110 protein-coding genes, 1 rRNA gene, 2 pseudogenes and 2 riboswitches (1 of these 115 running past the window's edge) are annotated in these 115343 nt (G+C 44.9%); of the genes and pseudogenes, 83 read left to right on the forward strand and 30 right to left on the reverse strand.

Going from position 1 to position 115343, the window contains the following annotated elements:
• The 4 genes from rrf to ACUYLD_RS17850 all read left to right on the forward strand — a co-directional run.
• Window positions 1–75: ribosomal RNA gene (gene rrf, locus ACUYLD_RS17835) — 5S ribosomal RNA — on the forward strand; the annotation flags it as partial.
• Between the two features lie 215 nt (window positions 76–290).
• Window positions 291–1283: a ketoacyl-ACP synthase III gene (locus ACUYLD_RS17840; RefSeq protein WP_069012421.1), complete on the forward strand. Its 993-nt coding sequence runs from the start codon at window positions 291–293 to the stop codon at window positions 1281–1283.
• Window positions 1284–1412: 129 nt separating this feature from the next.
• Complete coding sequence (locus ACUYLD_RS17845) at window positions 1413–3548, forward strand: DNA topoisomerase III (RefSeq protein WP_061832067.1); 2136 nt, start codon at window positions 1413–1415, stop codon at window positions 3546–3548.
• Between the two features lie 109 nt (window positions 3549–3657).
• Window positions 3658–3795 carry a hypothetical protein gene (locus tag ACUYLD_RS17850; protein WP_016819760.1) on the forward strand — a complete coding sequence of 46 codons (138 nt, stop codon included), beginning with the start codon at window positions 3658–3660 and terminating at the stop codon, window positions 3793–3795.
• A gap of 181 nt (window positions 3796–3976) precedes the next feature.
• Here the strand turns inward: ACUYLD_RS17850 and ACUYLD_RS17855 are convergent, their stop codons facing one another.
• Together ACUYLD_RS17855 and ACUYLD_RS17860 are read right to left on the reverse strand one after the other, a co-directional pair.
• Window positions 3977–5143 (reverse strand): type II asparaginase, encoded by a 1167-nt coding sequence (locus ACUYLD_RS17855; protein WP_061832066.1) that lies wholly within the window; start codon window positions 5141–5143, stop codon window positions 3977–3979.
• A gap of 351 nt (window positions 5144–5494) precedes the next feature.
• The gene (locus ACUYLD_RS17860) at window positions 5495–5623 is read right to left on the reverse strand and encodes a DUF4023 family protein (protein WP_081112528.1); all 129 of its coding nucleotides are present in this window, start codon (window positions 5621–5623) and stop codon (window positions 5495–5497) included.
• Window positions 5624–5817: 194 nt separating this feature from the next.
• On the opposite strand from ACUYLD_RS17860, the gene ACUYLD_RS17865 reads away from it, so the two are divergent.
• The 11 genes from ACUYLD_RS17865 to ACUYLD_RS17915 all read left to right on the forward strand — a co-directional run bounded on the left by ACUYLD_RS17865 (window position 5818) and on the right by ACUYLD_RS17915 (window position 16751).
• Window positions 5818–6081 carry a DUF1294 domain-containing protein gene (locus tag ACUYLD_RS17865; RefSeq protein WP_025719814.1) on the forward strand — a complete coding sequence of 88 codons (264 nt, stop codon included), beginning with the start codon at window positions 5818–5820 and terminating at the stop codon, window positions 6079–6081.
• 148 nt (window positions 6082–6229) lie between these two features.
• On the forward strand, window positions 6230–6664 hold the full coding sequence (locus tag ACUYLD_RS17870; protein ID WP_061832065.1) for a universal stress protein: 435 nt from the start codon (window positions 6230–6232) through the stop codon (window positions 6662–6664).
• Between the two features lie 351 nt (window positions 6665–7015).
• A riboswitch (purine riboswitch) is annotated at window positions 7016–7117 on the forward strand.
• A 148-nt stretch (window positions 7118–7265) separates the two neighbouring features.
• A complete protein-coding gene (gene purE / locus ACUYLD_RS17875; RefSeq protein WP_013308792.1) occupies window positions 7266–7751 on the forward strand; it encodes a 5-(carboxyamino)imidazole ribonucleotide mutase in 486 nt (161 codons plus the stop codon).
• Window positions 7748–8923, forward strand: coding sequence for a 5-(carboxyamino)imidazole ribonucleotide synthase (purK, locus tag ACUYLD_RS17880; protein ID WP_446675645.1), 1176 nt, complete (start codon window positions 7748–7750; stop codon window positions 8921–8923). The genes purE and purK overlap by 4 nt, the downstream gene beginning before the upstream one ends.
• A 2-nt stretch (window positions 8924–8925) precedes the next feature.
• Window positions 8926–10224 (forward strand): adenylosuccinate lyase, encoded by a 1299-nt coding sequence (gene purB, locus ACUYLD_RS17885; RefSeq protein WP_013308794.1) that lies wholly within the window; start codon window positions 8926–8928, stop codon window positions 10222–10224.
• Window positions 10225–10930: 706 nt separating this feature from the next.
• Window positions 10931–11812 (forward strand): phosphoribosylaminoimidazolesuccinocarboxamide synthase, encoded by an 882-nt coding sequence (locus ACUYLD_RS17890; RefSeq protein WP_446675646.1) that lies wholly within the window; start codon window positions 10931–10933, stop codon window positions 11810–11812.
• A 58-nt stretch (window positions 11813–11870) separates the two neighbouring features.
• Window positions 11871–12116 (forward strand): phosphoribosylformylglycinamidine synthase subunit PurS, encoded by a 246-nt coding sequence (gene purS, locus ACUYLD_RS17895; protein ID WP_013308797.1) that lies wholly within the window; start codon window positions 11871–11873, stop codon window positions 12114–12116.
• Between the two features lie 4 nt (window positions 12117–12120).
• Window positions 12121–12810: a phosphoribosylformylglycinamidine synthase subunit PurQ gene (gene purQ, locus ACUYLD_RS17900; RefSeq protein ID WP_165179506.1), complete on the forward strand. Its 690-nt coding sequence runs from the start codon at window positions 12121–12123 to the stop codon at window positions 12808–12810.
• Window positions 12788–15031, forward strand: a complete 2244-nt coding sequence (gene purL, locus ACUYLD_RS17905) for a phosphoribosylformylglycinamidine synthase subunit PurL (protein ID WP_254329572.1) — start codon at window positions 12788–12790, stop codon at window positions 15029–15031. The genes purQ and purL overlap by 23 nt, the downstream gene beginning before the upstream one ends.
• Window positions 15016–16497 carry an amidophosphoribosyltransferase gene (gene purF / locus ACUYLD_RS17910; RefSeq protein ID WP_023987052.1) on the forward strand — a complete coding sequence of 494 codons (1482 nt, stop codon included), beginning with the start codon at window positions 15016–15018 and terminating at the stop codon, window positions 16495–16497. The genes purL and purF overlap by 16 nt, the downstream gene beginning before the upstream one ends.
• A gap of 59 nt (window positions 16498–16556) precedes the next feature.
• Complete coding sequence (locus ACUYLD_RS17915) at window positions 16557–16751, forward strand: hypothetical protein (RefSeq protein ID WP_446675647.1); 195 nt, start codon at window positions 16557–16559, stop codon at window positions 16749–16751.
• 134 nt (window positions 16752–16885) lie between these two features.
• Here the strand turns inward: ACUYLD_RS17915 and ACUYLD_RS17920 are convergent, their stop codons facing one another.
• Entirely contained in the window at window positions 16886–17146 is a 261-nt protein-coding gene (locus tag ACUYLD_RS17920) for a hypothetical protein (RefSeq protein WP_446675648.1), read from the reverse strand.
• A 59-nt stretch (window positions 17147–17205) separates the two neighbouring features.
• Here ACUYLD_RS17920 and purM point away from each other — a divergent pair, with 59 nt between their 5' ends.
• The 16 genes from purM to ACUYLD_RS18000 all read left to right on the forward strand — a co-directional run bounded on the left by purM (window position 17206) and on the right by ACUYLD_RS18000 (window position 32975).
• Complete coding sequence (gene purM, locus ACUYLD_RS17925) at window positions 17206–18246, forward strand: phosphoribosylformylglycinamidine cyclo-ligase (RefSeq protein WP_068938538.1); 1041 nt, start codon at window positions 17206–17208, stop codon at window positions 18244–18246.
• On the forward strand, window positions 18246–18860 hold the full coding sequence (purN, locus tag ACUYLD_RS17930) for a phosphoribosylglycinamide formyltransferase (protein ID WP_446675649.1): 615 nt from the start codon (window positions 18246–18248) through the stop codon (window positions 18858–18860). Before purM ends, purN begins: the two co-directional genes overlap by 1 nt.
• 130 nt (window positions 18861–18990) lie before the next feature.
• A complete protein-coding gene (gene purH / locus ACUYLD_RS17935; RefSeq protein ID WP_013308804.1) occupies window positions 18991–20538 on the forward strand; it encodes a bifunctional phosphoribosylaminoimidazolecarboxamide formyltransferase/IMP cyclohydrolase in 1548 nt (515 codons plus the stop codon).
• A 71-nt stretch (window positions 20539–20609) separates the two neighbouring features.
• On the forward strand, window positions 20610–21875 hold the full coding sequence (gene purD, locus ACUYLD_RS17940) for a phosphoribosylamine--glycine ligase (RefSeq protein ID WP_061832072.1): 1266 nt from the start codon (window positions 20610–20612) through the stop codon (window positions 21873–21875).
• A 216-nt stretch (window positions 21876–22091) separates the two neighbouring features.
• The gene (locus tag ACUYLD_RS17945; RefSeq protein ID WP_061832073.1) at window positions 22092–22553 is read left to right on the forward strand and encodes a DinB family protein; all 462 of its coding nucleotides are present in this window, start codon (window positions 22092–22094) and stop codon (window positions 22551–22553) included.
• Window positions 22554–22954: 401 nt separating this feature from the next.
• The gene (locus ACUYLD_RS17950; RefSeq protein WP_061832074.1) at window positions 22955–23530 is read left to right on the forward strand and encodes a TetR/AcrR family transcriptional regulator; all 576 of its coding nucleotides are present in this window, start codon (window positions 22955–22957) and stop codon (window positions 23528–23530) included.
• 361 nt (window positions 23531–23891) lie between these two features.
• Complete coding sequence (locus tag ACUYLD_RS17955; protein ID WP_025723270.1) at window positions 23892–24593, forward strand: SDR family oxidoreductase; 702 nt, start codon at window positions 23892–23894, stop codon at window positions 24591–24593.
• Window positions 24590–25375, forward strand: coding sequence for an SDR family NAD(P)-dependent oxidoreductase (locus ACUYLD_RS17960; protein ID WP_446675650.1), 786 nt, complete (start codon window positions 24590–24592; stop codon window positions 25373–25375). Before ACUYLD_RS17955 ends, ACUYLD_RS17960 begins: the two co-directional genes overlap by 4 nt.
• Window positions 25376–25424: 49 nt before the next feature.
• Window positions 25425–26507 (forward strand): alkene reductase, encoded by a 1083-nt coding sequence (locus ACUYLD_RS17965; RefSeq protein ID WP_235307278.1) that lies wholly within the window; start codon window positions 25425–25427, stop codon window positions 26505–26507.
• Between the two features lie 87 nt (window positions 26508–26594).
• A complete protein-coding gene (locus tag ACUYLD_RS17970) occupies window positions 26595–27617 on the forward strand; it encodes an NADP-dependent oxidoreductase (protein ID WP_250259386.1) in 1023 nt (340 codons plus the stop codon).
• Window positions 27618–27942: 325 nt separating this feature from the next.
• Window positions 27943–28620 carry a TetR/AcrR family transcriptional regulator gene (locus ACUYLD_RS17975; protein WP_442436608.1) on the forward strand — a complete coding sequence of 226 codons (678 nt, stop codon included), beginning with the start codon at window positions 27943–27945 and terminating at the stop codon, window positions 28618–28620.
• Between the two features lie 98 nt (window positions 28621–28718).
• Window positions 28719–29576: a substrate-binding periplasmic protein gene (locus ACUYLD_RS17980; RefSeq protein ID WP_442436607.1), complete on the forward strand. Its 858-nt coding sequence runs from the start codon at window positions 28719–28721 to the stop codon at window positions 29574–29576.
• An 85-nt stretch (window positions 29577–29661) separates the two neighbouring features.
• Window positions 29662–30309: an amino acid ABC transporter permease gene (locus tag ACUYLD_RS17985; protein WP_039272371.1), complete on the forward strand. Its 648-nt coding sequence runs from the start codon at window positions 29662–29664 to the stop codon at window positions 30307–30309.
• Between the two features lie 14 nt (window positions 30310–30323).
• The gene (locus ACUYLD_RS17990) at window positions 30324–31073 is read left to right on the forward strand and encodes an amino acid ABC transporter ATP-binding protein (protein ID WP_013308809.1); all 750 of its coding nucleotides are present in this window, start codon (window positions 30324–30326) and stop codon (window positions 31071–31073) included.
• Window positions 31074–31127: 54 nt separating this feature from the next.
• The gene (locus ACUYLD_RS17995; protein ID WP_250259383.1) at window positions 31128–31553 is read left to right on the forward strand and encodes an OsmC family protein; all 426 of its coding nucleotides are present in this window, start codon (window positions 31128–31130) and stop codon (window positions 31551–31553) included.
• A gap of 183 nt (window positions 31554–31736) precedes the next feature.
• The gene (locus ACUYLD_RS18000; protein WP_250259382.1) at window positions 31737–32975 is read left to right on the forward strand and encodes a serine hydrolase; all 1239 of its coding nucleotides are present in this window, start codon (window positions 31737–31739) and stop codon (window positions 32973–32975) included.
• Between the two features lie 63 nt (window positions 32976–33038).
• Here the strand turns inward: ACUYLD_RS18000 and ACUYLD_RS18005 are convergent, their stop codons facing one another.
• The 5 genes from ACUYLD_RS18005 to ACUYLD_RS18025 form a co-directional block, all read right to left on the reverse strand.
• A complete protein-coding gene (locus ACUYLD_RS18005) occupies window positions 33039–34016 on the reverse strand; it encodes a FecCD family ABC transporter permease (RefSeq protein ID WP_250259381.1) in 978 nt (325 codons plus the stop codon).
• The gene (locus ACUYLD_RS18010) at window positions 34013–35017 is read right to left on the reverse strand and encodes a FecCD family ABC transporter permease (RefSeq protein WP_250267467.1); all 1005 of its coding nucleotides are present in this window, start codon (window positions 35015–35017) and stop codon (window positions 34013–34015) included. The genes ACUYLD_RS18005 and ACUYLD_RS18010 overlap by 4 nt, the downstream gene beginning before the upstream one ends.
• Window positions 35014–35994: an ABC transporter substrate-binding protein gene (locus tag ACUYLD_RS18015; RefSeq protein ID WP_446675651.1), complete on the reverse strand. Its 981-nt coding sequence runs from the start codon at window positions 35992–35994 to the stop codon at window positions 35014–35016. The genes ACUYLD_RS18010 and ACUYLD_RS18015 overlap by 4 nt, the downstream gene beginning before the upstream one ends.
• 201 nt (window positions 35995–36195) lie before the next feature.
• Entirely contained in the window at window positions 36196–36924 is a 729-nt protein-coding gene (locus tag ACUYLD_RS18020; protein WP_023987065.1) for a response regulator, read from the reverse strand.
• Entirely contained in the window at window positions 36917–38590 is a 1674-nt protein-coding gene (locus ACUYLD_RS18025) for an ATP-binding protein (RefSeq protein ID WP_446675652.1), read from the reverse strand. Before ACUYLD_RS18025 ends, ACUYLD_RS18020 begins: the two co-directional genes overlap by 8 nt.
• Window positions 38591–38751: 161 nt before the next feature.
• On the opposite strand from ACUYLD_RS18025, the gene ACUYLD_RS18030 reads away from it, so the two are divergent.
• Window positions 38752–39045: a putative quinol monooxygenase gene (locus tag ACUYLD_RS18030; RefSeq protein ID WP_250259376.1), complete on the forward strand. Its 294-nt coding sequence runs from the start codon at window positions 38752–38754 to the stop codon at window positions 39043–39045.
• Between the two features lie 44 nt (window positions 39046–39089).
• Window positions 39090–39914, forward strand: coding sequence for an aldo/keto reductase (locus ACUYLD_RS18035; protein WP_235307288.1), 825 nt, complete (start codon window positions 39090–39092; stop codon window positions 39912–39914).
• Window positions 39915–40046: 132 nt separating this feature from the next.
• Here the strand turns inward: ACUYLD_RS18035 and ACUYLD_RS18040 are convergent, their stop codons facing one another.
• Entirely contained in the window at window positions 40047–40703 is a 657-nt protein-coding gene (locus ACUYLD_RS18040) for an SdpI family protein (protein WP_254351178.1), read from the reverse strand.
• Complete coding sequence (locus tag ACUYLD_RS18045) at window positions 40700–41011, reverse strand: autorepressor SdpR family transcription factor (protein WP_061830867.1); 312 nt, start codon at window positions 41009–41011, stop codon at window positions 40700–40702. Before ACUYLD_RS18045 ends, ACUYLD_RS18040 begins: the two co-directional genes overlap by 4 nt.
• A gap of 216 nt (window positions 41012–41227) precedes the next feature.
• Here ACUYLD_RS18045 and ACUYLD_RS18050 point away from each other — a divergent pair, with 216 nt between their 5' ends.
• From ACUYLD_RS18050 to ACUYLD_RS18095, 10 genes are all read left to right on the forward strand, one after another.
• Window positions 41228–41839, forward strand: a complete 612-nt coding sequence (locus tag ACUYLD_RS18050; RefSeq protein WP_446675653.1) for an alpha/beta hydrolase — start codon at window positions 41228–41230, stop codon at window positions 41837–41839.
• Window positions 41840–41912: 73 nt separating this feature from the next.
• Entirely contained in the window at window positions 41913–42137 is a 225-nt protein-coding gene (gene tlp, locus ACUYLD_RS18055; protein WP_013308822.1) for a small acid-soluble spore protein Tlp, read from the forward strand.
• Window positions 42138–42377: 240 nt separating this feature from the next.
• Window positions 42378–43670 carry an ABC transporter substrate-binding protein gene (locus tag ACUYLD_RS18060; protein ID WP_235307292.1) on the forward strand — a complete coding sequence of 431 codons (1293 nt, stop codon included), beginning with the start codon at window positions 42378–42380 and terminating at the stop codon, window positions 43668–43670.
• Between the two features lie 27 nt (window positions 43671–43697).
• Complete coding sequence (locus ACUYLD_RS18065) at window positions 43698–44660, forward strand: carbohydrate ABC transporter permease (protein WP_023987071.1); 963 nt, start codon at window positions 43698–43700, stop codon at window positions 44658–44660.
• 3 nt (window positions 44661–44663) lie between these two features.
• Window positions 44664–45503: a carbohydrate ABC transporter permease gene (locus ACUYLD_RS18070; RefSeq protein WP_029517136.1), complete on the forward strand. Its 840-nt coding sequence runs from the start codon at window positions 44664–44666 to the stop codon at window positions 45501–45503.
• A gap of 211 nt (window positions 45504–45714) precedes the next feature.
• Window positions 45715–47001: a threonine ammonia-lyase IlvA gene (ilvA, locus tag ACUYLD_RS18075; RefSeq protein WP_061830889.1), complete on the forward strand. Its 1287-nt coding sequence runs from the start codon at window positions 45715–45717 to the stop codon at window positions 46999–47001.
• Window positions 47002–47189: 188 nt separating this feature from the next.
• Window positions 47190–48164, forward strand: a complete 975-nt coding sequence (locus tag ACUYLD_RS18080) for a glycoside hydrolase family 43 protein (protein ID WP_190298636.1) — start codon at window positions 47190–47192, stop codon at window positions 48162–48164.
• Between the two features lie 260 nt (window positions 48165–48424).
• Window positions 48425–49444 carry a FecCD family ABC transporter permease gene (locus ACUYLD_RS18085; protein WP_446675720.1) on the forward strand — a complete coding sequence of 340 codons (1020 nt, stop codon included), beginning with the start codon at window positions 48425–48427 and terminating at the stop codon, window positions 49442–49444.
• Window positions 49444–50469 carry a FecCD family ABC transporter permease gene (locus tag ACUYLD_RS18090; RefSeq protein WP_442436594.1) on the forward strand — a complete coding sequence of 342 codons (1026 nt, stop codon included), beginning with the start codon at window positions 49444–49446 and terminating at the stop codon, window positions 50467–50469. The genes ACUYLD_RS18085 and ACUYLD_RS18090 overlap by 1 nt, the downstream gene beginning before the upstream one ends.
• Before the next feature lie 129 nt (window positions 50470–50598).
• Window positions 50599–51546 (forward strand): ABC transporter substrate-binding protein, encoded by a 948-nt coding sequence (locus ACUYLD_RS18095; RefSeq protein ID WP_254351174.1) that lies wholly within the window; start codon window positions 50599–50601, stop codon window positions 51544–51546.
• Window positions 51547–51697: 151 nt separating this feature from the next.
• Here ACUYLD_RS18095 and ACUYLD_RS18100 read toward each other — a convergent pair whose 3' ends face one another.
• The gene (locus ACUYLD_RS18100) at window positions 51698–52129 is read right to left on the reverse strand and encodes a hypothetical protein (RefSeq protein ID WP_165179482.1); all 432 of its coding nucleotides are present in this window, start codon (window positions 52127–52129) and stop codon (window positions 51698–51700) included.
• Between the two features lie 197 nt (window positions 52130–52326).
• Between ACUYLD_RS18100 and ACUYLD_RS18105 the strand changes: the two genes are divergently transcribed.
• The 3 genes from ACUYLD_RS18105 (at window position 52327) to ACUYLD_RS18115 (ending at window position 54607) form a co-directional block, all read left to right on the forward strand.
• On the forward strand, window positions 52327–52626 hold the full coding sequence (locus ACUYLD_RS18105; protein WP_446675654.1) for a hypothetical protein: 300 nt from the start codon (window positions 52327–52329) through the stop codon (window positions 52624–52626).
• A gap of 272 nt (window positions 52627–52898) precedes the next feature.
• On the forward strand, window positions 52899–53723 hold the full coding sequence (locus ACUYLD_RS18110) for an alpha/beta hydrolase (protein ID WP_068938549.1): 825 nt from the start codon (window positions 52899–52901) through the stop codon (window positions 53721–53723).
• 92 nt (window positions 53724–53815) lie between these two features.
• Window positions 53816–54607, forward strand: a complete 792-nt coding sequence (locus tag ACUYLD_RS18115) for a dioxygenase family protein (RefSeq protein WP_446675655.1) — start codon at window positions 53816–53818, stop codon at window positions 54605–54607.
• 158 nt (window positions 54608–54765) lie between these two features.
• Here the strand turns inward: ACUYLD_RS18115 and ACUYLD_RS18120 are convergent, their stop codons facing one another.
• A complete protein-coding gene (locus ACUYLD_RS18120; RefSeq protein ID WP_023987083.1) occupies window positions 54766–55284 on the reverse strand; it encodes a DoxX family membrane protein in 519 nt (172 codons plus the stop codon).
• Between the two features lie 249 nt (window positions 55285–55533).
• Between ACUYLD_RS18120 and ACUYLD_RS18125 the strand changes: the two genes are divergently transcribed.
• The 3 genes from ACUYLD_RS18125 to ACUYLD_RS18135 all read left to right on the forward strand — a co-directional run bounded on the left by ACUYLD_RS18125 (window position 55534) and on the right by ACUYLD_RS18135 (window position 58435).
• Window positions 55534–56628 (forward strand): DUF3048 domain-containing protein, encoded by a 1095-nt coding sequence (locus ACUYLD_RS18125; protein ID WP_446675656.1) that lies wholly within the window; start codon window positions 55534–55536, stop codon window positions 56626–56628.
• Between the two features lie 188 nt (window positions 56629–56816).
• Complete coding sequence (locus ACUYLD_RS18130; protein ID WP_007428879.1) at window positions 56817–57431, forward strand: DUF47 domain-containing protein; 615 nt, start codon at window positions 56817–56819, stop codon at window positions 57429–57431.
• Between the two features lie 14 nt (window positions 57432–57445).
• On the forward strand, window positions 57446–58435 hold the full coding sequence (locus ACUYLD_RS18135; protein ID WP_039272398.1) for an inorganic phosphate transporter: 990 nt from the start codon (window positions 57446–57448) through the stop codon (window positions 58433–58435).
• Window positions 58436–58467: 32 nt separating this feature from the next.
• On the opposite strand, the gene ACUYLD_RS18140 is transcribed toward ACUYLD_RS18135, so the two are convergent.
• Complete coding sequence (locus ACUYLD_RS18140) at window positions 58468–58611, reverse strand: hypothetical protein (protein ID WP_322174396.1); 144 nt, start codon at window positions 58609–58611, stop codon at window positions 58468–58470.
• Window positions 58612–58674: 63 nt separating this feature from the next.
• Here ACUYLD_RS18140 and ACUYLD_RS18145 point away from each other — a divergent pair, with 63 nt between their 5' ends.
• The 4 genes from ACUYLD_RS18145 to corA all read left to right on the forward strand — a co-directional run bounded on the left by ACUYLD_RS18145 (window position 58675) and on the right by corA (window position 62800).
• Window positions 58675–60123 carry an amino acid ABC transporter substrate-binding protein/permease gene (locus ACUYLD_RS18145; RefSeq protein WP_250267478.1) on the forward strand — a complete coding sequence of 483 codons (1449 nt, stop codon included), beginning with the start codon at window positions 58675–58677 and terminating at the stop codon, window positions 60121–60123.
• Window positions 60116–60844, forward strand: a complete 729-nt coding sequence (locus ACUYLD_RS18150) for an amino acid ABC transporter ATP-binding protein (RefSeq protein WP_061830844.1) — start codon at window positions 60116–60118, stop codon at window positions 60842–60844. Before ACUYLD_RS18145 ends, ACUYLD_RS18150 begins: the two co-directional genes overlap by 8 nt.
• 396 nt (window positions 60845–61240) lie before the next feature.
• Window positions 61241–61669, forward strand: coding sequence for a GNAT family N-acetyltransferase (locus tag ACUYLD_RS18155; RefSeq protein ID WP_235307303.1), 429 nt, complete (start codon window positions 61241–61243; stop codon window positions 61667–61669).
• A 171-nt stretch (window positions 61670–61840) separates the two neighbouring features.
• Window positions 61841–62800 (forward strand): magnesium/cobalt transporter CorA, encoded by a 960-nt coding sequence (gene corA / locus ACUYLD_RS18160; protein WP_250259358.1) that lies wholly within the window; start codon window positions 61841–61843, stop codon window positions 62798–62800.
• Window positions 62801–62806: 6 nt separating this feature from the next.
• On the opposite strand, the gene ACUYLD_RS18165 is transcribed toward corA, so the two are convergent.
• The gene (locus ACUYLD_RS18165; RefSeq protein WP_061830840.1) at window positions 62807–63322 is read right to left on the reverse strand and encodes a hypothetical protein; all 516 of its coding nucleotides are present in this window, start codon (window positions 63320–63322) and stop codon (window positions 62807–62809) included.
• A gap of 228 nt (window positions 63323–63550) precedes the next feature.
• Here ACUYLD_RS18165 and ACUYLD_RS18170 point away from each other — a divergent pair, with 228 nt between their 5' ends.
• From ACUYLD_RS18170 to rlmD, 4 genes are all read left to right on the forward strand, one after another.
• Complete coding sequence (locus ACUYLD_RS18170) at window positions 63551–63841, forward strand: YerC/YecD family TrpR-related protein (RefSeq protein WP_007428885.1); 291 nt, start codon at window positions 63551–63553, stop codon at window positions 63839–63841.
• Window positions 63841–64629 carry a sirohydrochlorin chelatase gene (locus ACUYLD_RS18175; RefSeq protein WP_081112480.1) on the forward strand — a complete coding sequence of 263 codons (789 nt, stop codon included), beginning with the start codon at window positions 63841–63843 and terminating at the stop codon, window positions 64627–64629. Before ACUYLD_RS18170 ends, ACUYLD_RS18175 begins: the two co-directional genes overlap by 1 nt.
• 173 nt (window positions 64630–64802) lie before the next feature.
• Window positions 64803–65684 carry a diacylglycerol kinase gene (locus ACUYLD_RS18180; protein WP_013308843.1) on the forward strand — a complete coding sequence of 294 codons (882 nt, stop codon included), beginning with the start codon at window positions 64803–64805 and terminating at the stop codon, window positions 65682–65684.
• Between the two features lie 208 nt (window positions 65685–65892).
• Window positions 65893–67701, forward strand: a complete 1809-nt coding sequence (rlmD, locus tag ACUYLD_RS18185; RefSeq protein ID WP_446675657.1) for a 23S rRNA (uracil(1939)-C(5))-methyltransferase RlmD — start codon at window positions 65893–65895, stop codon at window positions 67699–67701.
• A gap of 990 nt (window positions 67702–68691) precedes the next feature.
• On the opposite strand, the gene ACUYLD_RS18190 is transcribed toward rlmD, so the two are convergent.
• Together ACUYLD_RS18190 and ACUYLD_RS18195 are read right to left on the reverse strand one after the other, a co-directional pair.
• Entirely contained in the window at window positions 68692–68994 is a 303-nt protein-coding gene (locus ACUYLD_RS18190; RefSeq protein WP_446675658.1) for a hypothetical protein, read from the reverse strand.
• A gap of 179 nt (window positions 68995–69173) precedes the next feature.
• Window positions 69174–69389, reverse strand: a complete 216-nt coding sequence (locus ACUYLD_RS18195; RefSeq protein WP_446675659.1) for a hypothetical protein — start codon at window positions 69387–69389, stop codon at window positions 69174–69176.
• 305 nt (window positions 69390–69694) lie between these two features.
• Between ACUYLD_RS18195 and ACUYLD_RS18200 the strand changes: the two genes are divergently transcribed.
• The 5 genes from ACUYLD_RS18200 to ACUYLD_RS18220 all read left to right on the forward strand — a co-directional run bounded on the left by ACUYLD_RS18200 (window position 69695) and on the right by ACUYLD_RS18220 (window position 78427).
• The gene (locus ACUYLD_RS18200; RefSeq protein WP_446675660.1) at window positions 69695–71671 is read left to right on the forward strand and encodes an N-6 DNA methylase; all 1977 of its coding nucleotides are present in this window, start codon (window positions 69695–69697) and stop codon (window positions 71669–71671) included.
• 106 nt (window positions 71672–71777) lie between these two features.
• Window positions 71778–73307: a type I restriction-modification system subunit M gene (locus ACUYLD_RS18205; RefSeq protein ID WP_446675661.1), complete on the forward strand. Its 1530-nt coding sequence runs from the start codon at window positions 71778–71780 to the stop codon at window positions 73305–73307.
• Window positions 73308–73315: 8 nt separating this feature from the next.
• Window positions 73316–74554, forward strand: a complete 1239-nt coding sequence (locus ACUYLD_RS18210) for a restriction endonuclease subunit S (protein ID WP_446675662.1) — start codon at window positions 73316–73318, stop codon at window positions 74552–74554.
• A gap of 42 nt (window positions 74555–74596) precedes the next feature.
• Complete coding sequence (locus ACUYLD_RS18215; protein ID WP_446675663.1) at window positions 74597–77689, forward strand: type I restriction endonuclease subunit R; 3093 nt, start codon at window positions 74597–74599, stop codon at window positions 77687–77689.
• A gap of 12 nt (window positions 77690–77701) precedes the next feature.
• Window positions 77702–78427 (forward strand): M48 family metallopeptidase, encoded by a 726-nt coding sequence (locus tag ACUYLD_RS18220; RefSeq protein WP_446675664.1) that lies wholly within the window; start codon window positions 77702–77704, stop codon window positions 78425–78427.
• A gap of 794 nt (window positions 78428–79221) precedes the next feature.
• Here ACUYLD_RS18220 and ACUYLD_RS18225 read toward each other — a convergent pair.
• Together ACUYLD_RS18225 and ACUYLD_RS18230 are read right to left on the reverse strand one after the other, a co-directional pair.
• Window positions 79222–79500 (reverse strand): hypothetical protein, encoded by a 279-nt coding sequence (locus tag ACUYLD_RS18225; RefSeq protein ID WP_446675665.1) that lies wholly within the window; start codon window positions 79498–79500, stop codon window positions 79222–79224.
• Window positions 79487–80467 (reverse strand): ParM/StbA family protein, encoded by a 981-nt coding sequence (locus ACUYLD_RS18230; RefSeq protein ID WP_446675666.1) that lies wholly within the window; start codon window positions 80465–80467, stop codon window positions 79487–79489. The genes ACUYLD_RS18225 and ACUYLD_RS18230 overlap by 14 nt, the downstream gene beginning before the upstream one ends.
• 251 nt (window positions 80468–80718) lie before the next feature.
• Here ACUYLD_RS18230 and ACUYLD_RS18235 point away from each other — a divergent pair, with 251 nt between their 5' ends.
• The 4 genes and pseudogenes from ACUYLD_RS18235 to ACUYLD_RS18250 all read left to right on the forward strand — a co-directional run bounded on the left by ACUYLD_RS18235 (window position 80719) and on the right by ACUYLD_RS18250 (window position 83858).
• A complete protein-coding gene (locus tag ACUYLD_RS18235) occupies window positions 80719–81207 on the forward strand; it encodes a hypothetical protein (RefSeq protein ID WP_446675667.1) in 489 nt (162 codons plus the stop codon).
• A 382-nt stretch (window positions 81208–81589) separates the two neighbouring features.
• Window positions 81590–81883, forward strand: a pseudogene (locus ACUYLD_RS18240) (N-6 DNA methylase); the annotation flags it as partial.
• Between the two features lie 360 nt (window positions 81884–82243).
• Window positions 82244–83233, forward strand: coding sequence for a tRNA dihydrouridine synthase (locus ACUYLD_RS18245; RefSeq protein ID WP_257126696.1), 990 nt, complete (start codon window positions 82244–82246; stop codon window positions 83231–83233).
• A 55-nt stretch (window positions 83234–83288) separates the two neighbouring features.
• The gene (locus ACUYLD_RS18250; protein WP_446675668.1) at window positions 83289–83858 is read left to right on the forward strand and encodes an SF0329 family protein; all 570 of its coding nucleotides are present in this window, start codon (window positions 83289–83291) and stop codon (window positions 83856–83858) included.
• A gap of 247 nt (window positions 83859–84105) precedes the next feature.
• On the opposite strand, the gene ACUYLD_RS18255 is transcribed toward ACUYLD_RS18250, so the two are convergent.
• Complete coding sequence (locus ACUYLD_RS18255) at window positions 84106–85533, reverse strand: pyridoxal phosphate-dependent decarboxylase family protein (protein ID WP_446675669.1); 1428 nt, start codon at window positions 85531–85533, stop codon at window positions 84106–84108.
• Between the two features lie 302 nt (window positions 85534–85835).
• Complete coding sequence (locus ACUYLD_RS18260) at window positions 85836–86777, reverse strand: AraC family transcriptional regulator (protein ID WP_446675670.1); 942 nt, start codon at window positions 86775–86777, stop codon at window positions 85836–85838.
• A 317-nt stretch (window positions 86778–87094) separates the two neighbouring features.
• Here ACUYLD_RS18260 and ACUYLD_RS18265 point away from each other — a divergent pair, with 317 nt between their 5' ends.
• The 3 genes from ACUYLD_RS18265 (at window position 87095) to ACUYLD_RS18275 (ending at window position 90832) form a co-directional block, all read left to right on the forward strand.
• Entirely contained in the window at window positions 87095–88114 is a 1020-nt protein-coding gene (locus ACUYLD_RS18265) for a glycoside hydrolase family 88/105 protein (RefSeq protein ID WP_446675671.1), read from the forward strand.
• A 12-nt stretch (window positions 88115–88126) separates the two neighbouring features.
• Window positions 88127–90301 (forward strand): 1,3-beta-galactosyl-N-acetylhexosamine phosphorylase, encoded by a 2175-nt coding sequence (gnpA, locus tag ACUYLD_RS18270; protein WP_446675672.1) that lies wholly within the window; start codon window positions 88127–88129, stop codon window positions 90299–90301.
• Between the two features lie 159 nt (window positions 90302–90460).
• The gene (locus tag ACUYLD_RS18275; protein ID WP_231109497.1) at window positions 90461–90832 is read left to right on the forward strand and encodes a hypothetical protein; all 372 of its coding nucleotides are present in this window, start codon (window positions 90461–90463) and stop codon (window positions 90830–90832) included.
• Window positions 90833–90923: 91 nt separating this feature from the next.
• Here the strand turns inward: ACUYLD_RS18275 and ACUYLD_RS18280 are convergent, their stop codons facing one another.
• On the reverse strand, window positions 90924–91862 hold the full coding sequence (locus ACUYLD_RS18280) for a helix-turn-helix transcriptional regulator (RefSeq protein WP_254351166.1): 939 nt from the start codon (window positions 91860–91862) through the stop codon (window positions 90924–90926).
• Between the two features lie 112 nt (window positions 91863–91974).
• Here ACUYLD_RS18280 and ACUYLD_RS18285 point away from each other — a divergent pair, with 112 nt between their 5' ends.
• Together ACUYLD_RS18285 and ACUYLD_RS18290 are read left to right on the forward strand one after the other, a co-directional pair.
• Window positions 91975–92421 carry a VOC family protein gene (locus ACUYLD_RS18285; protein WP_254351165.1) on the forward strand — a complete coding sequence of 149 codons (447 nt, stop codon included), beginning with the start codon at window positions 91975–91977 and terminating at the stop codon, window positions 92419–92421.
• 100 nt (window positions 92422–92521) lie between these two features.
• Complete coding sequence (locus tag ACUYLD_RS18290; RefSeq protein WP_446675673.1) at window positions 92522–94000, forward strand: protein adenylyltransferase SelO; 1479 nt, start codon at window positions 92522–92524, stop codon at window positions 93998–94000.
• Between the two features lie 104 nt (window positions 94001–94104).
• Here ACUYLD_RS18290 and ACUYLD_RS18295 read toward each other — a convergent pair whose 3' ends face one another.
• The 6 genes from ACUYLD_RS18295 to ACUYLD_RS18320 form a co-directional block, all read right to left on the reverse strand.
• A complete protein-coding gene (locus tag ACUYLD_RS18295) occupies window positions 94105–94521 on the reverse strand; it encodes a DUF4280 domain-containing protein (RefSeq protein WP_013308879.1) in 417 nt (138 codons plus the stop codon).
• 5 nt (window positions 94522–94526) lie between these two features.
• Complete coding sequence (locus ACUYLD_RS18300; protein ID WP_440723383.1) at window positions 94527–95057, reverse strand: hypothetical protein; 531 nt, start codon at window positions 95055–95057, stop codon at window positions 94527–94529.
• Window positions 95054–96316 (reverse strand): pentapeptide repeat-containing protein, encoded by a 1263-nt coding sequence (locus ACUYLD_RS18305; protein WP_446675674.1) that lies wholly within the window; start codon window positions 96314–96316, stop codon window positions 95054–95056. Before ACUYLD_RS18305 ends, ACUYLD_RS18300 begins: the two co-directional genes overlap by 4 nt.
• A gap of 12 nt (window positions 96317–96328) precedes the next feature.
• Window positions 96329–97744 (reverse strand): phage baseplate assembly protein V, encoded by a 1416-nt coding sequence (locus ACUYLD_RS18310; RefSeq protein WP_446675675.1) that lies wholly within the window; start codon window positions 97742–97744, stop codon window positions 96329–96331.
• The gene (locus ACUYLD_RS18315; protein WP_235307355.1) at window positions 97741–98421 is read right to left on the reverse strand and encodes a hypothetical protein; all 681 of its coding nucleotides are present in this window, start codon (window positions 98419–98421) and stop codon (window positions 97741–97743) included. Before ACUYLD_RS18315 ends, ACUYLD_RS18310 begins: the two co-directional genes overlap by 4 nt.
• 166 nt (window positions 98422–98587) lie before the next feature.
• Window positions 98588–99463, reverse strand: coding sequence for an SDR family NAD(P)-dependent oxidoreductase (locus ACUYLD_RS18320; RefSeq protein ID WP_446675676.1), 876 nt, complete (start codon window positions 99461–99463; stop codon window positions 98588–98590).
• A 199-nt stretch (window positions 99464–99662) separates the two neighbouring features.
• Between ACUYLD_RS18320 and ACUYLD_RS18325 the strand changes: the two genes are divergently transcribed.
• The 5 genes and pseudogenes from ACUYLD_RS18325 (at window position 99663) to ACUYLD_RS18345 (ending at window position 107067) form a co-directional block, all read left to right on the forward strand.
• Window positions 99663–100130 (forward strand): MarR family winged helix-turn-helix transcriptional regulator, encoded by a 468-nt coding sequence (locus ACUYLD_RS18325; RefSeq protein WP_250267494.1) that lies wholly within the window; start codon window positions 99663–99665, stop codon window positions 100128–100130.
• 73 nt (window positions 100131–100203) lie between these two features.
• Window positions 100204–100347 (forward strand): annotated as a pseudogene (locus tag ACUYLD_RS18330) (GNAT family N-acetyltransferase); the annotation flags it as partial.
• 465 nt (window positions 100348–100812) lie between these two features.
• Window positions 100813–102192 carry an amino acid permease gene (locus tag ACUYLD_RS18335; protein ID WP_235307357.1) on the forward strand — a complete coding sequence of 460 codons (1380 nt, stop codon included), beginning with the start codon at window positions 100813–100815 and terminating at the stop codon, window positions 102190–102192.
• An 875-nt stretch (window positions 102193–103067) separates the two neighbouring features.
• A complete protein-coding gene (locus ACUYLD_RS18340) occupies window positions 103068–103775 on the forward strand; it encodes a hypothetical protein (protein ID WP_446675721.1) in 708 nt (235 codons plus the stop codon).
• Between the two features lie 421 nt (window positions 103776–104196).
• Window positions 104197–107067: an S-layer homology domain-containing protein gene (locus tag ACUYLD_RS18345; RefSeq protein WP_446675677.1), complete on the forward strand. Its 2871-nt coding sequence runs from the start codon at window positions 104197–104199 to the stop codon at window positions 107065–107067.
• A 101-nt stretch (window positions 107068–107168) separates the two neighbouring features.
• Here the strand turns inward: ACUYLD_RS18345 and ACUYLD_RS18350 are convergent, their stop codons facing one another.
• The gene (locus ACUYLD_RS18350) at window positions 107169–107843 is read right to left on the reverse strand and encodes an NAD(P)H-dependent oxidoreductase (RefSeq protein ID WP_322162428.1); all 675 of its coding nucleotides are present in this window, start codon (window positions 107841–107843) and stop codon (window positions 107169–107171) included.
• A 143-nt stretch (window positions 107844–107986) separates the two neighbouring features.
• On the opposite strand from ACUYLD_RS18350, the gene ACUYLD_RS18355 reads away from it, so the two are divergent.
• Together ACUYLD_RS18355 and ACUYLD_RS18360 are read left to right on the forward strand one after the other, a co-directional pair.
• Window positions 107987–108379 (forward strand): winged helix-turn-helix transcriptional regulator, encoded by a 393-nt coding sequence (locus ACUYLD_RS18355; protein ID WP_165179453.1) that lies wholly within the window; start codon window positions 107987–107989, stop codon window positions 108377–108379.
• Between the two features lie 192 nt (window positions 108380–108571).
• Window positions 108572–109564 carry an ABC transporter substrate-binding protein gene (locus ACUYLD_RS18360; protein ID WP_446675678.1) on the forward strand — a complete coding sequence of 331 codons (993 nt, stop codon included), beginning with the start codon at window positions 108572–108574 and terminating at the stop codon, window positions 109562–109564.
• A gap of 219 nt (window positions 109565–109783) precedes the next feature.
• Here the strand turns inward: ACUYLD_RS18360 and ACUYLD_RS18365 are convergent, their stop codons facing one another.
• Together ACUYLD_RS18365 and ACUYLD_RS18370 are read right to left on the reverse strand one after the other, a co-directional pair.
• Complete coding sequence (locus tag ACUYLD_RS18365) at window positions 109784–110419, reverse strand: cyclodeaminase/cyclohydrolase family protein (protein ID WP_250259326.1); 636 nt, start codon at window positions 110417–110419, stop codon at window positions 109784–109786.
• Window positions 110416–111282 carry a bifunctional 5,10-methylenetetrahydrofolate dehydrogenase/5,10-methenyltetrahydrofolate cyclohydrolase gene (locus ACUYLD_RS18370; RefSeq protein ID WP_069291169.1) on the reverse strand — a complete coding sequence of 289 codons (867 nt, stop codon included), beginning with the start codon at window positions 111280–111282 and terminating at the stop codon, window positions 110416–110418. The genes ACUYLD_RS18365 and ACUYLD_RS18370 overlap by 4 nt, the downstream gene beginning before the upstream one ends.
• Before the next feature lie 112 nt (window positions 111283–111394).
• Window positions 111395–111479: riboswitch (ZMP/ZTP riboswitch) on the reverse strand.
• 213 nt (window positions 111480–111692) lie between these two features.
• Here ACUYLD_RS18370 and ACUYLD_RS18375 point away from each other — a divergent pair.
• The 5 genes from ACUYLD_RS18375 to ACUYLD_RS18395 all read left to right on the forward strand — a co-directional run.
• The gene (locus tag ACUYLD_RS18375) at window positions 111693–112754 is read left to right on the forward strand and encodes a fatty acid desaturase (protein ID WP_013308916.1); all 1062 of its coding nucleotides are present in this window, start codon (window positions 111693–111695) and stop codon (window positions 112752–112754) included.
• 67 nt (window positions 112755–112821) lie between these two features.
• Window positions 112822–113955 (forward strand): sensor histidine kinase, encoded by a 1134-nt coding sequence (locus ACUYLD_RS18380; protein WP_069291170.1) that lies wholly within the window; start codon window positions 112822–112824, stop codon window positions 113953–113955.
• Window positions 113952–114551: a response regulator transcription factor gene (locus tag ACUYLD_RS18385; protein WP_025683815.1), complete on the forward strand. Its 600-nt coding sequence runs from the start codon at window positions 113952–113954 to the stop codon at window positions 114549–114551. The genes ACUYLD_RS18380 and ACUYLD_RS18385 overlap by 4 nt, the downstream gene beginning before the upstream one ends.
• 145 nt (window positions 114552–114696) lie before the next feature.
• Window positions 114697–115317 (forward strand): deoxynucleoside kinase, encoded by a 621-nt coding sequence (locus ACUYLD_RS18390; RefSeq protein WP_254351154.1) that lies wholly within the window; start codon window positions 114697–114699, stop codon window positions 115315–115317.
• Window positions 115317–115343 carry the 5' portion of a deoxynucleoside kinase gene (locus ACUYLD_RS18395; RefSeq protein WP_013308920.1) on the forward strand. It continues 615 nt past the right edge of the window, so 27 of the gene's 642 nt are visible here — the first part of the coding sequence; its start codon is at window positions 115317–115319; its stop codon lies off the right edge, out of view. Before ACUYLD_RS18390 ends, ACUYLD_RS18395 begins: the two co-directional genes overlap by 1 nt.

Below are 115343 nucleotides of genomic sequence, written 5' to 3' on the forward strand. Positions count from 1 at the left end.
AACACGACCGTTAAGCCCTCCAGCGCCGATGGTACTTGGACCGCAGGGTCCTGGGAGAGTAGGACGTCGCCAAGCAACAAGCAAGAGAGACCATGATCTTCTGAAGATCTTGGTCTCTCTTTTTGCGTTAAAAGACAGTGGGATTTTATTTAAAGTGAGTTTGTTATAAGTTCAACTGGATAAGTGGATATTAACTAATAAATAAGAAGACGGTTTTAAAATAATTTAGTACCAGGTATTAGTATCTGGTGTTATAATGTGAATAAGGATTACAAAGGAGAGTGATCAGATTGTTGAATTCAAAAGCTAAGCTTACGGCCTTTGGCACTTATGTACCTGAACGGATTTTGACGAACGCTGACTTGGAGAAGCTTGTGGATACGAGTAACGAGTGGATTGTACAGAGAACGGGTATGCATGAAAGACGCATTGCGGCTGAAGATCAATATGTATCTGATTTATGTATACAAGCTATTACTCGTATGATTAACCTGTATGACGTAAATATAAACGATGTTGAGATGATCATTGTAGCGACGAGCACACCTGATTACTATTTTCCAAGCACGGCTTCACGTATTCAGGCTCATTTTGATATTCCAAACACAGGGTCAATAGATGTTAGTGCAGCATGTGCAGGTTTTTCCTATGGACTTCATTTGGCAAATGGCCTTATTACGAGTGGTCTGCATCGTAAGGTGCTGGTAGTGGGAGCCGAAACGTTGTCCAAAATTACAGATTATACGGATCGGACGACGTGCATACTTTTTGGAGATGGTGCAGGGGTTGCACTTGTAGAATATGACGAGGATGAAGGATCATTTTTAACTTCAGATATAGGTACCTATGGGCAAGGGGGAGCACATCTTTACCGTGTGGGATTATCTGATCATTTGGATGGAGAGAAGCTGCAAGACCATGGATTTATTGCTCAAAATGGACGAGAGGTTTATAAATGGGCTGTTCGCTCTGTTCCAACGGGAATCGAACGATTATTGGATAAGGCAAATATGAAGAAGGAGGATCTTGATTGGTTTGTACCTCATAGCGCTAATTTGAGAATGATCGAGTCCATATGTGAAAGAAGTACAGTACCTTTGGAAAAAACGCTGACAAGCGTAGAATTGTATGGTAATACATCGGCGGCATCCATCCCGTTGGCTTTGCAGTGTGGTTTGGATGATGGACGTTTACGGTATGGACAACATGTGTTGTTATATGGATTTGGGGGAGGCCTCACCTATGCGGGTCTGCTATTAAAATGGAGTGTGCCTGATTTGTAAGTTATCCTAACCCATGTAGAAGCAATAGCACTAGTATGTACGATCATGTTAATAAGAGCCGTTGGCATTAGAATTTATCGTAAGTTGGCAGGATGGTATAATTAACACTATGAGAGAAAGGAGCGTAACATGAAGGTACTGGTATTGGCAGAAAAACCGTCCGTGGCCAGAGAGATTGCACGTGTGATGGGTAGCCGCGAGAAGCATAAAAGTTATATAGAAGGACCCCAGTACGTGGTGACGTGGGCACTGGGACATTTGGTCGGCTTAGCAGAGCCAGAGGATTACGATTCTAAGTATGCGACCTGGAATTTGGAGGACCTGCCTATTCTTCCGAAGAGTTCAAAGTTAAAGGTGCTGCGCGAAAGTAATCATCAGTTCAAAGCTGTGCAGCAGCTCATGAAGCGGCAGGACATTGGAGAGCTTATCGTGGCAACCGATGCTGCCCGCGAAGGAGAATTGTTGGCACGCTGGATCATCCAAATGGCAAACTGGAAAAAGCCCTTCCGGCGCTTATGGATCTCCTCGCAGACGGACAAGGCGATTAAGGCAGGTTTCGCAAAGCTATTGCCTGGTCAGCAGTTTGATCGTTTATATGAATCGGCTCGCTGTAGAGCTGAAGCAGACTGGATGATTGGTCTCAATGTAACTCGCGCGTTGACTTGTCGTTATAACGCCCAACTTTCGGCTGGAAGAGTGCAGACACCAACGCTGGGGATGATTATGGAGCGTGAGAAGGAAATTACCGAGTTCCGTTCTCAGGAATATGATACTCTGACGGCGGATTTTGGCGATTTTCAGGCAACTTGGCGGGCAGAAAGCGGGGATTCACGCATGTTTGACCGCACTCAAGCAGAGGCTTTGCGCCGAAGACTTGAGGGGGCCAAAGGGACAGTTGCGAGTGTTAAAAAGAGCGAAAAGAACGAGCCTCACCCGCTGGCGTATGATTTAACGGAGCTACAAAGAGATGCTAACCAGCGCTATGGCTTTTCGGCTAAACAGACTTCTAATCTGCTTCAGCGTCTGTATGAGCAGCATAAGCTGGTGACGTATCCACGTACAGACAGCCGTTATTTGACATCCGATATGGTGGATACACTTAAGGAAAGGCTCAGTAGTGTAGCAGTAGGTCCGTATGCTTCCTTGGCACGTCCGCTATTGCGTAACAACTTACCAATCACAAAGCGAATTGTGGATGACAGTAAAGTCACGGATCATCATGCGATTATTCCTACTGAGCAGACATTATTGCTTAATCAGTTGAGCCCTGAGGAACGGAAGCTGTATGATCTGATTGCACGACGTTTTATCAGTCTATTCTATCCACCTGCACGTTATGATGCTGTAGCCGTATCAATAACGGTGGAGCAGGAGACGTTTCAGGTAAAAGGCACAACGGTAAAAGATAGCGGATGGCGTGCTGTATATGACGCGAACCATTATGATATGGATGATGAAGAAGCAGAGGATCGGGAAAACAATGGACGAGGCGTTATTTTACCTGAGCTGCAAAAAGGAGATTCCGTCCGGTTACAGCGTTGCCTTGTACGAGCTGGGCGAACGATGCCGCCGAAGCGGTATACAGAAGCAGCCCTGCTCGCTCAGATGGAAAAGCATGGACTGGGTACTCCTGCTACCCGTGCAGATCTGATTGAGAAGCTTGTCAGCTCGGATACGATTGAGCGTCAGGGGAACGTGATGCATCCAACCGGGAAAGGTAAGCAATTGATTGAACTGGCGGCTCCACAGCTTCGAACGCCCGAATTGACGGCACGTTGGGAAGCGGAGCTGGAACGGATTGCTCGTGGTCAAGGACAACCGGAACCGTTTTTGAATTCTATTCGTGCTATGGCGAAAGAGCTGGTTTCCACTGTGAAAAATAGCAGTGCGGAGTACAAGCCCCATAATGTGACGAATAGTCATTGCCCAGATTGTGGTACAAAGCTATTGGAGAAGAAGGGCAAGAAAGGCAAGTTCCTTGTATGTCCAAGTGCGGATTGCGGTTACCGTCGTTCAGGGGAAAAACGTTTGTCCAATCGACGTTGCCCGCAGTGTCATAAGAAAATGGAAATGAAAGAGGGCAAAGCAGGATTGTATGTAAGATGCCTGCCCTGTGGCATTACCGAGACGTTGGATAAGGACAAGCAGCGGGTAAACAAACGGGAACAGCAAAAGCTAGTAAGACAATTTGAAAAGCAGGAATCTTTTGGCTCCAGTTTGGGTGATTTGCTTAAAGCAGCGATGGAACAAAAGCAGGGCAAATAGCAGGGCAAATAACGGATGACCAAAAGTGCTACAGTCACATAATCAGCAGGTATACGTCGGTATAAAAACGATCACTCCTTGGCATGGTAAGCCGAGGAGGTGAGTATTTATGCCCAAACATAAACCGCTTAAAATCAATAATCAGCAAAATAAATCAAGCATACTGGAGGAGGAAATTGCAGCTCATCCAGAGAAGCAAGCGAAATATCCTCCAAGCTTGAATGGGATTCCCAAACAGCAGTCTTGATGCTGCGTGGGAGGGACAACGAATTACTGTATAGAACCAAGACGATTGATCGTCAGATGAAGTAGTTACTATGCTAGACCTGTCTCGCAAAAAAAAGAAGCAGCAGTTACGGTGGTTAACCGTAATCGCTGCTTCTTTTTCATAATAGAATGTTGATTTATTTGATTTGAGATAACTACTTTTAGTATTCATTAAAAAAAGATTGAATTTGGTTAACATCGTGTGTTTGGGTCAAAGCAAGCATGAGCAAAATCCGTGCTTTTTGCGGATTAAGCGAATCGGTCGATACAAAGTTCGATGCCGCGTCTTTTGTTGACGGGGACACCACTCCACTTCCCACGCGGCTGGAGCGGGCAATGATCACTCCTTTTTTACCAGCGGCCTCTGCGCCTTCTGAGGAGGTCTTGGACAAGGAGCCATTACCGGAACCAGCTACGACAATACCCTTGGCACCAGCTGCTACGGCTGCATCATACAGATAGCGACCATTGTTTTGATATTCGTATAAAATATCTACTTGTGGCAGTTGAGTCAGGTTAGAGATGTCGAATACAGAAGAAGTCGTATGCTTGTGTGTGGATTTGTTGTAGTAGTACACTTGATCGCCCACAACAGCTCCAAGGTATCCCTGCTCCACAGACTTGAACGTATCGACTGCTGTTGTGTTCGTTTTGGTGATGTATCTTGCTGCACCGATACGGTCGTTCAACAGGACGAGTATACCCTGACCTTTAGAGGCCGAAGCCCCAGCGACTTTCACTGCATTATAAAGGTTGAAGGGACCATCAGCACTGATGGCAGTAGCTGGACGCATAGAGCCAACGACAACTACTGGCTTATCGCTTTTGATAACAAGATTGAGGAAATAAGCTGTTTCTTCTAATGTATCTGTACCATGTGTAATGACAATGCCATCTACATCGTCTCTGACAAGCAGTTCATTGGTGCGTTTGGCAAGTTTTAAGAGGATCTCATTATTAACGTCGGGGCTACCTACATTAACAACTTGCTCACCACTGACATTTGCAATACTTTTCATCTCAGGAACGGCATTGATCAGAGTTTCCACACCCAACGCGCCTGCTTTGTAGCCGGTTGTATCCGTATTGACGGAAGATGATCCTGCGATGGTCCCTCCTGTGGCAAGTATTTTAATATTGGGTAAATGATTGGTTTGAGGATTTTCGGATTTGTCCGACGTTGTAGTGGTAGAAGCAGGTGCAGTTGTGCTGGTTGTAGCTGCTGCCGCAGCCGCAGCGTTGGCGGTAAATCCACCACTCCATAAGGTACTACCGAGAATAAAGCTAGCCAACAGGGGAATCATCGTCATTTTTTTCATGTTAGTCATATAAAGCTCCTCTCCAATCTTAAACCTCAAATATAAATGATAGATTAACTGACAAATATTTTGTCGAATTACGTTAATATCACGAATTATAGGGTGTAAAATTACTTTTAGTCAACACTTATGTTAGGAAATATGACTTTAGAACTTATTTATTATAAATGTAATCGATTTCAAAAAAGACATTTGCAAAACAAAACAACAAGCAGATATCTCATAAGGAGTCTGCTTGCTGTTATTGTGGAAGCTAAACAATAGAGTTTACCCCGTAATCAATTCGCATAAAAGGCTGCAGGGTTAAGTTGATACTTTAGGTTAATAACGCGGCTATACAGCTTAATGCAGATTCGTTGATCAAGGATTGTTGGAATGCTGTTTTGTCGGCAAGCTGGCGCTGGGAGTTCCTTTTCCTCGTTTACGGTTGCGTTCTGCCTTTTTTGCATTTTCTCGCAGCTTTTCAACGTATTCATGGGTGCTTTCCATCGCAGTTCCTCCTTTAAGACGAAATAGATGCACTCGGGGATCGCCCTTATGCCACCTTACTATTTCCGCAAAAGCGCTATCCAAGTCAGAAGAGGCGTTGTTTCTGTAAAAGGGGTGGGGTTATAATGAGGGGGAGAGCGCTATATAAGGCCTAATACCTGAACTTGGTACGGTGTGCAAAAGGAGGAGAGACATTGCAGACAGGCTTGTTGGTATGGCTGCTGTTTATCAATGCAGTAGGCTATCTGGTAATGTCGGAGGATAAAAAGAGAGCGCGTAAACATCGTGATCGTGTACCTGAGCGGACGTTGTTTTTCCTGGCCCTGATCGGGGGAGCATTAGGCGTTCTAATTGCCATGTACCGTAAACGCCATAAAACACGGCATATGAGCTTCAGACTAGGTATTCCTGCGTTGCTATTCATGAACGCATTGCTGTATGGGTATTTTTTACGGTAAAGGGGAGGAGTTTAGGTTCTCATAGGGAAGTTTAATGATGAGTGAGAAGACTATTCCAGCCATCCAGTGATGTCATGGAATGAACAACAACAGGAATACATATTTCAGGCTTTGAATCAATAAACTGAATGAGGAAGAGGTGCATATTATGATATTTTCAAAAGTATTGCTTGCTTATGACGGTTCGGATGCATCCAACAAGGCTTTGTTAAAGGCGGCTGAATTGGTCAAGGCATCACCGTCCTCGAAGCTTGAGGTGGTAACGGCATTCGATTTTCCTCGGATCTTTATGGGCGAAGGTTTGGCTCCAATTCCGGCTTCAATAAATAAAGAATATTACGATTTGGCCGAACAAACTACGGATGAAGTTAAAAAACGACTTGCTGAGCAGGGTGTAGATGCCAAGGTGGAACTGATTCAAGGTTCTCCAGCCGAAGTCATTTTGGATTATGCCAATGAGAATGGCTTCGATGCGATTGTGATCGGCAGCCGAGGTTTAGGTGGTATCCGTGAATTTGTATTGGGTAGCGTAAGTCACAATGTGGTGCAGCATGCGCGCATTCCTGTGCTGGTCGTAAAATAACTGAATAAAAAAGTAAAAGTCGGTTTACTGCCTGTATAGGGAGTGCCGACTTTTATTTTTTTTCAGTGGGATGCGTTGCGCTCGCTGTTATCAGGGGAGGGGAGCGATAGCTAAATATAATACAATAGTCCTGACCTGTGGGTATATAAGGGTACTGATTTCACTAAACACGAACATTCTATTGTATGATTATTCTAATGTTCGTTTTCAAGTTGACATAAGGTGTAGGGAATTGTTAAACTAGGAAGTGTATTTTCGATAAAAAATGAACTTAAGGTGCAATTTAATAAGGTACACATGTTTGAGCCGAAACAAACCACGATCATACTTGTAAAGAATATCGATTGGGATGGAATAGGCACAATGCTAACTCGTATAATGCCGGGGATATGGCCCGGAAGTTTCTACCTGGAAACCTTAAATTTCCGGACTACGGGAGACATACGGCTGAAGCCGCATTGGATGCGGTGGAAGAGGCTTGCTTTTGGCATGCCTTTAAGAAGCTCTGTCGTTTGTTTTTTCGTAGTCCGGTGTCTTGAAAATAACGTTATTTTCGAGTGCCGGATTTTTGGCGCTTATTGATAAACAGGGAGTGAAGGACATGTCAGTGCAGGTCGCTGTCATTATGGGCAGCACATCAGACTGGGACACCATGCAGCATGCATGTGCTGTGCTGGACGAGCTTGAAATCGGATATGAGAAAAAAGTAGTTTCAGCCCATCGTACACCGGATTTAATGTTTCGTTTTGCAGAAGAGGCCGCTGGGCGTGGACTAAAGGTCATTATTGCTGGAGCGGGTGGGGCTGCGCATCTGCCAGGAATGGTGGCTGCGAAGACAGCATTGCCGGTCATTGGTGTGCCTGTTCAGTCGAAGGCTCTGAACGGTCTGGACTCCCTGCTCTCCATTGTGCAGATGCCGGGTGGTATTCCGGTTGCCACTGTGGCAATTGGTAAGGCAGGCGCTACAAATGCAGGGCTGCTGGCAGCACAAATATTAGGCGCTTTTGACGAAAAGATAAGCCAGCGGGTTTTGGCGAGACGCGACCGTATTCGTGATGAGGTGCTGGAAGGCAGTGACTCGCTATGAATGGGGCATGTGAATCCGCAGGCCGTATCCGACCTCCTGGTACAACGATTGGACTTTTAGGAGGCGGGCAATTAGGAAGAATGCTTGTACTGGCCGGAACCAATCTAGGATATCGCTTTGTGACACTGGACCCTGCACCGGATAGCCCTTGTGGACAGGTGTCAGAACAAATCCGTGCTGCCTATGATGATGAGCATGCGGCCAGAGAGCTGGCTGAGCGGTGCGATGTGATCACGTATGAGTTTGAAAATGTGGACGCAGGTGTGGCTGCGCTTTTGGAACAGGAATCCAGCGTACCGCAAGGTAGTAGTCTTTTGTACACAACACAGCATCGTCTGAGAGAAAAGCGTTCTATTGAAGCTGCTGGTGTCCCTGTCGCTCCGTATCGTGAAATCAGTAGTTCTGCGGATATGGTGCAAGCGGTAGCTGAACTGGGTGTACCGTGTGTGCTTAAGACAGCAGTCGGTGGTTATGATGGCAAGGGACAAGTGGTCATTCGCCAACCGGAGCAAGCCACGGTTGCCTACGAACAACTGGCAGGAGGCGGTGCGGAACTGGTATTGGAACAGTTCATTCGTTTTCGCTGCGAAATCTCGGTGATTGTAGCTCGCAGCACGAACGGTGAAGCCAAAGCCTTTCCACCTGCCGAAAACATTCACGTGAACAATATTTTGCACACGTCAATTGTGCCTGCACGTGTGCCAGAGCCTGTCCAGGAGGAAGCACGCAAGTTGGCGCTGGCTGTGGCAGAGTCGCTGGGTGCGGTGGGACTGCTCGCTGTGGAGATGTTTGTCACCGAAGACGGACAATTGTACGTTAATGAGTTAGCACCACGACCGCATAACTCCGGTCATTACACGATGGAGGGGTGCGCGACGTCGCAATTCGAGCAGCACATACGTGCGATTTGCGGTTTACCCTTGGGCAGCACGAAGCTGCTGACTTCCGTCGTGATGGTCAATGTGCTAGGTGAGCATTTGGAGGATGTGGTTCGGCGGTTTGCGCAAGCGGATGTTGAAGCTGAAAGATTGGATGTTGTACCCAAGCTGCATTTGTATGGAAAAAGTGAAGCCAAGCCAGGCCGAAAGATGGGACATATTAATCTATTGTGCGAGGATGCGGAACAAGCGCTGGAATGGATTGAACAAACCAATATTTGGGGGAATAATTAGTCATGATCGAACGCTATAGCAGACCGGAAATGAGAGCGATTTGGACGGAAGAAAATAAATTTAAAGCGTGGCTGGAAGTAGAGCTGTGTGCCTGTGAAGCATGGGCGGAATTAGGGGTTATCCCAAAAGAGGATACTGTTGCTCTGCGTAAGAATGCAAGTTTTGATATTGAACGGATCTATGAAATTGAGCAGGAGACAAGACATGATGTCATTGCATTTACCCGCACGGTATCCGAAAGTCTTGGAGACGAGCGCAAATGGGTACATTACGGTCTGACCTCCACAGATGTAGTTGATACGGCACTGGGCTACCTGTTAAAGCAGGCGAATGAAATCCTGGAGCGCGATATCTTGAATTTTATTGAAATTTTGAAGGAAAAGGCATTGGCTTACAAGCATACACCGATGATGGGACGTACACACGGAGTACATGCTGAGCCAACAACGTTTGGACTGAAGATGGGATTGTGGTACGAGGAAATGAAGCGCAATCTGGAACGCTTTCGTTTTGCGGCTGACCAAGTACAATACGGTAAAATGTCCGGTGCAGTTGGGACATATGCCAACATTGATCCGGCTGTAGAAGAATTTGTATGCCGCAAGCTGGGCACCAAGCCTGCACCCATTTCTACACAGACGCTTCAGCGCGACCGTCATGCCGAATACATGGCAACATTAGCGTTGATCGCCACATCGTTGGATAAATTTGCTACAGAAGTTCGTGCTCTGCAAAAGAGTGAGTTCCGTGAGGTGGAAGAAGCTTTTGCCAAAGGTCAAAAAGGTTCTTCAGCGATGCCGCATAAACGCAATCCGATTGGCAGTGAAAACATCTCTGGCCTGGCACGCGTGATTCGTGGGCATATGGTATCTGCGTATGAGAACGTAACCCTGTGGCATGAACGCGACATTTCGCATTCTTCCGTAGAACGTATTATCCTGCCGGATGCAACCATGCTGTTGAACTACATGCTGAACCGTTTTGGCAATATCGTAAAAAATCTGACGGTCTTCCCTGAAAATATGAAGCGCAATATGGCACGTACGTATGGTGTACCATTCTCCGGCCGTATTATGACGAAGCTGATCGACAAAGGCTTTAGTCGTGAAAAAGCCTACGATACCGTGCAGCCGCGTGCTATGCAGGCGTGGGAAGAGCAACGCCAATTCCGCGAAATCGTCGAGGCAACTCCGGAAATTACGGCCGTGCTCAGCGCAGACGAAATCGAGGATGCGTTCAACCCAGCCTGGCATCTGAAGAACGTGGATACGATCTTCAAAAAGCTGGGATTAGGGGAGTAGGAGGGAAGGTTGCTGCGTGGTGAGGCCGCTGCGCGAACGGATCATTCTTCCGATTGCTGTTGCCCCTGGATTCCTATGATTGTATAAGACCAGATATTGGTTGGAATCCAGAGGCAAAGGCAAGCGCTGACGCTTCTCCAGAACGATTCCGTCCGCTCCGCTGCACCCAGCACCAACCCTCGTGTGGGAGCAGAACTAGGGAAGGTGCGGCACATAAGATGCCGCACCTCCCCAAAGGCGATGGAAAAGCGTGTTCCACTGCTTTCTATCGCAGGCCACGTTCTCGTGAGGGCTGCCGAATTTGCGCAGCAAACAGCCCGCTGCCCTCCCGAGAACGCGCAGGCTCAAGAAGCGAAGCCTTGAGCCACCGTATCCGTGCGCAGCGTAGCACATGCGCACAACAGGGCGAAGCCCAATGCTCGCTGCACGGCATGCCGTGCTACGGCCACGGGCCGAATGGTATTGTGGCGACATGCGCGTAAAAACGTTGTTTTGTACCAACGTAAAAGCGTTGCTTGATGAAAGCTTGTGCGAACAAGCCTTCATCCAGCAAAACGCGCTCACATCACTCTAGCCACATAATAAACGCCCCCATCCCGCTCACCAAGCCAACCCTTGCGGGAGTCCCGAGGGCAGCAGCCCTGGGGGTCCTCCCCGAGGGGAGGATTTAGGAGGGGGAATACTCTTTTGAAAGAGGTGTAATGAAATGTCATTGTCTACTGCCGAAGGTCTGATCCATGCGCCGCTCTTGTATAAAGGTAAGGTGCGTGAACTGTATGATCTCGGAGAGCATTTTCTGATTGTGGTGACAGACCGAATTTCGGCTTTTGATTATGTGTTAGAGCCACCCGTGCCCGAAAAGGGGAATGTGCTGAATAAGCTCAGCGCTTTCTGGTTTGAGCAGACGAAAGACTTGTTGGAAAACCATGTCGTGCACACTGATGTGAACAAGCTCGGGCATGTGATCGACGAACAGAATAAAGAGTTGCTGAAGGACCGGATCATGGTCACGCTGAAGGCTGAACGCATCGACATTGAGTGTGTGGTGCGCGGATATATTACCGGAGGCGGCTGGCGTCAGTATGAGCAGAACGGTGAGGTGAACGGCATTCCATTGCCAGAGGGGCTGCGTAAAAACGAGCGCTTTCCCAAGCCATTATTTACACCGGCTGCAAAAAATGATGTTGGACACGACGAGGACATTTCCCTTCACCAAATGAAAGAACTGGTCGGGGTTGAACTAACAGGTGAGCTTGAGGAAAAGAGCTTGGGGTTGTACGAATTTGCACGTGCTTTCTGCGAGAAGCGGGGGATTATTTTAGCCGATTGCAAGTTTGAGTTTGGTCTTGTTAACGGTAAGGTGATTTTGATTGACGAAATTTTCACTCCAGATTCATCCCGTTTTTGGGCGCAGGAAAAGTATGAGCTGGATGTTGAGATTGACAGCATGGACAAGGAGCCGGTACGAAGCTATTTGGCATCATCCGGTTGGGACAAGAATAGCAAGCCCGATCCATTGCCTGCTGAGGTCGTAGAAGAAACAACTGCAAGATATACGGATATTTGGCGGCGTCTGACGGCACAGTAAATAGTAATCATAATTCAACCAATAGGATTCACTCATTCGGAGGAGGAACTGAAGGAACATGATGAAAGCAACAGTCTATGTCACGATTAAGCAAAGCGTTTTGGACCCGCAGGGGGTTGCGGTGCAAGGCGCACTACATTCTATGGGTTTCGGAGAAGTGGACAGCGTCAGAATTGGTAAGTATATGGAATTGAATCTGGATACAACAGACCGCGAGAGTGCTGAAAAGCGCATCATTGAGATGTGTGAAAAGCTGTTGGCCAACACGGTCATTGAAGACTACCGCTACGAACTGGAGGGCTGATTCCATGAAATTTGCAGTTCTGGTTTTTCCGGGCTCCAACTGTGATATTGACTGCTATAAGGCGGTAGAGGACACGGTCGGTGAACCTGTCGATTATGTTTGGCATACTGCGACGGATCTGTCGCCTTATGATTGTATTCTTGTTCCAGGAGGCTTCTCCTACGGGGATTACCTGCGTTGCGGGGCGATTTCCCGGTTTGCTCCGGTGATGAAGGAAGTTGCCAAAGCGGCTGCCGAGGGCAAATATATTTTAGGGATTTGCAACGGATTTCAAATTCTGACCGAAGCCGGGTTGTTGCCAGGGGCTTTACGCCGTAATCTGTCGATGAAATTCCTATGCCGGGATACGGTGTTGCAGGTTGCGAATAACCAAACACCTTTTACAAGAGACTATGCTGCTGGTGAAGAGATCATTATTCCGATCGCCCACGGTGAAGGCAACTATTACTGTGATGATGAGACGCTGGCTCGTTTGCAGGCGAACAATCAAATTGTATTTAAGTATAAAGATAATCCTAATGGTTCCGTGACGGATATTGCAGGGATTTGTAATGAGCAAGGTAATGTGCTGGGCATGATGCCCCACCCGGAACGCGCGGTGGACGCATTGCTCGGGACGGATGATGGCAAACGTATGTTTACATCTATTTTGAACGCTTGGAGGGATCGACATGGCGCAGCAAGTGTCCGCTAAGGAACCGACGGCAGAGCAGGTTGCCGAACATAAACTGTATCAGCAGATGGGTGTATCGGACAGTGAATATGCGTTGATCTGTGAATTCATGGGACGTCAGCCCAATTATACGGAGATAGGCGTGTTCAGTGTCATGTGGTCAGAGCATTGTGCTTACAAAAACTCCAAGCCGCTGCTGCGTCGTTTTCCAACGAGCGGTCCGCGAGTTCTGATGGGACCCGGCGAAGGCGCAGGCATTGTAGATATCGGTGACAATCAAGCGGTTGTATTTAAAATCGAAAGCCATAACCATCCGTCGGCTGTGGAGCCTTTTCAAGGGGCAGCGACTGGGGTAGGCGGTATCATCCGTGATATTTTCTCCATGGGTGCAAGACCAGTTGCGGTGTTGAACTCTCTGCGTTTTGGCAAGCTGGAGAGCGACCGTGTGAAATATTTGTTCGAGCATGTGGTATCTGGTATTGCGGGATACGGGAACTGTATCGGTATTCCGACTGTAGGCGGCGAGGTTGTATTTGATGAAAGCTACGAAGGCAATCCGCTCGTCAATGCAATGTGTGTCGGACTGATTGACCATGATAAAATCCAGCGTGGTGTGGCTAAAGGGGTCGGTAACCCGGTGTTCTACGTGGGACCGCCGACAGGTCGTGATGGGATTCACGGAGCGACATTCGCATCGGTTGAGCTGACAGAGGAATCTGAAGCGAACCGGACTGCGGTTCAAGTAGGCGATCCTTTTATGGAGAAGCTGGTTATGGAATCATGTCTGGAATTGATCGACAGCGGTATTGTGCTGGGTATCCAGGATATGGGTGCCGCGGGACTTACCTGCTCCAGCGCGGAGATGGCGAGTAAGGCTGGCAACGGTCTGGAGCTGTATCTGGATCAGGTACCGCAGCGTGAAGAAGGCATGACACCTTATGAAATGATGCTGTCTGAATCACAGGAACGGATGCTGTTCGTAGTAGAGCCTAAGGATGAAGCACAGGCACTGGAAATTTTCGAGCGCTGGGGTGTTATTTGTGCAAAGGTCGGTAAAGTGACGGATGACGGTCGTTTGCGTTTGTTCCATCACAATGAAGTGGTCGGAGATATGCCAGTGACGGCGCTGGTTGACGAGTGTCCGATTTATGACAAGCCTTCCGAAGTCCCTGCTTATTATGAGCAAAATGCTGCTATTGACACACTTCGTTATGCAGAAGTGACGGATTTGAACGGTGCGTTGAAAAAGGTGCTGTCATCACCAAGTGTAGCCAGTAAGAAATGGGTATACGAGCAGTATGACTACATGGTACGCACGAGTACAGCCGTTCGTCCGGGATCGGATGCAGCTGTTGTGACTGTGCGCGGAACTCGTAAGGGACTCGCCATGACGACAGATTGTAACGGACGTTATGTATACCTTGATCCAGAGGTAGGCGGACGGATTGCAGTTAGCGAAGCAGCGCGTAACATTGTATGCTCCGGCGGCGAGCCGTTGGCAATTACGGATAACCTGAACTTCGGTAACCCTGAAAAGCCAGATATTTTCTGGCAAATGGAAAAAGCCGTGGACGGTATGGCAGAAGCTTGCCGTGTACTGGATACACCTGTCATCGGGGGCAATGTCAGCTTGTACAATGAAAATGCTAAAGGCTCCATCTATCCGACGCCTGTTGTCGGTATGGTAGGTTTGGTACATGATACAGATCATATTACGACACAAGGCTTCAAAGCCGAAGGCGATGTGATTTTTCTGGTAGGGGAAACGAAGGCTGAGCTGGGAGGCAGTGAGTTCCAAGCTGTCGTACACGGTGTATCCGAGGGACGCCCTCCTGAGCTGGATTTGAACGTAGAGAAAAAACTGCTGACTGCGGTACTGGGAGCGATTCAGGGCGGATTGGTACAATCTGCGCATGATTTGGCAGAGGGCGGATTGGCTGTAGCGCTTGCGGAATCTGGGATTAGCAGCGGATTGGGAGCACAGGTTAACGTAGAAACGACTTTGCGTCCTGACCATGCTTTGTTTAGCGAAAGCCAATCCCGTATTTTATTATCTGCATCGCCGGATAAAGCGTCTGCTCTTGAAGCACATCTGCGTAGTTTGGAAGTGCCAGTTACTGTATTAGGAAAAGTTGAAGGATCACAATTGACAGTTGAGGTGAACGGACAACCTGCTTTGAACGAGGCAGTCGCCAGTTTGAAGCAAATCTGGGAGGATGTCATTCCATGTCTGATGAAATAACAGCACGGACGTTGTGGACTGGAGATTATTATAATGAAGGCTCTGGTAAAGAGGGGCTGTTTGATAAATTAAAAGAGGAATGCGGCGTGTTTGGAGTGTATAGGCACTCCGATGCCGCTTCCCTAGCATATTACGGATTGCATGCACTCCAGCATCGCGGGGAGGAAAGTGCAGGCATCTGTGTGAGCAGTGGCGACGAGTTCCATTATCATCGTGGAATGGGGCTTGTAAAAGAAGTATTCAATAAAGATTTGATGGCTTCGCTGACAGGCGATATTGCTATAGGACATGTGCGCTACTCGACAAGTGGAGACAGTAAGCTAACGAATGCACAGCCTTTGGTGTTCAAGTATCGTGATGGCGACCTAGCGGTAGCTACGAACGGGAATATCGTGAATGCTTTGCAAATCCGGCATGAGCTGGAGCAGGGCGGGTCTATTTTTCAAACGACCAGTGATACAGAAGTAGTGGCGCATTTGATTGCACGATCATCCAAGGATTTAGTGGAGGCCGCGAAAGATGCATTGAAGCGTATTGTCGGCGGATTTGCCTTTCTTATTATGACCAACGATAAATTGCTGGTCGCCTCTGATCCCAATGGCTTGCGTCCGTTGACGATGGGCAGATTAGGTGATGCATATTTGTTTGCTTCTGAAACCTGTGCTTTGGAAACGATTGGAGCAGAGCTATTGCGCGATATCGAGCCGGGTGAACTGTTGGTATTGGACAAAAATGGTCTTCACGAAGACCGTTACAGTGAAGGTAAGCATCGTAAAGCACTGTGCGCGATGGAATATATTTATTTTGCCCGTCCTGACAGTGATTTGAATGGTTCCAATCTTCATGCTGCGCGCAAAAGAATGGGTAGCCAGATGGCGCTGGAAGCTTTTGTCGATGCGGATCTGGTGACAGGAGTGCCAGATTCCAGTATTTCGGCTGCGATTGGTTATGCTGAGCAGACAGGTATTCCTTATGAGCTGGGTATGATTAAAAATAAATACACTGGACGTACCTTCATTCAGCCGAGTCAGGAGCTACGCGAGCAGGGTGTGAAAATGAAGCTGAGCGCTGTACGACGTGTTGTTGAAGGTAAACGAGTCATTATGATCGACGATTCTATTGTCCGGGGCACTACATCCCGCCGAATCGTGAATATGTTGCGGGATGCAGGGGCACTGGAGGTACATGTACGTATTACCTCACCGCCTTTCAAAAACCCGTGCTTCTATGGCATCGACACACCGGATCGCCGAGAACTGATCGCTTCGTCCAAAACCGTCGAGGAAATTCGTGAGGAAATTAACGCCGATTCGCTTTACTTTATGAGCGCCGAAGGTTTGATTGCCGCTGTAGGTGGATATAACGAACAGGATTACAAAGGCGGCTTGTGCCTAGCCTGTTTCGATAATGATTACCCGACTCAGGTAGATTTCAAAGGTGAAGAAAAGTTCGGATGTAGTTGTTGAGAAAAGGGAACAAAAGAGGTGCATGAGCAAGTGATGGTGGTTCTGAGGGGGCACTCCGCGTGTGGAAGGTTCTTCCGATCGCTGTTGCCGCTGGATTCCCGGATTGGAATAACCCCTTAGAGGGTTGGAATCCAGCGGCAAAGGCGAACGCTTCGCTTCTCCAGAATCCTTCCACCCGCTCCGTTCCTCAGATGTGCAGCATTTTGCAGCAGTGCCTGTACCTCTTTGGTTCCCACCGGGAAGAGGATAGGTAAGGTCGTTAAAAACTCATGGCATAACTATTTCATGCCATGAGTTTTTAACGGAGCGGTGACTCATAAAAAGTCACCCTGCTCTTATAAGGTTGAGCCAGCGAAGCTCAACAGCAGGCAAGGCGAAGCCGCCTGCCTCAAAGGGCAAAGAAGTGAGCTGCTCGTAGGCGCCGTTCACTTCTTTGCCCGGCACGTCCCCGCCTTTGCGAAGCAAACAGTCCGGGACGTGCCCGCCGCCGTGAAGGCGGCCACGCACCAAAGCGTGTCCTTGTGAATTGCGGGAATAGCCCGCAATTCACAAAGGACAACACGCGACTCACAGCACGAACCAACCACCAAGCAGCACCCAACCTACACATCTGACCGATTCTTGAGGGGTCCAGGGGGAGCAGCCCCATGGAATCCTCCCTATTAGGGAGGACTTAGGAGGGTCAATCATTTGAAGGAGTGTTCATGAATGTCCGAAGCATACAAAAACGCAGGGGTAGATATCGCTGCCGGTAATGAAGCAGTAGAACGGATGAAAAAGCACGTTAAACGTACCTTCCGTCCCGAAGTGCTGACGGACTTGGGCGGATTCGGTGCGTTGTTCGGCCTGAATAAGGATAAGTACGAGGAGCCTGTACTCGTTTCCGGTACCGATGGTGTCGGCACGAAGCTGAAGCTTGCTTTCGCAATGGATCGTCATGACACCATTGGTATTGACGCGGTTGCGATGTGTGTAAACGACATTGTCGTCGGAGGCGCGGAGCCACTCTTTTTTCTCGATTACCTCGCCTGTGACAAGGTTGTGCCTGAGAAAATTGAAGCGATTGTAGCCGGTATTGCCGAGGGCTGTCACCAATCGGGCTGTGCGCTGGTCGGCGGTGAAACCGCAGAAATGCCAGGGATGTATAGCGAGGGTGAATATGATATTGCCGGATTCACGGTAGGGATTGTAGATAAAAGCAAAATTATCAACGGTAGCTCCATTGCTCCCGGAGATACAGTGATCGGACTGGCCTCCAGCGGAGTACACAGTAATGGCTTCTCACTGGTTCGCAAGCTGTTATTGGAACAGCAGGGCTATGATTTGCATGAAGAAATCGAAGGCTTGAACGGCAAACTGGGCGATGTACTGCTGGAGCCGACGAAAATTTACGTGAAATCCGTTTTGGCATTACTGGACAAGGTAAAAGTAAAAGGTATGGCGCATATCACAGGTGGCGGTTTTATTGAAAATATCCCTAGAGTGTTACCGGATCACGTCAATGTGGATATAGAATACGGCACTTGGCCGATTTTGCCAATCTTCCAGCTCATGCAGGAAAAAGGCGCAATCTCCAACAAAGACATGTTCACAACCTTTAATATGGGAATTGGGATGGTAATCGTTGTAGGCGAAGAGCATGCACAGACTGCACTGGAAGTTCTGAAGGAACAGGGCGAAGCCGCATATGTGATCGGAAAAGTAACGGAAGGCAGTTCTATCGTGACCTTTACGGGAGCAGAGGTGTAATGAACGAGTACCGGATTGCTGTTTTTGCATCAGGCGAAGGGACGAATTTTCAGTCATTGGTGGATGCGTCTGCGCGAGGAGAACTGGGCGGCGCCTCGGTAGAATTGCTCATCTGTGACAAGCCTGCGGCTCCTGCCGTAGCTAGAGCCCAGAAAGCTGGAATTGCGTGCCATACTTTTCGACCCAAGGAATATCCTTCTCGAGAAGACTATGAGCGTGAATTGGTGGCTTTACTGGAGCAGAAATCGATTGATCTCATCGTGTTAGCTGGCTACATGCGTTTGCTATCCAGCGTCATGGTCGATGCCTACGCAGGAAAAATTATTAATATTCATCCGTCACTACTTCCGGCATTTCCAGGGAAAGATGCTGTTGGACAGGCATTGACCTATGGGGTCAAGGTAAGTGGCGTCACCGTTCATTTTGTGGACGGGGGCATGGACACGGGAGCCATTATTGCCCAGCGTGTCGTGGAAGTTGACGACCATGATACAGCGGAATCCTTATCCGCAGCCATTCAATCCGTGGAACGTCAGCTATATCCAGAGGTAGTTGGCAAATTGGCCCAAGGTAAAATCCAATTAAATGGTCGCAAAGTGATTTCACTTCTCTAAGAATGATTGTAATTTGTCATATCATTGTCATATCAAGGATGTTGTACAGGCATTTTCCGATATTTCTCGGGAAATAAAATGATAAAAGAGAATTTTGCAAAATTCTGAAAGAGCTAAAGGAGGAGACAGGGTGAGTATTAAAAGAGCGCTCGTCAGCGTATCGGATAAGCGGGGGATCGTGGAATTTTGCCGCGAGTTGTCCAAATTGGGTGTGGAGATCGTTTCGACAGGGGGAACGAGCAGCTTGTTGTCGAAGGAGGGCATTCCCGTCATCGGCATTTCAGAGGTAACGGGTTTTCCTGAAATTATGGATGGACGTGTTAAAACACTCCACCCTGCGGTACACAGCGGCTTGCTGGCTGTTCGGGATAATGAAGAGCATCAGCGTCAGATGAAAGAACTTGGATTGGGTTATATTGATCTGGTCGTTGTGAATCTGTATCCTTTTGCGGAAACGATCGCCAAACCCGGTGTAACTTATGAGGACGCGATTGAAAATATCGACATCGGCGGTCCAACGATGCTTCGTTCTGCGGCAAAAAATCATGCTTTTGTCAGTGTAGTAGTCGATGCTGATGACTATAGCACAGTGTTGGAGGAAATACGTAAGGATGGCGATACGGAGCTGAATACCCGTAAGCGTTTGGCTGCAAAAGTTTTCCGTCATACGGCGTCATACGACGCTTTGATATCCGATTATTTGTCGAATGTGACAGGCGAGCCGTTGCCTGAGCGTTACACTGTAACCTATGAAAAAATTCAGGATTTGCGTTATGGCGAAAATCCACATCAGCAGGCGGCATTTTACCGTGAGCCATTGGCGGCAAAGGGTACACTGACAACAGCGAAACAACTTCACGGCAAAGAGCTGTCTTACAATAACATCAATGATGCTAATGCCGCTTTGCAAATCGTCAAAGAATTCAGCGAACCTACCGTAGTAGCAGTTAAGCATATGAATCCTTGTGGTGTGGGAATTGGCGGAAGTATTTATGAAGCGTACAGCAAGGCGTATGCAGCTGATCCAACCTCGATTTTCGGTGGCATCGTAGCGGCTAACCGGATTATTGATGGTGATACAGCGAATAAGCTGAGTGAGATCTTTTTGGAAATTGTACTGGCACCGGGCTTTACGAAAGAAGCATTGGAGATTTTAACGAAAAAGAAAAATATTCGTTTGCTTGATCTGGGTGAGCTTTCCCGGTCTGAACAGGCAGAGAGCCGTTTCGTCGTGACTTCCATTGAAGGCGGTATGGTAGTTCAGCAAAATGACATTCACGCTGTAGATTCGGATGCACTTACAGTTGTAACGGAGCGGGCACCATCCGAGGAAGAACTGAAACAGCTTTTGTTTAGCTGGAAAGTGGTTAAGCATGTGAAATCCAACGCCATCGTACTGGCGGCAGATAATATGACCATTGGCGTAGGCGCAGGACAAATGAACCGTGTCGGTGCGGCCAAGATTGCTATCGAGCAGGCCGGTGACAAAGCAAAAGGTGCCGTACTGGCATCCGATGCATTTTTCCCGATGGGCGATACGTTGGAGTTGGCAGCTAAAGCAGGCATCACAGCAGTTATTCAACCGGGTGGCTCCATTAAAGACGAAGAGTCCATCAAAGTTGCTAACGAATACGGCATTGCCATGGTCTTTACAGGCGTACGTCATTTCAAGCACTAACTTGTATGAGTTGAGGATGCAGCAGCATTTTCACCTGAACAATCTTAATGGGAGCGGGAGGAAACACCTGAATGGATATTTTGGTTATCGGAGGGGGCGGCCGCGAACATGCAATTGTGTGGGCGCTGAAGAAAAGCCCCAAGGCCGGGCAAATCTATTGTGCACCAGGCAATGCTGGTATCGGACAGTTAGCGGAGTGCGTGCCGATTCCGGTGAGTGACTTTGACGCGCTGACAGAGCTGGCGGAATCCAAAAAGGTAGGACTTGTCGTGGTTGGTCCCGATGATCCACTGGCAGATGGCATTGTGGATGCTTTTGAAGCGAAAGGCATTCCAGTATTCGGACCGCGTAAAAATGCAGCGGAAATTGAAGGCAGTAAAATCTTCATGAAGGATTTACTGCACAAATATCATATTCCGACAGCAACCTATCGCAAGTTTTATACTTATGAAGAAGCACATGCATACTTGAAGGAACAACCGATTCCGGTTGTCATTAAGGCAGACGGACTCGCGGCAGGCAAAGGGGTAACGGTCGCTTACTCGATGGAGGAAGCGGAAAAGGCTCTCTCCGACATTATGGTGACCAAGGTGTTTGGTGAAGCCGGGGCACAGGTCGTGATCGAGGAGTTTCTGGCTGGTCAGGAAATGTCGATTCTCTCCTTTGTCGACGGTGAAACGGTTCGTCCGATGGCCGCGGCCCAAGACCACAAGCCCATTTTTGATGGTGACAAAGGGCCGAATACAGGTGGCATGGGTACGTATTCTCCGTTGCCTCACATAGCCAATTCTATTATTGAGGAAGCTATTGAGACGATTATTAAGCCGACGGCCAAGGCCATGGTTGCTGAAGGGCGCCCGTTCCGAGGTGTATTATTTGCCGGATTGATGATTTCGCCGGACGGCAAGCCAAAGACCATTGAGTTTAATGCACGTTTCGGTGATCCGGAAACTCAAGTGGTTCTGCCTCGTTTAAAATCCGATCTGCTCGATATTTTTCTTGCTGCTGTAAATGGCACGCTGGATCAGGTGGAGATCGAGTGGAAGGATGAAGCGGCGGTATGTGTGGTGCTGGCATCTGGAGGTTATCCTGGAGCTTACGCCAAAGGTGTACCTATCCACGGATTGGAACAGGTAGACGAAGCTATCGTGTTCCATGCTGGAACGGGCATCAACGAACAGGGTGAGTGGGTAACGAACGGCGGACGTGTATTAGGTGTGGTCGGCTTGGGACGTGATATTGCCGGGGCACGGAACAAAGCTTACGAACAGGCGGATCGTATTACCTTTGAAGGTAAACAAAACCGTACGGACATTGCGGCAAAAGCATTGCTGTAGCAGCGATATAAAGGATAAAGAGAACCTCTGTGGAGGTTCTCTTTTTGTTCAAAGGAAATAAAGTTGTAGACTGAGAAAATAAAGCGTTTTCTTAGTGCTTAGATTACAGCAACAAGGAATTCCCCCTAAAAAGGTTGTTTTAGTTCATTCAAATGATTAAACTAACGGTTAATAGTAGGTTCAAGTAATCGATGAGACGAAGAGGGGGAAACCGAAATGAAGACGATCAAGTGCATGATGGACCACCTGTACTGGGCGGACGGACGCATCTTGGACGCGCTCGAGGAGAGTGAGACGAAGAACAAGGACCTTCTGAAGCTGGTTCGGCACGTCGCGGTCGCGGAACGAGTCTGGCTGTCCCGATTGCAGGGCAAGGGCAGCGCGCAATATTCATTGTGGGAGGAAGCAGAAGACCTGACGGCGATCCGGACGATGTTCGAAGAAAACGCCGAGCAATATCGCGTCTATATCGAAGGGCTCGAGGAATCCGAGTTGGACGAGATGATCGACTATGCGAACCAGAGCGGGGTTCCGTTCCGAACGTCCGTCCGGGACATCCTGTCGCAGGTCCTCTTACATGGGCAATATCACCGGGGACAGATCAACCGGGCGCTTCGGATCGAATCGGCAGAGCCTGTCCAAATCGATTACATCACGTTCGCGAGGCTCAGAGCCTAATAATCACCATTACTCGGAATGGGATTGACATTGAACGACGGTATGATAGCTCAACAAATTGCTTTTACCATATAAGAACAATATGCTAATGTATATTAGCAGACGATGATATTTTATAAGTGATAAGAACCTACACTGCCTTATTTAGGATCAAAGAGAGCCCATACCCTTATAAATTGGAAAATTAATTTGCTTCCAAATACGGTTATGGGCTTATTTACTTTTCATAAGCACTACATTAGACTGCCGGTACTTGTTTAAGCTAACGGGCAGGGGAGTTACAATATGTAGAATTGTAGGATAACCAACTCGATGGAAATATTATGTCATTCAAAAAGAGTATAACGATTCTTTACTGATCGTTCTCAATATGTTATATTAATTGAGGGAGGGAGATTGGAATGGCGAGAAGCAAGGAGTTTGAAGAGAAAGAAGTCTTGGATAAGGCGATGCGGCTCTTTTGGGAGCAGGGGTACGAGAAAACGTCCATGACCGAGTTGGTTGAGCATATGGGTATTCATCGAAGAAGCTTGTATGATACTTTTGGAGATAAGCATAATCTGTTCCTGAAAGCGATGGATCGGTTTGACGACAAAATCAGCGCCGCGCTTGCAGGAGGGGTTAAAGGATCCAAGACCGCATCGGAGGCATTACAGTTTATTTTTGGTTTTATGATCGACGGGGATGAGGACTCGCCAGCCGGCTGCTTAATGGTGAATTCGGCCGTAGAATTGGCGGCGCGTGACGTCGAGGTGGATAACAAGTCCACGAAAGCATTCACGACAGCAGAGCAATTGCTCAGGGAGATTATTCTTTGGGGACAACGTGACGGTGAATTCACCTCCACATACAATGCTGAGGAATTGGCGGAATACCTGCATAATGTATGGATTGGGTTAAGGGTAATGGCAAGAACCTCGGCTTCCAGAGAAAAGCTTCACCGTATTACTCATATTTCGATGAAGATCCTGGAATAATAAGGGTAATTGTTAGTCAGTTCAGATGTGAAGTATCCCTTCTGTTAATCCAGCTCTTTCAGATCGAGTTATCTTACGCCTAATTTAGAATGAACATTCTAAAAACGCCGAAAGAAGCTCTAAAGCATAGTTTACAATGAAGTTTATCAGCGCAGTTAAAACAACAAACAACACAACACATAAAAACAACAGAGTAAGGCACTCAGCATTTTTTTTAACGATTTTAAGAATGACCGTTCTCGTTAGAAAACAAGTATCGAGTAAAACTCGCTTACCGTAATTACTACGTATCAAAACGCAGACCAAATAGCTTCAAGAAAACAATTTCACAAACAAAATACAATAAAAGGAGCACATGAAAATGAATATTTCTCAACAAGTTGCATTTGTCACTGGCGCGAACCGAGGTTTTGGTCGCCATCTTGCCCTTGAACTTCTATCCAGAGGGGCTAAGGTGTATGCCGGAGCAAGAAATCCGCAGTCCATTGACATTCCCGGTGCAATTCCTGTAAAGCTTGATATTACGAACCCTCAAGAGGTAGCGGCAGCTGCTATGGCCGCTCAAGATGTTACGCTTCTGATCAACAATGCAGGCTCGGCTACAGGAGCTACTTTGCTTGACGGTGATCTCGATCAAATACAGTTGGAATTTAATACGCACTTCTTTGGCACATTATCCATGATTCGCAATTTCGCACCTATTCTTATTAATAATGGTGGGGGATCCATACTGAATATCCTTTCCGCATTATCATGGTTCAGTAGTGGCGGGAGTGAAGGCGCTTATTCGGCTGCAAAGGCGGCTGCGTGGGCAATGACGAACGAGTTGCGCTTAAATCTGTATCCTCAAAATGTGAGAGTAGCTGGCTTGCATGTGGGCTTTATGGATACAGACATGACGTCAGGCGTTGAAGCTCCGAAGTCCAACCCTGCTGATATTGCAAAAATTGCAATTGATGGAATAGAGTCCGATAGCTTTGAAATTCTTGCTGATGAACCGAGCCGTCAACTCCAGCGTGCTCTCGCTGGCGGTGTAGCTGCTATTTACCCACAGCTTAAATGATGAGCAAAACTGTACTAATTACCGGAGCGTCGGGTGGAATTGGAAAAGAGCTGGCGGATCGTTTCGCCAAAGACGGATACGATTTGGTGCTGGTCGCACGCAGCGAGGACAAGCTCGTGGATCTCGCGGGGGAATATCGGAAAAAGTACCGTGTCCAAACGACATACATCGCCAAAGATGTTGCATTACCTGGCGTGGCAGAGGAAATCTACAGGGAGCTTAAAGAAAAAGGGATCACCGTCGACTTTCTTGTTAATAATGCGGGCTTCGGCTTGTACGGGGAATTCTTGGAGACACAGTTGGAGCAAGAGATGAATATGATCGACATTAATATCAAGGCTCTGACTGTAATGACTAAGGTGTTCTTACCGGATATGGTCAAAAGGCAGCAAGGGGGCGTGCTAAATGTGGCTTCGTTGGTGGCTTTTTTTCCTGGACCACTGATGGCAGTTTACTATGCGACAAAAGCGTACGTACTATCGTTCACTGAGGCTTTGGAAAATGAGCTGCGCGGCACAGGCGTGACTGTGTCCGCACTCTGTCCGGGAGCGACAGCGACTGGCTTTGTCGATCGTGCTGGGCTAGCCACCTCAAAGCTGATTAGAAGCGGCGTCATGGAGGTTGGGCAGGTGGCTGACATAGGATATCGCGAATTCTTGCGGGGCAAGACTTTAATCATAACAGGGGGGCGCAACAAGTTCATGGCGTTCTTGCCGCGGTTGCTGCCTCGCAAGCTCATGACAAATGCGGTCAGATCCGCACAGGCTAAAGTGGAGCGATAATCGAAAGACATTGGAGTTAATAAACTCAATTCAAAGAGGGGGTTTTAAAATGGAAAAACTGTGGAGCAAAACGAAAATTGGCAACCTGGAATTACCTCATCGGTTAGCGATGGCACCAATGACACGTAGTAGAGCGCAAGAGGATGGTACGCCGGGAGAGCTAACTTCCCATTATTATGCTCAAAGAGCATCGATGGGTTTAATTATTACTGAAGGCACACAACCTTCTGATGATGGTCAAGGTTACTTAAGGTCACCGGGCATCTATACGGAAAAGCATATTGAAGGTTGGAAAAAGGTTACGGATGCGGTACATGAAGAAGGTGGATTTATATTTATCCAATTAATGCATGTCGGTCGTGTGTCGCACCCCGACAATACACCACATCATCGTCAACCCGTTGCACCATCTGCGATCGCACCCGGTGTAGAAATGTTTACGGCTAAAGGGATGCAGGAAATACCCGTTCCAAGAGAGTTAAGTGAAGAAAATATCCAGACGACAATTGCAGACTTCCGGAAAGCAGCAGCGGCAGCTATTAAAGCAGGAGCCGACGGCGTTGAAATTCATGGAGCAAATGGTTATCTGATTAATCAATTTATTGGGGAGAATTCTAATATACGATCGGATAAATACGGTGGATCGATAGAGAACCGTGCTCGCTTTGCAATTGAAGTAACGAAGGCAATCGTTGAAGAAATTGGAGCAGAACGAACAGGCTTCCGTATTTCGCCGGGAACACCTCTTAACGGAATTGATGAGGGCGAACACAGTCTTGAAGTTTATCTTCACCTTGTAAAAGAATTAGCTCAATATAATTTAGCTTACCTCCATGTTATGCATTTAGGGAACGAAACACTGCTCCGTGAAATTCGCAACATCTGGCCAAATCCATTATTAGTCAATAGAGCTGGACGGGCTCTAGAAGATCTTAGTGTAGATATTGATAATGGCCTTGCTGATATGGCGCCAGTCGGGGTATGGTCATTAGCTAATCCGGACTTAGTTGAACGCCTTAAAGAAGGCTTTCCTTTGAATGAAGCAGATCGTAAAACATTGTACTCTGGTAACGGAAGCGAGGGTTACACAGATTATCCTACGATGAAAGAACTTCAATCTCAACATCAGTAAAGAATAACATGGATATTGCTTTATGATGGCGTACAAGTTAAAGTACGCCATCAATTTTTCCAATGAACGAATGTGGAATTAAGATAAATGAGAAAAGGAGAAGATGAAGAATTGAAAGCTGCGCAAATGCAAAAATATTCAAAACAAATCCAATTAGAAATAAACAATATAAAAATACCGGAAATCAATAACCATGAGGTTCTTATCAAAGTAAAAGCTGCAGGTGTAAATCCCTTAGACATTCTTATTTTAAATGGTAGTATTCGCATGATTGCCGATTATGACTTCCCTTTAACTTTAGGAAACGAACTATCCGGCGTTATTGAGGCTGTTGGAAAAGATGTTGTGAAATTCAAGGTTGGAGATCCCGTTTATACGAGGCTGCCAATAAATAAAATCGGAGCTTTTGCTGAGTATGCGGCAGTCCATGAGGATGCGATTTCCGTTATGCCTAAAAATCTTTCTTTTATTGAGGCCGCCGCGGTACCCCTCACGGCTTTGACTGCATATCAAGCCTTGCATGATGTACTTCATGTTCAACCCGATAAAAAACTATTTATTTCTGGAGGAACCGGCGGCTTTGGTACGATGGCTATCCCGATTGCCAAATCGATGGGGTTATATGTGATTACGAGCGGCAGTGAAAGAGGTAGATCACGAACACTGTCCATCGGCGCTGATCAATTCATTAACTATAAAGAGGAAAATTATTTTGATTTGCTATCTAATATCGATTATGTTATCGATACATTGGGGGCAAAAGAAATTAAAACGGAACTTGCTATTCTCAAACCCCAAGGGAAATTGGTATCATTGAAGGCTTTACCCAATTACCGCTTTGCTGCTGAAAATAACTTTCCAATATGGAAAAAGCTATTGTTTGGTTTAGTAGGTGCTCGTTTAGATCGATTAGCAGTTAAACAGAATAAAGAATATCGCTTCTTATTCGTGTCCGCTAATGGCAGGCAATTACAAAAACTGACGAAACTAGTTGAGGATGAAGATATTAAGCCCGCTATAGATTCAGTTTATAATTTTGATGACATTAACATGGCTTTAAATAAAGTTTCTACTGGCCACTCCGAAGGAAAAGTGATAGTAACCTTCTAAGGAGAGGATATATGAATTTTGGAAATACGCTCGAAAGGTGCCTTGGCATAACACCACATTCACGCTTCGTAGCATTTGGCTGATTACGCTAAAGGAGAACGTTAGTTTAATAAAACAGCAGTAGTCTAAGACTGCCGCTGTCTTTTTTGTTGGCGCCAGTCTAATACTTATTTTATGGGACCTGTCGGTTTTTAAAATTCAAAAGCCGCTTGGAGCAGCAAAACTTTATTTTCTTCTGACACTTTTTTCTTTGACAAAAGTATACTTATCCTATAGGATTAAAAATAAAAAACTGACTGACTGATCAATCGGGAGGAGGGAACCCATGCAGCCACGAAAGGCGAAGCAGTCCGAGACCGTCTCAAATGACCAACCTGCTGAGCACGCGGGGGAAGAAACAGACCGCAGAACACAGCTTCTTCACATTGCATTGAAGCGGTTCGCCGAGCAGGGTTACCATCAAACGAAGATTTCAGATATCGTGGTAGAGGCGGGAGTAGCCCAAGGCACGTTTTATTGGCATTTTAAAAGTAAAGAGGCACTGGCGCTGGAGATTATCGCTACCGGTCGTGAACAACTACTGTCAGCGATTGGACAGGGATATCGCCGTGATGCGGGAACGCTGGCTGATATGGTTAAGGCATCGGAGGCGCTGTTTGTTCGGTTATTTGATTTTGCATTAGAGAACCGCTATCTGATGGGTTTGCTGCTGATCGGCAGTGGTGTCGATGAACCGGTGCGCCAGAGTATCCGAGAGACAAGGGCCGCGATGGAGCTGGCATTCCGGCGCAATATGGAAAGAGCGATCGAGCTGAATATGTTGCCTGCTGAATTGGATGTCGAATTAAGGGCGGCACTACTCATGAGTATGATCGAAGGTGTCATTACACGCTGGCTATTCGGTTCAGAGGGAACATATGACCACATCACACAGATATCTGCTAAAAGATTGGCAGCAGAGGCGGCTAATTTTGAGTTTTATGGACTATTAGGTCAAAGCTAGAGGGTCAACATCGCATGAATGGGTAGTTGGAACAAATAATATAGCCAAATCACATATATGAACTCAATCATTTACATCCAGATAGGAGAGAAGGATACATGAAAACACGTAAAAAAGGGTTCTTGGTAACTATACTCATGGCTGTGGCATTGTTCAGCCTTGTGCTAAGCGCTTGCGGTACTAAGCCAGAAGCTTCTAATACTAGCAATGGAGCGGGTAGCAGTAATGTGGCAGCGAGTAACCAGCTCGAAGCAATCAAGAAGGCTGGTGTAATTAAGGTAGGCATGATGGGCACCTATCCGCCGTACAATTTCTTGAACGATAACAAGGAATTGGACGGATTTGATGTGGATATCGCCAAAGAATTGGCGAAGCGGATTGGAGTGAAACCGGAGTTCACGGCACAAGAATTCTCGGGACTGGTTCCAAGTTTGCAAAAGAAAAAATTCGATGCAGTGATTAGTCAGGTGACGATTACAGAGGATCGTAAGAAGGCTATTGACTTCACAGAGCCTTATATCACAAACAATGTAAACATTATCGTAAACAGCAAAACAAATGATATTACCAAGCTGGAGGACTTTAAAGGCAAAACCATTGGTGTCGGCTTGGGAACGAATGATGAATCTTATCTGCGGAATGAAGTACTGCCGAAGGTAGGCGATTTTGAGATTAAAACGTATGATGATGTCATTACTTCCTTAAAGGATCTAAACTCTGGTCGTATTGACGCAACAATCAACAATCTGTATGCTCTCAAGCCTATTATCGATAAAAACGGGTTCCAAATTAAAGCCGTAGGCGAGCCGATTAAATCGGATCAAGCGGGTGTAGCCATTAACCAGAAAACTCCTGAGCTCAAAGAAGCCTTGAACAAGGCTTTGAAGGAAATGAAGGAAGACGGCACTTATAAAACAATTTTCAAAAAATGGTTTGGCGAGGAGCCAAAAGAATAACGTAAGCCTGTTAGAGGCGTCTGGCTCCAGTCTTGGCTTTCATGCTGACATGGGGCCACTCGTCTGAAAGAAGGGAATATAACCAATGCTTGAATTAATGTGGGAGAACGTCCCTTTTTTATTAAAGGGTGCTTATTATACGCTATATATTACGATTGTCTCTATGTTTTTTGGCCTAATCATTGGTTTGATTGTTGCTGTGGCCCGGTTGAAGGGGAATCGACCTGTTCGATGGCTGGCGCGCATGTATGTATCGATCATTCGGGGGACGCCGGTTTTGGTGCAGATTGCAGTCATTTATTATGGGCTGGATGATTATGGAATATCATTCGGATCGCTGACAGCCGCTTGTCTGGCACTTAGCATTAATACAGGGGCGTACTTATCGGAGACGTTCCGTGGAGCTATTTTAGCCGTACCCCAGGGACAGACCGAGGCAGCTTATGCAACGGGAATGTCGCCCGGTCAAACGATGTGGCGTATTATTCTTCCTCAGGCGGTACGGATCGCAATTGCACCGATGGGGAATACATTTGTAGGCATGCTTAAAGAAACGTCGCTGGTGTCGGTTATCGGGGTCAGTGAATTGATGCGGCAGGCACAGCTTTTACAGGCGCAGTATTTGCTTTACATGCCGTTTCTGCTCGAAATTGGCCTGATGTACTGGATTATGAGCATTGGATTCTCCGCTATACTGGAGCGGGTGGAAAAGCGTCTGGCTCGAGCTTATTAAGGTGGAGATGATAGATGATGATAACAACTAACGGATTAGGTAAACGATTCGGACAGGTAGAGGTTCTGAAAAGCATTGATTTTCAGGTTGCCGCTCGTGAAATCGTCGTATTACTTGGCCCGAGCGGTTCAGGTAAAAGTACCTTGCTGCGCTGCCTGAACGGTCTAGAAGAGCTGTCTTCCGGCAAGTTTGAGGTGAATGGGATTGAGGTCGATGCTACGGCTCCCGTTCGTGTCCGCCAAGCAGCCATTCGTGAGATTCGCAAACAGACAGGGATGGTGTTCCAGCAATTCAATCTGTATCCGCACAAAACCGCAATCGGCAATGTCATTGAAGGACTGCTGACAGTAAAAAAAATGCCGCGCGACAAGGCTATGTCCATCGGACAACGGTTGTTGGAGCGGGTAGGGTTATCGGACAAGCAGGATGTACATCCTTCTCGTCTGTCCGGTGGACAACAGCAACGAGTAGCCATTGCGCGTGCGCTGGCGATGGACCCGGCGATTATGCTGTTCGACGAGCCGACATCGGCGCTTGATCCCGAGCTGGTAGGGGAAGTACTGGGAGTTATGCGAGAGTTGGCTCAAGACGGAATGACGATGGTCGTCGTTACTCACGAGATGAAATTTGCTCGCGAGGTGGCGGACAAGGTCGTATTTATGGCAGATGGTATCATTTTGGAGGAGGCAGCGCCACAGGCGTTTTTTGACACTCCCCAGCATGAGAGAACACAGAAATTTTTACGCCAAATCAGTGAATTTTAAAGTAAGATCGAGGATAAATCATAGATTATTAAGATGGAAAGAAGGCCTTTAGACATGAAAGTATCTACAACTTGGCACGGCAAACGCGCGTTTACTTCGGAGGGACCATCCGGTTACTCTGTAGGAATGGATGCTACGGCGGCTTATGGCGGTGATGGTAAAGGGATGACACCCATGGAACTGCTGTTGGCGGGTCTGGCGGGATGTATGGGCATTGATATTACGATGATTTTGGATCGTTTTTTGTCGGACATCACTCGCATTGATATTGACGCAGAAGGTACGCGCAAGGAAGAAATGCCGACAGGCTTTACCGCGATTGATCTGACATTCCACGTAGATGGCAATATTCCGGATTACCGCGTATGGAAAGCGATTCAGATGGGTAAGGAAAAATATTGTGCGGTATCCGATTCCTTAAAAGCGGAAATTCGGATGCACCTCATATTGAATGGAACCGAAGTACCCTATCCAGCATAAGTGTCGAAGGATAGTGAAAGAGAGTCAGCCTGTGTTATATACAGGAGGCTCTCTTTTTTATGTTATTTGAAAATATGACATGTAATGAAACTTTTTGTACTGTGTTTTCGTTTAAAATAGAAATTGAAATATAAAAATGGGAAAATAAACCTGTATGTAAAGCGCATACGGGGGGAGGTAAGAGTGAAACGAAAGCGCCTTATCGTGGTAGCAACTAGTTTGGCTACAGTGCTCATCGTTATGGGTGTAGCGGCAGGCTTACTATCTTTCATGCAGAATCAAGTGGCTAATCCCCCGAATACCGTCCGGCCCACAACTGCGATTGCAGCTGACGTTAAGGAAGAAACGAAGGAACAGGATGCTGCCACGCGTTTACTTCATTTTGTGGAGGCGAATGCAGAAAAAGTTTCGATTACGATTCTGAGAGATGGAAAAAAGCTGGCAGGTCAAGAGGAAAACCGGATGATGCCTTTGGCGAGCACCGTCAAAACAATCATAGCGATCGAATATGCCAAGCAAGCGGTGGTGGGTAAGATTAACCCGGACGGGAGAGTGAAGCTGATTTCGCTGGAAAGGTTTTATTTGCCGGATTTGGATGGGGGTGCTCATACGGCGTGGCTACAGAATATGGAGGCTAAAGGGCGGATACAGAATGAAACTGTATCTGTACGAGACGTCGCCAAGGGGATGATTCAATTCAGTTCCAACGCCAATGCGGAGTATTTAATGGACAAACTGGGGGTGGGTGCGATCAATCGGACGAGAGCCAAAATGGGGCTGCAAAATCATGATCCCATTTATCCGTTTGTATCCTCCATTTTGATTCCCTACGAATGGATGAGGGAGAGTCAAGGTGAGAATTGGAATAATACAAAGAATAGCAATTCAGCCAAAGAAGCCATCCAGGCGATGTCTGATACGGAATTTCGCCGATATGCCCGCATGATTCATAACAAACTGCGCCGTGATGTGAGTGGTTCTTACAAGAGAAACGCAGATATTACGACTTGGTATGATCAGGATTATGATCGTATCAATACGGATCGCTTTATAGCTTCAACGACAGCCGATTATGCCTCTTTAATGAGTAAGCTGAATCGTCGTCAAGGGTTCACAAAAGCTGAGCAAAAGTTATTGTCCGAGGTCTTGGAGGAACCATTTATGGTTCTTCCTGAAAACCAGCAATCCCTGAAACATACTGGGCAAAAAGGTGGCTCCACGGCTTATGTTTTGACACTGGCCATGTATGCGACAGATAAGGAAGGGCATTCGACAGAGCTAGCTGTCTTTTTTAACGATTTGGACCCAAGCACAAATGCCAGCTTTCCCGAAATGATAAATGATTTTAAAAAGAGGCTACTGCATGATGAATCGTTTAGAAAAGAAGTTAATCGGCGTATCGGCGTACAGCTGGAGAGGTAGCGCAGCTAAACGCTAGGGTATAGTACTGCGTTTAGCTGCGCTGCGCAACTTCTTATCCTCATCCTATCCGCTGTCTTTTTGTTTGCGTTCCCGCAGCAATAGATACAGAAAATATGGCGCGCCAATGACGGCTGTCACGATGCCAGCGGGAATTTCGAGCGGCGGCTTCAGACCTCGTCCCAGCGCGTCAGCGAGGACGAGAATCAGGGCGCCGATCATCGCCGAACCGGGCAATAGATAGCGGTGGCGATTGCCAAATAACCGCCGTGCCAGATGCGGTGCCAGCAGTCCGATAAAGCCGATGGAGCCGATGGCAGCGACACAGGAGGCAGCCAAGGCGACTGATACAGCTAGCAGTCCTGTACGCACACGCTTCACGCTAAGTCCCAGCCCAGCAGAGCTTTCCTCATCTAGGCTCATAATGTCCAGCTTGCGCTGTAGTGTATAGGCGAGAGGCAGCAACACGATTAACCACGGCAGTAGCCCATACACTTCGTCCCAGCCTTTGCCCCACAGACTTCCAGCTAGCCAAGTGAGCGTGTCGCTGGCTTCGAGTGGATACTTGACCAGTATATAATCGGTCGCAGCCTGAAAAATAGCGCCCACCGCCAGTCCGGTCAAGGCTAGCATATTGGGACGCATGCCTCCCTTCATCGAAAGCTGTACGAGCAACAGTGCAGCTAGCCCGGCCCCGACAAAGGCGGCTACAGGCAGCAGTGCCACTGGGGATGAGGGTAGCAGCACGATGACGAGAACCGCCGCAAAGCCGGCCCCCTTGGATACACCTACCACATCTGGCGAGGCTAGCGGGTTGCGAATCATGCCTTGCAGCAGAACACCGGCTACTGCCAGCCCAGCTCCGGCCATGATGGCCAGCAGACCGCGTGGCAGCCGATAATGATGAACGATGAACCAGGAAGAGGCACTCCGGTCCGTCAGAGCCTTGATCAGCTCAGAGGGCGTAATGTAGGTGCTGCCCACGCCTATAGCTATAAAAGCAACACCTAGCATGAGCGAGAGTAAAATCCACAGTTTTTTCATCGTGAAGCCCTCCCGTTCTTATGCGCCAGATATAAAAAGAAGGGCGCACCCACCAGCGCGGTTACAATGCCAACGGGTGATTCATAAGGAAATGCAATAAATCGTCCAAGCACGTCTGCATATGTCAGCAGCAGAGCTCCGCAGATTGCAGACAGGGGAATGACCCGTTTGTAATTGTCGCCTGTAAACATCTTGATGATATTCGGTACCATCAAGCCCACAAAGCCGATGGACCCGGCTACCGCTATGGCAGAGCCTGCCAGCATAATCACTGAGGCCGAGGCCAGTAGGCGGACAAGACGTACGTTTTGTCCCAATCCCTGTGCGACCTCTGTACCGAGGCTCAGCACAGATAGCGAGGGGGCCAGCGCCAGCGCAAGGATCATACCCACGGCGAACCATGGCAGCACCAGACGTGTGTCGGCCCAAGTGGACCCGTCGATGGCTCCGGCGAGCCAATACAGCACATCAGATATTTGCTCGTTGAACACGAGCAGTCCTTGGGTGATGGAGGCCAGCAACAGATGCACGGCCATCCCGGCAAGGGCCAGCTTGACCGGCGTCATGCCCGCCGTTCCGGCCAGCCCGTATACGAAGGAGCCACCTGCGATGGCCCCGGCAAAAGCAAAATAAATGCTGCCGGACGATCCGATATTCGGCAGCAGCACGATGGACAGCACGACAGCCAGCGAAGCGCCTGAGCTGACCCCGAATACCTGCGGCGAAGCCAGCGGGTTGCGTGTGATGGCCTGCATCAGGGCTCCAGCCACGGCAAGCCCGGCCCCGACGATTAGGCCAATAACGGCACGCGGTAGGCGTACCGTCAAGACAATGAGCTGATCCTTAGACGGATGCTCAGTGAACAGCGCAGTCAGCATGGTGGGGATGTCCATCCTGACTGGGCCAATCGCCACGCTAAGCAGCAATCCAGCCAGCAACGCAGCGATAAGTGCAAAGAAGACCGGCTTATTCAGCCGGTCGCGTGAGGCTTGTCCGATCAACGGGAGCCGTCTCCTTTACTTTGCGCGGGATACAGAAGCGAAATGGCTTGCTCCAGTATTTTTTCGGCTGAGCCGAGTCCACGGTATCGGGTCCACAGTGCCCGGTTTACTTCGTAAACTTCCCCTTTTTTGACGGCCGTAATGTTTTGCCAAAGCGGGTTCTGCTTCCATTCCGCAATGAGCTTCTCATCGGCTTCCACCAAAAAGATCACATCAGGATCCGCTTGTGAAATTTGCTCCAGCGTCAGCTTGACGGTAGGCTCGCTTGTATTTTGAAGGGCATTGTGGATACCCGCTTGCTCCAGTAGTTGTCCATCAAAGGATGAAGCGCCGTGAGCCGATAGTGAATCAGAACGGAATACCCCTAGCAATACGCTGCGTGGCTCACCAGCTTTGATGCCTTCTTTCAACTTTTCCATTGTAGCTTTATGCGTAGCGAGAATTTGCTCGCCTTTTTCCTTCTCACCCAACGCATCGGCGATGACACCGAAGGATGCCAAGTTTTGTTCATAGGAGGAACTGCGGCTCTTTAGAACAATGGTCGGAGCAATCTCACTAAGTTCTTTGTATATGCTTTTATGACGATTCAGATCAGCAATAATCAAATCCGGCTTCAAGGAGCTGATCGTTTCCAGGTTTGGCTGTTTGCGTGTGCCTACTGGTGTGAAGTCGATTTTCTTGCCGAGCAGCCCATCAATATCATCGTCATTTTCCTGAGCTATACCGACAGGAGTTACGCCCAGTTGGGTTGTGGCATCGACAAAAGAGAATTCCAGGGTTACGATTCTTTTGGGTGTACCTGTAACTTTGGTTTCTCCCATCTCATGTTTAATGATTCGAGTGTCGCCTGTTGCTTGAGGTGCTACTGCGCTGTTATCTTGTGACTGGCTTCCACATCCCGCCATAATGACCGTCAGTAGTGCCAGGACCGCTGCAAGCAGCATACCTGTGCGCAGTGGTTGTTTCGGTGTTGCCATATGTTATCCCCCGTTCCAGTATGATTATCAGAGAAACTGATAATCATTATCAATCAACTAACTGTTGATCATTCTAGCAATCGGGAAGGAGGACGTAAATAATGTGGTTATTTAAACCGTTTTGATCGATTAAGTGAATTAAATTCAATAAAATTATGAATAGGAGGAGGGGGAAGTACCAGGACAGCAGAGTTGGGTGGTTTATGCATCCCTCCGCTGTCGGCGATAGATACGCTCCGGTCTGCCGACGGTTCCGTACACCTGATCGTGGTGCGCGTCGCCACTTTCCACTAAATACTCCAGATACCTTCTGGCTGTAGAACGGCTCATACCCAGCTCGATTCCCACTGTACCTGTAGTCACCTCACCCCGTCGATTCAGGAGATCTAGCACTTTGTCGCAAGTTACTTTATCAATGCCTTTGGCCCATAGTTCTCCGACTCCGTTCCCCGCCATTCGACCGGTGCCCGCGCTTTGAAGCAAACTGTCAATTTCAGATTGCTCGACTGTGGATTGTTCCTCTTGCCATGTTGTGATTTGTCGCCGAAACCGGGCATATTCCTCCAAGGTCGCACGCAATCTCTCGAATATAAGCGGCTTTACGATAAAATCAAACACGCCTGCTCGAACGGCTTGTACCACTGTTTCAGCTTCTTTGGCGGCAGTCAGCATAATAACATCTGTACCCGGATAGTGTTGCTTGATGAACGATAGCAGGGTTAGACCATCCGTATCAGGAAAATAAACATCCAGCACGACTAGAGGAGGACGGAGCACGTCCAGTTGAAGTTTTGCCTCAAATTCGTTCGTCGCGATTGCACATACGGTGAACCCGTCCACCTTTTCAATAAATCGGCGGTTAATCTCCGCAATTCGCGGATCGTCTTCAATAATAAGAACCTCAATGTCCGATAAAACCCGCTCATTCATGGGCATAACCTCCTTTTGCATCATTACTCGTATCTGTCCTAATTAAAGGAATGTATACCTCAAAAATACTTCCTCCACCAGGACGTTTGTGCACTTCTATAGAGCCGCCCATTCGTTCAGTGTACTCCAGCACGAGAGCAAGGCCATATCCATGTCCTGCTTCTGCTTTGGTCGAAGCTCCTCTGACAAACAACTTTTCTTGGATATCGTCCGAAATTCCCGATCCGTTATCCGCAACTTCGACGATGATGGCTTCAGTCGTTTCTTCAAGCCGGAACCAGACCTGTCCGTCAGAGATGGAGGACATCGCAACAGCTTCCATGGCATTGTCCAGCAGGTTTCCGGCTATGGAAGCGAGAAAGGACCACTCCAACGTAGGGGACTGGGTTGAGAATGCTCCTTTAATATCAGAATGGAGTAAAACCCCTTTTTCCAGCGCCTGTTTCTTCTTACCGATCAGTAGGCTGGCGATGATTGAATCGGTTAGGAGAGCTGTGCCAATCGGCCTGTGTACACGATATTCCTCTGATTCCTGGGTGATAAAGTCCACCGCTTCGTCATAACACTCCAACTGAATCAGGCCGGATATGAGATACAGCCGATTGGCGTATTCGTGTGTTTGTGATCGCAGTACTTCCGCGTAATCTTTGACCTCTGTCAACTGTTGTGTCATGTGGAGCAGTTCGGTCTTGTCACGCAGACTGGCAACCGTGCCCATGATGCGACCGGAACGATCCTGGATCGGCACACGGCTGACGACTACAATTCGCTGCTGGACCTCAATTTCCTTATTCCATATGTCCTGTCCCTGATCTGGCCCCATCGTTGAATGCTCTACTGTGTAATCGGCAACAAGCATATCAACCAGTACATCTGGAACACCTGTCAAGTGGCGAAGGTCGCATCCGTAGATAGAGGTTTCCGCGGGGAGTCCGATCAAGCGAGCTGCCTGTGGATTGGCAAGTGTGATTTGTCCGTTACTATTCACCGCGATAATTCCTTCGCCGATGGACTCAATAATAGCTTGCTTTTCCTGGTACAGCCGTCCGATTTCCACTGGCTCCAGTCCATGCAGTGCGCGGCGTACCCGTTGCGCTATAACCAGGCTTCCCAATATGCCGATCATCAGCGCGCCCACCATAAACCAGAGCCATGCATATGTGTATGTACGAATATTTTGCTGCACATCTGTCATTAAAAAACCTACAGAGACGAGCCCGATGGCCTTACCTTGCGTATCATAAACGGCTGTTTTGGCGCGTATTGACGGTCCGAGAGAGCCCGTCGATTCAGTGATAAAGGACTGCCCTTGCAGTACCTTATCATTCATGGGGTCTATCATAGGCGTGCCGATGCGCTCTGGGTTTACATGCCACTGCCGGATGAGATGACGATCAGCAATAGTAATAAAATCAGCGCCGCTGCTGGCTTGGACAGGTTTTATGACCTCGTTGATACGCGAACGCAATTGCGTCGTCTCAGTCTGCTCCAGAGCGTCTCTGACCTGCGCATCTACGGCGAGGGTATTGGCGACGGTGAGCGCCCTTTCTCCGATTTCATCATATAGAGCGGAGGTGATCATATATCGAAAGGATAATCCCAACAGCCCGGTAACTACCAGTACTAAAAGGGATATAAATACCATTAGTTTTGTCTGAAAACGCATATGCCTTCACCGCCGTTAAACAAAATATAGGAGGAACGGATCTGCTGATCTTCTCCCCCATACGATCTATTTTACTGTATTACAGAAACGCCCGCACTTTTATTCTTTCGAAAGAATGGTCTATAATAGAAATAGTTACATAATACGAGGAGGAACATAAAATGATTATTATTCATGCCGATATGAAAGTTTTACCTGAAAAAAGAGAGGCTTTTTTGCAACAAACCGAAGGGCTGATCAGCGCATCCCAAGCTGAAGAAGGCAATGTACGCTACACGTTAATGCAGGATCTGAATGATCCCAACGCATTTACGATGGTTGAAGAGTGGAAAGATGCTGCTGCTGTAGATTTCCATAATAATTCTGCCCATTTCCAGGCATTTGTTGCCGCGGCTAAAGAATTGTTGGCTGCTCCGCTTCAAGTGAATGCTTTTCAGGATGCAACTAAACTGTAATCATCCCGTTGGATCATTCATAATCAGGAACAGGAGGAATAGACATGGGGAACATTGCGGATACAACTGTACTGAATAACGGAGTTCAGATGCCTTGGCTCGGTTTTGGTACTTACAAGGCGGAAGGCAATGAGGTCTACGAAGCGGTCAAAACAGCTATTGAGGTCGGTTACCGTCACATTGATACAGCGGCGATCTACGGTAACGAGGAACTGGTTGGACAAGCCATTCGTGATAGTGGGACGTCTAGAGAAAATCTGTTTGTAACCACCAAGCTATGGAATCAGGATCAGGGCTACGATTCAACACTGCGTGCCTTTGAGGAAAGCCGTAAGCGGCTGGGTCTGGATATCATTGATCTGTATCTCATTCATTGGCCTGGCAAGGATAAGTACAAGGAAACCTGGAAGGCATTCGAACGACTGTATGAAGAAGGAAGCGTACGCGCTATCGGAGTTAGTAACTTCCAAGTTCACCATCTCGAAGACCTCCTCAAAGACAGCAACATGGTTCCTGTCATCAACCAAGTGGAGCTTCACCCTCGTCTGACTCAACAAGAACTGCATCAATACTGCCGGGAGCACCAGATTCAGCTTGAATCGTGGAGTCCACTGATGAAGGGGAAATTAACCGAGCAAGCGGACATCGTTGAGATTGCTGCCAAATACGGTAAAACCTCTTCGCAGGTTATTTTGCGTTGGCATCTGGATCGGGGGATTGTGACGATTCCCAAATCTGTAACCCCGCATCGTATTCGCGAAAATGCTGATTTATTCGACTTTGAATTGACGGCTGAGGATATTGAACGAATCAATGGTCTTCATCTTGATGAGCGTGTAGGCACGCATCCCGATAAGCTGCTGTTCTAATATTAAAGATTAAATGTACAAAGAACCTCCTATTCTACGTTAATCGTGGATGGGAGGTTCTTTTTTTATTTATGCATTGGGATCATCTCATACGCTTTTGTCCGTTTGGACAGAGTTACCACGTCCTGTATCCTACTGTTGATTTAATTTGCGATGCAGGAGGAAGGAGTAGAGGATGGGGGTGACGACGGATATACCCAGCCCGGTGAGAAAAATGACCGTCCCGGCCACTCCACCGACCCATGCCGCTACCAAACCCGAAGCACCACCGAGCATCATCATAGGTCCGCCGAAACGGTGCGTTTTACGCCACACCTCGGGGTTAGACAGAGTCCACGGCGTGCGGATACCGAAGGTATAGTTCGGCTGTACCTGAGTCAGAAAATTACCCATCACCAGCAGCAGCAGGCCTATTATCCCTAAAATTACAGAATTCATTTGCAGTCGTATGTTCAGGTTATACAGCAGCATTCCCCAACCAGCTATAGCGAGGATCAGGGAAGTACCTATACGCGTAACTTCATAGGCTTTTGAAAATTTCTCATAATTTGCTCTGTTGGGGTCCATGTAGCGGGCTAATCGAATGACCAGTGGTACTAGACCCAACAGCACGAGCATGATAATAGAACCACTTTTGCTCATATACCCGTCTGCTGTATTGTCAAAGCTAAAATGAGAGGCCAGCACATCGGGAAGTTGGTTATACAGTAGTAAAGCGCCTATAGCAGGTGATAAGGCAATCAAAGTCGTCAAAACATCCGTCAAGCTCCAAGGTGTTCGCAATTTCATTCAGATTCCTCCGCATCCTTAATATGATTCACATTTTTCTTGGCAGGGGTATCAGAGTGGGCGATACTGAACATCCAACCGATGACATCCGCCACAACCGTTGTATGCAGGGTGTAGATAATGTTTTGCCCCTGTCGTTCATCCAGCACCAGCCCAGCCTGCTTCAGGATATTGAGATGGTGGGAGATACTGGGCTTACTAATTTGAAAATGTTCAGCCACTTCGCCTGCGCTCATACTTTTCTCCTTTAAAAGCTGTAAGATTGTACGCCGGGTCGGATCAGCCAAAGCTTTGAAGGCATCGTTCAAAATACATTTCCTCCTTTAGATATTTAGATAATATTCTAAATATCTAACATCATAGTAAAATAGAGCTATACTACATGTCAATGGAACAAGTCATCATTTTAGAAAAAAGATTTAGATCAGACTCATTAGGTTTGTAAAAGGCAGCGAAGTTGGCTATAATTAATTTATAATAAAAATAAGAATCTTAATTTAAAGAAAATTGAGGAGGAAATATAAATGAAACACGTATTTCGTAAAGGAACTCATCCGCAAGCCCCAGTTATTTTGCTGTTGCATGGTACAGGCGGGAACGAACAAGACCTGATACCTTTGGCTGAGATGGTAGCACCGAGAGCTTCTGTATTAGGCGTGAGAGGAAATGTGCTGGAAAATGGGATGCCGCGTTTCTTTCGCCGTTTGGCAGAAGGAGTGTTCGACATTGAGGATCTCGTATTTCGCACCAAAGAATTGAGCGAATTTGTGGATACAGCTGCAGAGCAATACGATTTTGATCGTAATAACGTGGTGGCTCTTGGCTATTCCAATGGTGCAAACATAGCCGCCAGCATGCTCTTTCACGATGCAAAAGCGTTACGTGGAGCTATTTTACACCATGCAATGGTGCCGTTGCGTGGGCTGGATTTGCCCGCTTTGAATGGTATCCCTGTATTTTTATCTTCCGGTGAGAATGATCCCATTGTTCCGATTTCGGAATCTCAGGAGCTGCAAGCATTATTGGAAGGGGCCGGAGCGCAGGTGGAAGCATATTGGGAACGCAATGGTCATCAATTGACGCGGACTGAAGCCGAAGCCGCAGGAAAGTGGTTTGGGGAGCATTTTAATGCATAAAATGATCCGATAGCGATCAAGCTACGGATTAGCGCTCTACTGAGCGACCCCATTATTAGGAGGCGACAAACGAATGGCAAAACCAGATAATCGAGCCGACAATGTTGAACATTTGCAACAAAGTATTCAGAACACACAGCAGAACCTGCATGAAGCTGAAGGATATCTAAACGAATTTTCCTCTGAAATCAGCAACGAGGAGCGTAAGCAGATCGAAGAAAAAAATAATCGTCGTAAAGAAAGTATTAGATCATTTCGGGAAGAAGTGAAGGACGAAGCAGCACATTCGCAAGAATAATTTAAAAAGCGCGACCCAATTCCGAGTTTCAATTGGAATTGGGTCGTTTTTTTATGCAAAAATCATCATAGCCTCATACAATTCATTTTCCCCCTATAATGCAAGGGGGACGCTAATCTGCATTGAAAATAAATATTTTATAAATAATGTTGTTGTAAACTAATTTGTATTGATGTTAAATAATAAAAGAAAGCGCAATCATTTATGAATTAGGATTTCATCATGCGAAGGGGGAAGGATATGCTGCTGCGAAGAAAAAGCATGGCTTTGATGCTTATGGCGGTGGTTTTGATGGCTGGATTGCTGCAAGGCTGTTCTTTCAAGACCGATGAAAAGGATGGGCCGGGAACAGAACTTGTATTATGGACGTTCAATGAACTGCATGAGAAGTTTTTTCTGCAAATGGCTGACCAATGGAACCAACAGCACCCTGATGAACTGATTAATTTGAAAGCGAATACATTCCCCTATGACAACCACCACAGCAAGCTGTCGATTGCGCTGCAATCAGGGGTGGGAGCGCCGGATATCGCGGATATCGAGGTGAACAAGATCGGTAATTTCCTCAAAGGGATACCGCAACTGGTCCCACTCAATCCGGTGATTGACCCAGAGATCAAAAACATTGTGCCTTCCAGAGTACAGATTTACGGTAAAGACGGGAAGTATTACGGTATTGATTTCCATGTCGGGGCCGAAGTGATGTATTACAATAAAGAAATTTTGGATCAGGCGGGGGTAGACCCGGATTCCATCGTCACCTGGGCAGACTATGCTGCTGCAGGCAAGCAAGTGCTGGCGAAAACAGGCAAGCCGATGGCGACCCTGGAAACGAATGACCTGTGGAACTATTGGCCGATGATCTCCCAGCAGAATTCGGATTTTCTGGATGACAAGGGCGAGTTAACGCTGGATAACGAAACGAATATTAAAACACTCGAGTTTCTTCAGCAGATGGTAAAAGACAAAATCGCTATTCCCGCACCAGGCGGCGGGCACCACATGGAGGAATACTACGGATTTATGAACAAAGGTGGGGCCGCTTCGGTATGGATGCCGATGTGGTATATGGGACGTTTTACGGATTACATGCCTGACCTAAAAGGTAAAATTATCATCAGACCCATGCCAGCGTGGGAAAAAGGCGGTTTTCGCTCAGCGGGTATGGGCGGAACCGGAACAGTAGTCACAAACCAATCAGAGCACCAGGATCTGGCGATGCGCTTTCTAGCCTTTGCCAAGCTATCCAAGCAAGGGAATGTGGAGATCTGGAAGCAGCTTGGTTTTGATCCCATCCGCAGTGAAGTGTGGACCATGCCGGAAGCCAAAGCCAAAAATAAATTTACGGAGTATTTCGGAACGAATATTTTTGACACGCTCATCGAAGTCAAAGATGAAATCAATGCGGTGCATATCGGACCGAAAACACCTGATATTGCCAGTGCTGTGCGCAATAAAATACTTTATCGGACACTACAGAATGGCGAAGATCCAGCCACGGTGCTACATGAGCTGGCAGATGAACTGAGATAGACCCCAACAGGAAAGGGAGTGAGATTCATGGCAACGCCCGTTCATACGAACGCTAATGTACCGACAGGTCAGCCGCCACAACCTCAGCGTCCGACCAGAAGCCGATGGAGTCGCTTTATTCATTCCAGCCGTACGGCACCGTATGTGTTTGTCCTTCCATTTTTACTGTCCTTTGCGCTATTTTTTGCCTATCCAGTCATCTCGACGGTCATTATGAGCTTTCAGGAAGTCCTCCCAGGGATAACAACTTATGTTGGACTGGAAAATTATAAGGACTTAATCAATCCTACGTTTGGAAAGGCGATATTGAACAGCGTACTGTATACGCTGCTTACACTAGTCGTGCTGATTCCTCTGCCGCTGGTATTGGCAGTATTGCTGAATTCGCCTAAAATGCCGGGCAGAGGGTTGTTTCGCTCCGTGATGTTTATACCTGCACTAACCTCGGTGGTGGTAGCAGGAACGATCTTCCGCCTCATGTTCGGGGAATTGGATGGTTCGCTGATGAACTCCCTGTTGGGGGTATTCGGTCTGGAGCCTTACAAATGGCTAATGAATGCGAACACCGGCTTTTTAGCGTTGATTGTGCTGGCCTTGTGGAGATGGTTGGGCGTAAATATGTTGTACTACATGTCGGGACTCCAGAACATTCCTCCTGAGTTGTATGAGGCTGCGCAGATTGATGGAGCCAGTCGTTTCGATTCATTTTGGCGGATTACGATTCCTATGCTGAAACCAGTAACGATCTACGTATTTACGATTAGCATTTATGCGGGGTTGTCCATGTTCACGGAGAGCTACATGTTGTGGAACGGAAATAACTCCCCGAACGATATTGGTTTAACAATTGTTGGCTATCTCTATCGCCAAGGTCTGGAGCAGAACAGTATGGGCTTCGGAGCTGCAGTGGGCATTGTATTGCTCGTATTTACACTAGTGCTGAACCTGATCCAGCTCAAATTTTTCGGCATGTTCCGGAAGGAGGATTAAGCGATGGCTCAGAAACAAAAAGGCTCGTTATCCGCATTGCTCGTTGTCCTATTCATTCTGTTTGCCGGGTTTGCCCTGTTTCCGCTATTTGCTGTGACGCTTGCCTCGTTCAAGCCATCGACGGAGCTATTGCGCTACGGATTGAATCTTAAGCTGGAGTGGGACATCATGTCCCTGAAAAACTATGCGTTCATCTTTCAGGGGACGACGGATTATTTTCAATGGTACTGGAACAGTATTGTCATTACCGTCTTGTTTACGGTGTTATGTCTGATATTGTCCGCGATGGTAGGCTATGGTCTGGAGATGTACCGTTTTAGATTGAAAAATGTGATTTTCACACTGGTGCTGGTTGTGATGATGATCCCGGTAGAAATTATCATGCTGCCGCTCTACAAGCTAATGATCGGCATGAAGCTGATCAATACGGTATGGGGTGTAATTCTACCATTTGTCGTTGCGCCGATCCCGATCTTTTTCTTCCGTCAATATTTGAGTGGTGTTCCCAAGGACTTCATGGATGCTGCGCGGGTTGACGGCTGTTCAGAATATGGCATTTTCGTACGGATTATGATGCCTCTGATGGCGCCTGCATTTGCGGCAATGGCTATCTTGCAGGCGATGAACAGTTGGAATAACTTCCTCTGGCCGATGATTGTATTGCGTACCAACGACATGCTGACACTGCCAATTGGACTGTCCAGTCTGCTGACGCCATATGGCAACAATTATGATGTGCTGATCGCGGGGTCCGTTTTGGCTATTTTACCGATTCTCGTCGTGTTCCTGTTCTTCCAGCGTTACTTTATTGAAGGGATGACGGCAGGCGGAGTAAAAGGATAATCGGAAAGGTATTAAATAGAGCAACGGAGTACAAGAAATGTGCAACGTCAGAAAAGGCTGATCGGGCAGTGTCCCGGTCTGCCTTTTTTTAGATTTGATTGATTTTCATTCTCATTTTCATGACGATCATCTGCACAAGCTATGGGTAAACGTGGTATGATATTTGAAAGATTTCAAATACAGAAATATTCAGGCGGAGCGTGGAGAACCTATGGAACCAACAGAAACCCAGAAAACTGACCCGGCCATGGCGTCAGCCGTTGGCATGGAGGATATTGTACGAGCGCATCATATGCTGCGTGAGGTGATTGTACGTACACCTTTACAGAGGGATGCCGTCCTATCGGCCAAATATAACTGTAATGTGTATCTGAAAAGAGAGGATCTCCAAGTCGTGCGGTCCTTTAAAATCCGTGGAGCTTACAACATGATCCGCAGCTTGACCCCTGAGCAAATGGAAAAAGGCATCGTGTGTGCGAGTGCGGGGAATCATGCGCAAGGTGTGGCTTTTTCATGTAATGCACTTGGTATCCACGGTAAAATATTTATGCCGAGTACAACGCCTAATCAGAAGGTGAAGCAGGTTCGTCGCTTTGGCGGTAACAGTGTAGAGGTCATTCTGACTGGAGACACGTTTGACGATGCTTATGATGAGGCCATGAAGGTGTGCAGCGAGCAGGCAATGACCTTCATCCATCCGTTCGATCAGCCGAAAATTATTGCGGGCAATGGTACGATTGCGATGGAAGTGATGGAGAGCCTAGATACACCTATGGACTATGTGTTCGTAACGATTGGCGGCGGCGGTTTGGCGGCAGGCGTAGGTACGTATGTTAAAACCGTGAGTCCGTCCACCAAGGTAATTGGCGTGGAGCCCCTCGGCGCGGCGTCGATGACGGAAGCGATGCGTTTGCGCAAGGTCGTTACACTGGATCAAATAGACAAGTTTGTTGACGGAGCTGCGGTGAAGCGTGTGGGTCAGCTGACATACGATATTTGTAAACATACCTTGGACGATATTGTGAAGGTACCGGAAGGCAAAGCATGTACCGCGATTCTGGAACTGTATAATGAAAATGCGATTGTTGTGGAGCCTGCGGGTTCACTGCCTGTGGCAGCACTTGATCTGTATCGCGAGCAAATTCAAGGCAAAACGGTTGTCTGTATCGTCAGCGGTGGTAACAACGATATAGATCGTATGCAGGAGATTAAGGAACGGTCCCTAATTTACGAAGGACTGAAGCATTATTTTATGGTGAATTTCCCGCAAAGAGCCGGGGCACTGCGTGAGTTTCTACAGGATGTGCTTGGACCGGACGACGATATTACTAGGTTTGAATATACGAAAAAGAATGATAAGGAAAATGGACCAGCTCTGGTCGGCATTGAGCTGTTCCACAAGGAAGACTATCTTCCTTTAATTGAACGAATGAACCGCAAGGGGCTTAAATATACGGAACTGAACAAAAACGAAAATCTATTTAATATGTTAATTTAAAAAGGAGCCTACGGGCTCCTTTTTATGTATAATGCATAGTTTATAAATTTCTTTTTATTTGAAATAAAGCGTTTACAAAAGTGAATGTGATAGGTTAATATATGGGTAACTTCATAAGTATAAACACTAATGTAATAGGTGTGTCACCTGAATTTCATTATAAGATACTCATTCGGAGGTGCGAAGGAATGTTGAAAGCATGGAAAAAATCAGTACAGAGTAAATTGACCCGAACGGCGTTTGCTGCTGTAACCTCGGCTGCTTTAATGCTGTCAGTGATGCCATCTGCATCCGCAGAGCATTGGGCGTTAACTGGCGATGTAGCAGTGCATGATCCGTCCATTACGAAGGAAGGCAACGCATGGTATATTTTCTCCACAGGGCAGGGGATACAGGTTCAAAGATCGGACGACGGACGCAATTTTTACAGATTGCCGCAAATATTCCTGTCGCCGCCATCATGGTGGAAATCGTATGTACCTAAGCAAAAGCCTAACGATGTATGGGCACCGGATGCTCAAAAGTATAATGGACGGGTATGGCTGTACTATTCCATTTCTACTTTTGGTGCCCGGACCTCGGCTATCGGACTAGCCTCCGCAACGAGTATTGGCGCGGGGAGCTGGAGAGATGATGGACTAGTGCTGCGTACGACGGATGCTAACGATTACAATGCCATTGACCCGAATCTCGTCATTGACGCTTCAGGTAACCCGTGGCTTTCCTTTGGTTCATGGAATTCAGGCTTGAAAGTGACTCGACTGGACAAAAATACGATGAAGCCTACGGGCCAGATCTATTCTATCGCCAAGCGTACGGCTGGTGGTTTGGAAGCTCCACATGTTACATACCGCAACGGCTATTATTATCTGTTTGCTTCCATTGATAACTGCTGCAAAGGCGTAGACAGTAATTACAAAATCATTTACGGTCGCTCTACTAGTATTACCGGACCGTATGTGGACAAGAGCGGCAAAAGCTTGATGGATGGCGGTGGAACGATACTGGATGCGGGGAATGACCGTTGGAAGGGACCGGGTGGACAATCTGTCTATAACAACAGTGTGATTGCACGTCATGCCTATGATGCCACTGATGGTGGAAATCCAAAGCTTCTGATTAGTGATTTGAAATGGGATTCGGCAGGTTGGCCTACGTACTAAACAGAGGGATGCTTGAAGTCATCAGTATAGCGATCTCACATAGATATAGCCAAAAACTGTTCCCCCTAAGGGGGAGCAGTTTTTGGCTTGCAATGTCATAGAAACATGCTATTATGTATCAAGTTGATAATAATTATCATTATCGTTATGAGAGCCGTGATGATTTTCAGGTACGGAGGGAGTGACCTCACCAAATGCAGTCTAAAGACAGCATGGACAAACATACAGATCTGACAGAGAGGGAAGTTCCTAAAGTAGTCATAACAGCACCTCCAGTTCTTCGAGCGGGTAGGATTCGGCAGGCGTTGTTGTTCACAGCTTCGGCTGTATTGTTGGCCTTGGCCATATTCGCCGCGATTTCTCTCGGAGCCAAGGACTTGACCGTAAGCACCGTGTGGTCGGCAGTATTTCACTATGATCGTTCGCTAATGACACATCAGATCATTCACGAGCTGAGATTACCGCGTGTACTGGGTGCCGCTGTTATTGGAGCTGCGCTGGCGGTGGCAGGCTCTCTGATTCAGGGTATTACACGCAACCCGCTGGGAGATACAGGTGTGCTGGGCATTAACGCAGGAGCGATGTTTGTAGTTGCTGTGAGTTTTGCCTTTTTCCCCAATCTACCTTATGGGACGTTAATTGTATTGTCGTTCCTGGGGGCGCTGATGAGTACCTTACTAGTATTTGGTCTGGGAGCATCTGCACCGGGAGGATTGACACCTATGAGATTGACGGTGTCTGGAGCTGTGACGGCTGCCTTGTTAGGTTCCATGACTTCGGGGATTGCGATTTATTTTGATCTAAGTCAGGATTTAGCCTTCTGGTATGCGGGTGGTGTAGCCGGGATTAAATGGTCGCAGCTTGAGATTCTTGCACCGATTTTACTTATGGTGATCGCCTGGTCTATGGGGCTGGCACGTTCCATTTCGCTGATTTCGATGGGCGATGAGGTGGCGTTAAACCTTGGGTTGAATCTCAGGCGTATCCGGCTTTTGGGTCTGCTGACTGTAGTAGTACTGGCTGGACTCTCTGTATCGGCTGCCGGAGCCATCGGCTTTGTAGGTTTGGTTATCCCACATATTGCTCGCAAGCTAATTGGTGTGGATTATCGCCAGATCGTGCCGCTGTCTGCGTTATTGGGAGCCGCGTTACTGGTGCTGGCAGATTTGGGAGCGAGAATGGCAAATCCACCAGAGGAGCTAGCTATCGGAATTATGGTGTCTTTTATCGGAGTACCCTTTTTCCTCTTTCTCGCCCGTAAGGAAAGGAGGGATTTATAGTGAGACGCTCTTTAGGGACCGGGGATACAAGGACGACAAAGGCTTGGCTCGTTTGTTTGGTATTGGCGGGGATCAGCTTTGCCGTCCTTGTTTTGGGTTTGAATACCGGAACGATTCGTATTCCACCGCTACGCGTGCTGGATACGTTGTTTGGCGGTGGCAGTGGACGTGATCATATCGTTCTGTTCGAGTATCGTTTGCCTCGTATCGTTGTAACGGTGCTGGCTGGAGCGGGACTAGGCGCAGCCGGGGCGGTCATGCAAGGCTTGTCACGGAACGCACTCGCTGATCCCGGAGTTCTGGGACTTCACGCAGGGGCTGCGTTGGGGCTGGTAATGTTCGTTAGCTTTTTTCGCGATCTGGACGGATCTGCCGCCGTTCTGATCCCCTTGTTTACCTTTGCAGGAGGTGTCATTGCGGCCGTGCTGATTGTTTTGTTGTCCTATAGCCGCAGCAGAGGAATCGTGCCCGTGCGTCTGATTTTGTCCGGCATCGGTGTAGCCTCGGGTCTTAGCGCCATAACGCTGTATTGGTCGTTGCGGTTGGATGAGGATACGTACGCATTTACTGCACGTTGGTTGGCTGGTAGCGTTTGGGGCCGGGACTGGATACATGCAGCGGCTTTGCTGCCTTGGATAGTCATTGTTTTACCCTACGTTCTGTCGCAGACGCGTAGTCTGAACAACCTGTCGTTGGGCGACGAGACCGCAGCTGGAATCGGCACAAGTGTGAAGCGCCAGCGCCTATTACTGCTGGGCGCAGCCGTGGCTCTATCCAGTGCCAGCGTATCCATGGCCGGAGGCATCGGTTTTATTGGGCTGATTGCACCTCATCTGGCTCGTCGTCTGGTTGGGCCGATGTACCAGCATTTGCTGCCAGTAGCTTGTTTGGTCGGGGTCGTCATTCTGGTCACCGCAGATACGATTGGGCGTTCGGTGTTTCAGCCGAATGCGATTCCCGCAGGTGTAGTGGTTGCTGTGGTAGGAGCTCCGTATTTTTTATTCCTGCTGTCCCGAACAAAATGACAGAAGGATCAGGTACATATGAAATCATATGGTGCAAATGATACAACCCGCTGAAATTAAAAACTAAGTAGAAGCCTTCTATATTGATCGTTATAATGTAGAGTTTCTGTAGCATAGGAGAGAGTAATCATGAGAAAACACAAATTTGAGGGTTCAGGTTTTAAACGTTCATGGATAGTCACAACTCTTGTTGTATGCATGATCATGCTGTCCGCTTGCGGACAAGCAGCCGACAAGCAGGCTACCGATACGAAAGCGGCTGGCAGTGCGCAGACAACCATTAGTGCGGATTCGCGTATTGCTTCGATGTCTATTCATTTGACGAACAACCTGCTGGCATTGGGCATTACTCCGGCTGGTTCGGTCATTGGCGGAGATGTGAAGGATTTTCTGCCCCATGTAAAAGATCGTCTTCAAAATACCCGTAAGCTAGGTGTTGTCACAGACCCGGATATGGAAGCGGTACTGGAGCTTCAACCTGATCATATTTTCTTGGACAAAAAATATTCGGGAACCGATGTGGCCAAATTTGAAAAAATTGCGCCAACCGAAGTTTTTGATCTGGATGAAGGCACATGGAAGGATCAATTGAAAAAAATAGCCGTTATGGTCAAACATGAAGCACAGGCAGACGCATTTCTAAAAGATTATGATACACAGAAGGAACGAGTCAAAAAGCTGATTCATTCAAAAATTGGGGACGGAACGGTTATGGCTGTACGTGTGACGGCGAAAGAGGTCCGTGTTATGGGGATGAAGCGTCCGGTAGGGCCGCTGTTGTATCAGGACTTGGGCTTGAAGCCAGCCAAAGGTGTAGAAAAGATCAACAAGGCTTATCAGGTTGTTTCCCAAGAGGTTTTACCGGATTATGATGCTGATGCGATCCTTGTTATCATCAGTAAAGGCGCGGATGCCCAAAAGGTATACAAGCAGCTGGAAGGAAATACAGTATGGCAAGGTCTAAAGGCGGTGAAGCAAGGGCATGTCTACATGTTGGACGGACAACCTTGGCTGGACTATTCCGCGATGGGACATAAAATTGCTCTGGATAATGCAGAACAACTATTTTCCAAATAAGTTCTAAAGTATATCAAGCCGTATTCCCCCCATGCAGCTTCTTGCAGGCCAGGAATACGGCTTTTTGGCGTGTAAGTCGGTTGCCTGATCGAAATGAAAAGGAGCTGCTGCGATCCAAAATGAGGCAGCTCCATATAATGAGAATTGTGGGCTATGAACGTTTTTTACGCAGAAAAATTGGTTTGAGTCCAATAAATCCAATGGCGGCGAGAATTAAATTCGCCCAAGGTGAGATTCTGAATACTGGCAGTACACTGCGCAGCGCCAGTCCGGCGACAAGAATCACGACAACTAACACAACATACATCAAGATGGATTTAAGATTCATCTGGGGCTTTACAGGGGCATGGTCTGGCTGTTGTGTCTCCTCGCCTTCTTCGGGACGGTCCATAAAATTCATCAAAGCTTCAACGAGTAGAATGGCTCCTGCGGCGATGATGATAAGGGTGGATAGGCTGATTTTTTCAAAGGGTTTGATATCCCCACCTGTAAAGGTGACAAACCATCCGATAATTGCCTGTGTCAAGAAAAACATAGATAAGGCAATCCATGCAATAAGCGTATAATTTTTTGCTTTATTCATTTCTTCCTCCTGCTTTATGAGCGTATCCCGGGCTGATGGAACCGCCATTTCGTAACAAAGACAGTATACGTGAGGAAGCGTCGGATGGCAAAAGACTTTATCTATAAAATGTATATTACCGCTGCATTCTCCTCAAACTGGATACAGGGTGAGCACATAGAGCAACCTGAATATAAACGTTAAGAGGGTGTGGCATCATGAAACTGGAGAACCAGGCAGATTATTCAGTCCAAAAACGACTGGCAAACGCTTCGAACGGGAATAGCGGGGTGGCCTCGTCTACAAATGTGAGTCACCGGAGCGTTCAAGGATCATCTCCAACGTACCGTATACTGGACGATATCGAAGTGGCTGAGGATACAGAATTTGCGGGTGAACTAGGTGCACAGAACTACCGCAGCCTGTGGCATGAGGATGAACATAACGGCGCCTCTTGTAAGCTGGAGTGGGAGGGACGAACGAAGACCCACCAAATGTTTAGGAACAGCTACGAATAACGAATGTCTACTTTAATGTAGTGGATTCACTCTAATAAGTGTAGTATAGCGTTCTCCGGAATCGCATCGGGGAGCGCTATTTGTTTACTTTTTTTACGATGTGAACTGACAGGTTGACAAGGAAGCAGGGCGATGATAGACTGACTTTACTATAAAATCTTATTAAACTTATCGGAATTAAAGTGAATGAATATCCTGGATGGATAGTCCACGTTACGATATGAGTTTGAATTCATAAATGTGTAGTGAAGCTTGAAACAGGGGGAATCAGGATGGAACGGCAAATTGGAATTCGCTTTGAACATGAAGAACTGGCAGCAACAATTCATTATCCAAACCGTACAAATGAGGGAGATCGTCAGAGAAGGGTTCCTCTCGTTGTTATATGTCACGGTTTTGTAGGCAATCGTATCGGAGTAGATCGATTATTCGTCAAGACTGCGCGTGAACTGGCGGAAGGGGGATACTTTGTCCTGCGCTTTGATTTTGCCGGTTGTGGAGAAAGCACGGGGGAATATGGCAAGCAGGGGTTAGAGTCCATGATTAATCAGACACGTACCGTGTTGGATTACGCTGTCAATTGCGCGGACATTGACCCGACCAAGGTGACGCTGATCGGTCACAGTCTGGGGGGCGCAGTTGCCCTTCTCACAGCCGTACGGGACAAGAGAGTACAAAATCTGGTTCTTTGGTCCGCAGTGGGCTACCCGTTCAACGACATCGTCAAAATTACGGAGCGAAGCGTGTACGATGAGTCTGTTAAAACCGGTCATGCCGACTATTTGGGCTATAAGTTTACGCCTGCTTATTTTGAGTCGTTAGCTCAATTTCAACCGTTCCAGGAGGCCGTTAAATTTAACGGAGATGTGCTTGTTGTTCATGGCACCTCGGATGATATTATTCCTGTGGATTATGCATTTCTGTTTCAAAAGATATTCTGGATGCGTCCAGAGGGACGCTGTGATAAAGAGATTATTTTCCAGGGAGATCACACTTTCTCGTCAGGTAAAGAGCGGCAACGGCTGATCGATCGAACACTTGAATGGCTGGATGAACAGGAAAATATTCAACGGGATTGGCAGCACTGGATGATCTGATTTCAGTGTGTAACGGATTGTATTGGAAATTGCGCCTCCGCCGGAGTAAAATGGAAGAGTAACACTATACTGGCGTGTGGAGGTTGGCAGCGATGACATTACCCTCAATTTTTGTTGCGCATGGTTCACCGACACTGGCTGTAGAAAATAACGCATATACCAGCTTTCTTGCAAAGCTGGGCGCGAGCCTGCCCCGACCCAAAGGAATTGTCATTTTTTCCGCGCATTGGGATAGCCCCGATCAATGTATTGGCGCGGATGATCAGCATGCAGCGTTGCACGATTTCTATGGCTTTCCCGAAGAAATGTACTCAATTGATTACCCTGCATCAGGCGATCCAAAGCTGTATGAGGAGATAGAGCATCTGTTCAGTCAGCATAACCTGTTCCACCAGCCGGTTCGGAACCGAGGACTGGATCATGGAGCATGGGTGGTTTTGCGGCATATATATCCTGATGCAGACATACCGGTCGTACCCTTATCCATTGATTCTCGGCGCGCTCCCCAGGAGCAATACGAGATTGGGCGGATGCTGGCGCCGTTGCGAAAACAAGGAATTTTGATTATCGGTAGCGGTGGATTGGTCCACAACTTGCGGACACTCAAGCAGACGAGTGAGCCAGCTGATTGGGCCGTTCAATATGATGACTGGATTGCACAGCAGCTTCAAGACTGGAATTTGCGTCACCTATTCCAATATGACAAGAAGGCTCCATATGCCAAACAGGCGGTACCTTCTTATGGAATAGAGCATTTTTCACCTTTGTTTTATGCGATGGGGGCTGCGGATCATGAGCGCTCCGCGCGTAAGCTTTTTCAATCGTATGTCCTTGGCTCGTTAAGTCTCAATTGTTGGGCTTTTGGTCAAGAAAGTGATACGTAAATGTAAAAAAAGAACTTCCGAATCCACATGGTGTGTGGGAATGGAAGTTCTTTTGTGTATTTTGCGTCTTCGATTAATTAGAAGGCACGTGTATCGTGAGCATAACAGCGCAAAAAAATAACCATTATCCCGGAGGATAACGGTTATTTTGGGGATGGTTAAGCTATTTTTCGACTAGGGTCCGCTGGAAAGGTATCTTTATTTTTACGAAACAGTCCACGCAGGAAGGGCAGTACCCAACGGTCAAAGCCAATTCTTCCGGCATTTGCACCAGCAACTACAAGGAAGATTTCAAACAGCAGGTAGATTGCATTGGTGCTTACTGTACCCGAGAACAGGAACGAGAAGTTCATAACCATAGCCATCAAAGCAGCCAGTGTAGTCAATGTACCGAGAAGCAGGCCAACCCCGACCAAGAACTCACCCAATGGGATCAGGACGTTGAACAAACCTACATTCGGCAGGGCAAAGGCTTCCAGGAACGATCCCCACCAGCCTTGTACAGCGGGATGGTCTCCACCTGTTTTAGCAATGGCCCCCGAGATAAATCCGCCTGCATCGAATCCACCTGTCAGCTTTTCAAGTCCGTGGGTCATCCATTCATAACCTAGATAAACCCGTACTACAGTCAGCAACCACATTGCGACTTTGTTTTCACGTAACCAGCTGTTAAACATTCAAACCACTCCTCTTTCTTAATCTATAATGTTGGTTGTATTTCATTTTGTTGGGGATGATCATCTTTGCTACACCTTTATTGTAGTAGGTTCAGTTACAGTTATTTGTGATAAAAATCACAAAGTCTGAATATTTTTTAAATTTTAATGTCTTTAGATAAGTATTCTATAGAGTGGTTACGCTTCAATCAAGACAAAAACAGGAAATAAAGCTTATAATGAGAAAAATAACTAAGTGGAGGGATGAACTTGTCCGGGCCCATTTCCCAACGAAATCATTGGTTGCGTGTGATGGCCTCAGCTCTGTTATGCATGACGCTGATGTCTTGTACTGCTATGTCCAATACGGGTGAATCTGAATCCGTTCCCCAACCGACCAAGCAAGAAACAGAGAAGGAGGCACTTGAACCGCCGAAGGAGCAGTCTATTCCGGCATTTACAGCTCCGCTTACCGGTCTTCCGGTGGAGCAGCCTGTTTTGGAGCGGCCGCTCGCTGTCATGATTAACAATGCTCCGGCTGCACGTCCTCAGGCAGGACTTAGCCAGGCAGACATGGTATATGAAGTTCTTGCAGAAGGCGGGATTACCCGTCTGGTCGCTTTTTTCCAAAGTCATGGTGGAGATGTAAAGATTGGACCGGTCCGTAGCATTCGACCGTATTTGATTGAGCTGGGCGAAACCTATGGTGCGTTGCCTATACACGCAGGGGGAAGCACAGATGCCTATGCGATTTTACAGCAGCAGCGGAAGGAACATCTGGATGAGATTTCAAATGGAGGGGCTTACTTCTGGCGAAGCAAAGATCGTCGTCCTCCACATAATTTATACACAGACGTGAACAGGCTGCGCAAAGGAAGCGATAGTAAAGGGTATGCCAAGCATACGGACGTTCCAGTATATTCTTACCTTAAATCCGGTGAAACCCCAGTTATGATGGACGAGACAGCAGCATCTTTGCAAATTCGGTTTTTGCTTAAAAGCTATCGGGTATCTTATACCTATGATCCAGCGAATCAACAATATAAGCGTTTTGTGAACGAAAAGTCACATATGGATCAAAATAATAACCAACAGCTCTCAGCAGCCAATGTTATTGTAATGAGCGCTAGACATCGAACGTTGGATGATGTGGGCAGATTAAGTGTTGAGCTGGACGGCAGTGGAGAGGCCATGGTGTTTCAACAAGGACAGTTAATACAGGCTGAGTGGCAGCATACACCAGGCGATGCGATTCGTTTTATGAAAAATGGGGTTGAAATCCCGTTAACGCCAGGTACATCCTATATACATGTGGTACCTGCAGATACTTCACTAAAGGAACATGTAACCATAGCAGCAAATTAGAAAACGAAATACACCTTTTTAGGAAGAAATTGTCGGATAATGACCTTCCATGTCGGGCACTGTATACGTATGTCGTGAAATTTGCTTTTACAAACATTACAAAAACATTGATGAGTGTGATAAGATAGCAAAGGTTGTCTATTGCAGTCGAAACAGGTTGCGGATATTTTCGTAAAGGGGTAATCGTTATGAGATTGAAGAAAAAGGATATATTCTTCGAGACGTTGGAAAATATGGCAGATACGATCGTGCAAGCAGCCGATTATTTTGCCCAACATACTTCAAATCTTCAGGATGTGACTTTGTTTACAAATGAAATGAAGAAGTATGAAAATAAGTGTGATGATTACACACACACGATTATTACTGAGCTGAACAAGACCTTCATTACGCCGTTGGAACGCGACGACATCATGGAACTGACAACAACCATGGATGATGTGTTGGACGGTCTTGAAGCGACGGCTTCTCGTTTTTATATGTACAACATTACGGAGCCGGACGAGTATATTGTGCAGTTCGCTGATATTCTGCGTCAATCAGCTTACGAAATTCAGAAAGCTGTACATTTGCTTTCGCAGAAAAAATTGCTGGCCATTCGTGAATACACTATTCGCCTGAATGATTTGGAAAATCAGGGGGATGAATTATTGCGTATTTGCATCAAAAACCTGTTTGCAACTGTAACTGACCCTATTGAACTGATTAAACGCAAAGAATTGTACGAACGCCTTGAAACGACAACGGATTCATGCGAGGATGTTGCAAATATGCTGGAATCCATCATTATGCGTAACTCGTAAGGGAGTCCTTTTACATGGATACAAGTTTACTGGTATTGGGTATTGTTATTTTTCTTGCTCTGGCATTTGATTTTATTAATGGTTTTCATGATACGGCGAACGCGATTGCAACTTCGGTATCGACCCGTGCATTGACCCCGCGACGTGCGATTATTATGGCTGCGGTCATGAACTTTCTCGGGGCAATATTGTTTACAGGCGTTGCGAAGACCATTGGTGGAAGTGTCGCTGATCCAACCAAGCTTACGAATGGAATTGATATCGTCATTGCGACGCTGATCGCTGCGATTATCTGGAACCTCTTAACCTGGTGGTTCGGTATTCCTTCATCCTCTTCTCATGCACTAATTGGTGCATTGGCTGGAGCGGTGTATGTAGGTGCGGGATCGGATAAATTAAACTGGAGCGGCTTCATCGGGATTGTCGAAGGACTTATTTTCTCCCCGTTGATTGCTTTTGTTGTCGGTTACATCGTGATGATAATTTTAAAATACATCTTCGCTCGTCGTAGTCCGCATACGGTAAACAAAGGGTTTCGTACAATGCAGGTCATTACGGCAGCGCTTCAGTCGTTCACGCATGGTACGAATGATGCTCAAAAGGCGATGGGGATTATTACATTCGCACTCGTTTCGGCGGGGTATCAGGACCATTTGGAAGTACCCATGTGGGTGAAAATTTCAGCCGCAACAGCCATGGCGCTGGGTACATCTATCGGGGGCTGGAAAATCATCAAGACGATGGGAACCAAGATTTTTAAAATCGAGCCAATTAACGGATTCGCAGCCGACATTTCGGGAGCCTCTGTTATTTTCACAGCTACATTGCTTCATTTGCCCGTAAGTACCACTCATGCCATTACTTCGGCTATTTTGGGTGTGGGTTCTGCGAAGCGTTTTTCCGCTGTGCGTTGGTCGCTGGCCGGTCGAATTATTATTACTTGGGTTATAACGATACCAATTGCTGCGCTGTTATCTGGATTGATTTTCAAAATTCTTTTCTAGTTCATTATTATTTCTTGAAAAATAGGTACACACTATAGAATACACAATAAGCTTCCGTCCGCTTTTTGCGGCAGGGGCTTATTGGCATTCTGGGGCAAAACGGCTTCTTTAAAGTTTACACATCCAGATAGTTCCATGAAACGTTTTTCAAAAATACCTGACATCAAAGTAGTCAATTTTTAATAACTCCTGTAGAATAAACAGAAAACTTTGAACCGTTCAACTGACTGGAGGAAATTATGCAAAAATCTAGAAAACTAATAGCACTCATGATTTGTTTGTTTTTTGTGGTTGCCCTGTCCGGTAATTTCGGTGTAGTGGCACATGCTGAAAATAAAACAAAGTATGATATCGGCACGGATACAACGTTCGCGCCTTTTGAGTTTGAAGATGTAGATGGTAAATTTGTCGGAATCGACATGGATTTGCTGGCAGCTATTGCCAAGGATCAGAATTTTGAATATACGATTAAGCCTCTTGGCTTTAACGCGGCAGTGCAGGCCCTTGAAACGAATCAAGTGGATGGTGTCATTGCCGGTATGAGTATTACCGATGAACGTAAGCGGAAATTTGATTTTTCCGAGCCTTATTTTGATTCAGGCGTCGTCATGGCGGTCCGCAAGGATAATGATACGGTTAAACGCTATGAGGACTTGAAAGGACAGCGTGTCGCTGTCAAAACAGGAACGGAAGGTTACACATTCGCAGAATCGATTAAGGCCAAATACGGCTTTACTACAGTACCTTTCGATGATTCTTCTCAAATGTATGATGAAGTCAAAACAGGTAATTCGGTTGCCTGCTTTGATGACTATCCGGTACTGGCATACGGTGTAAACCAAAATAACGGCCTTAAGCTGGTAACAGATAAGGAAAAAGGCGCTTCTTACGGGTTTGCTGTTAACCAAGGCAAGAACCAGGAGTTGCTGGAGAAATTTAATGCAGGGCTTGTTAATCTGCGCAATAGCGGGGAATACGATAAAATTTTGGCTAAATACCTTGGCGAATCGGGCAAAGGTGTGGCGCCTGTAGAGACCAGCCGCTGGGGACTGATTTCTGCTTCGCTGCCTTCGCTGATTAAGGGCATGGGAAATACGTTGCTGTACACACTTGTATCTTTACTCGTAGCCTTTATCCTAGGGTTGGTGTTTGGCTTTATGAAAGTAAGCCATAACAAGGTGTTCCGTGGTATTGCAACTGTATTCGTCGATATATTCCGCGGTATTCCGCTGATCGTGCTTGCTTTCTTTATTTACTTTGGTATTCCACAGGCACTGGATTTCAAAATGCCGCTTTTTGTCGCGGCTGTACTGACATTATCCCTGAATGCGGGTGCGTATGTAACTGAGATTATCCGTGGTGGTATTCAGTCCATTGATCCTGGACAAATGGAAGCAGCTCGTTCGCTTGGTCTACCCTATCGGACGGCTATGCTTAAAATCATTTTGCCACAAGCTGTGAAAATCATGATCCCGTCGTTTATCAATCAGTTGGTTATTACGTTGAAGGATACGTCCATTTTGTCTGTTATCGGTCTGGTCGAGTTGACCCAATCGGGTAAGATCATTATTGCGCGGACATTCCAATCCTTTGATATTTGGCTGGTAGTAGCGGTGATGTATCTTATCGTCATTACAGTCCTGACCAAAATTTCCAACCGTCTTGAAGGGAGAGTTCGCCGTGGGTAAAATTATCGTTAAAAACCTGAAAAAAAGCTATGGTAGTAATCAAGTATTAAAGGGCATCGATATGCAAGTACGTGAAGGCGAGGTTGTTTGTGTCATTGGCCCCTCTGGTTCGGGAAAAAGTACGTTTTTGCGTTGTATGAACATGCTTGAAGAAATTACCGCAGGTGAGGTCATTGTGGATGACTACAACTTGAGTGACAAAAACGTGGACATTAACAAAGTCCGTGAAAATATAGGTATGGTATTTCAACATTTTAATTTGTTTCCGCATATGACCGTGCTCAAGAACATTATGTTCGCGCCGACTGAACTGGGGAAACAGTCCAAGGCAGAGGCCCGGGAAACGGCTATGAAGCTGCTGGATCGTGTAGGTTTGGCCGATAAGGCAGATGCACTGCCAGGACAGCTTTCCGGCGGTCAGAAGCAGCGTGTGGCGATTGCACGTGCGCTGGCAATGAATCCAGACATTATGCTGTTCGACGAGCCGACCTCGGCGCTCGATCCTGAAATGGTAGGCGAAGTGCTGGGCGTAATGAAAGATCTGGCGCGTGAAGGCATGACGATGATGATCGTAACGCATGAGATGGGTTTTGCACGCGAAGTAAGCGACCGTGTTGTGTTTATGGACGGTGGTTACATCGTAGAAGAAGGAACGCCACAAGAGGTATTTGGTAATCCGAAAAACGAGCGGACTATTAGTTTCTTGGAAAAAGTATTGTAAGTGGGCAAGGTTTGCCGGGAGTGCAGGTGAGGACGTAGTGTGAGACCGCTCCGCGTTCCATTTGATCTTTCGATCGCTGTTGCCCCTAAATTTTTGGATTGTATAGGACCTTATAAGGTGAAAATTCAGAGGCAAAGGCGAACGCTGCCGCTTCTACAGATTCAAATGGACCGCTACGCTACTACTTGCTAAGCGCTCCTTTCTTCGCAAAAGCCTGCCCCATCTTAAATGGGTGGGTATAGGCAGAAGGAATTGGCGCAGCGCTTTGCTTGCTGCGCCGAGGGAAATAGCGAGACAAGCAACATATGACTGCGTAATGGCGCTTGTGTACATCTCTATAGAGAGCGAGTGATTTTTCATTTTTGATGTTTATTTTCATAAGTGGAGGGCTTGCTTTTGAAGATAAGGACTGCTCATCATGAGGATATTCCGGCTTTGGCTTATCTAATGGAGGAGCTTGGTTATCCTACGACTGTAGAAGATATGAAGATGAGATATGATCGTATCGCTTCTGACCCTAACTATCATACTCTGGTGGCTGAAGATGAAGGGGAAGTCGTTGGGATGGTTGGACTACATGCTGACATCTTTTATGAAAGAAATGAAGATTACGCGCGTATCGTCGTTTTTGTGATGGATTCAAAACATCGTAATAAAGGCATCGGGAAGGCGTTAAATGAGGAAGCGGAAGCTTGGGCTAAAGAGAACGGGTTGGTTGCCATTGCTTTGAACAGTGGTAATCGAAGTGAGCGACAGGATGCTCATCATTTTTATCGCCGATTAGGATATGAAGCGACAAGCACAGGATTTGTAAAAAAGATTTAATTTATAATGAATTGATTATTTTATAAGGATATCTTGGGAGGCATGTTGGCCCGGAGATATCCTTTTCTTTATTAAAAGGAATACAGGACTTGAGATTGGTATAATGTTAATTGGCTTATATAAAATATAAATAACATAACAGACGCGAAGTGTAAGCGAGGGGGACGTACGGTGATACGTACATTGACTATAGGTCATGATCATCAGGTAACAGTGGGAAAACCATTGGATCAGATCGTCATGGAGGATTACATATGGATGTGGGTAGATTTTAGCGAGCCTACAGATCGAGAGACGGAGCTGCTGACGAGTTATTTTCATTTTCATCCATTGGCTGTGGAGGATTGTATGCATGTTCTGCAACGTCCCAAATTGGATTATTACGAGGATGTGCAGTTTCTGGTCGTGCATGCGCTTGATGTAGATACGTTAGCTGCGGAAGAAGTGGATATGTTTATTAGCAGTCGTTTTTTGGTTACATATCACCATCATGAGTTAGAGGAGCTGGATCAAGCCTGGGAGCGGATTGTCCAGCATGCGAATGAACGTAAAATATGGTCGCGAGGGCCGCTGTCTGCAGCCTACACGGTGATGGACAAGCTGGTAGATAACTATTTTCCGAGCCTTTTTATGATTGAGGATGAATTGGCCGAGCTGGAGGGCTTGGGCGGTCGCGAATCCGTAGAGGAATTAATGAAGCAGGTGTTTGACCTGCGTGGCAGGCTGCTCAAGCTACGCCGTACCATCGTACCCATGCGTGATCTGATGTACCGAGTTTTGAATTCGCAGCATGTGCAGGGCCAAGGAGATCATATGGCTTATTTTACCGATATATATGATCATTTATTGAAGCTGACAGACATGCTGGAGGCCGACCGCGAGATGACAGCCGACCTGAGGGACAGTTATATATCGCTCAATTCCAATCGCATGAATTCAATTATGAAGACGCTGACCGTAATTACGACCGTCTTTATGCCCTTGACGCTGATTGCAGGAATTTATGGTATGAATTTTTCGAATATGCCCGAGTTGGGCTGGAAATATGGATATTTTGGCGTACTGTTCTTCATGTTTTTGTTGAGTGTTGCAATGGTGGTCTGGTTTATGCGCCGAGGCTGGTTCAAATAGTATAGTCTACTTTCTTTTGCGCTTGCGCGGACGTCTACGCGGGGTAGTGGTGCTTTTGCGCTGTGTCTTTTTCCGGCGTGGGCGTGGTGGTGTGTATTCATCCAATTCCTCGGTGATATCTGTGGCAGAATTTTTGCTCGCGGATTTGCCGAATGCTGGGAGCGAGCCCATAATCAGCTTCGCCATTGGAGCAAATTGCTGCACACTAGACATAACCTTTTGCACCTTGCCGACCGTAGCAACAATTCCATCAATACCGCCCATACGGTCAATGAAGCCTTTGATTTCGTTAAGATTACCGAGGTTGCCAAGACCCCCAAGCAGTCCTCCTTTGGCTGGAACCGGGTCTGGTGTGACTACGGCAGAATCCGTAATACTCGCTGGCGCCTCGTAAGGAACCAGCCCGGAAGAACCGGCTTGCGGAACCTCGTTGTATGGATCGAGTCCGGGATAAGGAGATGAACTATACGGATCGGAAAGGGAGCGCTGTAGCGGCCTCCGATGATAGTAGTGTCCAGGCATGAGATCACATTCCTTTGCAGGTTGATACTCTACTGTATGTTACAAACGCACAGTGGGTTTAGGCGCGTGCCCCGAAATCAGGTATAAAAGCGGATTTGGGCATTCGTACGGTACGTTTCTATGGTCATGTAATGTTGTTCTGTAATGCGTGAAACCGTTAATGCTTGAAAAACCGACTATTCCTCGGGTACAATGAGGAGAGATCGTAACCTTGGGAGATGATAATCCATGCAGCTTAAAAAGCTTAATGATAAAAGTATTGATCAATTGTTCGAAGCTATTTTAACTCTTAAAAATTTGGAAGAGTGCTATGTATTTTTTGATGATCTGTGCACGATTAATGAAATTCAATCCCTCTCCCAACGTCTAGAGGTTGCCCGTATGCTAGGCAAAGGCAGCACATATAATCAGATTGAAGCAGAGACGGGGGCCAGTACAGCTACCATTTCACGTGTTAAACGTTGTCTGAACTATGGTAATGACGGGTACAAAATGACTCTGGAACGTCTGGGACGCTAATGCGGAGCCCTGGGATACTGGTAATCAGCCATGGCTCTAGGGAGCCATATTGGGTGGAACAGGTGGATCAGGCAGTTGCGAAGCTTCATTTGTCGGAAGAAATGCCGATAGAGGTTTCATTTTTGGAAACGGTTAAAGGAAGATTGATTCAAAATGGTATTGACCGTCTGGAAGCCTTGGGTGTAACAGATATATTGGTTATACCTTTGTTTGTGTCATCAGGCAGTACGCATGTAGATGAGATTAGCTATGCGCTGGGTGTCAAAGATGCGCCGGACAAAGAAACAGATTTGGAGCCGTTTCGACTGAAGGCGCAAGTGCATTTTGGCAGCCCGCTGGATGACGGAGAAGATGTTGCCCGCATGGTATGGGACAAGGTTCGCCCGCTATCAGCCGACCCTGCGAGAGAGGTTATTTTACTCGTAGGTCACGGCAGTGTGCACAACGGCTTTTTTCAGCGCTGGGAGCAGGGGATTTCTTCGTTGGCCCGTACGGTGCAAAGCGTGAGCGGTATCATCACGGACCACGCTTTGCTAAACCCCGAGAGTGTGTACGACAAGGCAGCGTATTGGAATCAGGAGCGGGGTCATGATGTTATTGTGGCACCGCTATTTTTGAGTTCGGGATATTTTACAAGTCGTATGATTCCTAAACGCTTGCAGGGACTCGAATACCGTTATTCAGGAGACCCTTTATTACCGCATCCTTTGCTCACAAGCTGGATGGATAGACAAATTCGTGAATTATTGCAAAGTGTGCAGAAGCAAGCAAGGTCAAGTCATAGGTAGTCTGGTTCGGCTATAGCGTCATCTTAGCCTTAAATTTCCTTATTTGGGCAAAGTCTGGCTTCTTTTATTGTAAAAGAGGTCTTTTTCCAGTATGATGATATTTTGTACAGACTGAATGTGATGAACTGCTATGTGAATATAAATATCATTAAATATACGGGTGGCGTAACGGAATGAAAAGAGCTAGATTAATCTATAATCCGACCTCTGGGCGTGAGGAAATGAAGCGTCGTCTTGCGGATGTTTTGCAGCGCCTAGATGAAGGGGGTATTGAAGCCTCTTGCCATGCAACTACGGGTGAAGGGGACGCAACGCGTGCCGCAATAGAGGCCATTGAGCGTGGGTATGACATGATTATCGCCGCTGGTGGCGACGGTACATTGTATGAGGTCATTAACGGGATGGCTGAAAGAGAAAACCGCCCGCCCCTAGGTGTGTTTCCTCTGGGGACGACGAATGATTTCGCCAGGGCACTGGGCATCCCCAAGCACTGGGAGGATTATTGCGACCTCGTGATTCGTCAAAATCCGAAGCCGCTGGATATCGGAAAAGCGAACGACCGCTACTTTATCAACATTGCAGGCGGGGGGACTTTAACCGAGCTTACGTATGAAGTTCCGAGCAAGCTAAAAACGATGATTGGCCAGTTGGCGTATTATTTTAAAGGTATGGAGAAGATGGTCAGCCTTGCTCCACAGGAGCTGATCATCAAGGCATCGGGTCAGGAAGTGATTCACGACGAGTTTATGCTCTTCCTGATTGCGAATACGAATTCGGTGGGCGGGTTTGAAAAGCTTGCTCCTGGGGCGACAATAGATGATGGACTGCTCGACGTCATCGCTGTACGGAAATGCAATCTGGCGGAAATGATCCGATTGGTAACACTTGCGCTGCGTGGTGAGCATTTGCAGGACAAGAAGATTGTTTATTTCAAAACAGATTACATGGAAGTGACCTCACCCGGCTATGTCCAGCTTAATCTGGATGGCGAACTGGGGGGCACTTTGCCAGCGACTTTTCGGAATTTACCGCATCATTTGAATGTTTTCCGGTGAGGAAATACTTCTGCTTCCGGGAGGCAACGCAATATAGTATATGGAATGCAGAGTAGGTAGTTGTTTTTGTGAACATATTGGTTCTTGCCGTTCTCCGTGGGGAGTAACGGCATTTTCGAGTTGATGTTTGTATGTTTAGATGACCATTCTAATTAGACGTCCGAAAGAAAATATCGCATAAAAAGAAGATCAGAAAGAAGTGACAACCATGACGAATAACCGTAGCGGACGTGGAAAAAGCCGCCGGAATGCAGCAACAGCAACTCCTGTTCAAGGAAATCAGCACAAAAAGACTATGCAGGCGACAAGAGAAAGAGAACCGGAACAGTCTCGAGTTAGAGCTGGAAATGGGCTGCTTCAAGACGAAATTAAACATAAAAATGGAAATGTGAATGAAAATATGAATGATTCGGATCGGAAGAAGAGAAAGAACGGACAAGATTCTCGTCGCTCTTCCAGAGGTGGACGGGGTCAGGAAGCTTCCAATCGTAACCGGTCTAGTGTAGAGCGTAGCGATCTGCCTGTACAAAAGAACGATGAGGCCGTGATAGACATCATCGGCATGAACCACGATGGCGAGGGTGTAGGACGTGTCGAGGGTTTTACGCTGTTCGTTCCAGGTGCATTACCGGGTGAAAAGGTTCGAGTAAAGGTGTTAAAAACGAAAAAGCAGTATGGCTATGCCAAGCTGCTAGATATCGCGCAGGCTAGCCCTGACCGGATTGCAGCTCCGTGCGCCATCTACGACCAATGCGGCGGTTGTCAGATCCAGCATATGAGCTACGAAGCGCAACTCAGCTGGAAACGCCAGCATGTGGTGGATGTGCTGGAGCGTATCGGGAAGCTGAGTGTGGCTACAGAGCCCAGTGAGCATACTGCACAGGTTTTGGCTACTTCTGCAGATACAGATGGTGAGGCCGATACATTCTCGACTTCTGATTCGGCCATGAATGCGGATGGAAATGCCGACAGCATGTCGCGTGTACATGGCGTAGTCGTGCATCCTACACTCGGTATGAGTGAGCCTTGGCGATACCGCAACAAAGCCCAGGTGCCGATCGGTGCCACCGAGGGTGGGCTTGTCGGCGGTTTCTACGCACGTGGCAGCCATCGAATTGTGGATATGAACACCTGTCTCATTCAGGATGAGCGTAATGACGAAGTTGTCGCACGTGTGAAAGAGATTGGCCGAATGCTGGGCATCAGTGCATATAATGAAGAAACCGGACGCGGGCTGCTGCGTCATGTCGTTGTAAAGACCGCTTTTCGCACGGGTGAAATGATGCTGGTGCTCGTGACGAATGGGCGAGATATTCCGCATGCAGATGCGTGGATCGGCAGTATCCGTGAGCATATCCCACACGTGGCAAGCATATGCCAGAACGTGAATACGAAGCGAACGAACGTTATTTTTGGCGACGAGACTCGTGTACTGTGGGGTCGTGACGTGATCTACGACTACATTGGAAACGTACAGTTTGCGATTTCCCCAAGATCCTTTTATCAGGTGAATCCCGTACAAACAGAAGTGCTGTATAGCAAAACCGTCGAATATGCCGGGCTCACGGGCAAAGAAACGGTAATTGATGCGTATTGCGGCATCGGCACGATTTCTTTGTTCCTCGCTCAGCATGCGGACCAGGTGTATGGGGTCGAGATCGTAAAAGAAGCCATCGACGATGCACGGAGTAATGCGCTGTTGAACGAAATGCGCAATGTGAAATTTGAGGTAGGCGCGTCCGAGGACGTCATTCCTGCGTGGAAAGAGCAAGGCATCACCGCCGACGTTATCGTCGTCGATCCGCCCCGTAAAGGCTGTGATCCACGCCTGCTCGACACCATTCTGGAGATGAAGCCAGAGCGCGTGGTGTATGTATCGTGTAATCCAAGCACATTGGCACGGGATTTAAGGATATTGGAGGATGGCGGGTATAGTACTGTGGAAGTGCAGCCTGTAGATATGTTCCCACATACGGTGCATGTGGAGTGCTGCTCACTGTTGGTCAGAAAAGTGTAGAACACTAATAAACCCCTGATATTCATAATAAACCTGTGCTAAAAATCGAATAAAGACGTGATAAAATGGGGGAAGGGATGAATGGAGAACTGGAAAAAAACAGGTCCATCAAGCCTTTCCCCTGTTTTTCTAACATGACTTTATTCAGATTTTAATAAAGTTGTGATATAAAATGTGGAGATAAAAATTGAGAAAAAGACTGTTTTGTAGCATGAGTTTATTAGGATGGATTGCGTGATAAAAGCAACTTTCTGAGGAATTGATTTTAAAAGCAGATGATTTTAGATTTTATCCTGATTGTACTCGTGTTGAAAGCAATCAAAGTCATCTCAAAGCTTAAACAGGCGTGTCATAGTATAAAAAGTCATGTTACGAGCCGAGGTAAATCCTGGTACTCACTCCTGTCTTTCCTCTGCTACTTTTTACTACTTCATGTTTGCATTAATGGAGAAAAGAAGACTTTTCGGAATATTTAACTTGTTTTATACCTATAAAGATCACTATCTATTGAATAAAATACGAATAAACAAAATTATTGTATTTATGGAATCTTGATAGTTTGATAAGCAATTTCTCCTTTAAGGATAATTCTGGAGAATTGGGTTTTTGAAAGTTTCAAAAATCAGTATGATCAAAGTTAAACATACAGACCTCACGAGTTAATTGAGGGATTGTTTCATATACTTCAAGATGTTATCATAAAAGATAAAGGCAACAATTAATGAATATGAAAGACTACTTGAGATCATGGTGATTTTTATGGGTTGAAGCTGTTAATCCAGCACGCAGGGATCAATTTTTCGAAAGATCAGCTTGTAATTGCGGGGATATGATTAATAAGGTAGAGATAGAGTGCATGTTACATATCAAGTATGGAATACTTTGGTGTCGTAATTATAGCATAACTTGAGTATTTCATCGGATAAAAAAAGAAGGCCAGCGTATATACCAGCCATTTCATCCTTCAGAATGCCATACTGCTCCTCATTTCTAAGAAAAAAGTTTCTTCGGTTTAATATATTCGGGAAAGGCGGCTTGTTGCATGACAGCCCGATCTTCTTCGGTTATGAGCTTTAAGTGTCGACTCCCAACCTCATTGGCAATTCGAATCAATATGGCTTTAAACCTCCCATTTTCGAGCGCGTGTTCCATTTTTCTTTCTTTTTCATGATTAATTATTTCTACTGGAGTAAATGGTATGGGTGTTATCGAACCTCCCGAAAAAATTCTTTCGAGAAGGCCGATTACGATAGGGGCACAAAAAATTATGATTAGAACAGTTTCTAAGCTCATCTGTTATCCCCTCTTTCTCTGTTAGAAAAATAAACACACCGCTCTTTTAAAAAGAGCGATATGCTCACATGTGATGACTATTCACCCTTAACGTTGGACATACTTTTAAAATTTCTCCGAGTTGGAATAGAAGTCGATCCACATCTCCTGCTTCATAGATTGCGAATAGCAAATCTTCTTCAAACTGCCCGTCTCTCTGAAATGGTATCGAGCGCAACTTTGAATGAAACTCCTTCTTTCTCGAATTTATCAATAGTTAAGTTCAGATCCTCATCTGATTCAGCATCGATATTACCCGTTAAATTGATTAAGCTCAAGTAAAGACCCAGTGAGTTCTTTTTAACTTCAAGCCCTTTGAGAAGTCCATTTCCATACTTTTCTTTATTGTAATTCAACCCGAGATTTAACTCCGTACCTTTTTGCTCTATAATGGCGTTATAAACGTAACTGATGAATAGGTCTTGTCTTTGGGCAAACACTTACGTTTTTATGCAGAAGAGCTTATACATTTCAAAGTATTGTTCAGGATTATTAAAAGAATTAAAAATATAAAAAAAGAATATTGTTAATACACTTTAAAAACGAGTTTAGATGAGTTATCATAGGAAACAAGGAAATGACAACACCAGTAAAGCTGTTGGAAAAAGGTATTGTCAATACATATTAAAAGTAACTACTAATTCGAAAGGGTGTGCTTTAGATGAAAAAAATATTCTTAAACGAGCCAGAGAAAGACGCTTGGATTATCAGCGATATCTTGAGAGGAAAGATGCAGAACAGTGAGATTCGGGTTAACTTGCAACCGATACTAACTTATAAGCTCCTGTGTGAGAACACGGATCATGGCTTCAATATTCCTAAGAATCAATCCTGGGAGAAGCTGACTTCTAATGGATTGGACTTCGGGAAAAGGCTATCTATTGCCCTTCAAGAACTGGAGAGATTGAATCCATCATTAAAACATGTATTCACTTTAAGCGACTATAGTAAATTTTGGGATAATATGGGTATGTATAAGGTTGCCGAAACTGTCTTAAATCGTCAATCCTACAATCGTGGCCTATACGATGACCCAGATCCATTAACAGGTTCAGTAACCAGATACTTAGACGGTTTATTAGAGGCCTTCCTTTCACGGGAAGGTGCTCAGGGAGGAGAGGGGAGCAGCCCAAAAGGTATTGCCACACTTCTACCGCGCCTTCTTGATAAGACGAGTGGATCCATATGCGATCAGGCATCGGGGTTAAACGGTTTCTTAATCGAGGCTAACAAATATGCTCGGTTGAACCATGGGGATGTTAAACTTTCTGGTCAAGAAATCAATGCTCAAACTCGTGCGTTAGGCATAATGAATCTAATCATACATGGTATGTATCCTGAAATAGCTGATGTGAAGATCGGCAATACAATCACCTCTCCCCAATGGAAGGAAGAAGATGGACATTTATTGAAGTTTGATGGGATCCTCACTTCGCCACCATTTGGAGTGAGCAATTGGGGTTACGAGGAAGCTGAGAAAGATATATACGGACGTTTTCGGTACGGTCTACCGAGTCGGGCTTATGGAGATATGGCATTTGTACTCCACAGTGTTGCCTCCCTCAAGAAAGACGGTAAGGCAGTTATAGTGGTTCCTCATGGGGTTCTTCAAAGGGGGGCTTCTGAAGCGAAAATTCGTGCAAACCTAATCCAAGAAGGTTTGATTGAGGCGGTAATTGGATTACCATCCAACCTTTTTATTGGTACAGGTATTCCCGTCGCTGTCTTAATTATCAATAAGAACAAACCTGATGTAGTAAGAGATCAGATATTGTTTATCAGCGCAGAAGAAGGATTTAGGAAGGCAATGCGAAATCAGAATGAACTTCGAGATTCTGATATTGAAACTATTGTAAGCGTGTATCGGAGTCATTTACAAGTTGAGGGATACAGCAGAAGCGTGCCTGTTACTGAAATTTCATCGAATGACTGGAGTTTGCTTCCTTTGAGGTACTTCGAAAAGGCAGAGGTAGAAACCAAGATCGGTAAGACAAGCATTAATCGCAAGAAATATGAGGAATCAGATCTTCCGAAAATAACATTGGGGGATATCACAGAGGTTGATAGGGGACTTAATCCCACAAAGGATGATACGGATGATACGGATGCCACTCATTACTTGGTGAATCTCGTTGATGTGCAGGAAGGAAGAATCATACCAGATGGACTAAAGGGAATCACGTTGAGTCCCAAAAAAGCACGAGAATATGAGCTTAAACCTGGGGATTTATTGCTATCCAGTAGAGGAACTACGCTTAAAATGACTGTGGTAACAGCAGAAGATGTTAAAGAGAAGTCATTGGTGTTTTCTCAGAATTTTCTTCGAATTCGAGTATCAAATCCAATGCAAAACGACTCGAATTTTATCAAGGCATTTTTGGAAAGCCCAATTGGACAGTATTACTTACAAGCCTATCAGCGTGGTACAACCGTTACTGTACTGAGCCATAAGGATGTAGCTTCGATTAAGTTACCTAAACTCACAATTGAAAAGCAACGCGAAGTCACACTATTGTTACTTCAATCGGATGAGGAATACAAGACTGTGGTCGAACACGCGAGAAAGAAGAAGGAGCAAAACTACAATGATGGTTACAGCATCATGGGAATCTCTGATTCTTACGTGAAGTTGGATTAATGTCGATAATTGATTAGAGGGGATGCGTAGCTCTCCCCTTCCTATCATGTATAATTGAGATACAGGAAGTATACAAAGATGAATTTAGTACGCAGGAGGAACAAAGATGAGTGAGCAAGTTACTTCTCAACAAATAAATGCAGTTTTATGGCAAGCGGCGGATACATTCCGAGGGAAAATTGACTCTAGTACCTATAAGGATTACATCCTTACGATGCTGTTTATCAAATATTTGAGTGATGCATACAAAGAGCATGTAGAAGAATATACACTCCGCTACGATGGTGATCAACAACGCATAGAGCGTGCATTATCCAGGGAGCGTTTCGTATTAGATGAACTATCTACTTTTGATTATTTATATAGTAAGCGGACAGATCCTGAAATTGGCGAAATCATTAATAAGGCATTGGAACGGTTGGAGAATGAGAATACAGGAAAACTGAGAGACGTATTCCGTAATATCGATTTCAACAGCGAAGCAACGCTTGGTAAGGCGAAAGAAAGAAATGCAATGCTTCGTGCATTATTGGAAGATTTCAATAAACTTACCTTGAAGCCATCCGTTGTGGGTAGCGAAGATGTAATTGGCGATGCTTATCAATTTATGATCGAACGTTTTGCTTCGGATGCAGGAAAGAAAGGCGGAGAATTTTTTACGCCATCGATGGTGTCAGAATTGCTTGCTCGGCTGGTAAAACCACAAGAAAATGACCGCATTTACGACCCAACTTGTGGATCAGGTTCACTGCTGATTAAGGTTGCCAATCAAGTGCCAAATAAAAAAGTTGCTATCTATGGACAAGAACGAAATGGACAAACACATTCGTTGGCACTCATGAATATGTACTTGCATGGTATTGATGATGCAAAGATTGAGTGGGGCGACACGTTATCCAACCCACTTCACTTGGAAAATGGCAAGCTGATGAAGTTCCAGGCAATCGTAGCCAATCCGCCCTTTTCTCTCGATAAATGGGCAATAGGCTTCGCTGGTGAAGGAAATACAGATGAGAAGTTCAAAATGGAAGCAAGTCTGGACCAACATAGACGATTTGAGTGGGGTGTACCGCCGACTTCAAAGGGTGACTATGCATTTATGCAACATATGCTGTATTCGTTAGCAGAAAATGGTCGGATGGCGACTATTCTTCCTCATGGTGTTTTATTCCGTGGGTCAAGTGAAGGAAAGATACGCCAGCAAATTATAGAGATGAACTTGCTGGATGCTGTAATTGGTTTGCCAGAAGGCTTGTTCTTTGGTACGAGCATTCCAGCATGTATTATGGTATTTAAGAAAGTTCGCAAGCGTAAGGATATACTCTTCATTGATGCTTCAGGTGAAGGCAACTATGAGAAGGGGAAGAATCAGAACAAATTGCGGGAAGAAGATCTTCAAAAAATTGTAGAGACTTATGAGAAGTATGAATCCTTTGAAAGATATTCGTATGTTGCCACAATAGATGAGATTAAAGAAAATGATTTTAATCTGAATATCCCACGTTATGTTGATACCTATGAGGAAGAAGAACAGGTTGATTTGGAACAAGTAAAAGAGAATATCGTGAGTATTAAACAGGAGCTTCGAGAGGTAGAGGATCAGTTGGGAAAATACCTTAAAGAGCTTGGATTGTAGGTGCTATCATGAAAACTATAACTTTTCGCAATGAAACAGAATACAAGAAGGATAGCTGGTATCATGTAACAATAGAGGATCTGATCGAAAAAGGTATCCTATATAAACCGATGGATGGTAACCATGGAAATATACATCCAACTGCAAAAGATTACGTAGAGAGCGGAATACCGTTTTTATTGGCCTCTGATGTGCAAGATGATAAAATTGATTTAACTAACTGTAAGTTCATCTCAAAAAAAACCGCTGATAATTTACAAAAAGGATTCGCTAATGAGGGGGATATCTTACTTACTCATAAGGGAACAGTGGGGAATGTTGCATTAGTACCAAGTATTGAGAGCGAGTATGTTATGTTAACTCCTCAAGTGACATACTACCGAGTAAGAGATAAGGAAAGATTGAATAATATATTTTTAAAATTCATGTTCCAATCTGAATATTTTCAAAACCAATTAGACGTTATTGGAAAAGGTGCTACAAGGAATTATATCGGAATATTAGCCCAACAAAAACTCAAGGTCATGATCCCTAAAAGCATTCATGAACAGAAAAAAATAGCTAATATTCTCTCTACCTGGGACAAAGCAATTGAACTAAAAGAAAAGCTAATCGAGCAGAAAAAAGAGCAGAAAAAAGGGTTAATGCAGAAATTGTTGACGGGGAAGATCAGGTTGCCAGGGTTTAAAGGCGAATGGGACGAATTACCATTAGGAAGTATTGCTAAAGTAATAATGGGGCAATCCCCACCTTCTGAGAGCTATAATGATTTAAAAGAGGGATATCCTTTAATACAGGGTAATGCGGATTGTAAAAATAGGGTGACTTTCCCAAGATTATGGACATCTCAACCAAGCAAACTTTGTGAGATTGGAGATATTATAATGACGGTCCGTGCACCTGTTGGATTTATCTCCCGATCACTACATAAAGCTTGCATAGGAAGAGGGGTCTGTGCAATCAGGGGGACTATAGATCAAGACTATTTATATTACCAAATGCAATTCAAAGAGGACCTCTGGGTAAGAATCTCACAAGGCAGTACATTTGATTCGGTTAATAGTAAGGATGTCACAGATTTAAAAATATTTGTTCCATCAAAAGAAGAACAAAAAGTGATAGCAAAAGTTTTCAAACTGTGTGAAGATGAGATTGGATTATTAGAGCGAGATCTGCATGAAATTATTAAACAAAAACAGGGACTCATGCAACTCTTATTAACAGGAAAAGTGTGGGTAAAGGTCTAACCTTTGCCCTATTCTTCTAATCCCTGACTTGGAGGTGTGAATGTGGAACGACCAAATAGCTATGATGAGCGTTTTATTAGCCAACAGCCTGCACTTGAGGTCTTGCGAGGGCTGAATTATAAAATTCTTACTCCTGAGCAAGCTGAATCAATGCGTGGCAGTCTCTATGAAGTTTTAATTAAAACGGTATTAGAAGCAAAGTTGAAAGAGTTCAACTCATATGAATACAAGGGTGTTACGTATAAGTTCAGCCAGAACAATATTCAGCAAGCGATTCGGGATTTAGATGAACCATTGACTGATGGACTTGTAAAAACAAATGAAAAGATCTTCGAGACGTTGATGTTGGGAAGGAGTTATCCAGAATTCCTGCCCGACGGCTCTAAGAAGTCCTTCACGATTCAATATATCGATTGGGATAACTTTGAGAACAATGTCTTTCACGTAGTCGAGGAATTTACTGTTGAGCGAATGGACGGGCGAGGTACGGTGCGTCCAGATGTTGTCTTGTTCGTTAACGGAATTCCGCTTGCAGTCATTGAATGTAAGAAGGCATCCATCTCTATGGAGCAAGGTATTAGTCAAATGATCCGAAACCAGGGGAAGGATTATGCCCCTCAGCTCTTTAAATATGTTCAAATCGTCATGTCAACTAACAAAAATGAGACGAAGTATGCAACATGTAACACACCAAAGAAGTTCTGGTCAGTCTGGAAAGAAGAGAAAGAAGAATGGTTGCAAGCATTATTGGATAAAATAGTTAACAATCGTTTGCCAACTATGCAAGACAAAAATATTATCTCATTGTTTCATCCTGAACGGTTGCTGGAACTAACCCATTTCTTTACCTTGTTCGATAAGGATGTTAAAAAGATTACTCGATATCAGCAATACTTTGCAATAAAGGAAATTATTAATACCATTCAGGAATACGACGAAAATGGCAACCGTCAATCTGGTGTCATATGGCATACTCAGGGTTCAGGTAAGAGTTTGACGATGGTATTGCTGGCGAAGTATATTTTATCCGAGATGAACGAGGTTAATCCTAAAGTAATAGTCGTTACAGATAGGGTTGAGCTGGATAAACAAATACATAAGACATTTAAGCACACCAGGTTAAAAGCAAGCAGGGCAAGAACGGGCTCACATTTGGTGGAGCTTATTAACGATAACAACGTCGACATTGTGACAACCTTGGTTCATAAGTTCGATGGCGCCTCAGTCAAGCAAAAGCCTGTTGAATCCAAGGATATCTTTATCTTAGTTGATGAATCCCATCGGTCACAGTACGGCGAGCATCACATTAAAATGAAAAAGGTGTTTCCTAATGCCTGTTATTTGGGCTTTACAGGTACGCCGCTAATGAAGAAAGAAAAAAGCACCATGATTAAGTTCGGTAAGTTGATTCATACCTACACTATTGCAGACGGGGTAAGAGACAAGGCGATTGTTCCCCTTCTTTATGAAGGGAAAATGGTTGATCAAACCGTTAATCAAAAAGCAATTGATACCCGTCTTGAGATGATTACTCGTAATTTGAATGAAAAGCAAAAAGATGAGGTCATGAAAAAGTGGAGTCAGTTCGAGCGGATTGCCTCATCGAATCAACGGATTAGCATGGTTGCATTTGATATAAATCAGCACTTTTTGGATAACTATAAGACACAGGGAAGTCAGTTCAAAGCCATGCTTGCAACTAATAGCAAGATTGAAGCTATCCGATATTTAGAGGCTTTCGAAGAACTTGGCGACCTTAACTGCGCAGTTGTTATATCTCCTCCTGATCAGCGAGAAGGACATGAAGCTGTTGATGAGGTATCAAGAGATAAAGTGATCAATTTCTGGAATCGCATGATGAATCGTTATGGCGACGAAGAATCTTATGAAGATGCAATAAAAGAGGATTTCATCGATGGTGATGAGATTGAGTTATTAATTGTTGTTGATAAACTTCTTACAGGTTTCGATGCGCCGCGGGCGACTGTTTTGTACATTGATAAGCCAATGAAAGAGCATACTTTGTTACAGGCAATCGCCAGGGTCAATCGCTTGTATGACGGAAAAGACTATGGGTTCATTATCGATTACAGAGGGTTACTGGATCGACTCGATCAAGCACTGGAAATGTATTCAGGTGCAGGTCTTGAAAACTTTGACCCGAAGGACTTGCAAGGAGCCATTTACGATGTGATCAGTGTTATTGGTTCTCTGAGGCAGTACCACTCTGACCTACTTCAAATTTTTGCTCCCATTAAAAATAAAAAGGATGCAGAAGAGTATGAAGTATGGCTGGAGGATGAAGAGCGTAGGGAAGAATTCTACGGTGTCCTCTCTCAGTTTGGTAAAAACCTTGGTATTGCATTAGAGTCTGAGAAAATCTATAATGCTCTGCCTTCTGAGGAATTAACAAAGTATAAAAAGGATCTAAAGTTTTTCCAAGAACTTCGTAAAGCCGTAAAGCTACGCTATTCCGATACTATTGATCATAAAGAATATGAAGCGAAAATGCAGAAGCTTATGGATCATTATATTTCTGCAGAAGAGGTCATCCGTATCACTAATCCAGTGGATATTCTCAATGAAAAAGCATTTGAAGAGGAGCTGGATCGGTTAGAATCAAAGCGGGCGAAGGCAGATGCGATTCGTACACGCCTGACAAAAAGCGTCAATACCAAATGGGACGAGAATCCTGCTTATTATAAGAAATTTTCGGAACGGATAAGAGAAGCAATTGATGCTTATAAGCAACAACGTATTTCCGAGGCTGAGTATTTACAAAGAATGAATGATCTAAAGAAGGAATACCAACAAGGGGAGCCTGTTGAAAATTATCCTGATAGTATTAAGAAAAATGCCAATGCCCAGGCTTTCTACGGTGTGACGAAAGACATCATGAAAGAGCAGATGACAGATGAAGAATCATTAGCCGATTTAGCAATAAAAATGGAGTACATTATTGGAGCTCACACCAAGGTAGACTGGCATGATAACTTGGAAGTCCACAATCGGATCGCACAGGAATTGGATGATCTCCTCTTTGATTATACTAAGGAGAACAATGTAAAGTTGAGTTTTGATCAAGTGGATAAAATTATTGAGCAAATAAAGACAGTGGCCTTACGCCGATATTAAGGTAGTGACAACATGGAAAAACATCAGATTGTGCATGCCGATCGAACTATCGAGTTTTTACTTGAACGAAAAAATGTTAAGAATGTGAATCTCAATATTAAGCCTGATATGACGATTATGGTATCTGCTTCTGAGAAAGTTCCACTCAGTTTTATTTATGATTTTGTAAAGAGTAAAGGCGGATGGATTCTAAAAAACGTTAAGACCTTTGAAAACGTTCAGCCGTACAAACAAAGTGAACGGGAGTATGTCAGTGGCGAATCCTTTAAGTATTTAGGTAAGCAATATCGTTTGCGAGTAGAAATCACTTCTGAAGAGGAGAGGGTTAAGTATTACCGCGGCTTTATTATTCTCATGGTTAAAGACCCGAATAATTACACTCGAAAAGCCAAGCTGATGGATGATTGGTATCGAGTGAAAGCAACAAAAATTTTCGAAGATTCATTAAACAAGCAGTACCCACTGATAAAAAAGTATGGAATACAAAGACCAAAAATTGACCTTCGAGTAATGAAGGCAAGGTGGGGTTCTGCACTTATTGATTTGAATACAATTTTGCTTAATGCTGAGCTAATTAAAGCGCCTAAGCAATGTATTGATTATGTTGTGTTACACGAATTAATTCATTTTAAATACAATGATCACAAAGACAGCTTTTATAACATGCTCTTTTCATTAATGCCTGATTGGGAGAAAAGAAAGGCAATATTAGATGACGAAATTGTTAGAGAGCTATAAGGCAGAGCTATAAAGAATGGGGAGGTTTAACATGGGGGGTTATGTAAGGCTGATTTTTATTATGGTGCATCACTATCTGGACTAATTAATAGTGGATTTGCTCCAGCTATCATTGAACAGGCAGAGAATCGGCGGTTATACAATATAACTGCGAACACAGGAGACTACATGGTTTATTCGAAGTATGCTTCTGAACCATTTGGCAAGGCAGAATAAGGATATTCAATTATGGCAATTTGTATTTGTGTAAGACGAGATCGAAATGATTCGTAAATTTACAGAAACCAACAAAAGTTGTTATTTCGCTCTGATCTGCGGAAAGAAAGAGTTTAAAGGAAGTGAAATAGCATTAATATCTCTTTCAGATGCCAGAGATTGTCTTGATTTCGACTATGTAAGAGATTCATACCGAATTACTATTAAAAGTGAAAAGGGTAAGCATGGTTTGAGAGCTTATTGTCTGGTCGGGCGGACAAGCTTGAAGGTGTGGATAATACCATTCGGGTTCCAAGAGACATTCTCTCTTTCTTTCAAAAAGAACAAGTGTCCTAATATAATTAGGGAGGAATTCGGAACCCCGTTTATACATGAATGAGCTGTATACCGAGTTGTCAGGTCAATAGAAGGTAGGCTTTCGGGCAAAAAACGTTATTTTATGATAAACACCATTATTTCCTTCATGAAACAGCTTTTAGTCAATGACCAGTGCGAAATAAGGAAAAACAAAAGAAAGTACCGTATTATCCGTCCATTTTGGGCAATTCTTCGGTACTTTTCGCTTTAAAAATTTGATTTTAGAATAGTTGTGATAATAGATCGACATCTTCTTCTGAAATCAGGTTTTCTGGAGGAGAGTAGGATAAGGTTTGAGGAAAAATGTTCTTCTCTCGTAAGATTTGCAGTACCGTGTTCCTGATGTCTTCGTTTGATATGGATGACTGCCCGCCGCTGCGAATGTACATCTCCAACGCTTTAGCGATGAAATCACTTTTGTTTGAGACTTCTTGCAAATGGTCATAAATATGCTGATGCTCCTTTTTAAATGATATAGATAAACGGTTACGATTGCCCACGATGCTTCGCCTCCAATATCGTAAGAAAACTCAATGCATTTGACATTTGTGCATCTTCTGGAAACGCGGCGGTGGGAAATTCCTTGATGAGATACTCTTTTAGTAAGAGAGAACCGCCACATACAAATATGATCTCAGTATTAGAAAAACTCACCTTCCGACTGAGAGCAAAGTTGAATATTTCCTTTACATGGTTAGCCAACAATTGATCAACGATTTGTTTACTCTCCTCCATCTTTTTCCCATTTATTATCAGATATTTGTCTCGATATATCGCTTCCACATCTGCGTCGGTTACTGTCATTCCAAATTGTGTTGAGAGCTTGTCGGCAACTTTACTTCTGAGAATATTCACTCCTAAATCGGCAGTGATCATTTTGTTGAAAGCAGGAATCAGGTTATTAAATTCTTGGATATTTACGTTAAGTAAGCCGATATCAAAGATCACTACCCTTTTCTTACGATATAAATTTAGGTCGCAGTAGATCGGACCAATTCCTTCAGGCAAAAGGTGGATGTGTTCGATTCGGAAAAGGAACGACTTGTTGTTCACAATGATATTGATGGTTTCACCATTGTTTCGTAAGAACTCGCTGAACTCTGATTTTTGCTTTTCATTCTTGTACAAGCTGATTGAGATATTAATCGCCAATGTGATTTTGCTTAGGACAATGTTTTGTTTGGATCTTTTAAGCAATTGGGCGATTGCGAGGTAGATGCATATTCGATGTGTATCCGTTCGTTTGCTCAGGTTATAATCCATTTTGCTTTCGTCCAGCATATTGCCTACGAGATAACACTTTCCTTCGAAATCGACATGAAATGACCCAGGCGTTAGTTCAGCTCCCAAGTTGCTGACTTCCTCAATCTTGGTCTGGAATTTAATCTTTTGAATTGCTCCTTCTCTCATAATTCCCTTGGTAGTGCTCTTGCCGCTATCCACGGCAATAAGAAATGTGTTGTGCATGTTACTTGTCCCCTTTGTTTGATAGTTTTATAGATTCTATGCAGGTATGGGGCGAATTAATCGGACATGTTCGCATATTCTTGTCAGACGCTGGGCGATGATGTCGGACTTACAAAAAAGTGGGGAATAAGGGGGGGATGTTAATTCAATTTTCGGGATACATAACCTAAATTATAGGCTTAAACAGTTCCTCCAAAGGTATTCTGAGAGCAATCGTCTTTCAAAATTTTACGTATTCTTCTTCACGTGGATTGAGCTTAACTAAACTAAAACCTGGAATTGCATATGGGGCTATTTTATCTCTCCACGGTAAGTATAGGGACTTGTCATTAGAGAATGTGAATAAGGACGATGTTAGATCTTATTTAGAGATGGAAGGTGTAACAAAAAAAGATATGCAAGAAATAATGGATCTTTGGGTCGAAGATGAGCCAAATGTAGATGCCGTCATGCGAATTAATTCGGTTAGAAGGAGAATAAAAATCAATTCAGCTTATGAAATTTGGTCTGATGCGAACGATACTTTAATTTTCAACGAATTATATCTCTCAGAATCCGTTTCTGAGCAAGCAAGAAAGGTTCTTAATAAATCGTGGGAATACCTTGAGGGCGTGGATATAGCTGGGGCTTCATATGAGAAAATACTTGGTGTTTCTAATGTTAGAGAGGAAATGAAACAAGAGAAAGAAAAATTAAAAAATATTATGAAGACTGAATTATCTCAATTAGTATCCCAATAACTTTGTGGCTTCTGTGTGCGAAGTCTTATAAAATCCTATTTCCCCAAATCTATATCCCTACTATGTAGAACACTAATAAATCCCTGATGTTCATAATAAACCTGTGCTAAAAAATCGAATAAAGACGTGATAAAATGGGGAAAGAGATGTGGAGAACTGGTAAAAGCCAGATCCATCAAGCCTTTCCCATGTTTTTCTAACATGACTTTATTCAGATTTTAATAAAGTTGTGATATAAAATGTGGAGATAAAAATTGAGAAAAAGACTGTTTTGTAGCATGAGTTTATTTATTTGGACAACGGTGGAATGCGGGTTTCAGGGCTATTTTTTAGCAGGGGTTTATTTGTTCTGAACAAAAAGACTAATAGTTGAGGCGTATTGGCGTTTGAAAAAGGTAAAAATCAAAACAAACTTACTGATAAAAATATCAATAAAATTATCGAAACTTACCGAAGTCGTATACCTGTTGATAAATATGCTCATGTGGCATCACTTGAAGAAATCAAAAAAAACGAGTTTAACTTAAATATTCCTCGCTACGTGGATACGTTTGAAGAAGAACAAGTCATTGACCTTGATGAAGTAAATAAGCTATTAGAGCAAGATAAACAAGAAATCGCGGAACTTGAAGCCAAAATCAATGAACAGCTGAAAATTTTGGGTATTCATGTGTAGAAATTGACGAAAAGGGTCAAGGATATTATTCCTCGGCTCTTTTTTTAAGCCATTCGCTTGGGAATGGCGTAGGCTGGGGGAAGTTATGCCGTGCAGTATTTCTATGAACTGCGGCGCAGTACGTTATAGAAGATGGCAAGGAGGAGCGGCGATCTTCCTTTTTTTGCGAGTCTTTTGGGGAGTATGCTCCTCTATTGAGTATGATATACTCATTTAGATGTCTATGCTTAACATATACTGCCGTTTGAACTACGTTGCTTAAACATGTTATATGTGAAGAAGAAGCAAGGACATGAACAGGTTAGCTTTACCATTTTGGGACCAAAGATTTGTCCTGGTATTTATAGAGGAGTTTTTGATATGACGAATAATTTTTGGCGTGATTTGCCACGACCTTTTTTTATACTGGCACCGATGGAGGATGTGACGGATGTTGTGTTTCGCCATGTCGTAAGTGAAGCAGCCAGACCGGATGTGTTTTTTACGGAGTTTGCGAATACAGAGAGTTATTGTCACCCGGAGGGGAACAAAAGTGTACGCGGGCGTTTGACTTTTACAGCGGATGAACAGCCCATGGTGGCCCATATCTGGGGAGATAAGCCGGAATATTTCCGTGAAATGAGCATCGGTATGGCAAAAGAAGGCTTCAAAGGCATCGATATTAACATGGGTTGCCCCGTAGCGAATGTAGCGGAGAATGGGAAGGGAAGCGGCCTGATCTGCCGTCCCGAAATCGCAGCGGATATCATTCAGGCCGCCAAAGCCGGGGGACTGCCCGTCAGTGTGAAAACAAGGCTTGGTTTCACTGCCGTAGATGAATGGCGCGACTGGTTAACCCATATTTTGAAACAAGACATCGTTAATCTCTCTATTCATCTGCGGACCAGAGAGGAAATGAGCAAAGTAGACGCCCACTGGGAACTGATTCCGGAGATTAAGAAACTTCGTGATGAGGTGGCACCAGATACACTGCTGACCATTAACGGAGATATTCCGGACCGTCAGACCGGCTTGAAGCTCGCTGAGCAATATGGAGTGGATGGCATTATGATTGGGCGTGGTATTTTCCAGAATCCATTTGCGTTTGAGAAGGAGCCGAAGGAACACAGCAGTGAGGAATTGCTTGAATTGCTGCGGCTTCATCTAGATCTCCATGATCATTATTCAGCGCAGGAGCCACGTTCGTTCAGCCCTCTCGCCCGCTTCTTCAAAATATATGTCCGTGGATTCCGAGGGGCAAGTGAACTCAGAAACAGCTTAATGAACGCCAAATCAACAAGTGAAGTGCGTACATTGCTTGATGAGTTTGGAAGCAAGGATCATGATGAGGTAGAGGAACGTGGAAATTAAATTGCCAAGTTGAGGGTTGGGCTGTTAGTAGGCATTGAAAACATAGGAGGAATATATGTCCTGGAGTAAATTGAAGCAACAACTGGAGAGCTTCCTCTGTCCTGCGTTAGACGGAAGGGTCGAATACCGAGCGACCAGTTACCGTTATTTGCCTGATAAGTCTGGAATTTGTTATATAACTGTAGATAAGAAGAACATACTCAATATGAATGATATCACTAGTCCAATCAAATGGTATCAGACGGAGTTGGAAATCAAGAATGATCCAGATATCCAAGTTCCTATCAGCAATGAAGAAATTGAAGCGGTCAGAAAAGATACTAATGGGAATGTTCCGGAGAATCGTCTACAAGTAATTGCAAGAGGTAGAAAAATATCAGAGCATGCAAAGGAGCTTTTGTCAGCACAGGCCTCATTAAGCAAGTCTAATTTTAATGTTGTAGCTAATAAGTTTTTAACTACTTCTATAGAGGACAGCTTAGAGAGTAATGATATCTTATTGAATATTCTAGCTTTAGTGGACAGACGAGTAGGAAAAAAGCGAATTTTAAACATGACCGAGAAGATGAAGTTAAAGCATCCCATTGTGCAGTATTTTTATGAACTACGGCGTAGTACGTTATGAAAATAAATAACTTCCATTGATGGGGGCACGTCGTGTCAGGGTTGTCCTCACTGCAATTTGACTATATTCCTGCATTTCAAATAACGTTTTAGGATTGGGTGCTGTTCATTGTTACTGTATTGCACAATGGCAAATAATTTGGGTGTCTGGGAAAACAGTAAAGAGGGGCGGCGTGCCCCTCTTAATTGTGTGATGCTGATAATTTTCGTTTATTTACAGAAATCGTAGCAATTAGTTTCAAAATTTTTCATCGCAAAAAAACTTTTTTCTCATTTAATGATCTTGCTATATTCGATAAAAGCTGAATTGTATTTCTTATCTCATGTTCCGTAGTGTCCGGGTGAATTGCACAGATTCGGAGAACAGTTTTTCCATTAAGTTGTGTCGTAAGCACAGAGGCGTATCCGTTTGTCATCATTTCTTGGGAGATCCTTTTATTGAGTGAATCTAATTCTTGCTCAGATAATCCAGTTGGCGCATATCGAAAATTAACAATCGCTAATTTAGCGGGGGTTACAATCTCCCAATGATTATGTTTTTTGATTTCATCTTCAGCCCATTCTGCGAGTTGAACTCCATGCTCTATAACTTTACTGACAGCATTCGTTCCTAAAGCTTGCAGTGTCACCCATAGTTTCAAACTTCGAGCAGGCCGGGTTAACTCAGGACCCAGATCCCAATAATTCATATGTTCTTCATCAGTCTCGGCATCTTTCAAATACTCTGGATGGGTGCTGAAGCAATTTTCGAGGTGCTGCTTTTCTTTGGCTAAAACCACACTACAGGAATAGGTCTGCATTAGCCATTTGTGTGCATCCCAGGTGATACTATCTGAACGCGATATCCCGCTCAAAAGAGACTTATATTTCGAAGAAGCCAAAATCGACGCACCGTAAGCTCCATCCACGTGTAACCAAATATTATGTTTTTCACATAGGTCAGCAATTTCGTTTAATGGGTCAATGCTTCCCGTATTGGTTGTGCCTGCCGTGGCAATGATTGCAAAAGGCTTCATCCCAGCCGCTTGATCATCCATTATTTTTTTTTCTAAGGCTGAAACATCCATACGAAAATTTGTATCACTTGGAACCTTCCTGATTTGATCACTGCGGAATCCGAGGATGCGTAACCCTTTGGCGACCGATGAATGAGTTTGATCTGAAACATAAGCAGTTCCAATGGCATATTCCTGCTCGGATAACTTTGCATTGCGTGCAGCTGCTAAAGCGGTCAAATTCGATAGCGATCCGCCCGACAGAAATATGCCTCCAGCAGTATTGGGATATCCTGCTTGGTCACACATCCACCGGATCACTTCCCCCTCTAAAAGGCTTGCGCTCGAACTCAGCATCCAGCTTCCGGCATGGGTATTATAGGCGCTGGTCATGATATCTCCTAACCACGAGTAAAGAGACATTGGACCAGGAACCAATGCGAAAAAGCGAGGGTGTTGCATGAAGGTTTGGTGAGGATAGACGTTTTTCCTCATTTCATCGACTACCTCTTTTACTGGTCTTCCTTTTTTGGGAAAACCAATTTCCTTTAAATGAGCTATCGTATCCTCATCTGCAATGTTGATTACTTTTTGAGATCGAATGTTATTATTTTCTGCTATAAATGAATGTATGAACTGTTCAATAATCTCACCTAATTGCTGATTTGGTTCTTGATTCATTATAAGCATCTCCTTTGCTTAACTTCAACCAAAGTATAATATAACATCTGTTGTCATATTGTGAGATTCACCGATTTCATCATTACGTTTATTTTTAGGCACTTGGCTATTACATAAATTAATTTTCAAGGTCAAAGATGGCTATACAACGGGGCTTGCTGGAATGGAGTTGTTAAAAGATTTGAATTTTATGCTTTTTCTAGATACATTGCAAAATGTGATTAATCATATAAAGCAGAAAATGGCTAGTTTGATATCCAGAATATTGAATTCGTTTTATCGAGTTTATTTCTGCTGTTATGCTAAACCCATCCCGTAAACTCCAGTATAGACGCTTTCGCAGATTGCGCTTCGGATTGTGCCCCTTTACGCCATTCTTTGGGCGGCTTTCCCATAAGCCTAGAGAAGCAGCGGTTGAAGCTGGAAATGGAGTGAAAACCGACTTGTTCGGAGATCGAAAGAATAGAATCCTCCGTGCTTTTTAACTGCTTGCAAGCCTCTTCGATTCGGGTGCTGTTTAGGAAATCGAGAGGCGACGTCCCCATAATTTCATGGAATTTTCTTCGGAAATGAGTTGTACTTAAATGGCACAGATCGGCCAAAAAATCCATGGTAATGGGGTTCATATAGTTTTTCGTGATGTACTCCAGAACCGGAGAAATGACAAAATTGCTTTTCAGGCTATGCTCTGTTTCTTGATCTGCCAACAGTTCATTCCTGGAATGAATTCTAAGGAGTTCTATGTAAAGGGATAGCAATAAGCCGTAGGCACTTTCCTGATAGTAAGGATTCTGCTGTTTTAATTCCTCTACGATTGAAGTCGCAAGTGTATAAACCTTGGGATGTTGCTCCTTATTCAATATACAGTTCATTCCCTTCACCACCCACAAATTCGGCTCGAAGTTGCTGTAAGCACTTTTAAATGAATGTTGAAAGAGGTCCTCTGGTGAAAAAAAGATATAAGACCAAAGACTGGCTGTATTTGGCGAACTATACGTGGTATGAGGAAGATACCTGGGGATGAAGGTCACATCGCCCGCTTTGAAGGGTACAGATTCTCCTTTGATCTCCATGATGCCGCTATCTGAATAGCATATACCAATCTCCAAATGGTTATGGAAATGGAGATGCTCACTTTTAATATCTGAAATCTTCCAACGCTCACCGCTTAATAGCAAGACAGGGAAATTTATAGGCAAGCTGTAGTGCCGATATTCTATAACGGGCTTCTTTTTTCTGGGCATATTCAATACCCCCATGACTTTGATTTTAACCAGCAGATATACATCAGGATTTTGCAAAATTCGATTCCAATCGCTCCAAGATGCAATATATAGACGAACTAGACCATTTCGATCTATATATTGTTTATTGGAAGTCGCTTATTGGATTTTTGCAAAATCCTCACATAAATGATTGGAATTGCACAGTTTTGTTGCGAATATGCTTAGATGGAGACTATTTTACTGCGTACAATGTAGTAAGTAAAGCGTTTTCAAAACGGCGACAAACAGCTCTCAAGCGCCTTTGGGGGCGTGTGCGCTAGGAGAGGGGAATAAAGATGCTTCAATTGAATTGTGACAAGGAAGAGATATTAAAAGTTATCGACAAAGTCGTCAGAAAAACAATGGCGATGGATTTGACGTGGGACTGGCCTTGCGGTGTGGCTTATTATGGTGTATCCACGGCCTATACAAAAACAGGTAATAAAGACTATTTGAATATGCTTAAGCAGTGGGCGGATGAATATATCGAGCTGGGTCTGCCGCACTGGACGGTAAACACATGTGCTATGGGCCATATGCTGATCACATTGTATGAAGAAACAGGGGACCAGAAATATTGGGATATTATGATGAGCAAGGTGGATTATATTCGGAACCATGCTCTCAGGTTTGGAGACCATGTTTTGCAGCATACGGTATCCGTTGCTAATGATTTTCCAGAACAGGCATGGGCGGACACGTTGTTTATGGCGGCATTTTTTCTGCTCCGTGTAGGAACCAAATTAAAGGATGAGGAAATGATCCAGGACGCCTTAAACCAATATTACTGGCATATCAAATACCTGCAAGACCCTAGTAGCGGTTTCTGGTACCATGGCTACAATAATGTCAAGCAAGACCATATGTCCGGATTTTTCTGGGGGAGAGCGAATGCTTGGGGAGCCTATACCATGTCGCAAGTTAAAATTCATTTGAAAGACTGGTACTTGTATCCGCAGTGCATGGACGTGGAGTATTCACTTCGGGATCAACTGGCGGCACTGAAGGGGGTTCAAACGGAGAACGGCCTGTGGCGGACGGTACTGGATGACGAGGAGTCCTACGAAGAAGTGTCTGCATCTTGCGGAATCGCGGCGGCCATGATCAATAACGGCAATCCGCTGCATACCAAATACGTGCAAAAGGCATTGGAGGGCATCTTGAACCATATTAGCGAGGACGGACGGGTACTAGGTGTGTCGGGCGGCACAGCGGTTATGAAAAATCGGGATGGGTATCGGAATATTCCAAAAGACTGGATTCAGGGCTGGGGTCAAGGCCTGGCATTGGCCTTTCTGTCTGATATGTTGAATTAGGAGGGAACCAAGTTGTCCAAACAAACTACGGGGAACTTTACACTACCGGGAGAATCCGGTTATGAGGCGCTGACCCTGAAATTAGCTGAACGGTGGGGTGCCGATGTCATCCGTGATAGTGACGGCACGCAATTGTCCGATGAGATTATTAACGCTGGGTACGGCATATATTCGACAATCTGTATCATCAGAGATCATAATGAGTGGGCGTCCCACCATCTGGATAAGCTGCAGCAGTGTTTTTTAATTACAAATCCGAAGGTAGCTGTACAAGATTATGTATCCATCTATCTGATGGAGGATTTTTTTGCTGAACAATTCAAAGTTAATGATTCCAAAGAGGCGTTTAATTATTGGCAGGTTTTTGACAGAACGACCGGAGAGGAAGTTCCAAGAGAACAGTGGAATTATGAAAGGGAATCCGGAAATGTGGTCATTACCGGAATTGTTCCTTGGCATAAATACACGGTAAGCTTTATGGCCTACCGGATCTGGGAAGAGATTTCCATGTACAATCACACAACGAATCATTGGGACAAAGAGCATTTGATGCAGATTGATCCCATCTATGCAGAAACGCAAAATTATCTGCTGGATTGGATGGAAGATTGGTGTCTCCATCATAAGGAAACCACGGTTGTTCGGTTTACCTCCTTATTTTATAATTTCGCCTGGATCTGGGGTAGTAATGAGCGCAATCGCCATCTGTTCTCTGACTGGGGTTCATATGATTTTACGGTAAGTTCAAGAGCGCTCGATCTGTTTGCCAAGAAATACGGGTATTCGATGACTGCCGAGGATTTTGTGAATGGGGGGAAATACCGCGTCAGTCATATCCCGGCTGAGCAGCGCAAGCTGGATTGGATGGCATTTATCAATGATTTTGTGATTGAATTTGGCAAGAAATTAATTGACATTGTGCATAGGCACGACAAGCTGGCCTATGTTTTCTATGATGACAGTTGGGTTGGCATGGAGCCTTACAATGACCGTTTTCAAGAGTTTGGATTTGACGGGTTGATTAAATGTGTGTTTTCAGGTTATGAGGCGAGGCTCTGTTCAGGTGTAAAAGTGAATACGCATGAGATTCGACTGCATCCATACTTATTTCCGGTTGGTTTAGGCGGGCTTCCTACCTTTATGGAGGGGGGGAACCCCACGCTGGATGCCAAAAAGTATTGGATTAATATTCGGCGCGCTTTGCTGCGGGAGCCTATTGACCGAATTGGACTGGGCGGATATTTGCACCTTGTAGAGCCTTACCCGGATTTTTGCGATTACATCGAAAAGATTGCCAATGAATTCAGAGAAATTAAGGAACTGCACCATGAAGGCAAGCCCTATCATATTAAGACGAAGGTAGCTATTCTGCATAGCTGGGGAAAATTGAGATCGTGGACATTGTCTGGACATTTCCATGAAACGTATATGCATGATTTGATTCAGGTCAATGAAGCTTTATCTGGATTGCCGATTGAAGTGCAATTCATTGATTTTGAAGATATCCGTCAGGGAATTCTACAGGATTGTGATGTAGTGATCAATGCCGGCTCTGCCGGTTCAGCATGGAGTGGTGGGGAGTACTGGAATGACAACAAGTGTGTGGACTTACTGACGAAATGGGTTTATGAGGGTGGTACCTTTATTGGCATCAACCAGCCCTCTGCGGTTGAAGGCCACGACAGCTTTTTCAGAATGGCACATGTTCTTGGACTGGATGAGGATACAGGCTCCAGAGTAGGTCATGGAAGATGGGCATACGAGGCTAGGGATGAGCATGGTTTGGTGCCTGAGGGAGCCAGTATAACGCCAAAGAATAGCATTTATCTTACTGATGGGTCAGCTGCGGTAGTGGAGGAAACGAGTGGTATGATAGCATTGACTACTCATGCCTTTGGTAAAGGAAAGGGGATCTACCTTCCTTCTTTCGAATTCAGCTGGGAAAACACAAGGTTGCTGCTGAATATAATTCGGTTTGCAGGCAATGAGTTACATGAAACGAAGTACATTACAGATAACCTATATACAGAGTGTGCTTATTATCCAGAAAGTAAAATATTGGTTGTTATTAACAATAGCGATCAACTTCAAAGAACGACGATTGAAACGGAATATGGCAAACAAACCATGGAATTAGATCCGTATGACACCATGATCACCCATATCGGCTTAACAAAATCGGTATAGGAACGGAAAATATGAGAAGTAGCGGTATCAAGCCCTCCTTTATTTTAAGGAAGGGCTTTTTGTTTCAGCAGCTCCAGAAAATCAAGCTAATTTACCGGGGATTTTGTCCATTCAAAAGTATCTACCCCATCATTAAATATAAGTAGAACAATTAAGGAGATGATTTCTTTGAGAAAGGCAACCTTAATGAAAATTAAAAATGCGGAAGCAAAGTTGGGAAGAAAGCTAAAGAAAAGAAGTCACGTGGTTATGAATCTTAAAAAAGCCATTCGTGTAACTCAACTTGGAGATGGATTTGCACGTTTCACTTTCGCTCCGATCACTATTTCTCCTAATAGCTTTAGAAGCACTACGATTAACGGTAACGCCTACAATCTGATTAGCGGTGCATGGACTTTCTCTGGAAATGAACAAGGGTTTCTTCTCAATAATTATTCCGCGGCCGAAGACAGATGGGTATTTACTGCATGGAATCCAACTGGATTCACAAGAACGGTATCCTATGCTGTTATCGCCAAACGGAAGCCATAATTCAAATGTCATCGTTAGCAAGGAAAAGGAGCGTGAGCCTTCTTTTCCTTGCTAAAATGTAGAGAAAATTTTGAACAAACCTTCGATGATCTTATAATTTTTGATAGTGGTTTAATAGGTGCTCAACTCTATCTTTAATAATCTGTTTTAAAGATTCTGGCTTCACTGATCGTACATAATGACCATATCTCATAAAATAATGAGCGATAAACTCCTCTTCTCCAGGATTATAAAATCCCTTAATGACTGTCTTATCACCATTTTCTATTTTCATAGAAGGATAATGTTCTTTATAAAAAATATCCTTGGCTTGTTCTACAATCTCTACTTCAAAGTCAATGCTCTTCTCAGTTTGATACATTTCCAATGAACGATTAAGGAGTTCATCTATAGAAAAGCGAGAATTGTTCTCCTCTTCTTCTACAAAGGTGATTCGATCACATCTGAAAACTCTATATTTATTCGTATGTAACTCTATTCCAGTAGCATACCATTGGCCAAACTTAGCGGAAATTTTGAAAAATTGAACATAGTAACTTTTGTTCTGATTATTTTTTACATATTTAACTTTACACGTACTCTCATTAAGAATGCTTGTTAGAATTTTATCTAAATAGCGACTAACATGATTATGCTGATATATTTCAAATTGTAGAACCTTTTTCATTTTATGAATCTGGTTTATTTGTATTTTAGAAAGACAGTGTTCAAACTTTTCATTGAGTTGATTAACACTTAAGTGAAAGGGGGTGGATTGATAAGCTTCTAACGTCAACATTGCAAAGTACAGAGCATACACTTCATCCATCGTAAAAATAATGGGGGATAACAATCTATTTTTTAGGATACCATATCGTCCATGTCTGCCATGTTCCGAAAAAATAGGCATACCTAATTGTTCCAATGAACTAATATCTCGTAGAGCTGTACTTTTCGAGATATGGTATTTATCCATTAGGTCATTTAAATTAAAAAACTCTCGACTGTTTAAGTATCTGATCATGTCATTTAATCTTTCTGATTTCTTCATCTAAATCTCCTTATAAAGGTGTCATGTTTTGATACCTTTTTATATAATAATAAGTTCAAGGGAATAGATCAAATTCATAAGATATCTACACATATAAAAGGAGATTGATACCATGAGTACAACATTAGAAGTAGCTATTTTCTTATCCATGAACGGAAAGGCAAAAGAAGCTGTACATTTTTACAAAAAACACTTCAGCGCAAAGGAATTGTTTCTTGTTACCTATCAAGACATGGCCCAACGTGACAGCTCCATACAGCTTACTGATGAAAATAAAAATTATATTTCTCATTCTGTCTTATCCATCGGAAAATCAAAAGTAATGATAGCAGAAGATACAATGAACATCAGTGAAAAATATACAGTGGGTAATAACACTTCATTATGTATTCAAAGTGCTGATTTAGAAGAAATTAAACGTTTTTATAATAGCTTGATTACGGATGATCGAGTGAAAATTATTGTGCCTTTATCTAATAATGTGTTTAGCCAAGCCTACGGTATTATTGAAGACCCGTTCGGTATTCAAATACAATTAATGTTCGATAATCGATTATAATAAAAAAGCATGTTCGATGTTTCATAATTGGATAATAAATGGGCAGAAGTAAAAACTAAAATGGGAAAACCTAAGATACCGCAGCAGAAAAGGAGACACTATGACGGAGAAAAAAGAAATAGCAGATCAAATAGGGTGGAACTTCGACAACAGTTATTCTCGTTTGCCGGAATCATTGTTTACAAAGCTTAAACTGACTCCTGTCCGCTCACCCAAGCTGATTATACTTAATCATCCGTTGGCAGCATCACTGGGGTTGAACGGTACAGCGCTGCAAAGGAATGATGGCGTAGCGGAGCTGGCTGGAAACCAGGTTCCAGAAGGAGCCGTACCTCTTGCTCAAGCTTACGCAGGGCATCAATTTGGGCATTTTAACATGTTAGGAGATGGGCGTGCTCTGCTGCTTGGCGAACAGATCACTCCCTTGGGTGAACGGGTTGATATTCAGCTCAAGGGCTCAGGCAGAACGCCATACTCCCGTGGTGGTGACGGCCGTGCGGCACTTGGTCCGATGCTTCGCGAATACATCATCAGTGAGGCGATGCATGCGCTGGATATTGCTACCACCCGCAGCTTGGCGGTGGTATCCACGGGTGAGTCGATCATCCGGGAGACCGAGCAGCCCGGAGCCATTCTGACCCGTGTGGCTGGCAGTCATCTTCGCGTCGGCACCTTTCAATACGTCTCAGCATGGGGCACGTCCCAAGATCTCCGTGCTCTGGCTGATTATACCTTGGAAAGACACTACCCGGAAGTTGCCAATGACGAAAACCGTTACCTTTCACTGCTTCAGGAAGTGATTAAGCGTCAAGCCGAGCTGATTGCCAAATGGCAGCTGGTTGGTTTTATTCATGGGGTGATGAACACCGACAATATGACCCTTAGCGGAGAAACCATTGATTATGGTCCTTGCGCCTTCATGGATACCTATGATCCTGAGACGGTGTTCAGTTCCATCGACAGGCAGGGACGCTATGCTTATGCCAATCAGCCGCATATTGCTGCGTGGAATCTCGCGAGATTTGCTGAGACGCTCTTGCCACTGCTGCATGACAACAGGGAGCAGGCTGTCACACTGGCTGAGGATGCAATTTCAGATTTTGTAAAAATGTTTCACCATCATTGGCTTGCAGGAATGCGGGCGAAGCTGGGGATCTTTAACGAAGAGCAGGAGGATGAATCTCTTATTGAGGAGCTTCTGAGTATCATGCAGAAGCATCGTGCCGACTACACCAATACCTTCCGTACCCTAACTTTGAACAAGCTGGAGGATACGGTTCTGTTCAGCACTGCGGAATTCACCCAGTGGCACGAGCAATGGCAGGCGAGGCTAGGCAGACAGCAGGAATCACAAGCCTCCTCGCGTCAGCTGATGCGCAGCAGTAATCCTGCAATCATCCCACGCAACCACCGGGTAGAAGAAGCACTAGAAGCTGCGGTGGAACGAGAAGACTACCGTGTGATGGAACAGCTTCTTGAAGTTCTTTCGAACCCTTATGCCTACTCTACCGAACAGGAAATTTACTCTACATTGCCTGAGGAATCCACCTGTCCTTACCGAACCTTTTGTGGTACCTGATGCAGAGCGAACGGTTTGAAGATAATCTATATCATGCGTTGGTGGAGAAGATAGCCATTCTCTCACCAGCGCATTTTGTTTTTATAGGGGTAGGTTGCAACTGATTAATCCAGCTCCTGACCGTCATTTTCGATCTGTATGTGTCCGCAATAAAGACATTGATGCGTACAGTTCTGCGTAAGAGCAGGCTGGCCTTCGATGCGCATGTCGCTTTTTCCGTTCAACCAAGGCATCGTAAGGACAGGAATACACGGAGCCTTTTTCACTCCATAAATATCAACCATCTCACTGGCTTGCACAGCCGGGTTCAGCGGACTGGAGCAATTCCCAAAAGATTTTATGTTCACACCAGGTACATAATCTCCAATATTCATCTGTGCTTTATTTTTAACATACACCCCGTGGCTAAAAGGGCGCTTCAAACGCGTAGGCTGTGTACCGTAACTACAGCTTAAAATCGCACCTGCCACGACGTAGCTTTTTTTCGCACCTGTTCCAGGCTGCACACTTGCTTCTTCCATACGAATTATTCCTCCTTTGTGGCCATCTCCACTTTTTGCACACGAACACCTGTAAATGGACGACGCAGCAGACTTTCCGCTACCGCGAGATTGATATAGATATGTGCTTCCAACAAGCCGGCAATCCGAAATATAGACGGTTCGATTTTCCCGTACTTAAGTACCAGCTGCTTCAAGGTATGGTCGGGATACCACTCGGTTTGTGAGGAAAGACAGTCCACCACAGGTGGACGCAGTACCCAGTACACATCCTGCCTGGCTTGCTGAAAATCGGTAAGTATAGCGGCCTTCCATTCCAGCTCTGGCATGTATTTTTCCAACAGGGCTTTCATGGAGTCTGAAACCAGCGGCAAAGGGAACTCCAGAAAATCCGGATATACGGTTCGTGGATCTGTATGTACTGCTAAAAATAGGGGAGTGTCCTCTGTCTGAATGGTATGACCCGAAAGGATACCTTCCACCTGCAAGGGAGCTAGGGGCGCAGTCTCCACCCGATGCTTTACGCGCTCGTCCACCATGAGTCGGTAATACCTCATGACATCCACTCCCCTTTACTCACTGCATCTGTTATCTGTGTAGCCAGTGGCGTTTCTACAACAGAAAGGCCAATAGCTTGGCTTAGTTGTTCATCTGTAAAGATTACCCGGTGTAGTTTTGCTCCTGTAAAATTAGCTTTTACTAAACATGCACCTATAAACGAAGCGTCAGTAACATCGGCTCCTACAAAGCAGGCACCTGTTAGATCCGCGCCGTTAAATAAAGCTCTTTGCAGCGCGGCATCTTGGAAAGCAGCTCCTTGAAGCTGTGCATGTTGAAAACTAGCTCCCTGTAAATTAGCTCTTGTAAAATTCACTCCATCTAATCCTAACGGTTCCCAATCCAGCCAAGCATCCGATCCATATTCGCTATTGCTTATAACTTCGTCCAGTACAGCCTCTTGCAGAGAACAGCCACTGAAATCGGCTCCGTGAAGCAGGCTGTGCGAAAAGTCGGTTCCATCTAGCTGAGCTTCTTGCCATACCGTGCCTACGAGGATACAGTGATGCAATCGACTTTGTTGCATCCCGATCTGGCGAAAGACTGTATAGCGAAAATCCAAGGAACTGTAATCTCCATCCGACAGTTGAACTTGAGACAGTGCTTGGTAGCTGTAGGCCGATTCTTCTTTTTCCTCCAGCCAAGACTTTATTATGTTTGCATCCATGGGTCTCCGATCTTCCCGGTACACAGAGATACTATGATCCATATACTCTCCGACGCGAATCTCAAAAGCTTCTTCACGATCCAACGCCTCAAACTCTGGTAGGTCGACTGCTTGCTTCATAGCCTGACGAACCAGACTAACGATCATCGTATGAAGATATCCCGCTGCTTCCAGCATGATCTGTTCCAGTTCAAGCTCGGAAAGGGAGACTTGTTGCTTCAAAGTTTCAGCCCCAAGCTGTTCACGTAATTGAGTCCAATAGAGAAAAATCCAACTCGCATCGTACTCCAACTGAACGGGCTCAGCATCAAGCATCCATAAGGCATCCGTAGCTTCAACAAGATAAACGGGCTTCTTTTCAAGCCATGTGGTGCGCAGCATAGAGTAGTTGATGTAACCAATATGACCTTTACGACCTGTGAGTTGTTTTTGCCGAACCAGCTCACAAAAGGCGCGAAAATGTTCTACTATATGCTGTAATCTTTGTGTTTGTGTTGATTTACATTTCAACGCCCATTCTTTGCGGATGAAAGACCAAGCCTGATGAAGAGCTGTTTGTTGCTGATCTAACACATCTGTTTGCTTTTCCATTTCTAATCATCCTTAATTTGACTTCACTTCGCTGCCTTTCATGTCTGCCGACCCACTTAATTCGATATGACTGCCATTACAATCCATACGGAGCTGACTACCTGCGGACAGGCTCATTGTCTTCCCCGCAGATAGGCTGAGATTGCCTCCCGCCGTAATATTCACCTGTTTGCTGCTCGCAATATGAATGCCTTCTTTATCGTCCAGTTTGATATAAATGGCGCCGTCCTTACCTGTAACGACCAGTTCATCCGGTCCTAGCCGAATTTCCTTGCCATGCGGGGTACGCCATATTTTCATTTGCGGATTGGAAAAATGGTTATGCGCACTCTTGCGATCTGCCCGTCTCACGGCACTACCTGCTACGCCGTCTTCTTCCCGACTACCGGGGAAATAGAGGGAAACTGAATCGCCTTTTTCTGGCATGACGTACCAACCGGTATGACCACCGCCACTGTACACGGTAGAATAGTTGAACCAGTGTGCTTGGTTAGTGTCCTGTTGTTCATCACAATCTAGATGAATGCGCACTTGATCCTGACGTACGTCCAGCACAATACCGCTTAATGAGGCTCCTGCCAGCTTATCCTGGTAGTAGCTTTTTTGCCGAAATCCCTGGTAAGAACCCAACACATACTGATGCCGCAGCAGTCCTTGGCTCATGGCGGTGTAGGCTTCCATCACATACAGGTTATGCCCCTGAAAATTCAACTGAGCGCCCAAGTCGAGTACCTCATCCGTTTCTACCTCATAAAAAATAAAATCATGTTCACTGAGTTTGGTCTGTTCATTCTCCTGAAAATAACGAAAAGGTAGCAACTGCTTACGTACGCTATAACGGGTATGATCCAGTATCGCCTGTGCAGGGCTGTCCTCAATACCAAAATAAAATTTGGGACTGTCAAAACGAGCTACAGGCATCAGACTCGTATGATAACGGGAGGCTATGCGTCTTAAAAAAGCCCAGTCTGTCTCCTGATACTGAATGGCAAGCCGTCCGATGGCTTCTCCACCGGTAGCCCCGTCGATCACATCCAGTCCTTCATAGTCCTTACCAATGTGCTCCAGCATTTGAGGAATCGTCATTTTCGTATACTGAAAAGAACGAGTACGCTGCTTCATGTCCATCCGGTACGTATGGGAAATGGCCTCCACCTCCAGATAGTACACACCTCGCACGACTTTTACCTCGACCGAGAGGGCAATCCCACTAAATAGCGGCTTGCTTGCGCCAGATTCATCTTGTTGGCTGACTTCAATGATGGTATTTTTTTCTGTCGTTTCCACGTAACTGTCTTGCAAGTCTTCGGGGATAACACCTGTAAAATAAAGCCGAGTATGCTCGTTAACTTTTTTTGTTAAGGTGAGCTCTTCTAGATCAATTTGTTCATAAGGGTGAATTTGAATTTGATCGTATCCCAGACTCATGGTGTAGTCATTCCTTTCTCATTTGTAGAATAGGCGGAGGGTGGAAGGACAGAAAGGGATTGAACCCAGTATTCTGCTACAGGTAACCAGACTTCGAGATCTGCCTCCAGACAGCTAAAGGAACCTATGACAACTCGTCCATTGTGGATAAAGAGCAGCATTTCGTTGTATAGATTACCGTCGATCCCCGCCGCCACAAAACGAATCTGTCCAACTGAAAGTCCGGAACAGTTGGTGACCATTTCGGTACCTAACCAGTTGCGAATCGGTTGTACAGACCGTAGAATATCCGCCATTTGCTCTACAAAATCGGGCAGTTCTTCCGCTTCCAGAGCGGTATCTGTAGGATTAAAAGTGATATTGATGGTCTCCTCAGATGAGGTATAAATGACCTTTGGTCGATGCTCTGAAGGATATTTGATTATAGCTTGCTCCATTGGCATAGGAGTAAAGGACTTGGGGATGTAGAAACCAATCTCTCCGTGTAGTATTGTAATGGGCTCCAACGTGAGATAATCATTTTCAACATGAAGTAGCTTTGTTTCTTCAAACATGGAACCGTCCTGTTCCGATTTCTGAGTTTGAGCTGGGATGGATTTCACATTATCGTTATTAGCTGTCTTCTGATCCACCATTTTAGCTTTGAGGCTAAGTATATGCTCGTCTAGATAGTTCATAGAAAGCCCCCTTTTAGGAAAAATACGCGTTTGTACTTGAATATGTAAAGATGAGAGGAGATATTTAAGTACAAAACCAACATATGTATTTATCGGTTAAAAGAGAGATTTAGTTTACAAAATGAACCATTCGTTGGGGGAGCATTGTTCGATATTAGATTCTATTTCATTCCATAACGCCTTTTTGCCGTAATAATTCGGTTGTAGTACTCCAAAGCAGGCGTTGCATCTTGATATCCCCACCAGGATATGTCGGCACAATCGGCTTACCAGTACCAACATTAAAATATCCGCCTGTCACTTCTTGATATTGGGATTCTGTTGCTAAACGAATAATGATGTCCGCTCCTTTCCGTGGGTCTCCGATATGCAAAGCGTTCAATATTTTTGCAAGTATCGAAGAAAACCCTAACTCGCGACCAAGGCCGGTAACGTTAAAGCCTGGATTAAGTGCATTAACTACGATTCCAGTTCCATCCAGTTGACGTCCAAGTTCTTCTGTAAACATGATATTAAGAAGCTTGGTCTTTCCGTATATCTTAGATGAACCTCTTGCGGTAAATACAGATGTATCTGTTAAATCCTCCGGTAATTTTAATTCACCATGGTTGCGTGATGCTTCAGAAGCCACATTGACGATCCTAGCATTTGTGGATTCCATGAGTGAATTGAGTAGTGTATGCGTTAACAGCCACGGGGCAAGATAGTTTACGGCTATCATTTCTGCCAAACCCTCTGAGGTTATTCGCTGTTCAAATCCATGTAATCCAGCATTGTTCACTAATACATCAATCTTAGGATAATTAGCTTTAATTTCATCCCCAATACGTTTGACATCTTTCATAAGAGACAGGTCCCCGAAAAAAAAGTCTACCTTTGTACTTGGCGCCAGATCTTTTAAAATATTTTTAGTCATTTCAGCACGTTTTTCATTTCTGGCTGTTAAGACTAGATGTGCCCCACGTTTGGCTAATTCAATTGCTACCCATTGTCCAAGACCGTTAGTAGCACCAGTGATTACAATAATCGGGTATGTCGACATATAGATCATCCTCCAAATTCTTGATCCAATTACATCCATATTCATGTCTACGCTTTACGGTTGTGGATGCTTTATACTGTAGATCTTCTGCTTGACACTTACCAAAGTTGAAAATATGATTGATATATATCAAGTATATGTATTTTGATTGATATATGTCAAATATATATTCGAACTCATTCAAATAAGGTGGGGACATATGGAAAATAAAACTCAACATCCAGATTCTACAAGAGAGCAATTAGAACTGAATCTTGGTGAACAACTTAATGCACTTATAAGCGCGTCGCATGCACTCAATGTAAAAACTGCGGCACTTTTCGATCCATCATTACAACCTGCAGCTTTTCTGATTGTACGTTGTCTCCTGTCATACGGTCCGGCAAGCGCTACATTTTTGGCGGAATCCACCGCTATGGATCGAAGCTCTGTTAGTCGGCTTGTTACTCAACTTAAACACTTGAATTATGTAAAAAGTGAAACTCATCCTGAGGATCGTCGGGGAGTGTTGATATCCCTGACAGCCAATGGTCGTGAAAAAGCCTTGGAAGCTTTAAAAGAAAAAGAAAAAGAGTTTTATCAACGTATTTCAACATGGGAGGATTCTAAACTTGAAGCGTTCATCGAGATGCTGAAGTGTTTTAACGGGTATGATTGCGAGGATTAATGATTCAACATAAAGCATCGTATGGTGAAAAAAGGAGGCATTTTAAAAGTGAAAGAAAATAATGTTAGGGAAATTTGAACAGTGGGGGAAGTCCCATGGATTTTCCGGGATCAAACTGTTATCTCATCCAAGTCGGATACAGGCTCACAGGTTCTACGAACGACGTGGCTATATGTTTACCAAGGATCAAAAAAATTTTATAAAAAATCTCAAATAAATACATGTTCACTAGTTATATCCAAGGTAATATTTGAAATGTTGCTCTTTGATTTCATGTTTTCCACTGTATGAATACAGATTTCAAATAGGCTTAATATCGTGATATTTATCATTGAAGAAATATGTATGTTTAGCACTCTAATGCATTGCATTAAATTGACCATTGTTCAGAAAATATGAATAGCCTTCCTTTCCATTTCATGCCTAAAAATGTCTGCTAATTAGCAGTTGTATTTAGGCGTTTTTTGTCATACAATGCATCTAATGCTACGGACTCGGTCTTAGAAACAGTAAGGTTTGGACGGTAAATAGGACGTGGTTTCCTTGTATATTTACGAATCGTGGAACTACTTTGTAGTCGTTCACTCACGACCACGTCAGTCTGAAAAATTAATAATGTTTGGGGACAGTTTTCCGGATCATTAGCGTTTGATGATGAACATATACGAAGGGGAGCGTTCTTTTGGAATCGAAACAATTAACGAGAGGGCTAAAGCCACGGCACGTTGAGTTGATTGCGCTTGGAGGTACGATTGGCGTCGGTTTGTTTATGGGGTCGGCAAGTACGATAAAATGGGCAGGTCCCTCAGTGCTGTTGGCATATCTCTTAGCTGGGATTATTATGTTTTTTGTCATGCGGATCATGGGGGAAATGCTGATTCTTGAACCGGTGACAGGCTCATTCGCTACATTTGCTCATAAATATATCAGCCCTTTAGCCGGTTTCTTGACCGCCTGGAGCTATTGGTTTTTATGGGTTACCGTAGGGATGGCAGAAGTCACTGCGATTGGGGTATATGTGGGCTACTGGTTCCCAGATATCCCGCAATGGTTGCCGGCTTTGGCAGGTGTAATTATTATTGCATTGGCCAATTTGGCGGCTGTGAAATTTTATGGGGAATTTGAGTTTTGGTTTGCGATGATTAAAATTGTCGCCATTATCTTCATGCTAGTAGTTGGTACGGGGATGATCTTCTTTGGACTTGGTAACGGTGGACAACCGATAGGTCTATCCAATCTGTACAGCCAGGGAGGCTTCTTTGCAGGTGGTTTGAAAGGGTTCCTATTTGCACTCTGCATTGTAACAGCGGCTTACCAAGGGATAGAGATGGTAGGTATTACGGCAGGTGAAGCTGAAAATCCGAAGATGACACTGCGAAAAGCCATTAAAAACATCATCTGGCGTATTTTGATTTTCTACGTGGGTGCAATCTTTGTCATTGTTACGATTTATCCTTGGAACCAAATAGGCGAGATCGGCAGCCCATTTGTTCTGACTTTTGCCAAGGTAGGAATTGTGGCTGCTGCGGGTATCATTAACTTTGTTGTACTTACAGCTGCGATGTCTGGTTGTAACAGTGGTATTTACAGTGCGGGCAGAATGTTATATACATTGGCTAAGAACGGACAAGCTCCTAAGTTCTTTGGGAAAGTTTCTCCAAGCGGCGTCCCTAGAAATAGTATAATAACGACCATTTCCTTGCTGCTGGTAGGGGTGTTATTTAACTATTTAATGCCTGATTCCAAACTGTTTCTGTATATTTACAGCGCCAGTGTTCTTCCAGGCATGGTACCGTGGTTTGCATTAGCCATCAGTCAATTTAAATTTAGGAAAAAATGGAAGGACGAAATGAAGGATCACACCTTTAAGTCTCGTTTTTTTCCGATCAGTAATTACATCACCATTGTCTTTTTGTTGCTTGTGATCGTTGGAATGTGGTTTAATCCAGACACACGCTTGTCGTTGATTGTCGGAGCAACATTCATGGCGATCGTCGTTGTTGGATATTTTGTCTTTGGTATAGGAAAGAGGCAGAGAATTGAAGAATTAGAGGAAAACTAAAAGATTGCTAAATACGTAACACTTGCCGAGCGCAATTCAGATGATCCTGAGTTCGCTCGGCTTTTCTTTTACATGACGAGGGAGGGGCTACGGAAGGGTTGTTACTGAGGTATAGAACCGTGTGGTTATCCTGTTCGCACTACAAGTGTAAATACAAATACAAAAAAAGTGAGAACGAAAATGGAGAAGTTGATTATTGCTATACTCTTTCGGTTAGCCTTAAGCTCTGTAATTCCAGAAAATAAAAATATAAACCCTAGAAAAAATTGCGCGATTTTGTATGAGTCCCTATAGGTGTCTGGGTATGCGAGTGATAAAAAGGAAGAGATCATAACAACTACAGCAAATATTAAAGTGAGGATTCGGTAAATATCCATTTTCTTGAACATAGATAAGTTCCCCCTTCCTATATAACGCCTAGTACATTATATATTTTAAAGGTCAGACCGTGGGACTTCAAATAAATACAAAAAAAGGAGGGAAAATGATACTGGATAAGCGAAGAAACTAAGTGACATTAAAAACCCTTCCGTGAATGAAAAAGCCTTCGTTGCGGCCTATCAAAAAGCAAGGGATGAGACCAATAATCTTATGGATCTATTAAACATTATGGTGTCTACGGAAATGGAAAAACGTCTCAAAGCAGCAACCGAGCAGCAGAATACAGGCCAATAGCTTAAATCATCATTTTTTGAAATAATACCCATACGTACCCGATCCGAGAGAGAAAGCTCAAATTATCTTGAGAACAGGCTAATATGGAAAGGACATAATTTATCCATACTTTCTTCTAATATTTAACTGTTGATAGATTTATTGAAAAGCTATAATGCTAATGATGATTTGAGTGTACTTAGAGAAAAGAGGTTGAGGGTATAATGTTGAAAAAATGGCCATTAGTATTCATGATGGGTATTCTCATGCTGACATCTGTAGGATGGAACAGTGGAATATCTTATGCGAAATATTATTACGAATACACTTGGGATAAGTACAAGGGGACTGAAATCAAGACGTATAGGTTGACACCAGTAGCTGGAAGAGCTGGATTAATGGATCAAGAAAAGGCCTTAGCTACTATTGGCAAAACCCCGAATGTGTATGGAAAGTTCAGTGGCTATAGAACAGAAAAAACAACTGAAATAGCAACCAAGAGTGTAACGGATGAGGTTTATAAATATGCAGTTGTTGATTTTATTAGCGACAAGGAGCCAAAAATTGTAGAATATGTTAATCCAAAAGGCGGAGTTCCTCATAGATGGAACGGAACCGATGAGATTCGAATTTTTATGAGAGGGTCTGAGGCAGCTTCTTTGGCAGAGCTGTTTTATGAGGGAACTCCAAGTGAAGGACGCTATCATTTTAATGCTGACGATGTCTACTTAGTTACATTCTGGTCCAGCACAGTAAAACCAATCACTGAAATGTCTGCTGAAGCACTAATTGAGGAAGGCCCTGCTACGCTTATAAATCGAGAGTTGGTAGGCCAAATAAAAGACAAAGATCCTGCTGCTTATCCGCAAAACGGAACTTTAAACGGCTACTTTTATGTTTATAAGGGTTCTGAGTTTAAAGAGAATTAAAAGAGCAGACAGGAATTAATAAGTATATATGTACACGAGAACGAGATAACATTTTGTATTCTCCAAGCGAATGCGGATACAGATGTTATCTCTTTTTTATTTGTATACGGGATCAACATAGTAACTCAAAAAGGTGATAAATATTTAATTACCAATGAAAACCATTGTTTAGTGATAGGGAATTACGGCTTAAAAAAACATGGTGAATAAACAGGACATTAGATTGCCAAAACCACTTTTTTTGCTGGTTTTATTCAATCCTAGGGAGATTATTCCGATAATTCAAGTATATACAGTTTGGTGTTAACAGTAATGAAAAACCGTTTGAAAACAAGAGAGATTAATTTTCAAAGTTGATATGAAGGTACAGGTGAAAGTGGCCCAGTGCTATCTCGTAAAGGAGGTGTAATAATCTCGAATAATGAATTATGAGAAAAAGTTAAAACAAATTAGGCTTTACATGGCTGGTTTACTGGCTGTCTGGTTGTTCTGTATACATAGTGCGCCTGTTTTTGCGGACAGAGCCTTTAATGATATCGAACATTCCTATGCAGCTGATGCGATTGAGACCATGGCTGCTCAAGGTTATGTTACGGGTTATCAGGATGGGAGCTTTCGACCTTTACATTTTATCTCGCGACAGGAATGGGCAAGCATTTTCGCTAAAACCTTAAAGCGAACATCGAATAACAGAGGCGTAACTTCTTTTCGTGATGTGTCACCATGGGCTCTACCTTATGTACAGGCCTTACAGGAAGAGAGAATTACGAAAGGAATTAGTGATCAATTATTCGGTGCCAAGCATAATATGACTCGTCAGGATATGGCCGTTTGGTATGCCCGCTATTTTGGTGTTACTGAAGATACCCGATCGGTTGGTATATCCAGTTTTGTGGATCAATCTGATATATCAGATTATGCACAAACGAGCGTATGGCTGATGGAACGGCTGGAACTGATCGAGGGAGATACGAATCACTATTTCCATCCTAAAGAGTCTGTGAGACGGCAGGACGCCACGCTGGTTGCTTATCGGATATGGTTAGGCGGTGGAGGTCTGAGAGAACGTGCCAAGCGTTTGCTGGAGTTATTAGGAAGTGGAACTGCAACGATGCCTCAGACGACCAGCCAACAAGAATCGAAGAAGATCACGGTCGATTTGACACCGGAAATTAGTCAACAACCTGTGAATTCGGAAATTGAGGAGCCTAAAAAGCATCGCCCAAGCCCCGATTCACCGGAGTCGCCGGTGACACCACCGGAGCCGAAGCCGGAACCGCCAGTTACACCACCGGGACCTAACCCCAAACCACCAGTAATTCCGGCAGATCCACCAGTGCTTCCACCGGATCATTCTTCGGATTTTCTGGTAGATGAGGTCGTAATCAAGGCGCAGGAGCTGGTAAATCAGCCGGAAAGGTACCCTTCGTATCAGCTATCCTTTCAGCTCTACAATGGAGGGCGACCAGTAAGCATTCCTGCTGCCAGCGTCACAAGTGTTACGTACACATTTAGTGATAGGTTAGGTATTTTTGATGAACAAGGGAAAATTGCGCATCCCGAAAATATTCCGGCTGCGGACAGCCTCATTCCTGTAGAAATGAAGGTCACTATTGCCAAACCTTATCAGGTCCTTACAGCTCAGACCAAGCTGATCGTGAAAGGGAAGACTCCACCGGCAGAGCCTTCAAACGTAATCAGGTCCGTATACTTGGCCACGTATACCATTTCAGAGGCCGCAACCTTAGATCCTGCTGCTTGGAATATGTCCTACGTATTTCATAATGCTAAAGGAGAGGTTATAGCTCCTGAATTACTGCCGTCAGACTTGAAGCTTCGGGTAGAGGATTCCAGAGGAATATTTGACGAGGATGGAAAGATTGCCAACCTGCATTTGATTCCGGCAGTGAACTCGGTCATTCCATTAAAGATTGAAGTTGATTCACCATCCCAGGGAATTCACCTCACATCCGATGCGGAATTAACGGTAGAACCTGGAGAACGCAAAAAGCAATATTTTGCTGTCTCCATCATGCTGCAGGGAAGCGCGACTACGGTAGACCAAATCAAGCAATCTCGTCAATTGCTAATGGATCACTTTGGTCCCAACATTAAAGTGACATGGGCCTTGCAAAATGGATTTGTTTTTGTAGAAGCGAATCGACCACAGCTTAAACAGGTTCTGGCATTCGTCGATCAGTATGGAGATGAAGTCGGAATTCTGGCGGGGTACCCGAACCAGTCCGAGCCTGGGCTTCCTGTTTGGGAAGCAAAGATGGGTGAGTGGCTATACATGTATCGTTACAATGCATTCAATGAGCTGCACCAATCCGGTACAATGGGATCACCATCCGTGTTTGAAAGCATGGATACAGACCAATATCGGAAGTATCTTCCGAAATCATTGACCAGCTTTACGGTGAATCCCGAACAGACTCAATGGCTTAAAGATCACTATCGGATTACATCCGCGATGGGATGGTCGGCTACACAATATAATGTCAACGGCATGTATGGTGAGGGCTCACCCTTGATGCCTTACTGGTCCCATAAGGACAATCCAATTGTTCCCGCACAGGGACTAGCAGATAATAGCGGTACCGTATTCATGAACTCGGTTACGATTGATCCGATTGGATCACGCTATACCAAAGATTCCTCACGCTGGACTCTTCATCCGGGTGACCCATATGTGACGGAGACGGATGCGGCACCACAACTGTATATAGTACAGCAATATTTGGATAACCCTTATCAACGTATAAATACAATAAACTACTTGTCCATTATTTTGGACATTAATGCACTTGCCAACACCCATAACATGGGCCCAATATGGGAGAACTTTGTGAATCACTTCCCGCTTGATCGTAAGGTCGAGATTGTGGGTGTGGACGGGCTGAAACAGATTTATGAATCGGCAGCAGGATCCAATAATGATCACTCGGAATTTACGCTCATGTTTAGAGGATCGGGTATTAAGACGGCTATGGACTCCAATAATTCACCAGCAAATCTGCGCTATTTGTGGACTGAAAATGCCTCACAGCGGATTATTTTATCCAAAGAGGATGGAGATGCGGCATGGTCCATTATTGACTTTACCGATTATACCCGAAAACCAGTTCCGAAGCTGGCCTACAGCCCGGAGAATAGTCACACGGACGTAAGCTATGTCACCGGAAGGAACTTCAAGCTATGTCCAACGGCTCCTTTAACAGCGGATGAAATTCAACGCGTAAAGGATCGTTTGAAGGATATTTACTTTGCAGAAGAAGTAAATTATCAGTAAGTAATTGGAAAGAGTTAAGAGCTGATGTTTTATGAAAAGGGGGTGTCCCCACAGCCATCGAAATGGCTGTGGGGACACCCCTTTGTTTTAGAGAAAAGGTTTTACACCCATTCAATAACCTGATCTACAGATCGCCGGGTTTTGCCGCGCGGCTCGTTCAGACGGTATCCAAATGCCACCATACAGGAAATACCGAAATGCTCGGCATCCATGATGCCTTCTTCGGAGAGGATGCGTTCGATTTCCTGTTTATTAAAACCTTCGATAGGACAGGAATCAATGCCGATTTGAGCTGCGGCAGTCATCATGTTACCCAGTGCGATGTAGGTTTGTCGGCAGCCCCACTCGAACAAGGCTCTTTTATTTTCCTCCAGCCCAAAATCAGATTTTAGAAAGGCATCATACACTTTTTCTCTGCCTTGAATCACTTCAGCGGGTAATTGCTGCACGTTCTCCATCATACTCTTGATATAATCGGAGGAGGCTATCATATCTTCTGGAAGTCTAGAGAGGATGAGTACAAAATGGCTGGCTGTTGGCAGTTGTTTTTGGGCCCCCCAAGAGTAAGGAAGCAGCTTCTCACGCATTGCTTTACTCTGAACGACAACAAATTTCCAAGGTTCAAAGCCAAATGAGCTTGGAGATAAACGACCGGTTTCAAGAATAAAATCAAAATCGGAATCGCTAATTTTCTTATGACTATCAAATTCCTTCGTTGCATGTCTGAACTCGTATGCAGATAAGATTTGATCTTTAGTAGTAGTTAAGGTTTCCATCGTTATTCCACTCCTTATGGATGTGATTAAAATTGACGCTTACCAAGTGACATGCTTAATATTAGAATATACATGATCGTTTTTGAAGTACGCACATTAATGTGCTGTAGTATATAAAATGATACCAAGGAGGAGAAAAGCCTATGCGCAATCGGAAAGGCGGCTTTGGGGAATGTACCGCTGGAAATGATCAGGCGTGTCCAGTTGAGTTCACGCTGGACGTGATTGGGGGCAAATGGAAAGGGATTATTCTATATCATCTTATGTATGGGACTAAGCGATTTAGTGATTTTCGGCGGATCTGTCCGGGAATTACTCAGCGTATGCTGACACTCCAATTGCGCGAGCTGGAAGAGGACGGAGTCGTTCACCGTGAAGTCTACCAACAGGTTCCTCCTAAGGTCGAATACTCTCTAACTGAATTTGGAAAAACGCTGATCCCGATTATTAACCTGATGAAGGATTGGGGAGAAGAATATAAAACAAAACAGCGATCATCAGAAAGCAGTCTCCAGCAGCCTAGCCCCAATGTGTAGGTTTTTGAGACGGCTCCACGAAAAAAGACTTGGCCATCATTTTGGCAGGTCTTTTGTTTTTTAAAGTGAAATGATGCAAAGTTCGTTTTTTAGTTGACAGCAAGGACAACGCTTGATATATTTCTTACGATATTGATAATCATTATCATTTGTATTGGAGATCATCTCCACAATATATAGGGGGCTAATCAGTTGAAAAGAAAATCGTATTTTATGATGACAGCTATGTTACTTGTATTGTCTGTATTCATCAGCGCTTGCGGCGGAAATAATAATGGAAGTAGTCCGGCTTCATCTTCAGAAGATAAGCAAGAGTCGGCTACTACTGGAGAGACTAGAAGCTTTAAAACGGTTAAAGGGGATATTCAAATTCCTGCTAAGCCACAGCGCATTGTAACGGATTTTTACGGCGGAGAATTGCTGTCCGTGGGTGCTAACGTGGTGGGTGTGGAGCCGACTGCGTTTCAAAATCCTTTTCTGACCGATTTGCTGAAGGAAAAAGGAACCAAAGAGGTGGGTGATCCGACCAATTTGGAAAAGACGCTGGAACTCAAACCCGATCTGATCGTGGTTATGAAGGATACGAATTATGAGGCTTTGTCTAAAATCGCACCTACCCTGTACATTCCGTATGGTACGACGAATAATATCTATGATACGGTCAAGCTGTTCGGCGATATCACTGGGGAAAAGGAGAAGGCCGAGCAATTTATTACTGCATTTGATAAAAAGGCCGCTGAAGGTCGCGCACGTCTTAAAGGTGTGATTGACGAAAAGGCAACTTTCGGTCTGTATGAGTTGACGGACAAGCATGCACTTTGGATCTTTGGTGACAATGCGGGTCGCGGCGGCCAAGCTGTATACAATGCACTTAAACTGAACATGCCAAAGAAAACAGTGAACTCCAAGGAACAAACGGTGCAGCTTTCGATGGAGGTATTGCCACAGTATGACGCAGATTATATGTTCCTGACTACGTATGACCCCGAGAAAAAGGGTGACGCGCTCAAACAACTAAAGTCGTCCGCTGTGTGGGGGAATCTTCCAGCGGTGAAGAACAATAGAGTGTTCTTTAACGATTTTGATACGTATTATCGTTATGATCCAATCGCTATTACCGGGCAAATTGATATGATCGTAGATATGCTGGTCGAAAGAGAAAAAGAGAATAAAGCTAAACAATAGATGTGAGATTCTGCGTTGTAATGAATTACTCAAAACAGATAGGAATTCGCATGTTATACGCAGTATATAGCATTAAAAACCAGTCCAACATGAATCATGTTTGGACTGGTTTTTAATTTACTATTTTGTCGTAATTTCAATAGTATCTTCTTTTTGTATCCAATCAGCTATTTTTTTGAAGAAATGTTTTGGAACAGGTTAAACACGGTTATGAGCAGACTAATTCGCTATTCGACTGCGCACCATCAACAAGGTTTGTTCTTTGATTTGTCCGATTTCACGGATGAGTGCGGCTGTCTTGGTCTCATAGGAGTATTTGACATCCAAATCTTTCAGCGAAGCAAGGTTAATGTCGACGGTAAGCAGGGCGGATTGAGCGGCGGCTTCGAACAGGATCGCGCCGATGCCAAGATCCGAAATCACATTTTTATTGGATATTTCCACAATGTTGTAGGCTTGCGACAATCCGTCCCGGCATACTTCCAGCAGGCGCATGGGTACCTCAATGGCAGCGATCACCGCCGTCTGTAAGGAATGGGTACGATAGCGCTTTTCTTCGTCCGTTTCCTTGGGCAAACGCAGCGCGGTCATGTACTGTTCAAAGGATTGGATGTCTGCGACCATTAGTTCCTCACAATGTGTAGACAATCTTTCCATGCTGCTAATGACGTCCGTGATTTGTTCATGGATATGCGCATATTTTTCTCCTTGTGAAAGGTTGGCGGTCATGGAGGTCATAGCCGCGCCTAGTGCCGCAGCCAGTGCGGATACACTTCCTCCGCCGGGGGTAGGTGCTGCACTTGCAGCCTCTTTTAGAAAATGCCCGATGGAATGATTCCACGACAGTTCACTCATGAATAGACCACCTCTCTGGAGTAGTGTTGCAGATGTATTGCTTTGAGCAGATTTTTGTATAAAATCGCAGTTGTTAAGGTGCCAACACCGCCGGGAACCGGAGAAATGGCATGGACCTTTTCCCCAACGTCTAAAGCGGCATCCCCCACTATTTTTCCCTCTAGCGTCTCATTAATTCCCGCATCTACCAAAATCAGACCGGGATGAACCATATCCTGTGTAATCACATCAGGGCATCCGACTGCGACGAAGGCAATGTCTGCATGGCTCAGATGCTCTGCAATATCACGTGTTCCTGCATGACAGGCGGTAACGGTGGCATTTTCTCTTTGCAACATGTGGAAAAGGGGAAGTCCCACTGTCTGTCCGATGCCCACGAGAGTGACATTTTTGCCTGCCAATGTGTGACCGTAATGCTTGAGCAGCTCGATACAGGCTTGAGGTGTTGCGGGATATAGTCCTGCGTCACCTGTTACGGTAGCCAGCTTGTTATCAGGTGTAATTCCATCAATATCCTTGTAGGGGGCGATGGATTGTTTAATAACGGAGGCGGAAAGATGTTGGGGAAGCGGCAGTTCCAGCATAATGCCATGTACATGGGGTGCATTGTTCAGACTGCCGATCAGGTGCAGTAGCTCGGTTTCGCTAACATGACGATCAAAAGTATGAAGATGAAATGAGATGCCCAGCTTCTCCGCTATTTTTTGCTTGGTCCGGGCATAGTAGGCAGAAGCCGGATCGCCTTCTACCAATAGTGTCGCCAGATGGGGACGGTGTCCTTGCTGCTTCATTTCTTCTACCTGTGAACGGATCGTTGCATATACTTGCTCAGCTGCTTCTTTGGATTTCATGATAATAGCCATAGTCCGAGCCTCCTCTGAATTTATCGCATGATTTATCAACAGGGTGTCATGGTCTTGTAAAACGAAAAAAAGTATTTGCACAAGGTCGTCAAGACAGACGAATCCTCTGCAAATACTTCTCCCAGGCGAACGGTACGCTTTTTTTGTATGCTCCCTCGTGGTTCATTCCACTGACTTCGCCAGTCACATACAGCGTTATTATGTCTTATATTTTAACAAATAATCCTCAGAAAAGAAACCCGCGAACATTTGGAAAACGGGTTATGTTACTTGTCTATATGACAAATGTCATATACCCGAGCTGACGTTTATGACTACAGCGTCTACAGTCTTCACCTTATACTGAGATTAGATCAACATGTACGCCTAACAGGATCAAGGTATAGGCGTCATTTTAAAGGAGGATCATAATGAGTATGACACAACTCCCATTAGCCCAATTGAAAAAAAATATGGCTCCCTACGAGAAAATAAACACGAAATCCAGCGTTCTGCAACTCATCAATACTTTGGGTCCACTGATCCTATTGTGGTATGCTGCTTATCTTAGCCTGTCGGTTTCGTACTGGCTGACGCTTCCCATTGCCATTGTTGCATCCGGGTTTGTGGTACGGACGTTTATTATTTTTCATGATTGTGGTCATCAATCCTTCTTCAAAAGCCGCAAGCTGAACGACATTGTGGGAACGATTACAGGTATTATAACGCTCTGTCCTTATCATCAATGGAAAAATAGTCATGCGATCCACCATGCAACCAGCAGTAATCTGGATAAAAGAGGCACAGGTGACATGTGGGTGCTTACGGTAGAAGAGTACACAGAGGCTTCCACATGGACACGGCTGGCCTATCGTATATATCGAAATCCTTGGGTTATGTTCGGACTAGGTCCGATCTATACTTTTTTGATTTCCTATCGCTTTAATATCAAGACAGCCAAACGCAAGGAAAAAATGAACACTCATGTGACGAATATATCCATCGTTGCATTGTATGCACTGTTGTGCTGGGCTATTGGATGGCAGGCCTTCCTTCTCGTACAGGCACCTATCTTTTTTGTATCCGGTATGTTGGGCATCTGGTTGTTCTATGTACAACATCAATTTGAGGATTCGTATTTTGAGCATGATGAAGAGTGGAGTTATATTAATGCAGCCGTAGAAGGCAGTTCTTACTACAAGCTTCCTAAAGTATTGCAATGGATTACGGGGAATATCGGATTTCACCACGTACATCACTTGAGTCCCAAAGTGCCAAATTATAATTTGGAAAAAGCACATGAAGCGACACCGTTACTTCAAAAAGCAACCACGATCACAGTGAGTAGCAGTCTGCAATCTTTGAAGTTCCGCCTTTGGGATGAAAATACGAAAACCTTTTTGACCTTTAAACAAGTGAAGCCGCTCCTCAGCAAACGTGTTGCAGTTACGAAACCCATCCCTACACCTGTTGTAAGCACAGAAAGAAAATAACGTTGTACAAAACTTGGTATGATATGATAAGAGATATAAGTCAAGTGAAGTAGAAGAGGGTGGCAGGATGCAAAAATGGTATCAGATTTTTCAAAGAAATACTGGACTTAGCCCTTATGTGTGGGTCGTCTTTTATATCCTGCCCTTTTACTACTTTAGCTCTTCATCTACAAGTCATATTATTCTGGGTACTGCTATTATTTTGGTGTTTTTTGCATGTTATGTATTGGCTTTTGTCTCGAAAGGCTGGCTCATATACTTTTGGACCAGTGTACAAATTGCCATATCGATTACCATGACACTGCTGTTTAGCTATATGTATTTTTCCATATTTATCGCCTATCTGATCGGTAATATTAAAAGTAAGGCTGCATTTACGACGCTGTATATTATTTTAATGGTTATTACGATTGGATTGATCAATTACGGTTTTGTTTCTCAGAATCCCGTTTTTATTAAACAGATTCCTTTTATCCTGCTCAATCTGATCGGTGTGATTCTCCTTCCGATTACGAATTTTAATCGCAACAAAAGCGATCGGCTCCAAGTCCAATTGGAGGATGCCAATAAGAAAATATCGGAATTGATTAAGCTGGAGGAACGGCAAAGAATTGCGCGTGACCTGCACGATACCTTAGGTCAGAAGCTGTCACTCATCGGGCTGAAGAGCGATTTGGCGGGCAAACTGATGGATCAGTACCCGGAGCGGGCTCATGCTGAAATTAACGATGTTCGTCTCACGGCGAGAAGCGCACTAAAAGAGGTGCGGGAAATGGTTACTCAAATGCGCGGTATGCGATTAGAGGATGAACTGCTACGTATTCGGCAGATTTTAAAGGCTGCTCACATTGAATTGACTCTAGAGGGCGACCCGAAGCTGGAGCATACATCATTAATGAATGAAAATGTCCTTAGTATGTGTATGAAGGAAGCAGTGACAAATGTGGTTAAGCACAGTGGAGCCACCGCTTGTTCCATCACCATTGAGCCGTCTCGTAAGGAATTAACCCTTCGAATTCAGGATAATGGAGTCGGTATTACGAGAGAAAATGGAACCTTTCGTGGAAACGGCCTGAAAGGTATGAAAGAAAGGCTCGAATTCGTGAACGGATGTATGGAGCTGCGTTCAGATCAGGGAACGACCCTGGTTATTAAAGTGCCCAATATCACTGAAAAGCCGAATGAGGAGGTGGGGCCATGATTCGAATTGTCATTGCGGAGGACCAGCGTATGCTGCTGGGTGCTCTAGCCTCCCTGCTGGACTTGGAAGAGGACATGAAAGTAGTCGGAAAAGCAAGCAACGGGGAAGAAGCTTTAGAGCTGGTGAAGCTGCATCAGCCAGACATATGCATTATGGACATCGAAATGCCGATCAAGAGCGGATTGGATGCGGCTGAGGAACTCAAAGGCTTGAACTGCAAGGTGCTGATTTTAACTACGTTTGCCCGCCCCGGGTATTTTGAACGAGCGATCAAGGCGGGGACACACGGTTATTTGCTCAAGGACAGTCCTAGTGAAGAGCTGGCTTCCTCCATTCGAAGTATTATGGCAGGTCGGCGTATCTATGCCCCTGAACTGGTCGATGATGCTTATGCCGAAGTCAACCCGCTAACAGAGCGTGAAAAAACCGTTTTGGCGCTCATTGCTGACGGAAAGAACACCAAAGAGATTGCTGGTGAACTGTATTTAACGACAGGGACGGTGCGCAATTATATTTCAGTCATTCTCGATAAGCTGGGTGTCAGTAACCGGATTGAGGCAATTACACGTTTTAACGAAAAAGGTTGGTTTAAATGAGAAACAGGGACGCTATGAAGCAAAATGTAGCGCTCTGTTTTTTTGTTTTATCCATAGATTTGGTATGCCTTTAGCGTACTACCTTGTGATACAATAGGATAGTTGTCCACAGGATGGACTGGAGTACAAGGAGGAGCAGAACCCCATGAAACAAGCCCCATTTATAGCCGTTGAAGGGCCGATCGGAGCAGGTAAAACGACGTTAGCTTCGATGCTTTCAACCGAGCTACATTTGCCGATGATCAAAGAGATTGTCGAGGAGAACCCATTTCTCGATAAATTTTATCAAAATATAGATGAGTGGAGTTTTCAGCTGGAAATGTTCTTTCTCTGCAATCGGTACAAGCAGCTGGAGGATACCGGTCTGCGATATATCGAGAAAGCTCAGCCCGTTATTTCTGATTACCATATCTACAAGAATTTAATTTTTGCCGAACGTACGCTTAAGGGTGTGAAGCTCGAAAAATATCGTCAAATCTATCATTTGCTCACCGATGATATGCCTAAGCCGGACATTATCATTTATATTAGAGCAGATTTGGATACCTTGCTGGGGAGAATTCGCAAGCGTGCACGCTCTTTTGAACAGGAGATGGACCCCGCCTATCTGGAGCAATTGATCATAGATTATGATAAAGGCATGCAGTTTCTCGCTGAACAGTCCCCTTCCCCTCGTATATTGACCGTGAACGGGAATGAAATTGATTTTGTAGAAAATCAGGCACAATTTAAACAAATTGTTTCCGATGTAAAGGAGCTTATATAGTGAATAATTACAACATTCCTGCGAAT

The organism is Paenibacillus sp. SER-28, from assembly GCF_052906305.1.

Coding starts and splice junctions, on each gene's coding strand:
- ACUYLD_RS18020 (WP_023987065.1), bottom strand. CDS start 36,924: ATGAATGAGCGGGTTTTATCGGACATTGAGGTTCTTATTATTGAAGAC.
- ACUYLD_RS17955 (WP_025723270.1), top strand. CDS start 23,892: ATGAATATTTCTCAACAAGTTGCATTTGTCACTGGCGCGAACCGAGGT.
- ACUYLD_RS18095 (WP_254351174.1), top strand. CDS start 50,599: ATGAGAAAACACAAATTTGAGGGTTCAGGTTTTAAACGTTCATGGATA.
- ACUYLD_RS18310 (WP_446675675.1), bottom strand. CDS start 97,744: ATGAGTCTGGGATACGATCAAATTCAAATTCACCCTTATGAACAAATT.
- ACUYLD_RS18060 (WP_235307292.1), top strand. CDS start 42,378: ATGCTGCTGCGAAGAAAAAGCATGGCTTTGATGCTTATGGCGGTGGTT.
- ilvA (WP_061830889.1), top strand. CDS start 45,715: ATGGAACCAACAGAAACCCAGAAAACTGACCCGGCCATGGCGTCAGCC.
- rlmD (WP_446675657.1), top strand. CDS start 65,893: ATGACGAATAACCGTAGCGGACGTGGAAAAAGCCGCCGGAATGCAGCA.
- ACUYLD_RS17960 (WP_446675650.1), top strand. CDS start 24,590: ATGATGAGCAAAACTGTACTAATTACCGGAGCGTCGGGTGGAATTGGA.
- ACUYLD_RS17980 (WP_442436607.1), top strand. CDS start 28,719: ATGAAAACACGTAAAAAAGGGTTCTTGGTAACTATACTCATGGCTGTG.
- ACUYLD_RS17990 (WP_013308809.1), top strand. CDS start 30,324: ATGATGATAACAACTAACGGATTAGGTAAACGATTCGGACAGGTAGAG.
- ACUYLD_RS17845 (WP_061832067.1), top strand. CDS start 1,413: ATGAAGGTACTGGTATTGGCAGAAAAACCGTCCGTGGCCAGAGAGATT.
- ACUYLD_RS18100 (WP_165179482.1), bottom strand. CDS start 52,129: ATGAATAAAGCAAAAAATTATACGCTTATTGCATGGATTGCCTTATCT.
- ACUYLD_RS18145 (WP_250267478.1), top strand. CDS start 58,675: ATGCAAAAATCTAGAAAACTAATAGCACTCATGATTTGTTTGTTTTTT.
- ACUYLD_RS18135 (WP_039272398.1), top strand. CDS start 57,446: ATGGATACAAGTTTACTGGTATTGGGTATTGTTATTTTTCTTGCTCTG.
- ACUYLD_RS17945 (WP_061832073.1), top strand. CDS start 22,092: ATGAAGACGATCAAGTGCATGATGGACCACCTGTACTGGGCGGACGGA.
- ACUYLD_RS18175 (WP_081112480.1), top strand. CDS start 63,841: ATGCGGAGCCCTGGGATACTGGTAATCAGCCATGGCTCTAGGGAGCCA.
- purM (WP_068938538.1), top strand. CDS start 17,206: ATGTCCGAAGCATACAAAAACGCAGGGGTAGATATCGCTGCCGGTAAT.
- ACUYLD_RS18325 (WP_250267494.1), top strand. CDS start 99,663: ATGGAAAATAAAACTCAACATCCAGATTCTACAAGAGAGCAATTAGAA.
- ACUYLD_RS17850 (WP_016819760.1), top strand. CDS start 3,658: ATGCCCAAACATAAACCGCTTAAAATCAATAATCAGCAAAATAAATCA.
- purB (WP_013308794.1), top strand. CDS start 8,926: ATGATCGAACGCTATAGCAGACCGGAAATGAGAGCGATTTGGACGGAA.
- ACUYLD_RS18260 (WP_446675670.1), bottom strand. CDS start 86,777: ATGCCCAGAAAAAAGAAGCCCGTTATAGAATATCGGCACTACAGCTTG.
- ACUYLD_RS18190 (WP_446675658.1), bottom strand. CDS start 68,994: ATGAGCTTAGAAACTGTTCTAATCATAATTTTTTGTGCCCCTATCGTA.
- ACUYLD_RS17995 (WP_250259383.1), top strand. CDS start 31,128: ATGAAAGTATCTACAACTTGGCACGGCAAACGCGCGTTTACTTCGGAG.
- ACUYLD_RS18130 (WP_007428879.1), top strand. CDS start 56,817: ATGAGATTGAAGAAAAAGGATATATTCTTCGAGACGTTGGAAAATATG.
- ACUYLD_RS18210 (WP_446675662.1), top strand. CDS start 73,316: ATGAAAACTATAACTTTTCGCAATGAAACAGAATACAAGAAGGATAGC.
- ACUYLD_RS17855 (WP_061832066.1), bottom strand. CDS start 5,143: ATGACTAACATGAAAAAAATGACGATGATTCCCCTGTTGGCTAGCTTT.
- purE (WP_013308792.1), top strand. CDS start 7,266: ATGTCAGTGCAGGTCGCTGTCATTATGGGCAGCACATCAGACTGGGAC.
- ACUYLD_RS18295 (WP_013308879.1), bottom strand. CDS start 94,521: ATGGAAGAAGCAAGTGTGCAGCCTGGAACAGGTGCGAAAAAAAGCTAC.
- ACUYLD_RS18025 (WP_446675652.1), bottom strand. CDS start 38,590: ATGCGTTTTCAGACAAAACTAATGGTATTTATATCCCTTTTAGTACTG.
- ACUYLD_RS17975 (WP_442436608.1), top strand. CDS start 27,943: ATGCAGCCACGAAAGGCGAAGCAGTCCGAGACCGTCTCAAATGACCAA.
- ACUYLD_RS18005 (WP_250259381.1), bottom strand. CDS start 34,016: ATGAAAAAACTGTGGATTTTACTCTCGCTCATGCTAGGTGTTGCTTTT.
- ACUYLD_RS18170 (WP_007428885.1), top strand. CDS start 63,551: ATGCAGCTTAAAAAGCTTAATGATAAAAGTATTGATCAATTGTTCGAA.
- ACUYLD_RS18255 (WP_446675669.1), bottom strand. CDS start 85,533: ATGAATCAAGAACCAAATCAGCAATTAGGTGAGATTATTGAACAGTTC.
- ACUYLD_RS18205 (WP_446675661.1), top strand. CDS start 71,778: ATGAGTGAGCAAGTTACTTCTCAACAAATAAATGCAGTTTTATGGCAA.
- ACUYLD_RS18030 (WP_250259376.1), top strand. CDS start 38,752: ATGATTATTATTCATGCCGATATGAAAGTTTTACCTGAAAAAAGAGAG.
- ACUYLD_RS17985 (WP_039272371.1), top strand. CDS start 29,662: ATGCTTGAATTAATGTGGGAGAACGTCCCTTTTTTATTAAAGGGTGCT.
- ACUYLD_RS18380 (WP_069291170.1), top strand. CDS start 112,822: ATGCAAAAATGGTATCAGATTTTTCAAAGAAATACTGGACTTAGCCCT.
- ACUYLD_RS17870 (WP_061832065.1), top strand. CDS start 6,230: ATGATATTTTCAAAAGTATTGCTTGCTTATGACGGTTCGGATGCATCC.
- purL (WP_254329572.1), top strand. CDS start 12,788: ATGGCGCAGCAAGTGTCCGCTAAGGAACCGACGGCAGAGCAGGTTGCC.
- tlp (WP_013308822.1), top strand. CDS start 41,913: ATGGCAAAACCAGATAATCGAGCCGACAATGTTGAACATTTGCAACAA.
- ACUYLD_RS17965 (WP_235307278.1), top strand. CDS start 25,425: ATGGAAAAACTGTGGAGCAAAACGAAAATTGGCAACCTGGAATTACCT.
- ACUYLD_RS18275 (WP_231109497.1), top strand. CDS start 90,461: ATGATTTCTTTGAGAAAGGCAACCTTAATGAAAATTAAAAATGCGGAA.
- ACUYLD_RS18115 (WP_446675655.1), top strand. CDS start 53,816: ATGACATTACCCTCAATTTTTGTTGCGCATGGTTCACCGACACTGGCT.
- ACUYLD_RS18230 (WP_446675666.1), bottom strand. CDS start 80,467: ATGCACAACACATTTCTTATTGCCGTGGATAGCGGCAAGAGCACTACC.
- ACUYLD_RS18165 (WP_061830840.1), bottom strand. CDS start 63,322: ATGCCTGGACACTACTATCATCGGAGGCCGCTACAGCGCTCCCTTTCC.
- ACUYLD_RS18375 (WP_013308916.1), top strand. CDS start 111,693: ATGAGTATGACACAACTCCCATTAGCCCAATTGAAAAAAAATATGGCT.
- ACUYLD_RS18320 (WP_446675676.1), bottom strand. CDS start 99,463: ATGTCGACATACCCGATTATTGTAATCACTGGTGCTACTAACGGTCTT.
- ACUYLD_RS18350 (WP_322162428.1), bottom strand. CDS start 107,843: ATGGAAACCTTAACTACTACTAAAGATCAAATCTTATCTGCATACGAG.
- ACUYLD_RS18040 (WP_254351178.1), bottom strand. CDS start 40,703: ATGAAATTGCGAACACCTTGGAGCTTGACGGATGTTTTGACGACTTTG.
- ACUYLD_RS18305 (WP_446675674.1), bottom strand. CDS start 96,316: ATGGAAAAGCAAACAGATGTGTTAGATCAGCAACAAACAGCTCTTCAT.
- ACUYLD_RS18050 (WP_446675653.1), top strand. CDS start 41,228: ATGAAACACGTATTTCGTAAAGGAACTCATCCGCAAGCCCCAGTTATT.
- ACUYLD_RS18220 (WP_446675664.1), top strand. CDS start 77,702: ATGGAAAAACATCAGATTGTGCATGCCGATCGAACTATCGAGTTTTTA.
- ACUYLD_RS17950 (WP_061832074.1), top strand. CDS start 22,955: ATGGCGAGAAGCAAGGAGTTTGAAGAGAAAGAAGTCTTGGATAAGGCG.
- ACUYLD_RS17890 (WP_446675646.1), top strand. CDS start 10,931: ATGTCATTGTCTACTGCCGAAGGTCTGATCCATGCGCCGCTCTTGTAT.
- ACUYLD_RS18355 (WP_165179453.1), top strand. CDS start 107,987: ATGCGCAATCGGAAAGGCGGCTTTGGGGAATGTACCGCTGGAAATGAT.
- ACUYLD_RS18065 (WP_023987071.1), top strand. CDS start 43,698: ATGGCAACGCCCGTTCATACGAACGCTAATGTACCGACAGGTCAGCCG.
- ACUYLD_RS18250 (WP_446675668.1), top strand. CDS start 83,289: ATGTCCTGGAGTAAATTGAAGCAACAACTGGAGAGCTTCCTCTGTCCT.
- ACUYLD_RS18265 (WP_446675671.1), top strand. CDS start 87,095: ATGCTTCAATTGAATTGTGACAAGGAAGAGATATTAAAAGTTATCGAC.
- ACUYLD_RS18300 (WP_440723383.1), bottom strand. CDS start 95,057: ATGAGGTATTACCGACTCATGGTGGACGAGCGCGTAAAGCATCGGGTG.
- ACUYLD_RS18120 (WP_023987083.1), bottom strand. CDS start 55,284: ATGTTTAACAGCTGGTTACGTGAAAACAAAGTCGCAATGTGGTTGCTG.
- ACUYLD_RS18315 (WP_235307355.1), bottom strand. CDS start 98,421: ATGAACTATCTAGACGAGCATATACTTAGCCTCAAAGCTAAAATGGTG.
- purF (WP_023987052.1), top strand. CDS start 15,016: ATGTCTGATGAAATAACAGCACGGACGTTGTGGACTGGAGATTATTAT.
- ACUYLD_RS18080 (WP_190298636.1), top strand. CDS start 47,190: ATGTTGAAAGCATGGAAAAAATCAGTACAGAGTAAATTGACCCGAACG.
- ACUYLD_RS18280 (WP_254351166.1), bottom strand. CDS start 91,862: ATGAAGAAATCAGAAAGATTAAATGACATGATCAGATACTTAAACAGT.
- ACUYLD_RS17970 (WP_250259386.1), top strand. CDS start 26,595: ATGAGAAAAGGAGAAGATGAAGAATTGAAAGCTGCGCAAATGCAAAAA.
- purN (WP_446675649.1), top strand. CDS start 18,246: ATGAACGAGTACCGGATTGCTGTTTTTGCATCAGGCGAAGGGACGAAT.
- ACUYLD_RS18105 (WP_446675654.1), top strand. CDS start 52,327: ATGAAACTGGAGAACCAGGCAGATTATTCAGTCCAAAAACGACTGGCA.
- purK (WP_446675645.1), top strand. CDS start 7,748: ATGAATGGGGCATGTGAATCCGCAGGCCGTATCCGACCTCCTGGTACA.
- ACUYLD_RS18180 (WP_013308843.1), top strand. CDS start 64,803: ATGAAAAGAGCTAGATTAATCTATAATCCGACCTCTGGGCGTGAGGAA.
- ACUYLD_RS18290 (WP_446675673.1), top strand. CDS start 92,522: ATGACGGAGAAAAAAGAAATAGCAGATCAAATAGGGTGGAACTTCGAC.
- ACUYLD_RS18245 (WP_257126696.1), top strand. CDS start 82,244: ATGACGAATAATTTTTGGCGTGATTTGCCACGACCTTTTTTTATACTG.
- ACUYLD_RS17920 (WP_446675648.1), bottom strand. CDS start 17,146: ATGGGGCTGCTCCCCCTGGACCCCTCAAGAATCGGTCAGATGTGTAGG.
- ACUYLD_RS17860 (WP_081112528.1), bottom strand. CDS start 5,623: ATGGAAAGCACCCATGAATACGTTGAAAAGCTGCGAGAAAATGCAAAA.
- ACUYLD_RS18345 (WP_446675677.1), top strand. CDS start 104,197: ATGAATTATGAGAAAAAGTTAAAACAAATTAGGCTTTACATGGCTGGT.
- ACUYLD_RS18110 (WP_068938549.1), top strand. CDS start 52,899: ATGGAACGGCAAATTGGAATTCGCTTTGAACATGAAGAACTGGCAGCA.
- ACUYLD_RS18285 (WP_254351165.1), top strand. CDS start 91,975: ATGAGTACAACATTAGAAGTAGCTATTTTCTTATCCATGAACGGAAAG.
- ACUYLD_RS18035 (WP_235307288.1), top strand. CDS start 39,090: ATGGGGAACATTGCGGATACAACTGTACTGAATAACGGAGTTCAGATG.
- ACUYLD_RS18015 (WP_446675651.1), bottom strand. CDS start 35,994: ATGGCAACACCGAAACAACCACTGCGCACAGGTATGCTGCTTGCAGCG.
- ACUYLD_RS18365 (WP_250259326.1), bottom strand. CDS start 110,419: ATGAGTGAACTGTCGTGGAATCATTCCATCGGGCATTTTCTAAAAGAG.
- ACUYLD_RS18385 (WP_025683815.1), top strand. CDS start 113,952: ATGATTCGAATTGTCATTGCGGAGGACCAGCGTATGCTGCTGGGTGCT.
- ACUYLD_RS18200 (WP_446675660.1), top strand. CDS start 69,695: ATGAAAAAAATATTCTTAAACGAGCCAGAGAAAGACGCTTGGATTATC.
- purD (WP_061832072.1), top strand. CDS start 20,610: ATGGATATTTTGGTTATCGGAGGGGGCGGCCGCGAACATGCAATTGTG.
- ACUYLD_RS18390 (WP_254351154.1), top strand. CDS start 114,697: ATGAAACAAGCCCCATTTATAGCCGTTGAAGGGCCGATCGGAGCAGGT.
- purQ (WP_165179506.1), top strand. CDS start 12,121: ATGAAATTTGCAGTTCTGGTTTTTCCGGGCTCCAACTGTGATATTGAC.
- ACUYLD_RS18070 (WP_029517136.1), top strand. CDS start 44,664: ATGGCTCAGAAACAAAAAGGCTCGTTATCCGCATTGCTCGTTGTCCTA.
- purS (WP_013308797.1), top strand. CDS start 11,871: ATGATGAAAGCAACAGTCTATGTCACGATTAAGCAAAGCGTTTTGGAC.
- ACUYLD_RS18370 (WP_069291169.1), bottom strand. CDS start 111,282: ATGGCTATTATCATGAAATCCAAAGAAGCAGCTGAGCAAGTATATGCA.